Source organism: Bradyrhizobium diversitatis (assembly GCF_016031635.1).
Lineage (GTDB): Bacteria > Pseudomonadota > Alphaproteobacteria > Rhizobiales > Xanthobacteraceae > Bradyrhizobium > Bradyrhizobium diversitatis.
The window spans coordinates 1-115,343 of the sequence record NZ_JACEGD010000002.1 but is presented as its reverse complement, the minus strand read 5'-3'; the positions used below and the strand labels follow the sequence as shown (position 1 = coordinate 115,343).

Below are 115,343 nucleotides of genomic sequence, written 5' to 3'. Positions count from 1 at the left end.
ACTGCCCAGGCGAATAGGAATGCTTGACGCGTTCGTCATCGTGCCGCGCGGGATCTTTCTCCATCAGGGCATATTGCTCCGCAGACCTCATGCGCAGGCGCCCGAAATCCATAAGACCCTGTAGCCATTTCCGCTCACCGTAGCGAAACAAGACATCCCCGGCGTTTGGGCTCCGTGGCCGGGCCGGCGCCGCGGTCAAGTCGCGCTTCGCGATCAGGGGGAGCGGCCGGTGGAGCTGCAGCTTGCGAAGCGCAAACTCATACCGTGTTTGATGTTCTTTACGGTACCAGTACCACGAACTCAAAAAGCTATGGATTGGAATGACGTTCCTGTCCTCGCTGATGATCGCATGCATGTTGCGGACGATATTGTCGTATCGCGCGCGAAGGGCCTCATCATCGACCCGCCCCAGGTAGCGATGAATTTCGTACTGGAATTCCCAGCAGTCGGATTCATAGTCAGTCGCCGTTTGCTTCCATGATCTGATCGCGTCAGGATGGGGTAGGATGGATGGAAGCGGCAACGTCGGAATATCGGGCATGTGCTGCACAACCGGTCGATGAGGTGGTCCCCTGCCACCGAGACGATATCATGAGTCGGTGCTATTCTTGGCGAGCATCTCCAATATTTGCTTTCGGCGTCTCCGGCAGAGAATCGTCGCGATCGTCTGCAAGCTCGTCCGAGTAGGAGAGTTTGGACAACTTGTATTCCGTTTGAATGAAGTGTCGGGCGAGGGCGAAGGTTACCTCGGCGGCCGAATAGAGACGCCGCAGTTCGGGCGACGCGTCGGCATCGGACGGAAAGGACTCCGAGGCGTGTGCCGCCGCCACCCGGCAATTGTCGAAGACATATTTCTCAACGTCCTTACCATTGCGGTCGGCATCAAAGCGCGAAAGTATCTCCGGCCGGAGTGACGCAGAAACCTCCGCGAAGACGTTCTTGATCCAGAGCTTGGTCGCATTCTGCTCTCCTGGCTTTGTCCTTGATCGTCTTTCGAAAACCTTGAAGAAGCTCAACACCTCGAAGGTGACCAAGCCCGCCTGACGGGCATTTAGTCCCTCTCTGTAGTACGCCAGCCGCTGAAGCAATTCCGGATCGTCGGGGATGGATCGGGAGAACACCCAATGTGGCGTGGTGGAGAACGCACCGTGAGATCGCTGCACGGGAACCGGTATCGGATTGCCGGACCAGCCGTCGTCCAGCACCGCGTAGCTATCGTCGCACCAACTTAGCAAGCTCAGGAAACGATTGAGAAGTGTTCGGGCGTCCTCGGCGGAAATACGCTCGTTGACTAGGTCGATGCTGATCGAATGCGAAAACTCCTTCGTTTTCGGGAAAAGTACGAAATGACGGCCGGCAAATTTCACACGGGTCGGCTCCTTCGGCCAAACCGCCTGCGTATCGACACCCAGATTCAGAAAACGCGAATTTCGGCGTGCGCCGAGGCTCCTGTGGAAGGCGTCTCGCTCCTCTTCCGTCTGATATTCTCGCCAGTCCGCTTTTAGCGGCAGATCGAGTTGCCGCGAAAGTGAGACGGCCCGGCGAAGTTGGGTGAAGAAGTCGCGCCCCAGAACGAGTTGCCGAGCGGACGGAGCATCCATCCGATCGTGATCATAGATGGCTTCCGCGCCTTTGCTGAGCAGAGAGGTCGCCATCTTGGAGACGTATGAGACCGTCCTTCGCTGCTCACCCTTTTGGAAGAGCGCTCTCGCATGATAGTCATCATCGTTCCGGGTCCGAGCAATCGAGAACGAAAAGCTGAGGATCGACCTGCACGCCTCATCTTCTGCGATCACGGACGCTATGGAGTCCAACAAGGTCGCGGTGCCTCTGAACGAGGCGGCCGGTCCGCCGACCGCGCACAGGCTTCCAAGGACAAGCGATACGTGCCCAGCCCATCCGGGCAATATTGGTACGAAGCCCAGCACCGCGCTGGCGATCTGTTCGTCCGAAAGGCGAACACCTGCAGATTCTCGTCCGCGTGGCAGCAGACCATAGCCCCGCAATGACTCGAACCGCTTGAGGGTGTCGTCGAATACTCCCGGCTCCGTCAGCGCGCGGTGCAAAATCTCGGACAGAGGACGCGCATACATCGGGGGTCAGCCTTGCGTGTTCAACGGCTCGGGATCTTCAAATTCCACGAGTCCCTCCGCAATCATGAGCTTCACAGCATGATTGAGGACCGCCCGCTCGCTGTCGGTGAAGGCATGTTCGGGGTGCCGCTCGTCGAGATCGAGGCTCAATTCCTCGATCAAGCGGATGGTCATGTAGATATGGAGCGCAAAGGATCGGCAGTACGTAATCGCGAAATCGTTCCAGCAGATCATATCGAGCGTTGTTGTCGCTGCATTCTGGGAGTGCCTTGAGAGCGCCGCGATCAAGTAGTTCCTTGCCGTTCCGAAGGAGGTCGTAATCGTCGAGAACCATTTGGAATTCGTAACCAGCCGGCAACAAGTGAGTCTTCATTATCTTTTGAAGCCGTTGATCGATGGCGCCAAAGAGCTTCGCGCCGAACCCTGCTAGAGCAGGCTTCTTGTAAATGATGTCGTGCGCCATTTCAGACCAGGCGTGATTCAGGGTTGTTTGCACCTGAACCTCGCACCAGAGCCCCTCAAAACGCGCATACTCCGGCAGAGCTGCGCGAACAGCCTTAAGCTTTAGGACGTAGTTGTTCGAAACGAACAGATTGTCGCGTTCGGTTTGTCCCGGAACCGGATGATGAATCTTCGTTCGATCCCAGTCGACGTCGAAATTGTCCTGAATGATGCTGCTCTGCTGGAAGCGCGATACATCGGAGTTCGTGTAGAAGATGAGGCGGCAGCCAGCCAAGTCCTTAATGTCGGTTTCGAGACTCGTGGTGGTGAGGAGGCCTCGGTCTTCCAGTTTCCGCTTGAGCGAAGCCGGATCTTTCGACCGATGCTGGACTTGCTGGAATCGAAGCGATGTGGGGTAGGCTGAAATCGCTGCTCTTAGAATGACCGAGACGATCTCCGCGAGGGCCGCGTAGTCGGTGAACTTCGATCGTGAGTAGGTCTCAAGGTCCATATTGCGATGCCCATGTGCAAACCCCGTCTATGCGCCGGTTCGCGCCTTACGATCGTCTTACTCTTGCGCGCCGGTCGGCAAGAGCAGCAAAAGCTCACACCGTTTCCGAATCGTCCTGCAGAGGCTCCGTCAGGCTAAAACGGACTTCAGGCAATGCATCGCTCTTCGCCTCATCTACCCACGCCTGGAGCGAGCCATCGTCCGCGGTATGCCCTTTTAGCGCGACGGCTAGCTTGACACACTCTGCGCGCACGAGTGATCCGGAGACAGCTTCCATAGTATTTGGTTTGATATCCTCGTAGCGCACTCCGCGAATCTCGGAGACAACCACTGCCAGGCGCTTGATCTCCTCTTCTCCAAAGAAATCGAGCTGCAACAGCTTCACTGCAGCCTCAATCATACTTGCAAGGCCCATCGTATGACGTATTTCGATTGTGGTTATGAGACGCTCGATGAGAGCATGCGGTAGCTCCGAGAGCGTTCCACTACGAACCAGTCGAGCCCAGCCGACGATGGCATGTGCGGCACTACCAACCTGGTGGAAATCGGAACCCAGCAATCCCGCGCGGACGATCGAAATGATATCTGCTGTCACTTCTGGCGCGGACGCAAGAAAGCTCGGCAAAGCTTGCATGCTACTCCAAGAGCGCGCACGCGTAATGAACGCAATAAGGGCTCGTGCCCGTTCGACCGTGCGTTGGTCGGTGTGCATGGCAGGTACGACAGCGACCGCCAGCACATAGCCAGCAGCGAGTCGAATAGAATCGTTGAAGCCCTTGGTGAATGAGAGGGAGAAAGGGTCCTGGCGGTCCTTTCTCTCTTGGAGCTCCCAAGCGGTGATCTCGTCAAACATCTCCGCCGCTCGGTCGGCTGGCACGATCAGTCCGAACCGCGCCGCGCTAGTAATTGAGACCAGATGGTTGTTTTTCTGGCTTATTTCTATCGAGCCTGTTGGCGTCGATAACCCCATAACCTCGCGCAAATCTGCGCCCAGCAGCCGCGCTGACAGCCTCGCCTGCTTATCAATGCCCTCCATCGCTGGTAGTCGCATAAGAACGCCAGCGTTGAGGCCCGTATTTGTCGGAAGCCCGCCGTCTTCTGCATCAAGGTCCGACCAGAGTACCTTTCCGAGCGCTTCTGTCTCATTAGGCTTGAGTGCGCCATTGATAGCGAGATAGGCGAGTTGCGGTATAGCAAGCTGCCTATCAGGGCTGCCCTTTTGCGCAGCAGCCATCAATTGGCTCACGCGATGGTCCCAGCCGGTGTCGGTGGAGTTGCGTGTTGGCGACACATTCCAAATCTCGAAGACAATCTGCGGCCAACGAGGGTGGGGGCCGCTCACTCCTTTCTCCGAAGGCAGCGGAAATTCAAGGACCGTCAGTCCGAGCGAGCCCCGCTGCGCGATCGGGACGGCTTTTACCGCATATTTTGCCAGTTCCCCGATCGCCTCAATCAACCAATGGTGTTTGATAAGGGGATCTTTCCCGAGCTCGATTGTTTTGCTCAATGTTTGAGCCGCCCGCTCGGGGCTCATTCGGACCGTCAAACGCGATAGGGCCATCAGCGTCAAACGCAAGGCATCGTGAGCACAGCTCCAATCACTCCGTAGTTCGGGGCCACGCGCGTCGGTAAATCGCTGAGTCCAGAAGGTGATGGCAGCTTCGACTGTCGCGATAAGCGCTAAGGCGGTGGTGGCAGGTATTTGTGCTATGGCAACTCGACCGAAGCGCCGCTCAAACTGTTTGTCGGAGTGAGAATGTAAAGCTCGGAGGAGCCAAACGTACCACTCCACGGTCGGCTGATAGGCTACCTCGGCGGCGGCGACTGAGGCATCCGCGCAAACGTTGACATGATTGATACGGATAGGAATGCCGACAGTTTCGATGAGCTGATCAAACTCGTAAGCCAAGATAAGACCGGGGTCACCAGAGCCAAGGTGAGTTATGCTGTTGCCCTCCCGATAATGCCCCTCGTCGAACGAGGGGCGGACGGCTACCGCTTCCTCGTTGCGTTCCTTTTCGATCCTGCTGCCACTGTTTTCGATATATTCGATCTCTCCTGGAGGGTCGATATCGAATGCTTTGAAGTCACGGGCAGGTGGCGGGGCGGCCCGACCTATGGAGTTTCCTATGTCGCACGCCCGGCTGATCCAGCTAGCCCAAGCCAATTGCGATTTGACTGATAACGAATTGCGATCGAGACGATGGCGCTGTTCGAGGTCGGCAGCAGCCTCTTTGATCAAGCGCGTCGCTTTCGTATATTCTCCGATCTCGCTATGCAAAGCGGCGCGGCGCAATTTCCATATTGCTTCTTCCGAGTTGATCTTAGCCAACTCCGCCTCAACCGACACCAGATCCATCTTGTCCCGGGCGTGAAGGCAGCGCTGGTAATCAGCTGCAAGACGAATGGCGGAGTCCGGCGCAGCTCCAGTTTCGATGACGGCTGCCCATCGCGTCACGCCATCATCGTCATGCGAAACACGCGCATCCCGCATAAGCGCCAATGCAAATTCCAAGCGCAGATCGGGGTCAATCTCGGCTGGGGCGCTGTCGACAAGTTCGGTCAGTGCATCAGCGAGCTTCATATCCAAGGGAACAAACGCAACGGTCCGTCGCCATAGAATCTCGAATAAGGCCTCGGCGCGAAACTTAGGTTCCAACAGATCGAGTACGGACTTTCGCACCAACCAGTGTGCATCACCGGTGTAAGCTATCGATTGCCGAATGCGGGCGGGGCAGACCAGCCATCCCGGATAATTTTCGCGATCCGCCTTAAAGAGCGGGATCGTTTTCTTCAACAGGTCTGCCGCAAACCCGCTATCTTTGTGAACCCGTTGGTGCGCGTCGATGCCTGCTTTAGGCAGAGGAAACTGATCGTAGGAGGTTAGCTTCCATTCATGCCGCGAGGACGGTTTCGCCTTGCGAAGTTCATCGATGAAAATCCGGGTTGCTGCGGCATGTTTAAGGCTCGGCGTTAAATTCTCAACGAGCGGGGCAAAATCAATCGGCGCAATGTTATGAGCTTCCAAATACGTCCTCGTCGCTCGTTCCAAGCGCAGATTGCCGACGAGATAAATTCGACGCGCACTGCCGCCGAGATGATCGCGAACCCACCCGGCCCATTGGAGGAAGTTAGGATCGTCGCCGGAGAAGCCGACCATGCATAGTTCGTTCTCGATAAAGACCTGACGAGCGAGATTAACAAAGGCCGCATGCTTCACAGGATACATCCGATAATCCTCTTGCGCGAAGATTAGCGGACCGGGATCACCGATCGTTCCATGCAATTTCACGATGCGCGGCGATCGGGCATGCGTCAGATCGGCTTCCGTTCGTACGACTTCGTACGAATGATCGCCCGTGTTTTCGGTGCGTTCGAGCAGCGTATCCCAATTGGTCGTAAGTACGTCGCTCCAGGGCAATCCCAATAGAGCTGAGTGCAACGGCCCGGGAGACCAGGACTTGTCCGGAAAGCGCGTGCGCAGAAAGTCGTCGAGACCGGCCTGACCAAAATAAGTTCTAAATTCTTGGGCAATGCGTAGAGGGTCTTTTGGTGCCCTCTGCTTGTCGTGCGGATAGAGCCGTTCGACCATCTCCTCCATCAACTCCCACCAGAGGGGAGGTTCTAACGTATCGTTTCCGGGTCGCTCAGCGTTCTTGCTGAGCCCCGCGCCGATTAGAATCGACGCGCCCCGAACCGAGCCGTTACGCCATAGCGCGCGTCCCAATTGCTGCAATGCGGGATAATCAGGAAGCTCGATAATGTTATAATTCAACTCAACCATGACGACCGAAAATGTAAATATGAACGCTTAGCTTTCATCCTCCGCTCACAGGGTGTTTGCAAGCATTTCTCCCGTGCGAAATGGTCAGCCTGATCGGGTCCTAGAGTGCCTTCGCACGTTCGTAGCTCGCCGAATTTTCGGGAGGGTATTCTCGTTGTCTGGTATGCCGCGCGATTTCGGCGGACATTGTGGCGCTTGCCCTCCCACATGCATGAGTCGCTATTCCACCCAGGACCTGAAGACGCGGCTATGGATGGATTGCGGAAAGCTTAATTGAATCAAGGCTGTGGTCAATATAGTGCATACGTTAAAATTCGCAGTTTTAGAGAATTGCAGCATATGACATGTTGAATTGCGGCCTCTGAGAGTATAGTATACGTGCTGTAATTCGCGTTTTCAGTGAAAATAGACGTATGAAAAGATCTTCCCTCCCTCCAGGTCGCGCGCAGCTCCAGCGTGTGCTCGCGGCTTCAGGCGACGTTATCCAAGTCTCCGATGTGGCAGACGTACTTGGCGCCTCGCGAGTAGAAGCAGCCAAGCGACTTGCGCGCTGGCGGGAGCAAGGTTGGCTGAGCCGGGTCGGGAGGGGCGCTTATGTACCTGCTTCGCTCGTTACGCTCGGCGCGGAACGTGTACTCGATGATGCGTGGGTCCTTGTGCCGGCGCTGTTCTCGCCTGCCTATATCGGCGGCCGCACGGCCGCCGAGCATTGGGATCTCACGGAACAGATTTTCAAGGATATTGTCGTGATCACCGGCCAGGCCATCCGCGTCAGACAGCAACAGCGGCACGGCTTTGATTTTACGCTCAAGCACCTGAAATCCGAGAAAATCTTCGGTACCAAGCCAGTCTGGCGCCATCAGAGCAAAGTGCTGGTCTCCGATGTCCACCGGACCATTATCGACATGCTCGATGACCCAGCCATTGGCGGCGGCATCCAACAGGTTGCGGATTGCTTGAATGCCTATTTCCGGCGGCCCGATCGCGGCGATGCAAAGCTGATCGAGTACGCCGATCGGCTTGGAAATGGTGCTGTCTTCAAGCGCCTCGGCTTTCTGGCCGAACGGCAGGATGGGGGGGCGGCGCTCGTCGAGCAATGCCATGCAAGGCTCACGGCCGGCAATGCCAAGCTTGATCCCGCTTTGGAATGTACGCGACTCATCTCAAGATGGCGGCTGCTTGTTCCCTCGTCCTGGATCACCGGAGGCCTAAACGTTGATCGACAAGCGCGAACTCCTTGATCTCGCCGCACAGGCGTCGCTCACACCGCACGTCATCGAAAAGGACTACGTCCTGGGCTGGATGCTGGCCGGCATCTACGCGCACGAGGAGCTTGCCGAGAAATGGATATTCAAGGGCGGCACCTGCCTCAAGAAATGTTTTTTCGAGACCTATCGCTTCTCCGAAGACCTTGATTTCACGCTTCGCGACGAAGCCCATCTTGACGAAGCGTTTCTCAAGCGCGTTTTCGCCGAGGTCGCAACCTGGGTCTATGAAGAGACCGGCATAGAAATTCCGGCCAATCAGATCGAGTTTGATATCTACCGCAATCCGCGCGGAAATCTCTCCTGCCAGGGCAAGATCAGCTACAAGGGGCCGGTTTCGCCAACTCGGCCCTTGCCGCGCATCAAGCTCGATCTGACCGCAGACGAGCAGGTCGTCCTGCCCCCCGAGACCGTCGAGATATTTCACCCGTATTCCGATGCACCTGACGAGGGCATCGAGGTACTTGCCTACGACTACGTGGAAGCCTTCGCCGAAAAATTCAGGGCTCTGGCCGAACGAACCCGGCCGCGCGATCTCTATGACGTGGTCAATCTTTATCGCAATGCCGACGCGAGGCCCGAGCGCGTGCAGTTCGTCGAGGTGCTGCGCCAGAAATGCACGTTCAAGGGCATCCAACTGCCGCAGCTTGCCGACATCGAGGGGCACCGGCAAGATGTTGAAGCTGGCTGGATAGGCATGCTGAACCATCAGCTTCCGGCGCTGCTTCCCATCACGTCATTCTGGGATGCCTTGCCCGAAATATTTCAGTGGCTGCATGACCAGGTCGCGGTTCCGGTTCTTCCGGCGATGGCCATGGCCGCCAACGCACCACTTATCCAGGAACGCATTATCAGCTTCCCGGCCGGCTCCCACGCCCAGTCCTTTATCGAGACCATTCGTTTCGCGGGTGCAAATCGGTTGGTGGTCGAGATCGACTACCGTGATCAAAAAGGCAACCGGTCGACACGTCCGATCGAGGCTTATTCCCTGCGCCGTTCTAAGGCTGGCGACGTCCTTCTCATGGCCGTTCGTGCCGATGACGGTCAACCGCGCAGCTATCTGATGGACAGCATTCTCGGCGTAACGCCGACGCAACGAACGTTTGCGCCGCGCTATCCGATTGAGCTGACGCCGACCGGATTTCAATCCATTCCACAGACATCTCGATCGACGGGGATACAGACCACCCGGACTTCGCGGCGTCGCCGCACCTCAAGCTCAGGGCCGACTTATGTCTTCCGTTGCACGGTGTGTGGTAAGCTGTTCGAACGCAAGACTCATGACAGTACGCTACGACCGCATAAGAACCGGGCGGGCTACCAATGCTATGGCACTTACGGAACGTATGTCCGCACTAAGTACTGATTTGAGCTACCTAGTTTTGGGCTCGCCTTCGCCCGATTCGTCAAGCAAAGTAGCATCATATTGGATGCATCCAACTTGTTCGAAATGCAATGTTGTTGGCAGTGAGCAAGCCTTACAAGTAACATCGATACCTTCTTTCGCCCGGCTCTGGACGATGTCCTGAAATGCCCCGCAGCGCGGACAATCCCAAGAGAAGCTTCGGGGAATGAAACGAATTTGGCCGCTTTCTTCGCTCTCAACATCATAGGTTTGTCCGCAGTTGCCACACTCCACGGTCCCGCCGGATAGAATGAACTCTCGACGTCGAGCAACGGGGGTTTCACACTCGCAGCAATTGAAATGATAGAAATTTCCAAGATTTCCAATGATCCGGCCGGGAGCCAATATCGCTGAAATTCGATTGTGAATTTCGAGAGCTCTTGCGCGCGCAGGCGCGAAATCAGCTGAGCGAGTGGACTGACGAATTGTAGGAACATGCAGGAAGCTGCCCAGAGCATGGTAGCTGTTGCGCAAGTAGCCGATCGGCAACCTTCGGTCCTCTCCGAGCACCTTCCAGGCGCCCTCCTCCTCAGTTTCGGTGGCGTTCCGTTTCACGCGAAGCTTGTAGCTCGCTTCAGAATTGGGATCGATTGCAAGCAATTCCTTCAGCACCTTGTCGGGTTGCCAGGTCTCTACCGCTCGCAGCGGTACTTCGCTAAGATATTTCTGAAGTAAGCTGTAAGCGTATGCCTCGAGCGATTTGCGCAGTTCCAGGCAAGCATAGACGAGATCATCGTCGTCGCCAGATGCCAAAAGAGCGGCCGATTTTTCGAGATGTTTACGGGTCAGATGCCAGTAGTCGGACATGTGCCAAAACCTGAAGGTGCGCAGCCGATCGAGCGATTCGGTATCCAGCAGTATATCAGCCGTTGTGGAACCGCCGCGCAAAGCCGGCTAGTAGTGATCAACTGTTCAAACTCGTAGGCCACTAGCCGAGCGAATATCCGCTGCAGCATGCCGCGCGCAGAAAGGAAATTGCGGAAGAGTTGGCGTCCAAGGCATTGGAGGTGAGCGGTCGGCAAAGATGCATGATGATCTGTCGTAGCACCGCACGATGGGATGAGCCCTATACATCGATCGTGATTGTGCACGCAGCCGCGGAAAAAGCCGACTAAGCGTTTGGTAGTTCTCGATAAGTCGAAGCTGCTATCTCTGCTAAGGGTTGGCGCTGAAACGCGACTAATTTTGAAGCTCGCCGATGAGTCTAAGCATCTTCAACAAAGTCTTTTTGGAATCCTCAAGCTTCTTCGCAACGATCAAATCGCTGCGTCCCGACATTCGCAAGACGGCCTCAAGAACCTCATCCGATGTTCGAACGAGATCTACGAGATGACGGCCCGTTGGGCCATTCTTGGCTGAAAACCAATTCTTGACGGCGCGCTCATTGGCTTTCGTGAGTGCCACGACAGTCTTAACGGCGGCGTGCGTGCCGCCAAATTCCTTATGAAGAGCCTCTGCGATCGTCTGCGCAAATGCGGCGCTTCCAATGTCGTTCACTTGAATTGGATAAGAGTTTACGGGAATTGCCTGAATCTTTCGGTCCTTTTTTGGAGGCGACATTCCTGCTCTCCCTTGGGTACGCTTGACTATCCCCGAGGCTCAACCCGAATTTAGGTTGATCAATGACCGAGTAGTTCTTCCGTGCGACGTGCGAGACAAGCAAACGCCGAAGAGCCAACCAAAGGCCCGGCACGGGCCGCGCAATACGTGCGCATGTCCACGGACCATCAGAAATATTCGACCGAGAACCAGAAGGACGCAATCGCGGCCTATGCGGCGCGCCACAATCTCACGATTGTTCGAACCTACGAGGACGCGGGACGCAGCGGGTTGCGTATCGAAGGGCGCGATGCCCTTAAGCAACTCCTTGAAGATGTTCGGAATCGTCACGCGGACTACACCGTTATCCTGGTCTACGATGTGAGCCGCTGGGGACGATTTCCGGACGCCGACGAAAGCGCATACTACGAATATTCCTGCAAGGAGGCAGGCATCCAGGTTCGATATTGCGTTGAGCAGTTTGAAAATGACGGGAGCCTGTCGTCCACCATCATCAAGAGCATGAAGCGGGCGATGGCAGGGGAGTATAGCCGGGAGCTCTCGGCCAAGGTTTTCGCCGGCCAGTGCCGCCTCATTGGGCTCGGCTTCAGGCAAGGTGGTTCCCCGGGGTACGGGTTGCGCCGCCAACTGATCGACGAACACCGCGTTCCCAAGGCCGATCTTTCGCGCGGCGAATACAAGAGCTTGCAGACTGACCGGGTCATCCTGAAGCCCGGGCCGCTGCACGAAGTTGGTGTCGTGCAACGAATCTATCGGTGCTTCGTTCTGCAGCTCAAAACAGAAGTCGAGATTGCCGCGATGCTCAATGTGGAGGGCATCCCAAATGAGTTTGGTCGCCCCTGGACTCGAGGGACGATCCACCAGATCCTCACGAACGAGAAGTACGTCGGGAACAACATCTACAATCGGGTCTCGTTCAAGCTGAAGCAGAAGCGGGTCATAAACCCGCCGGAGATGTGGGTTCGGGCGGATCACGTGTTCGATGCGGTGATCGACAGCGACTTCTTTCTGGCCGCCAAACGGATCATCGACGAGCGAAGCAAGCGGCTGACCGATGAAGAAATGCTGGAGCGGTTGACGAGCCTTTTGAAGCAGAAAGGACATCTCTCGGGCCTTGTGATCGACGAAGGCGATGAGATGCCATCGAGTTCCGTCTATCGAACGCGGTTTGGAAGTCTGGTTCGGGCCTATCAACTTGTTGGCTACGATCCCGGGCGCGATTACCAGTATATCGAGACGAACCGGGCGCTTCGCACCATGTTTCCTGAAGTGCTCGAGAAGACACTGGCTGGGATACGGGAAGGCGGCGGTACAGTCGAATTCGACGAGTTGACGGACATCCTGAGGATCAACGGCGAGTTCACGGCTTCGATTGTCATCGCGCGCTGCCTGCACACGCAGGCCGGGTTTCTGCGTTGGAAGCTGAGGCTCGACACGAGTCTGCGACCCGATATTACGATCGCCATACGCATGGATGGAGAGAACAAGGATATTCTCGATTATTACCTTCTACCCAGCATTGACATGTCAACGGATCGGCTGAGGCTCGCTGAAGAAAACGGCATCTATCTGGATGCGTATCGTTTCGACGATCTCGATACGTTCTTCGGCCTCAGCGCACGTAACGAGCTAGGGGTTGCCGCATGACTGAAAATATCGCGCCCAAAATCGTCAAGGTTCCTGTTGCCGACATCAAGGTCATCAATCCTCGGTCGCGCAACAAGCGAATATTTGGTGAGCTTGTGACGAGCATTGCGCATCTTGGTCTCAAGAAGCCTATCACCGTCAGTCGCCGCAATGGCCACGGATTTGATCTCGTCTGCGGTCAGGGCCGCCTGGAGGCCTTTATCGCACTTGGACAGAAAGACATTCCGGCAATTGTTATCGAGGCCTCCGAAGAGGACTGCTTTGTCATGAGTCTGGTCGAGAACCTCGCGCGACGGCACCATTCGCCGATGGAGCTGGTCTCCGAGATCGGGAGTCTCAAGAAGCGAGGCTATTCAACGACGCAAATCGCGGCCAAGATCGATTTCTCCCCGGAGTACGTCTACGCGATTTGTACTCTGTTGGACAATGGGGAGCAGCGGCTGCTGGCCGCAGTGGACAAGGGAATCATCCCGCATACTATTGCTATGGAGATTGCGAAAGCAAAAGAGGGCGACGTTCAGAAGGCTCTTGCTGAGGCTTACGAAGCCAATGCCATCCCCGGCAATCAGGTATTGACGATTCGCAAGATTATCGAACAGCGCAATTTGCTCGGAAAAAGCAATGCTCCGAAAGGGCCGCGGCATCAGGCCAAGCGCGTAACGTCGGGGGCACTTGTGCGGGCTTACCGCAAAGAGGCAGATCGGCAAAAGCTGCTTGTCAAGAAGGCCGGCCTCGCTCAGGGACGCCTGTTGTTTGTTGTCAATGCACTGCGAATGCTGATGGGCGAGGCGATGTTTGTGAGACTGTTGCGGACGGAAGAATTGCATACGCTGCCGCGACCTATTGCGGAGCGTCTTCATGGCGCCGGAGGCTAGCGATGGACAATGTCGAGGTGAAGATTGCCTTTGAGGAGGGCATTGTCGTTGTTCCGTTTGAGGCGATTCTGCCACTCAAGCAGGTCTCTGAAGAGACAAAGAAGCTCGTCCGATACAAGCGGGTTGCCCAGTCGATTGCTGAAGTCGGTCTGATCGAGCCCCTGGTTGTCTCAAGGCAACCCGACGAGAACGGAAAGCATCTGCTGCTGGACGGCCATTGGCGCCGAGCGGCGCTACTGGATCGTGGCGAGACGAGCGCTCGCTGCATTTTGGCGCATGATGACGAAACCTTCACCTATAACAAGCGCATCAATCACCTCGCGACGATTCAGGAATATTTCATGATCGTACGTGCGCTTGCGCGCGGTGTGTCGGAAGAGAAGTTGGCCAAAGCGCTCGATGTCAACATTGGTCACATCAAGCGGCGGCGGGCGATGCTGGATGGGATCAGCCCGGAAGTAATCGAGATGCTGAAGGACAAGATGGTCAGCACTGTGACGTTTGACGCCCTCCGTCGGATGGGCTCCATGCGCCAAGTCGAGGTCGCCGAATTGATGCTGTCAGCTTCAAACTTTACGATTGGGTATGCTCGGGCTCTGCTGGCGGCAACCAAGCAGGCCGACTTAGCCAAGCCTGAACGGGTGAAAAGGATTGACGGGATGACGCCCGAGCAGATCGCGCGCATGGAGCGCGAGATGAGCGTGCTTCAGCAAGACTTCAAAGCTGTGGAAACCTCATACGGTGAGGATGTTCTGCATCTCGTGATTGCTTGCGGTTACGTCTCCAAGCTGATCGGCAACAAGAAGGTGGAGCGCTATCTCGACCAGAACCACCCGGAGATCCTTGAGGAGTTCAAGTCGATCGTGTCTGTGACTTCGCTGGACAACCCGGTGCCGGAGGCTGTGGCGCATTGAAGCGGCGACGAAACCAGCGAGCCGCTGCGCCCTTCTTCTATTCACGCCGCCGGGTTCGGTCCTGTCGTCCCATCGCGACGCTGTTATCCAGTCCAACCGTAGTCGTAATAGATATAGTCGCAACCGCGGCCATTCTGATGCATACCTCCGATGCCGAGAAAAAGATCGACGGCCCAATTGGAACATGCGCTCAACGGCATGCCAATTGTCTAGCGCGTGATCAGGAATTCCATCGAGAAAGTGACCAGACCGCGTATCGGTCATGTAGACGCTGATCATCATCTGCATGTGTCGATGATGCGTTGGGCACAACCAGACGAATTCGTGGATCGGCTTCTCGATCCCCAGTTCGAACTGGACGTTGAGAGGTATGGAATGGTGTGCGTGCACGAACTCGGCGTGCTGGTGACAAACCGCACAAGGTTGAGCTCGCAGTGGCGCAACCGATCGGAATTCGTTACGTGCAGCGCGCAGCCACTCCGACCGCTGTCTCTTGAACGCGGCGACCCAGTCTTCATCATAGGTGCGCTGGAGAATTGCCAAAGCTGCCGTCCGCTCCGGCGAGCGCGGCTCGCCATAACGGTCGTGCCGCAATAGAAGATAGGGGATCGGCTCGTCCTTCGGCTTCAGAAACCGAAACTTTGGCTGCAGGCCCAATTCGCCGCGTGCTCGAAGGCGGGCGCGGCCATCCCCACACGGCTCCTTCATATAGGGCGATCGGGCGCTGCTGACCGCTCGCGGCTATGTCCTCCTTGAGCCGATCGTAGACAGGTGTACCCATCTCCGGGAACGCCGCAGTAAGCGCGTGAATGCGATACATGGAGTAACCCTGGTTGGCTGATGGTTCGTATCTTGGGGCGATCGACGCACCTGAGTCGTGAGGTCAGATTACCATCATCTGACGATCGCTGCCCCAGCTGACTGACAGACATTTCCAACGATTCCGCCTCGATTCCCAATCCTTCCTGTGCAGCGGATCGATCGCTTTCGGTACACCTGAATCTCCTCAACTTGAACCAAGGACATACCCATGACAGTCATCACCATATCTGACTACGCGCCCAGCAAGTCATAAGGGTCTTTTCGAGGCGGGGACGTCGGTGGTTCGCGTCACTCAATATCGCCAGTCCCCTTGCTTAGTTTCCTCTCGATCGCGAGACTTAGTCGTCCCTCGCCGAATATCGTAGAAAATCGCAAAATATCGTAGCTTTGGTGCCCAGGGAGGGAATCATACGCAACCACCGACACGACGAGCCGCTGTTGGCCTCCCTTTGCTGCGGTGGCCTTTGTAGCCGCCGCTTCGACCGTTTTGCCACGCTCGCACTTTCGTCGCCGTTGGCAGACCTAGGTCCCCTCCACCGCCGGCAGCCAAGCCACGGCTTCGGCCTCGAACAGGAATTCAGGTCGGAATAGCGCGGAGACCTCGACGGTCGTGCTGGCGGGAACGCCAGGTCCGGGCGCGATGAAGCCGTCGCGGACTTCGCGGAGCACGGGCAAGTTCTTCATGTCGGTAAGAAACATGGACAACTTGATGATGCTGCCGACGGTGCCTCCGCGTGACTCGATAGCAGCAATAAGGTTGCGGAATGCTTGCTCCGTTTGCTGCCTGAAATCGCCGTTGCCCACCAGTTCGCCACTGACGTTCAGGCCAACCTGACCGGCGACGAAGATCAGCCGGCCGGGGCCGACCTCGACCAGTTGGCTGTAGCCCGGCGGAGTCAGGAGCGTCTTCGGATTGTCGTGAATCGGACTCTGTAAGCTCATAGTACTCTCCATGATCATGCAGGTGTTTAGGCAAGTCCGGCGTCGCGGCGCACAGCAAGCGCAACGCTGGTCCAGTCGATGTCCGCGCCTTCCTGAGCGATCGCCGAGCGGAGATGGTCGCGCACGACACCGAGCAGCGGCATCGGGACATTATTGGCGGCCGCAGCGCTGTCGAGAAGGTTCATGTCCTCCTTAAGGCCAAGCGGCGCGGTGAAGCCAGCGGGCTTAAAGCGATCTTCGACGAGGATTTCACCGTAGGTGTGATAGACGGACGCGTCGAACAGCGTTCCGGTCAGCACGTCGAGCAGTGCTTTTCGCTCCACGCCGCCCTTCTCGGCGACGGTCATGGCTTCGGCCATCGCTTCGATTGCGGACATGATCATGAAGTTGCCGCTGAGCTTCACCAGATTGGCCGCCGACGGCCTATCTCCCACGCGGAAGACGCGCTGTCCGATCGCTTGGAGGAGCGGTTCGCAGCGATCGAGTTCGTTGGAGCCACCCGCTACGACAACGAACAGCTTTGCTGCCGCTGCTGCCGCCGGGCGGCCGAACACGCATGCCGAGACATAGCCGCCCCTAGAGCCTTGATCTCGGGCGAGGCGGTCGGCGAGGTCGATGCTAATCGTACTCAGGGAGACGTGGAGTGCGGGAGCATCGAGAATGCCCTCCTCGCCATAGACAATCGCCTCGACAGCGTGATCGTCCGAGACCGATGACATGATGACTTCGCCACCGGCGGCCTCCGCGGGCGTTGCGGCGACGCGGGCGCCGGCCTGGACGAGAGACGCCGCCGGCGGGGACGATTGGTCCAGCGAGCGGCTCCAGATGGTAACGTCGTGGCCAGCCTTCACCAGATTGGCCGCCATCGCGCTGCCCATGCGACCGAGACCGACGAACCCAATTTTCAAGGCAACCTCCTTCGATTCGGCTGAACGCACGGAGAGTTTATCTATCGAAACGATTCCATAGACGACCGTTCCTTACGGACACGACATGGTGAGATGGTGAGGCGATTGCCAAATGGGATGGTGGAAGAAAGCCGCGTCCGCCAAGGCTGCCGCGTGACCTCCTTGGCGGGTACGTTGGTTTACCGATTCACCGGTCTCAAGCGATTTCGCTGACCTTGATCAGCTTGTGGTTCAGGAATTCGCCAATGCCCAATTCCGAGAGCTCGCGGCCGAAACCGGAATTCTTGACACCGCCGAAGGGCGTTTCCGGCGCATCCATGAAGCAAGTATTGATGTACACCATGCCGGTGTCGATCTGCGCCGCGACCTCTTGAGCGTGCTTGATGTCGGCATCGAAGACATAGCTGCCAAGCCCGAACTTCGTGGCATTGGCCAGCTTAATCGCTTCTTCCTCGCTGTTGACGATGTAAAAGGAGAGCACCGGTCCGAACGCCTCCTGATTGAACAAAGGATTGTCGGGTGTGATGTTGGTGAGAATCGTCGGCTCAAGGAAGAAGCCGGGCCGATCGACACGCTTACCGCCGAAGACGACCTGCGCGCCAGCCGCCGTCGCGGCATCGATCTGCTTCACCAGCGTCTCCAGCGCGCGTTCACTCACGACCGGACCGATGTTGGTCGCTTCGTCGGTCGGATCGCCGACCTTGATCGCTGCGAACCGCTCCTTAAGGTTGACCAGCATCTGCTCGCCGCGGTCCTTACCGACCACGATCACGCGCTTGATGTTGACGCAGCCCTGGCCGGAATTGAATGTCCTGCCCATTACCACCTGCTCGGCCGCATAGTCGAGCGGGGCGCCTGGTAGAATGAGCGCGGGATCGCTGCTGCCCAGTTCGAGGATGACCTTTTTGAGATTGCGGCCGGCTCGCTCGCCGACCGAAATACCGGCGCGGTCACTGCCGGTCAGCGCTACGCCACGAACGCGGAAGTCATCGATCAAGCCACCGACTTGCTCCACGCTGCAGAAGAGATTGGTGTAGGCTCCTGCGGGAACGCCGGCCTCCTCGAACAGCCGTGCGAAAGCGAGTGCGCACTGTGGAACGTTCGGCGCATGCTTCATCAGCACAACATTGCCGGCAACAAGCTGGGGGCCGGCCACACGAGCGAGTTGATAATACGGGAAATTCCAGGGCTCAATCGCGAGTATGACGCCGGTCGGCTCGGCGAAGACAGTGGCGCCGGAGCATCGGGCAGCCTCTTAGGTGCCAGGAAGTGCTCCGCGTTCTTGGCGTAATAGGCGAGAATGTCGGCCGCGAGATCGACTTCCATATAGCCGAACCGAGTCACTTTGCCCATTTCGAGGGTGAGATACCCCTGATATTCGTCTCGCTTCTCGCGCAGGATTTCGGCCGCGCGACCGACGATCCGGGCACGCGCGGCAACCGACCGCTTGCGCCAGTCGTCATGGAAGCAGCGATCTGCGGTCTCAAGCGCGGCGAAAACTTCGCTGTCCGTGAGGAATGGAAATTCCGGTCCCGCTTCGCCGGTCGCTGGATTGATCGTCTGGAATGTCATGGTTTGCTCCTTAGGATGGCTAGGCGTTTGGTGGGGTTCGTGTGAAGCGCGGCGCCCGTTCAACAGGCGTGAACCAGCCAACCGCGTGATCCGTGTAGATCTCGACCTGTGGATGGACCGCTTCCATGCTGTCGAGCGATCCGGCCTTCACGATCGCCACCGAGGGCATGTTTTCGCTTCTGGTCAGGATCGGGGAGCCGCATCTCGGGCAGAAATGCCGATAGGAGGGCAAGCCGCTATCGCCATGGTCGACGAAGAAGGCGGTCTCGCCGCGCAGTTCGACATCGTTTTCCTGCATGAGCAGGTTGACCGAAAACGCACTGCCGCTCTGCTTCTGGCAATGCGTACAATGGCAAATCACGATGCCCCGCGGCTCGCCCTTGAGGACGTAGCGCACGGCCCCGCACAAACATCCGCCTTCCTGATCTCGCACGGTCTTTATCCCTCACTTTTCCGGGTTATCGAAAACGTTTTCGTACGTGAGGTTCAATAGATGCTATGTCAAGAGGAAGGAACCTTGTTTAGGCCCGGCCGGATCCGCTTCCAAAGGCGCCATGGGAAGGGCGCGGGATCACCTCAGGCGGGCACACCTCCTGCAGTCCTTCGGGCAAGCGGCCGTCCAAGGCGACGAGCAATTCGATCATCCTGCACAGCTACTTCGAATGTGGCGTGGAAAAGGTGGTCAGCGGCGGATTGAGAGTCCGATGTTGTCACAGCCGATGATCGCACGTCCCCCAGCGGACGCGTGCGTTTCGACCGCTGCCCACTGCTTCATCCGCTTCCCGTTACGGGGCCGCCATCGTCATACAACTATTATCGCTATTTCGAAATCGTTTTCGATCTTTGCTCCGGTCATTGAGTTCGATTGTAGCCGCTCGGGAGACAGAGTGTCGCTTTTACGGCCGTTTATGAAGGTCAGCGCGAAGACCATATGCGCGGAATCGGAAAAGTGAGGTGGAATATGGGCTGGGCTGGGCGCGAACTACGGTCAACCATCGGCAGGAGCGGCAAGCTGGTCCTCTCGATCCAGAACATCGAGCGAGACGATCCGGGGGATGACGAGATCATCGTCCGCGTCGAAGCGACTCCGATCAATCCGAGCGACATCGGTCTTCTGCTCGGCCCTGCGGATGTCTCCGACATCGCCGTGTCTGGAAGCGCCGCCGAGCCGGAGCTGACGTTCAAGGTGCCCGAAGCGCGCCTAGCCGGCGTCAAGGTGCGATTGGGCCAATCGCTGGCCGTTGGCAACGAAGGCGCGGGCACGGTCGTAGCGGCTGGTCGGAACGCGACCGCGCTCATCGGTAAGCGTGTCGGCATGTTCGGTGGCGCCATGTACGCCGACTATCGCCGCATCCGCGCCGAAGACGTCATCCCCCTTCCTGAGGGAGCCAGTGCCGCGGACGGCGCGTCGATGTTCATCAATCCCCTCACAGCGCTCGGCTTTGTCGAGACCGCCCGCAGCGAAGGCCACAAGGCGATCGTTCACACGCCGGCCGCATCCAACCTCGGCCAGATCCTGCAGCGCATCTGCGTCGTCGACGGCATACCCCTCGTCAACATCGTGCGCTCCGAACAGCAGGCAGCCTTGCTGCACGGGATCGGCGCGACATACGTCCTGAACAGCAAGGATGACGATTTTAACAATCGCCTGACCGACGCGATCGCCGAGACCGACGCGACCATCGCGTTCGACGCGATCGGCGGCGGCTCGCTCGGCAGCGACATCCTGCAGGCGATGGAGCGTGCGGCGGTCCAGAAAATGCCCGCTTTCGATCGCTACGGCTCGACAGTCTTCAAGCAGCTCTATGTCTACGGCGGTCTCGATAACGCGCCGACCATGCTGAACCGCGCCACCTTCGGCTATGCCTGGAGCGTGTCGGCGTGGTTGGTCTTCCACTACCTGCGCAAAATCGATGCGGCCACGCTGGCACGTCTCCGCCAGCGCGTGCTGGATGAACTCACGACGACTTTCGCCAGCCATTACACGCGCACCATCGGCCTTGCAGAAGTTCTGCAGCCTGAAATGGTGCGCGCTTTCGAACGTAAGGCGACGGGCGAGAAGTTCCTGATCGACCCGAGCCGAGGCTGACGGGCCCCAAGCCATTCATCACGCGAGCAAGGCCCCGTCTTCCGGCATGGAGAATGAGAATGTCTGAACTGGTGAAAATCGTGCGCTTCCATGAAACGGGCAGCGCGGACGTGTTGCGGATCGACAAGGTTCCGCTGCCGGAGCCCGGTCCCGGCGAGGTGCGCCTTCGCGTCAAGGCAATCGGCCTGAACCGTGCCGAGATGATGTTCCGCGAGGGCCAGTATTTCCTGCAACCGAACTTCCCGTCGAAGCTCGGCTACGAGGCGTCGGGCATCGTCGAGGCGGTCGGCCAGGGCGTCGATGCGAACCTCGTCGGAAAGGTGCGCTCGACGGTGCCGGCCTTCCCGCTCAATCAGTACGGCGTCTATGGCGAAGTGGCGATCGTGCCGGCCGGCGCGCTCGCGGCTTACCCGGAGCATCTGTCCTTCGAGCAAGGCACCAGCATCTGGATGCAGTACATTACCACCTATGGCGCGATCGTGCATAATGGGCACGTCGCCAAGGGCGACTATGTCGTCTTGACCGCGGCGACCAGTTCGATCGGCATCGCCGCGACCCAGATCGTTAAGGCCGAGGGTGGCATCGTGATCGCGACCACGCGTGGCGCTGATAAGCGAGACGAACTCCTTGCCGGCGGCGCCGACCATGTGATCGTGACCGACGAAGAAAAGGATATCGCCGTGCGCATTCTGGAAATCACGAAGGGCGTCGGTGCGAAGATCGTGTTCGACGCCGTCGCTGGTTCGGGCATCCTCGAACTCGCCAAGGCTACAGCGCGCGACGGGCTCATCATGATCTACGGCAACTTGGCCCCCGAGCCGACGCCGTTTCCGATCTACGAAGCGTGGGGCCAGGGCGCGCAAGGCAAGCCCTTCAAAATGATGGGCTACACGATGTTCTCGATCACTGGTGATCCCAAAGCGCTCAAGAGCGCCGAGCGCTACGTCTATGAGAAGCTCGACAGCGGCCAGTTGAAGCCGCGCATCGACCGCACGTTCCCGTTCGCCGAGATTGCGGATGCGCATCGCTACATGGAAAAGGGCCAACAGGTCGGAAAGATCGTGATCACGCTCTGAGCCCATCGGGGCATCAGGAATCCGCCCGCAGTACCGCGCTCAGATGTTCGAGCACGACGCGCGTTTTGAGCGGCATGCGGCGACCGACCGGGATGAGAGCGTGGACCGGCAGGCCAGGCGCCTTGAGCGATGGCAGCACCGGAACCAAGTCACCAGCAGCAACGAACGGAGCTGCAACCCGGTCGAAGAGCTGGCCAATCCCGAGGCCTGCGCGGATCGCTTCGATCATTGTTCGGCCGTCGTGAGCCGCCACCGTCGTTCGAGGCAGGAACTCGACGATCTGGTCGCGGCTCTCGACCGACCACTGTCGTAGTTGGCCTGCATCAGTGCGATAGAGGACGCCGTCCTGCTCGTGCAGGTCGGCGACCGAGCGGATCGGCGGCCGCTCCTTGAGATAATGGGGCGAAGAAAAGAGCCCGTATCTTACATCGCAGAGCTTTCGAACGACCATGTCCCCCATCGCGGGCAGAACTCCGATGCGCACGACGATATCCCATCCGTCGCTTACCGGATCGCTCTGACGGTCAGTTAACGATAGTTCGAGTGTGACCTTGGGATGTCGCGCGCGTAGTTCTGACAAACTCGGCATGATCGCCATGCCCAGGCTGGCGGCGATATCAAGTCGAACGCGACCGACCGGTTCGTCCCGACGAGTCGCCAGCACGGTCTCAGCTTCCGCGAGGCCGGCGATTGCGGCGCGCGCGGCCTGGAAGTAGATCTGGCCGTCCTCGGTGAGGCGCACGGCGCGGGTCGTGCGTTGGAAGAGCTTCGCGCCCAACCGCGCTTCCAGTCGCTGGACGGCTTTCCCAACGTTTGATTTGCTGGTCGCCAGCTGCGAGGCGGCGCGCGTGAAGCTGCCGTTCTGCGCGACAGCCACGAATATCGCGATGTCCTGCATCGAAGGAAAACTCCTTGATCATTGTCTCCCATTTAGATGCAAACCCGTAAAAGGTCGCCTTATTTTCTCGCATTGGGCTCCAATTGTCCGCTGCTCGGACTTCTCATGCGCTGCCTGCAGTGTCTCGGCGACCCCGACATTGGTCAGGCCAATCTCGCTTGGTGGAATGGGCGCAAACACCATTAGGCTTTGGCGTTCGGGTGCGTTTATGAAATCATCGATAAAGAGCCCGTGCGTCTGAGGTCTTGTCGGGCACGCGCGACGCCGTTGATCACCGTGTTCGGGTGGGCTGTATACAGGCCGCACCGTTTCGCCCCGCGATGTCCGTAGACCACTCGTCAATGACAAGGTTGGCCGCACGGCTTTTGAATTAGATCATCGCTCCGCTGACTCGGGCTAAGTGCGCAATAATGAGGTCGGAGAAGAAGCGCTACGCTATATTTTGAGCAGCCAAAGGACGGCTACGCGTGATATTCGCCTGCGCCGGTGGCAAGTCCTACCGGCACTAGCACGAGAAACCTCAATCACTTCCGCCCGCACGACAAATCGTTCGGATTGTTTGAGCAGCCAGCCGATGCTATTGCCATGGTGCGCAAATAGGCTACCAGCGCATCGAGGTCAACGTCCGAGAGCTGGTCTTTGCTGAAGCCGACCATCTGTTGAGCTGGCCATGCGCGAACCGCTCGCGGATTTCGGATGATCGCGCGCAGCCCGGCCTCGGTAAGATATTGCGTTGGATTCATCGGCCGTTCAAGATCCGGTCCGGTATCGCTCGCACCGCCGCCATTTAACCGATGGCAAGGCAAGCACTGCGTGATAAATACTTCTTGTCCATGCCGTGCTGGTGCGTCGACCGCAGTATCGGCAGGAACAGCGAGTTGAGCCCAGCGGTGAACTGGGCTTTCAGCAAAGCTCAAGCGCGTCAACTGATAGGGCCATTGCTCGCCTCCAATGGCTGATTTCTCCGGGTTCTGCCAGACCAGGTAAAACGGACCGGCAGTTTGCGTCTTCTGCGGTAATGGTGGCCATGGATGGGCGATATCTTCGACCGCAATATAGGCGACCGACCCACCACTAGCGCCTTGACGAATTAATGCAAACGGAATCTCGCTGACGAAGCCGTCCCGTGCCTCCGCCTCGACGGTGTCGAAGTTTGGAGCAACGCTATTGCCTAAGAGCGCCAAGAGTGGCACGGCCCGATAGGCGACAGCATGGTGATAGACGTCGCCGGTCACACTCAACACGACGGCGTCGGGCCTGCTCAACAGTTGGTTGGCGGTAAAGCGGTCTTCGGTGGCTCCTCTTCCGATGGCAAGCACGGGTTCTGCCGGTTGCCCCCGCTCTGCGCGTGTCTGGGTCGATGCGACAGGCACCAGAAGCAAAACCATGGACACCAGAAAGACAAGCCAGCTGCGAAGGATGCGTCCATTTCCTACCGCCGAACAAGCGAAGTCTAACATCCAGGATTTCCGATGAGGCGAGCTGATGAGTGAGCCGGCAGGAGCTAGATCCGAGACTAGGCCGCGATCGTTAGCAGTCAATCGGAACTTGATTACAGCCGTATTGAGCGGGCGGTACGCCTAATCTGCTTTCCCGATTTTCAGGGAGAGTGAGCTCACATTAGCGGGAGTGTTGCGGCCACCAGCAATAACTTACGCAATCGCACTATGCGGCACGGGTGGTACAAAATCGATGTGGGGAGCTGAAGACAGAACCACTTGGGTTGCATCAGAAGCTAAGCTCATGACGAGCAGAATCACGCCTCATATCTAGTCTGCAACTCACCTCCGCCAACGAGGGCAAATCCGTGTTCGAGTTCAGTTGCGACATGCGCGCGGGTTGCGAGGTCTCGGGTCATGAAGGAGACAGCGCTGAAGCAGTCGCCACATAAATAGACCGCCCGATCTTTTCCGACATCATCACGAACTCAGCAAGAACGATGCATAGTGCCGCAGTTGATCGAAAAGCGGCAGCGAAGCGAACTCGGCGATTTCGAATGCAAAACTTCATCAACGACGAGTTCAACCCGGATCCACGCCGATGAGGAAGATAACCTTCACAGCCCCTTCTTGTCGGGATGCCTAAGCGCAAGGGCGAAGCGCGCATTCTTCTGAGCAGACCGAATGAAACATCGAAAACGATTTTAGTTTTGCGCAACAGTAGGACGTCGGGAGCTTTCACATCAGGAGTCTTCTCATTGGCAGCGATAATTGCGTATCCTCCATTGGCATCGCGGCTATTTGATAATCATCGAAAACGATTTCGCTTGCGATGAAGAATCACCCATGCATCTGTATTAGCTCCGCTCGTTTTCAACACCGTGGGAAACGACGATCTCGACAAGTCCGGCTGGTGCTTGACCGCACTTGCCATCACAGACTTTTGACCGGAGACAATCGTGATCAACGCAAGTATCAAGGCAGCAAACGTTCATACGCCACGCAAACCTTTCGACGAGGCCCGCGAACAAGAGCCTCTCGCAAGCGAGGTGATGCGGCTGCATGCCGCCCTTCGCGATCTGGTGCCGGAGCTTGTCTCTCGCGCCGAAGAGATCGAGAAGGGGCGCCGCGTCCCCGCCGATATCACCGACCGGCTGCAGCGCCTCGGCTTATTCCGGACCCTGTTGCCGCGAAGTCATGGCGGGCTGGAATTGAGCGTCCCCGAGGTGTTGCAGTTGATCGAGACATTGGCGGCTGCCGATAGCTCGGTCGGGTGGGTGTCCATGATCGGAATCGGGGCGCAATTATTCACCACAAGACTGCCGCGGGTGACTTTTGACCGGATCCATGCAGATGGCAGAGCCAACCAGTTGGCCGCCTCCGGCATGCCGGTCGGGCGAGCCGAGGTGGTCGATGGTGGCTACCAGGTGTCTGGGCGCTGGCCGTTCGCCAGCGGCTGCCAAAATGCGCAATGGATTGTCGGTCATTGCATTGTGCACAAAGACGGCGAACCCGTCATGTCAGAGCGCGGCCCCGTCACCCGATGGGTCACTTTGCCCGCGGAGCGCTGGCGTATAGAGGAGACTTGGCAGGCCTCCGGGCTAACCGGCAGCGGTAGCCATCATGTGATTTTGAAAGATGTCAAAGTTCCGGAGGCGAATATGTTCGACATGTTTAACGGAAGCTCCTTGATACCTGGACCGCTCGAGAGCCCTCTCATGCCCTTCCTCGCCTCGCTTCATGGCGCTGTGGCCAATGGAATCGCTGCAGGCGCCATGGCCGATCTTGCAGGCATGGCCGGCAGCGGCCGCCGCCAGGCTTTTGCAACGACCGATCTCAGGGATTCGCAGGTCTTCCAGCAAGAGTTCGGTCGTCTCGGTGCAGAGTTGCGCGCAACACGTGCGCTGTTGCAGGTTCAGGCCGATAACCATTGGCGCCGCGCTCTTGCAGGCACGCTAAATGGCGAGGCCGACTTTGCCGAAGGCTTGCAAGCTAGCGCTTGGATCCATGCGGCTTGCACAAATATCGTCAGCGACTGCTATACGCTCGGCGGTACCAACGCGATCATGAACGCATCAGCCCTGCAGCGGCGCCTGCGCGATATTCATGCGGCGAGACAACACGCCTTCGCGCAAGAGCGGTTCTACATCAGCGCAGGCAAGAACGCGCTCGGCTTTCCACCGGTCGATCCGATGTTCGGGCAATAGCATTCCTACCTCAACTCTCGATCCGGCGCCGCTCGCATGTTTCCTCCATGCGAGCGGATTTTCTCTTGTCGTCATTCCGCTTCAATTATTAGCTCCGCCTGGCGCGGTCATATGTTCGTAGCCGAAATCGCTTGGTGTTCGGAATTGCTCCGGTGCTAGCGTTGGTCCAAAAAGTGATCACACATGGTAGCCTCACATGAGAGCTAAAATTCCAGTTTCGATTCTCGAATACTGCCCGGTGTTAGCGGATGAAACGCCGCGCGAAGCCTTGCAACAGGCAACCGTTCTCGCGGCTCATGTCGAGAAGCTTGGCTACAAAGGTTTCTGGGTGGCGGAGCATCATAGCGTATCGATGTTCGCTAGTTCTGCAACCCCCGTCGTCATTTCGTATATTGCGAACAATACTAAGACGATACGGGTCGGCGCGGGGGGAGTCATACCGCCGAACCACCCACCGCTGGTCGTGGCCGAACAGTTTGGCACGTTGGCGTCACTTCATCCTGATCGCATCGACCTGGGGCTTGGCCGCGCTGGCCGGGCCAATTCGGGAAAATCAGCTGCGATGGCGGTTGGCACCCAACGCTCGCGAACGCTATCCCTCCGACATACGCGATTTACAATCCTACTTTCGGAAGCTGGAGGCAGGACAGCTCGTGTGCGCAGTGCCCGGGAACGGCCTGAAAGTGCTGCTCTGGTTGCTTGGATCCTCCACTTTCGCGGCGATCGAGGCGGGACAGCTCGGTTTGCCGTTTGCGTTCGCCACCCAATTTGCTCCCCGCTCGGTGGGGTCTGCGCTCGAAAGCTATCGATTGCATTTCCGGCCATCCGACGCGCTGGATCATCCATACACAATGGTCTCCGTCTTTGTCATCGCCGCAGATACCGAGGATATGGCCCACTATGTCTTCAGCTCGGTACAATTCACGCTGATCGACTGCGTTCGTGGCAACTCTTTGCCCCTGCAGCGTCCGATACGGAATCTCGAAGCCGTTTCGACCGAGAAAGAGAGGCTATCACTGGAGCGTTTCCTACCCCTCCCAATCGTTGGTTCGAGAGAGACCGTCTTTCACGGGCTCGATAGGGTGCTCGCAGAGACTGCGGCGGACGAATTGATGGTGCTGACACCTGTCTATGACCAGACCGCGCGATATCGCAGTTTTGAGATTTTGTCGGAGCACAGCGCTTTTGCGCTCGGCTGAGCTATATCAACCGGAGGTAGTTCATCGCGACTGCGCCATTAGCGCGGCTAGCGCTTTTGCTTCTGTTGCCTAAGATAGTTGGCTCGCCATTCTAGGAACGCGGGTAGAGCACTGAATCGTCCTCTTCACGGCTATCGCGCTGCAAATGCCGGTCAACAAGCCTACTCGATCGTCTTTCCGACCACGGGATAGGTCAACAATACCGGCCGTCGTCTGCCATGGGGCAATCGGCATCAGCCGCCAGCAGCGTGCAGCATCGGATGACTCGGTCTTTGCATCCGCTCAGCGCGACGGCTCATGACCTTGATGGCATCGCCATCAACAAGAGCATAGCGCTTATGACCCTGCGCATTGACGTCGTAGCAGGCACCAGCGTCGCGGGCTTACGCGTTCCGCGTTCCTATACCCTGCGCCCCACCACGATGTCCGGATCCCGCTTCGATTTGGTAGCGGGGCGAACATTAACTGGACTGCCGCGCGAAACGTTCGGAAATTGCGGAAGCCCTCAGTTAGCCGATCATCGGAGGTTTCGCTTGCAACGGCTCCGGGAATGACTCAGTACCAACTTGAAAGAAAATTCCCTGGACCGAGTGTTTGTCACGAGCGCTCCGGCGTCTTCTTGCCGCCGACCACGGCAGCGATCGGGAATAGCCGCTGGGAGCCGGTCCGTACGACCTTATAATCATCCTGAAACTGGAACGCTCCCTCTCGCAGATCCAGCACGGTGACGTCGGCCGGCGCACCTACGTTGAGGGTACCGCGGTCGCTGAACGCAGCGAAGGCACGCGCGGAGTTGACCGTGACGCGGGCAATCACGTCGCGGAGCGACAGACCAAGCATCAGGAATTTCGACATGACGTTGGGCAAGTCGACAACGTTAGTGGTGCGTGTCTTAGGTCCGTCCCAGTCGGTCGAGATTGTGTCCGGGATGAAACCCTGCTTGACGCCCCGCTCGAACATCTCCCAGTTGAAGTGGTCGAGGGTGCCATTGCCGAAGTCGAACTGGATACCGCGACGACGCGCGGCGAGCACTTGAGGAAGAACGCGCCCGCTGTCGTCGAAAATGCCATTTGGGTCGGGCGCATAGACATGCGTGATCACGTCACCGCGCTTGAGCAACGACAGGATCGCGGGCAGTGGCGAGTAGGATTGGCCGATGTGGACCATGACCGGCAGCCCAAACGGGCGAGCTGCTTCCTGCGCTCGCCGCAGCGCCTCAAGATCATTGGCGCCGGTGAATCTGTTCGAAAGCCGCGCCTTGATGCCGATGACGACATCGCGGTTGCGAGCAATGGCGGCGCGCGCCAGGTCAACGTCCACCAGGTTCAGATCGTGCAGTTCGCCCTTCTGGTTGTCGACCCCGATACGCGAGATATTGATAAGCAGGCGGCCAAAGTTCGGCCCGGCCTTCACGCGGGCCGCAGCTTGATCAATGCCGTCTGCACCGTAGGTGCCAGCGTCAAGGTAGCTGGTGACGCCGTCCAGAAGCACGAGCTGCGGCGCGTCGTTGCTCTGGGCGGCATGGCAATGGACGTCAATAAGTCCCGGCACGACCAGCCTGCCGCGCGCATCGAGGATCTCCGCGGCATCGGCCTTGACGTTCTCCTCGACAGCCGCGATCCGTCCGCCGACGACGACCACGTCGCGGACCCCGTCGATGCCAAGCGACGGGTCGACGACCCGTCCGCCCCTGATGATCAGGTCGTAGCCCGCCGCTCGCAGGTTCGACGTCCGAGAGAGCATAGCCGCACCTGTGGCAGCAGCGTAGAGAAAGCGGCGACGGTTCATCATCATCGTGTATTCCTTCATGAGCTCGTGCGTGCTCGCAGTCATGGTGGTGATGCCGCACCTACTGTGCGCATGCTTACTCTTTGTGATTTTCGACTGACCTTCTAATGTCGAAAACGATTTCGAAGGACTCAAATTTGATCGCGCAAATTCACGAAGTTGTTCGCTCGCTAATGCAGCGGCGATATTGCTGCTGCAATCACCAGCGGCGGCCTATGTCGCGCTGAGCTTTGCGCCCCGGCGAAGCCTGTCAGTTCGACTGAAGCCACGAGGTAGTCCTTTGAGTGGGACCACAGTGATCGTGAAGGTCGCGCCCACGTCCGGCTCTGCCACCGCGGTATGCTGTTTGTAAGGGCCGATCCGCGCGAGACGCGGGAGATGGTGTTCCCGCGACCGTGCGTTCGCCCTGTTCAGGGGCACGTGTAGTCGCGACGTCCACGACAACATGAAGACCGCGGTGGAGACGATCTTTGTTGGCGAAGTCCGAGCAGCTCTTAGCGCGACGGTACAAACGCTACGACCTCGATCTCCACTCGCGTCCCCGAGCCAAGGAGGGACCCGGCTCCGACGGCGGTGCTGGCCGGCGGCTCCTTGCAGTCCAAGAACGTTTCGACACGGACTCGGTTGAAGCCGTCGTAATCGGCTAGATTCACCAGATATGATGTGGTCTTCACGATATCCGAAAGGGAGGCGCCATGCTTGGCCAGCACGCGAGAGATGCGCTCAAAAATACGACGAGTCTGCAATTCGATATTGTCACGCGCATCCTCGTCGGCGCAGAGGATTCCCGACAGGTACAAAAGCTCTCCGCTTGTCCCAAGCGGGACACGTCGGGCCGGTGAATATCGCGGTCTGTTAGGATTTTCTGTCGGCATGAATCTGTACCTTCCAGGCTCTTTGATCGAATGACGCCGTCCTCAAGGACGGAATCAGGCTTTCAAGGTCTTGGCCAAGGCCGGGGCGGGACCGGTCGCATAAGTCGGACGCCGCCGTTCGGCGAAGGCACGAAGCCCTTCTTCCGCATCGTCGGATTGCAGCAGCTCCTTTTGCAGCGCTCCTTCGAGCGCTAGTCCCTTCTCCAGCGAGTGGTCCAATCCATGCTGGACGGCTCGCTTCGCGGCCTTCACGGCAAGCGGCCCGTTCGCCGCGATGCGTTCCGCGATCGCGAAGGCGGTATCGAGCAACGCATCTACGGCGACGATGCGGTTCACCAGTCCAATCCGTTCCGCGCGCTGGGCATCGATCGCTTCTCCTGTCAAGATCATCTCCAGAGCGCACCCCACCGGAACGAGCCTCGGAAGCCGCTGCGTGCCGCCGCCGCCCGGCAGCACGCCCCATCGCACCTCCGCCAGTCCGAACCGCGAGTCCGGCGTACAGACGCGCAGGTCGCACGCCATCGCCAGTTCCAGCCCGCCGGCGAGGCAATGGCCCTGGATCGCGGCAATGACCGGCTTGGTGATCTCATCGGCGAGCGTCATGCCGCCGAAGCTGATCGTGCTGTCCGTCCCATGCAAGGCAACATCGCGACGCCACGGCATGTAAGTCTTCAGATCGCCGCCGGAACAGAACGCGCGCCCGCCCGCACCCGTCAGAACAGCGACCAGCAACGTCGCGTCCGCCTCGAACTCTTTCCAGACCTCGGCAAGCGCGCGATCGTGCTCGACGTCGAGGGCGTTCATGGCGTCAGGCCGGTTGATCGTCACCAGGGCAACGGCACCCTTCCGTTCGAAATCGATGGACATGATCGGATCCCTTCAGGTCCGGCCCTGAGGCATCAAGGCCCAGGATTCAAAAGCGGCAAGCGCCGCGTTGAGGATGAAGCCGAATGACCCGACGACGGTCAGCAGGCCGAACACCTCGGCCGCGTTAAAATTGCGTTGGGCCATGAGCAGCAATGCGCCCAGCCCCGGCATCAGTGTCAGCATTTCGGCCAGTAGCGACACGATGATCGCCAGGGGAGCGGCGACGCGCACGCCTGTCAGAATCGACGGCAGCAGCGCTGGCAGGAAGATCTTGGTCATCCGGGCGACGACACCGAGCTGCAAGGACCGCGCGGCCTCTAGCAGCGTCGGATGGAGCGATCGCACGCCTAAGGTGGTGTTGAGCAGAACCGGCCAGAGCGCCGCGAAAACTATCACGAACAGCTTCATCGTCTCGTTGACACCGATGATCAAGGCTGCCACCGGCACGATGGTGGGCGGCGGCAACGTGCGCAGAAATTCCAACGTCGGCCCGAGACAACGAGCCAGAGCGGGCGAGGCGCCGATCAGCCCGCCGATGCCGACGCCCAATGACGTGGCAAGGATGAGAGCGGCGGCAACCGACTGAAGCGTCACCAGCACGGCGGGAATGAGATCGCCCGAGTTCGTCCGGTCGATGAGAGCAGCCGCCCACGTGGACGGAGGTGGAAAGTATGGCGAGCGCGAATCGCCGAGCATCTGCCAGAGCAAGAGCAGGGCGATCAGCGGCAGCAACCCTTGCAGCGCCGACCAAACGTTATCCGCTGCATGGAATATCCAAGGGCGTTCCTTGCCACCAGCCACGGCCGGCGCGGGCGCGTTCACCGCGGTCATCATTGCTGGATCTCCCGAATTCCGGGAAACAGCCGCGCGAAGGTCAATCGAAGGCACGCATTGAGGAGAACGCCGAGCGCACCCGTGGCGACGAGATAGCCAAACATGAGACCCGGCTGAAGCGCTTCCTGCGCCGCCACCAATCCCCAGCCAAGCCCAGCCGGATTGCCGACCATTTCCGCGATAACAGCGACGACGAGCGCGAGACCGAGCGAGACACGGGCCCCGACGATGGTGGACGGCAGAACCGCGGGAAGGACGAGCCTGCCGAGCCGCTGCGTTCGCGACAAATGCAGCGTCGCGGCCGTATCGAGCAGCCGCGGATGGATGGCCCTCGCCCCGGCGACGGTGTTGACGATGACCGGCCACACGCTCGCAAAGACGATCACGGTGATTTCGGTGTAGACGGTGAAGCCGAAGAGCAGGACCGCCACCGGAACGAACGCCACGGCCGGCAAAGGCCGGAGCAGTTCGAGGGACGTGTTGAAGAAGCGATGGACGGTCGGCGAAAACGCGAGCGCGAAACCGATCGCCGCGCCAAGCATGCTCGCAATGGCCCATCCGGCCAAGGCGCAGGCCACTGTGTGCACGGCATCGCCGATGATCTGGCCAGATCGGATCGCGCCGTAGAGGGTCTGGCCGATCTCCGTCGGCGCCGGCAGGAACTCGAACCGGGTCGCGGCGGCCCTGACCCCGACTTCCCATGCGACGAGAAGGACCAGCGCGGTCGCGAGCGCGGATAGGTTGAGCGCGCCCCCTGCGCGCCTAAGCATGGATCTCATGGCGAAACGCCTCAAAGAGCTGATGACGCAGCCGCAGATATTCGGGAAGCTCCTTGGTCACGATCTGGTCCCGCGGCCGCGGCAGGTCGACGGTGATGCGCCGCGCGATGTGGGCCGGGCTGCCTTTCAGCAGGATGATCGTATTGCTGAGGTAGATCGCCTCCTCGATATCGTGAGTCACGAACAACACGGTCGCGCCGGTTTCGGCCTGCACGGCCAGAAGCTGGTCCTGCAGCGATGCCTTGGTCATGGCGTCGAGCGCTCCGAACGGCTCGTCCATCAACAGAGCGCTCGGCTCCATGGCGAGCGCCCGGGCGATCTGAACCCGCTGCTGCATCCCGCCCGATAGCCGCCACGGGTATTCATCCCTGAATCGCTCAAGCCCGACCATGCGGATGGCGTTCTGAACCTTCTGATCGAGCTCACCGTTGCGGAGGCGCCCCTCCACGCCCAGCGCAACGTTTCGCCGCACCGTTCGCCACATCAAGAGGGCGTGCGCGTAGTCCTGGAACACCATGGCCATGCCGGGGACCGGGGAGCGGACCTCGCGTCCCTCGTAGACTGCACGCCCAGAGCTGTGGGACGTCAGCCCCGCTAGCGCGCGCAGCAAAGTCGTCTTTCCGGTGCCGGAGCCGCCAAGGATCGAGACGAACTGGCCTCTTCCGACTTCGAGATCGAGATCCTCGATGATGCGACGAACGCCCGGCGCACCGGGCAGATCGATGCAGAGGCGCTCGCACTGAAAAGCGGGCTGGATCGTCATGATCAGCGCCGATCCCACGTCACTTCAGCACCAGATTGGATGCATTGAGCTGAGCGGTAAGCTGTCCGGTCTCCCGCGTCGCCTCGATCCACGCTGAGATGTGTTTTGCAGTCAAAGATGTGCTGTACGTCGGCAGCACGATGCTTTCGATTACGTCATTCGGCAGACGTGTCCACTTGGCGAGAATCTCGCGCGCTTCGACCTCATAGCCCGCGATATAGGCTCTCGCCTCCTCCAGCGCGGCGACCCAGCGCGCGATCGCGTCGGCATTGGCGCGCGCCCAGGTGCCATTCGCCATCCAGCACGTCAACGTAATGGGATCGCCGACCTGCAGCATCGGATCGCCAAGGTCGACGTGGCCCGACTTATTGAGCGCGGCGACGAAGGGCTCGACTGCCTCGACCGCGTCAACGCGCTGGGCCTGGAGCTGGTCCGCCATGTTGGGGAACATCATCTCGATGAAGCGCACGCTCTTCGGATCCACCCCGCCGCGCTTAAGCGCAAGCAGGGTCGCGATGTGGATGACCCCGTTGATCGATGGCGTGCCGATCGTCTTGCCATTCAGCTGGCCGATCGAACTGATCCCGGACTGATTGCCGGCGATGAGGCGCATCTGCCGATTGGCTGCGGTCTCGATCGTGTTGCCGCACACGCCTACGACGTCGAGACCGCCCGCCGCCGCCTTCACGATATCGATTGCGGTCGCGCCCGAAATGTCCAACTGACGTCCGAGCGCGCCGATCGTGGTGGAGAGGTTCTGGACCGTCATGATATCGACGTCGAGACCTTTCTCCAGAAAAATGCCCTTGTCCTTTGCCACCCAGAGCGGGAGCCAGGCCGACGAGATCACCGAGGCGACGCGGATCTTGATGGGTGCCGCGCCGCTCTGCGCAAAGGCGCGGGATACCGGGTGCGCGGCGGCCATGCCAAGCAGGCCGAGAATGGTGGAGCGCCTCGTGGGCATCACGCTTCCTCCGTGTTGGGCTGCGTTCCTGTTGAGCTCATCTGTTCGTTGCTTTATGAGTTGGGCCGAGAAGTATCACATGAAGATACTTTATATCAAGATACTTTATAAGAAGGAATTCCGGACGTGAAACGGGATGCAATCGACAAATTTGCGGGCGAATGGGCGAAGGAGTGGCCGGAGCTCGACGTTTCGCACCTGCAGACCGTCGGCCGGATCTGGCGTATCAGCGAGCATCTGCGCCGCCGGTTCGAGGTGTGGCTTCAGCCTCTCGGATTGAATTGGGAGACTTTCGATGTGATCGTTTCCCTGCGCCGATCCGGTGCGCCGTATCGAATGCGGCCGACTGAACTCAGCGAGGCCTGCCTTTTGACGTCCGGCGCCATGACCAACAGGCTCGATCGCGTCGAGCGGGCCGGCCTGATCGTCCGGCGCCCCGCCCCGGATGACCGCCGATCCGTTCAGGTTGAACTCACGTCGAATGGGATCACCCTGGCAGATCAGGTGATTCAACCGCACTTCGCTGCCGCACGGCAGCTTCTTGAATGCCTTGACGGCAAACAGCAGCAGACGCTCGCCCATCTCCTGCGCGACGTCCTGACTACGCTCGAGCCGGCCGACGGTGAAGCAGCCGGCAGCGATCGCATGGCGAAGGTATCGACCAGCGTGCCTGCGAAATCGGGTAAGGGCCAGGCGGCCTCGAAACGCACCACAGCGGGAAAGCGCGCGCGCCGCCCCACGTGACTCGCGCACAGCGCTGCAAGAGATATTCAGCGCTGGTCGCTCTCTTGTCATGTGGACTCGATCGGCAAACGTCTGATGCGGCGCCGCGCGGCCGCGAAGATCGCGTTCGTCACCGCCGGCGCCACGATAGCGGTCGCCGCCTCACCGAGGCCGCCAGGTTCGGCCGCGCTTGGCACAATGTAAGTCTCGATGCGTGGGGTTTCCTCGATGCGCATCGGCAAATAGGTATCGAAGTTGGATTGCTCGACGCGCCCGTCCTTGAACGTGATCGCCCCGCGCAGCGCCGCAGTCAGGCCGAATATCGTTCCGCTCTGCACCTGCGCGTCAATCATGAGCGGATTGACCGGCAAGCCGCAGTCCACCGCGCAGACGACGCGCTCCACCTTCACGGTGCTCTTCTCGTCGAGGGCGACTTCGGCCACGAGCGACAGGTAGCTTCCGAACGCGAACTGGACAGCCACCCCGCGGCCCTTTCCCGCGGGCATCGGCTTGCCCCAACCGGCCTTCTCTGCCGCGAGATTCAGAACGGCGAGTGCGCGCGGATTGTGCCCAAGAAGATTCCTGCGATATTCGACGGGATCCTTGCCCGCCGCAGCCGCGAGTTCATCGATGAAGCTCTCGACGACGAAGACATTATGCGCCGGCCCCACGCCGCGCCAGAACCCAGTCGTGACGCCGGGCGGTTCGGCGCGAACATAGTCGACTAGAATGTTGGACAAGGCATAGGGCGGCTCGGCAGCGCCCTCGACCGCATCGAAATCGAGGCCGTTCTTGAAAAGTGCGGGCACGGCGCGCGCGATGATCGAGGAGCCACACACCCGATGGTCCCAGGCAACCGGCTGTCCTGCGGCATCGAGGCCGGCCGATATCCGATCGTAGTAGTAGGGACGATAAATGTCGTGCTGGATATCCTCCTCGCGACTCCAGATCACTTTCACAGGACCGTCAACCTGCTTGCCGATCTGTACGGCGAGCAGCGTTCCATCCGGCTCGAGCCGGCGACCAAAGCCGCCGCCGATATACTGGTTGTGAATGACCACGGCGTCTTGAGGAATGCCGAGCAGGGCCGCGACCGCCGCTTGCGTGACAGTCGGGATTTGGGTTCCGACCCAGATCTCGCAGGAATTTTTCCGGACATGCACGGTGCAGTTCATGGGCTCCATTGCAGCGTGTGCCAGGAACGGCAGCTCGTAGGTCGCCTCGATGCGCCGCGTGGCGCCGGAAAATGCCTCTTCGAAGTGTCCTTCGTTTCGCGCCACGACGCCGGGACCTTCGGAGGCACGTTTGAGCTGCTCGACAAGCATTTTGCTGTCGACGGACGCATTGGGACCGTCGTCCCATGCGATGGTGGCAGCCGTCAGGCCTTTCTTCGCAGCGCCCATGTGATCGGCAACGACGGCCACCGCCTGGTCAATCGTGACGACCTGGCGTACGCCCTTCGTCGCGAGCGCCGCGGCCTTGTTCACGTCCTTGGGCCGTCCCCCCATGACGGGCGAAATCGCGAGCGCGGCAACCTTCATGCCGGGGAGGATGACGTCGATCCCGAATTGAGTTCGACCAGAGACCTTATCGGCGGCCTCGATCCTCTTGGGCGATTTACCGATCAGCTTGAACTGTTCCGGCGGCTTGAGCTTGATCTGGTCAGGCGCGGGCGCCTTCTGGGACGCTGCAGACCGCAGCAGATCCCGGTAGGCCAGCGACTTCGTTCCCGAAGGATCCAAGACGACCCCGCTCCTCACGCTGCAAGCCGACGCGGCCACGTTCCACTGTTTCGCCGCCGCCGCGACCAGCATCAGGCGTGCCGCAGCACCCGCCAATCGCAGCGGCCGCCAAAAGCCTCGAATCGACGCCGATGCACCCGTCGTCTGCTGGCGCAGGATCGGAATCGGATTGGCGTAAAGGGCATCGTTCGGTGGCGCGTGTTCGACCGTGACGGCGTCGAGATCGACCTCGAGCTCCTCGGCCAGAAGCATCGACATGGCGGTATAAATCCCCTGCCCCATCTCGATGCTCGGTATCGTCAGGTGCACACGGCCATTCGGCTCGATGCGGACGAACGCGTTGAGAGCGGGATCATTCTCCTTAACCGCGGCGTTCGACCAGGACGGCAGCGCAACCGCCAGGGCAAGACCACCGGCCGCGGTCGCTCCGACCTTGAGCAAGCTCCGGCGTGAGAGCTTTTTCGAGTAGCAGCTCGCTACCGGCCGCGGCAGTCGCTCGGCATCCAATTCTATCATGGCTGCTTCCCTTCCGCCGCCCGCTTGATGGCATCGCGAATGCGATTGTAGGTGCCGCATCGGCAGACATTCCCGGACATTGCGTCATTGATCTCTGCGTCGGTCGGATGGGGCGTGCTCGCCAGCAGTGCCGCGGCAGACATGATCTGCCCCGATTGGCAATAGCCGCACTGGACCACATCGAGGTCGAGCCATGCCTCCTGGACCCTGCGGCCAAGATCGGTGCGGCCTACGGCTTCGATGGTTGTCACGGAGGAGTCGCCGACGCTATCGACGGTGGTGATGCAGGATCGGGTCGCGACACCATCGATGTGAACCGTGCACGCGCCGCACAGCGCTACCCCGCACCCGAACTTCGTGCCGGTCATCTTGAGGACGTCGCGAAGCACCCACAGCAAGGGCGTATCGCCGTCTACATCCACGGTCTGCCGTGTGCCATTGATCTTGAGAGCGTATGTCATTCTTTCGCCGGTCAAACGTCGTTCAGAAGGTTTGCGATCAGGCGGCGGCAAGCGCGACGGCTTCGATTTCCAGCAGCAATCCGAAATGAAGGGATGCCACTCCGGCGACCACCCGCGCCGGCCGGACCTCACCGATCCAATCGGCATAGATCTGGTTGAACGCCGGCCAAAAGTTCATATCGGTCACGTAGACGCGCACCTGGAGGAGCCGGCTTCGATCGGTTCCCGCAGCTTCGAGGCACGCGTTGACGTTGGCGAGCACCTGTTCAGCTTGCCGCTCGAACGGCTGGTCGCTCATGGGCTTGCCGTTCACATCGACCGGAAGCTGTCCGGACACGAACACGAGGCCCGCGGCGGTGCAGGTGTGCGAATAATGGCCGGCAGGCGGACGCAGTCGGTCACTGTTTGCGAATACGATACTTTGCTGCATGGTGCTGCCTTCCTTGTCTGGCCGTCAGTTCAGTAGAACTGCATGAGGACTTTGTTGTCCGCCAATTCGTCGGGAGAGGTTTCGTGGATGATCGCGCCGGATCGCATCACCAGAACGCGATCCGATACCTTGAACGCTTCCTTCACGTTCTGCTCTACCAGCAGGATTGACAGTGCGAGTTGCTGCTGAAGCTGGCGGATCGGCTGCAGCAGATCCTGGAACAGCTTCGGTGCCAATCCGATCGACGGCTCGTCCATCAGGAGACAGCGGGGACGGCTCAGCAAAGCGCGCGCGATGCTGACCATCTGTTGCTGCCCCCCCGAAAGGGTGCCCGCGCGGCGGTCATAGAACGTCTTGATGCGGGGCAGGATCGACATCACCCACTCGATCCGCTCAGACTGCTCTCGCTGCGGCACGTCGGTCGCCCACATCGCAAGCCGGAAGATCTCGTCGACCGTAAGGCCCGGAAAGATGCCGCGGTCTTCGGGCACAAGGCCGATCCCCAGGGCAGCCATCTTCTTCGGTTCCGGATGGTTCAGGCGCTGGCCGTCGATCGATATCTCGCCGCCCTGGCGTGAGACCAACCCGAACAGCGAGTTCAACAGGGTCGACTTGCCGGCACCGTTGTGACCGACGAGGCAGAGCACCTCGTTCCTGCGGATGTCCAGGCTGACATTGTCGAGAACGACGCGGCCGCCATAGCCAACCCGAAGATTGTCAACGCTGATGAGAGCATTGGTCATGAGCGTTCGCCGAAATAGATGGATGACAACTCTGGATTCCCGAGGATCTCCTCGGGCTCGCCGTCGGCCAGGAGACGGCCCTGATCGAGGAAGCTGATCCTGTCGGAGATGCTGACGACGATCTCGAGGTTGTGCTCGATGATGCAGATCGTGATGCCGCGACGAACTTCACTGCGCAATAGCGCCACGAAGCGGTCGTAAGACCTCGGATCGAGCCCCGACGCCGGCTCGTCGAGAAGCCACATCTTCGCGTTAGTGGCCATGATGCGAGCCATGCTCAAAAACTTGCGCTCTGCGTAGGCCAGATCGTTCGCGCGCACATCGGCCTTGTGCAGCAGCCTGGTGGCATCGAGTATCTCGTGCACGCGCCGGTGTCGCTCCGAGACGCTTCCCGCCTCGGACTGCCAAAACCAAGCGCTCTTCTCCATAACCGTAAGGACGTTCTCGAAGACCGTCATGTGGGAGAAGAGACGCAGATCCTGGAAGGTCCGGGCAACGCCGAGACGTGCTATCTTCCACGGAGAGGTGCCGACGATCGATTGTCCCTGCCAGCGGATGTCGCCCCCGGTTGGCCGGAGATGGCCCGTGATAAGATTGAAAAGTGTTGTCTTCCCCGCTCCGTTCGGACCAACCAGTGTGGTGATAATCCCCTCGCGCAGGTGGAGCGACACGTCCTCCACGGCCTTCACGCCGCCAAAGCTCTTCGTAAGATTGGCGATCTCCAGGAGAGTCATTGGCTCGGTCATGGGCTGGACCGGCAGTTTCAAAGCTTGCAGCACGTCACGCCTCCCCTCGCTTAATTCCCATCAGGCCGTCCGGCTTGAAGATCATCAACAGGACCATCGCGAGCCCGTAGATCATCTGCTGCACGGATCCGATTTCGGTGCGCGGAAGGAATGGCAGATAGGTCAAGGCGGCCGGCAATAACGTTAGAAGAACCGCCCCTACAACCGGCCCCCATACCGTTCCGATGCCGCCAACGATGACCATGGCCATGAAAAGCGTCGAGGCATCGATCGTGAAGCTCTCCACGTTTATGAAGCTGAGGTAGTCAGCATAGAGGACGCCGGCGACGGCACAAATCGCGGTCGAGTAGAACACTGAGAGCGTCTTGATCAGCGCGACATTTTTCCCGAATGCCAGAGCGGCCGACTCGCTGTCTCTGATGGCTTTCAGGCTACGACCAAAACTGGAGCGAACGATTGTCGCGGTGAGAACGACCACTAGGACCAGCGTTACGCCGGCCAAGGCGAGGAATTCGACGGGATCGGTGAACGCGTGTCCGCCTATGCTTGCCGGCGGGATACCGACAAGCCCGCCTATGCCGCCCGTGACCGATTTCCACTCCGAAAACACCGTTGCGGCCAGGACCTGAAAACCGAGCGAGGCCGCCACGAAGTAATCGCCTCGCACTCTCAAGGCAGGCAAGGCCAGAGCCACCGAAATCAATCCGGCTACGAGCATCGCGGCCGGCAACTGAAGCAGCAGCGAATCCGTCCACTGCAGGGCAATGAATGCCGCGACATATGCGCCGACGCCGAAGAACACGGCATGGGCGAGCGAGAAAATTCCTGCATATCCCATGATGAAGTTCAAGGTTACCGCCAGAATGGCGTTGATGCAGACCAGCGTGGCGAGGTTTACGAGATAGGCGATCACGATACCGATTCCTCAGCTAGTGGCGACGCGGCCGAAAAAGCCTGATGGCCGCAGCACAATGAACGCGAACAGGATGAGAAACATAACCGCCTCGCTCCATTGCGGATCGAACCTCCACAACGCCAGATTCTCTGCAATGCCCAGCAACAGTCCCGCGCAGGCAGCACCGCGCAGACTACCGACGCCGCCGACAATGGTGGCAGCGACACTGATAAGCATGACGCGGCCGCCGATCGCCGCGTTCAGCCCCGAGGTCATGCTGGTGAGCACCGCGGCGGGAACGACGAGCAAGGAGCCGAGCGCAAATGCACATGTGGATATGGCCTTCGGATTCAACCCAAAGGTCCTCACGAGTGCGGAACTCTCGGAGAGAGCGCGAAGTGCGATCCCGATGTTCGTCCTGCCGAGAAATAGCTGGAGCCCGACAAAACACGCCACCGCCGTGACAACGGCAATCCCCGCCGCAGGAGCCACGTAGAGTCCGGGCGCAAGCTCGACGCTCTTGCTCAGTGCCGAGGGCACCGAAATGAAGCCGCGCCCGAAGACGGTCCCAATCAGGTTCTGAACGACCACGGCGACGCCGAAAGAGCCGACGAAGATCGTAAAGAACGATCCGTCGGTACTCTGAATCGGTCCATACACGTAGCGGTCCAGCGCGACGCCAAACGCTACGACCACGAAGCACGAGGCAAGGATCGAGATCGGCCACCAGACGAGAAGAACCGCATATAGATAATAGAATATGTACGCGCTGATCGCGAAGCTCGCGCCGTGAGCGAAGTGAAATATCTTCGTGGCCCCGAAGATGAGCGAGAAGCCGACTGCAGTCAGGCCGTAGAGCGCGCCGACCTGGATTCCGTTGATGATAAGCTGGAGAAGCAGCATTGGTCCTCGCGCGTCAGAAGCTAGGGGGTCGCAACGATCTCAACGACAGCCGGTTCGCCGTCCACTTCGTTGATCTGCATCGCGGATCGGATCGTGCCGTCCTTCTCGAAGGTCACGCGCCCGCCGACCAGATCAAATGTTCCGATCTCCCGACGTTTCGCCAGCAGGTTCTCACCCGTGACCGGTAGGCCGGCCTTCTGCAGGGCTGACGCCAAGGCCCCGAACAGGAGCACGGCATTGTAGTAGTTTGCGGCGTAGGCGGTTGGCGCCCTGTTAGTCCTGGTCTGGTATTCCCGCGTGAACCGCTTGGTCACCGGATCACCAGAATTCCAGTCGATCCTCTGCGTCGTGAAGAGCGCCCCCTTCGCCTCGGGAAGGCTGGCGATGGCGGGAATCGCGAAGCCCGAGTAGCTGGCGAGTTGCTGCGTAACTCCATTGTCACGCAACTGCTTGACGATCTGCGATTGCTGCGCGCCGAAAGACGCGATGTAGACGACATCCGGTTTCGCGTCGCGCACCCGCGCCGCGATGCCGCTGAACTGCTGAGCATTCGACGGCACGGACAGCGCCTCGGCGAGCGCTCCACCGAGTGGAGCCAACGAAGATTCAAGCTCACGCTTGATCGATTGACCGAGCGGATCATCCACATAAACGAGGACAAACCGCTTCAAGCCCCGCTTCTGAACGAGATAGGGAGCCATCGCTCGCACCTCGAAATTGGCGAGCGGGATCACGTTCCAGAAATACTCGCCGAGTTCGGCAAGATCGGGACCGACCCCGCCGCCATTGACGGCAACCGTATGGCTTCGCGCCGCCGTCGTCGAGATTGCCTTGGACACCCCGGTGAATGCCGAAAGGACATAAGCGACCTTCTCAACGTTCACCAATTTGTTCATCGCGATCACCCCCTGCTGGGGGAGCGCCTGACTGTCCTCATAGGCGATCGACAGCTTGCCGCCGAGGACCTTCGCGTCGTTGAGGTGGGAAACCGCAAGCTCGGTCGCCCCCATATAGAGATCGCCGTAATCGGCGTTGGCGCCGCTCAGGGGAAAGATCGCTCCAATACGCAAATCCTGGGCGGACGCCTGCCCTGCAAAAGCCACGAGCAACGAAAATGCAAGAACTGCGACCTTCCGAAGGCGTCCCATCGCATACTCCCGGTTTACGAAAACGATTTCGAAACCTAGGGCGCGCCGCCCCGGCTTGTCAAGCGCGAGATTTCCCCTTTCAGACTTCGTTGGCTGCGACCAATTGGCCGCCGTGGGACGAGCGGAGGATCAGTTCGGGCGACCAGATCTCCTGCAGCTCCTTGGGCGAACGGCCGTCCATGAGGGCAAGAAGCAGTTCGACCATCCGGCGTCCCGCCTCAAACGTCGGCGCAGAAAACGTGGTCAGAGGCGGATTCAGATACGGCCCAAGCGGATGGTTGTCGCATCCGATGACCGGAATGTCGGCGCCAGGACGTCTGCCCGTTTCGGCGATCGCCTGCATGGCGCCCGTCGCAATCAGGTCGTGACCGCACATAATCGCCGTCGGAGGATTGCTCATTGCTAGGAGCTGCCGGGCACCATTCAGCCCACCCTCCTCATCATTGCTAGTTTCAACGACAAGATCAGCATCGAACGGCAGCTTTGCCGCCTTCAGGGCTGCGCGATAGCCCTCCTGCAAAAGGTGGCTGATCATGAGATATCCCGGCGTACTCAACAGACCAATCCGGCGATGCCCGAACCCTACAAAACGTGCCGTGCCGTTGCGTCCGGCGACCGTTCGATCGATATCCACGAAGGGAAAAGGCTTGCCGGTCTCGCTTCTGCCCAGCGCCACAAACGGCACGTTGCGTTCCTGGAGATAGCGGACCCGGGGATCGTCGCGACGCGTGCGACCGAACATCACGGCGTCGACCCGCTGCCGCTCGACCAGCCGGCGGAAGCTCTCGAGCTCCGTCTCCAGCGTTCTTCCGGCAACGATAATGAGCTGAAACGGGGTCTGACTCAGGCCCTGGTCAATCCCCATGAGCAGGTCGAGGAAGAAGGGATGAGCGAAATGGGTTTGTGGAGGCGACAGGACGAACCCGATGGTCTCGGACGTTTGCGTGCGTAGCCGCCTTCCCGCCGGATCCGGCGAAAAGCCAAACTTTTCCGCCGCTTCCAGCACACGCCGTTTCGTCGCGTCGCTCACATCGCCACGGTCATTGATTGCCTTCGAGACTGTTGACACGGCCAGTCCCAAACGCCGGGCGAGCTCTGCGATGTTGATCCGCTGTTTCATTCAAGCCTCTTGCCGCCAACACTTGACACAGGAGTTCGTCGGCGTCTAGGTTATTTTCGAAATCGTTTTCGGAGATTTCCATGATTGACCTCGCTTCGCATGAGATGACGATGCTGCGCCAGACTGTGCGGGGATTCGTCCGCAACCGCCTGGAGCCTCTCGAGCAGCAGATCGAGATCGACGATGACGTGTCTCCGGACCTCTTGGCCAAGTTGCGCAGCGAGGCCTCGGACCTCGGGATCTACGGGTTCAATCTTCCGCCCGAGCTCGGCGGTTACGGCCTTCCGGTCTCGGCACAGGTCGGAATTCTGGAAGAGGTCACCCACACGTCCGTTCCGCTGTCCGAGGTCGTCGGTTTCCTTCCGCTCTCACTAATCCATCTGAACGAGGAGCAGCGCGGCCGCATTCTGCCCGATCTCGTTTCCGGCCGCGTGACGATGACATACGCTCTCACCGAACCGGATGCCGGCTCAGATTTGAGCGCTATCCGGACCAAGGCGGTAAAGGTCGACGGCGGCTGGCGTCTCGAAGGGGCGAAGCAGTTCATCTCAAACGTCGAGACCTGCGACTACGTGATCGTGCTGGCCGTCACCGATGCTTCCGCTTCCCTCAAAGGGCGCCTGACCACGTTCATCGTCAAGCGCAGCAATCCGGGCCTCGTGGGCATGACGCGCTACAAGAAGATGGGCTGGCACGGCTATCATTTGAATGGCTTCTCGCTCGAAGACTGCTTCGTTCCGGATGAAGACGTTCTCGGCCGGCCCGGCGACGGCTTCCTCGTCATGATGGCCTCAATCAACCACGACAGAATCTTCTCTGCCTGCCGGTCATTGGGACTGGCGCAGCGCGCGCATGACATGTCGGTCAATTACGCGAAGGAACGTCGCGCCTTCGGCTCGCAGCTTGCTGGCCATCAGGCCATTCAGTTCATGATCGCGGACAACGATGTCGAGATCGAAGCGACACGAGCGCTGATCTATCGTGCCGCCGCACTGTGCGACCAGAACGATCCGGCCTCACGGATCGCGGTGTCGAGAGCCAAGCTGTACGCGAGCGAGATGGGATGCCGCGTCGTGGACCGCTGCCTCCAGATCTTCGGCGGGATGGGCTACATGTGCGAGCTCCCCATTGAGCGCTTCTATCGGGATGCCCGCGCTTTCCGACTGGGCGAAGGCACGTCCGAGATGCAGCGGATTCAAATCGCTCGCCAGGCTCTTTCTAACTGACGCAGGGGATCACAATGAGTGGAGCGTCAAGCCCCTTCTTCGGGCTGCTCAATAACTACGCCGAAGCACCGGCGATCTATCTGGGCGATTATGTCGCTACGCGCAGGGATCTGGCCCAGGCGTCGAACCGTGCCGCAGCCTTTCTGAGCAGCCTTGGGTTGACGCGCGGCGACGTGATCGCGCTCTGGCTCCCGGACGGCCCGACCTGGCTGCAATTCCTGTTTGGCGCCGCGCATCAGGGCATTCTCGTCGTTCCGATCAGCACGAGATACCGGCGCGCCGAAGCGCTGCATGTCATCGCGTTGTCCCGCGCGAAAGCCGTCGTTGCAGCGACCAACTTCCTGGATGTGGCCTTCGCGCAGATCGTGCGCGACATCCAGGGCGAGGTCCCCACGCTCGCACACGTCATCGAGGTCACCGACCCGGCTCGTTTCCATGCGGGTGCCGATGGTCTTGTTGAAGCTGTTGGCCGACCGCAGGATCTGCTGTGCACGTTCAGTACGTCCGGAACGACCGGCGCGCCGAAGCTCGCCGTTCATGACCAGCAGAGCTGCCGCACCCACGCCCACATTGTCGCTTCTGCGTTCGACATCCATCCCGGCGACAAGACGCTCTGTGCATTACCTCTCTATGGCGTCCTGGGATTTGTCCAGGCTATCGCGACGCTGGCGGGCGGCGGGGCTTGCGTTCTCCTTCCTGTCTTCAAGGCCGCCGAAGCCGCATCGGCGATCGAGCGGCACGAGGCGACCCATGTGTTCGGCTCCGACGGGCTCCTCGATGCCGTCTTCAACGTACCTGCGGCGAAACTGTCGACGCTGCGCGCCGGCGGTTTTGCCGATTTTGCGGGCCTGACCGACCGCGTGATGAGGACCGCAGAAGATAGATGGGGCCTGCGCCTGGTGAGCGTGTATGGTTCATCCGAAGGCTTTGCTCTAATGGCCGCGCGCTCGCCCTCCGAGCCAATCGAGGCTAGGTCATTGCCTGGCGGTCGCTTGCTGTCCGGCGAGATGGCATTTCGGATCGTCGAGCTGGAGAGCGGAACGCCGGTACAGCCCGGCGCGACCGGCGAGTTGCAGATCCGCGGATACAATGTGATGCCCGGCTATCTGAACAACGAGGCTGCAACCGCGCGGTCGTTCACCTCCGACGGCTGGTACCGAACCGGCGATTTCGCGTATGCGGAGGAGGATACTTTCGTCTTCCTGTCGCGCATCGGCGATGGCCTGCGCCTGCGTGGCTATCTGGTCGATCCCAGCGAGATCGAGACGTTTCTCTGCCGGCATCCAAACGTCTCGGCTGCTCAGGTCGTGGGCGTTCGCCTTGAGGGCGAAGGCGACGTTGCGGTGGCCTTTGTTCGCGCCGACCGCCAGCTCGGCGAGACTGAGCTGCTCGCTTACTGCCGCGAAGGCATCGCCAACTACAAGGTGCCGCGTCGCATCGTTCAGATCGATGCGTTCCCGGTCATCGACGGCCCGAACGGCACCAAGATCCGCAAGGCAGCCCTGAGAGAGCACGCTTCCCAACTCCTCAGTCCCGCTCCTATCACCTGACGAGGTTGACATGAAACGGCACGAGATCAAATCCGACATCGCCTGGGCGACCCCGACGCAAATCAAGGTCCACGGGCTCGACCTCTGCACCGAGATCGTCGGTGTCGTCGATTTCGGACAGATGGCGTTCCTCGAGATCTTCGCGCGTCTTCCAAACGCGAACGAAGCGCGCATGTTCAACGCCATGATGGTGATCCTGGTGGAGCATGGCATTACGCCCTCGTCGCTCGCCACGCGCATGACCTACTGCGGCGCGCCGGAAGCCGTGCAGGCTTCGGTCGCCGCGGGACTGCTGGGGCTCGGCTCTGTCTTCGTCGGCTCGCTGGATAACGCGGCGAAGATGCTCCAGGAGGCCTTGCCCGATCCGCAGGCGTCCGTTGATCTGAAGCAGCTGGCGGTCGACATTGTCAGCGCCCACAGGGGCCGGCGAGAGATCATTCCGGGCGTCGGCCATCCCTTCCACAAGCCGATCGATCCGCGCACGCCGGCACTGTTCAAGGTCGCGCGCGAAACCGGCTTTGCCGGCCGACACGTCGAGCTGATGGAGAACATAGGCGCGGAGGCAAGCGAGCAATATGGCCGGCCGCTCCCCCTGAACGTTACGGGCGCGATGGCAGCGATTGCCTCGGAATTTAGGCTGCCTTGGAAGATGTGCCGCGGGCTGGCTGTGGCGGCCCGCGCGGTCGGGCTTGTCGGGCACATCATCGAGGAAATGCGTCAGCCGATGGCGGAGGAGATCTATTACCGGATCGAGCATGAGGCCACTGAACATTCCCGCCCACGCGAGTGAGGGAGCGTCGGATGAATAAGGATCCGGCCCCGTTCGCCCCTTCAACGCCACGGCCGACGCCGGAGCGCTTCCGGTTCTGGAGCCGGGAGAAGCTGCGGAACGCAGATACGGATCAATTCCGACACGTCAACAATGCTGCGATCGCCAGCTTCCTGGAAGGCGGCCGCATGGATCTGTTTGCGGACCCCGCAATAGGTCGCCTGATGAATGGGGTGAACGTCGTGGTCGGACGCCTGAACATCGAATTCCATGCCGAGATATTCTATCCTGGGGAGCTGACTGTCGGCTCGGCGGTCACCCGCGTCGGTCGCGCTTCATTCGAGGTCCTGCAAGGCGTGTTCCGCGACGGCACATGCGTGGCCTCCGCTGTTGCTTCTTGCGTGCTGCTCCAGGCGGGAAAGCCATACGCTGTTCCGAACGAAATCCGGCGGCACTTGCTCGGCGATTGCTCTAATTCGACGGGGGCCTGACCATGCCGGTGCTTTACAGCCGCCACGGCGACATCGCCATTCTTACCTTGAACGACGCGCAGCGACGCAATGCCCTCTCGAGGGCGTCTGTCGCGCAGCTGCTCGATCTAATCGCGCGGTCTCGTGCCGAGAAGGCGCGAGCCATCGTGATCGCCGCGAATGGTCCGGTCTTCTGCGCAGGTGCCAACATCGACGATCTGAAGGCCGGGTGGATGAGCGGTGTTGCCGATCCGACCGATCCTGCCCTGCTGTTTCGCGCCTTGGCTGAGGAGAAGCGGCCCACCATAGCGGCGGTCCAAGGCGGCGCCCTGGGCGGCGGATTTGAGCTGACACTCTCCTGCGATCTCGTCGTGATGGGAGCGGAGAGCTATTTCGCTCTCCCGGAATTGGGACACGGCGTCATCCCCAACACCGCGCTAGCGCGCCTCCACCGGGTCGTAGGCACGAGGCGTGCGGCCGAGCTGATATTGACCCGCCGGCGGTTGAGCGCAGCTCAGGCTGTCGAATGGGGACTAGCAAATCGCATAGTCCTGACGGCTGACGTCCTTTCAAGTGCCATCGACCTCGCACTGAGCATCGTGCAGTCGGCGCCCCCGGGCGCGATCGCAGCCGCAAAACATAACCTTGCCCATCACGGCGAGACGGATTGGGCGCGCGTGCTGTCTTCGCCTGAGGACGTTCCGCCCACCGAATGGCGTGAAGGATTGCGAGCCTTCGACGAGCGACGCGAGCCTAGCTACGATCAATTTTGGCAGGACAGGTAGACGATGGATCAAAAGGCATCACGTGCAGTAGAAAGGGACTACCACTCTTATGAGCCCACCAAAGGGCATGGGCTCAAGCATGATCCGTTCAACGCGATCGTTGCACCGCGGCCGATTGGCTGGATCTCTTCGCGTGATTCCAAGGGAAATATCAACCTCGCGCCCTACAGCTTCTTCAACGCTTTCAGCTACAAGCCGCTGATCGTTGGTTTCTCCTCCACAAACTGGAAGGATAGCGTCGCGAATGTTCAGGAGACAAAGGAGTTCTGCTGGAATCTCGTCACCATGGATCTCGCGAGGCAGATGAACGCGACCGCGGCCCATGTTGCGCGCGAGGTCGACGAATTCGCGATCGCCGGCGTTGCAGCGGTACCCAGCAAGCTTATCGATGCTCCACGCGTGGCAAAAAGCCCCGCCTCATTCGAATGCAAGTTGACCGAGATCATCCATCTCAAGAACGCCAATCAGCAAAGAGCAGATGCCTGGTTGACGCTGGGCGAGGTGGTGGCCGTCCATATCGACAAGGCCTTCATCAGGGACGGTGTCTATGAGACCGCTCTCGCACGCCCGATCGCACGTGCCGGGCGCCGCGGCGATTATTTCGAGATGACACCAGAAACAATGTTTGAAATGGTCCGGCCGGACTGATGGCACAGCAGAGTGCACCTTGCGCTTTAAGCCTCTCCAAGCACGAAACTTGAAGCGCGTTGGAATGAGGCGACGGTATCTCCGACGGTATGATTGACCACCCCAAACTTGCATAGATGAGAGTACCGATTACCGAGGGATTCGCGCTACCACGAAGCTATGTGATAGAAGCTGCTATCGTAGCCGCTGACCGCGAACGCGCAGGCGACGGACGCCTCTGAAGGGGAGATCATCCCTATCATCGCAACTCGCCGTAGGGCTTCGAACGTGCCTGTGGAAATTCGAGATCTGCGCTGGGCTATCACCGCGTCCCAGCACCGAAGCCTTCGCCAAGCGGCGGAGACACTTAGGGTCAAGCAGTCAACACTTAGTCGTTGTCTGCGAAGCCTCGAATACGAATTGGGCAGTACGCTCTTCGAGCGCACGAACGGCGGCACGCGACCGACGATCGAAGGTCAAGAGTTCCTCGATGCCGCTCGGCGTATTGTCGGTGATACCGAAGCCATGGCGGCTCGCCTCAAGACCCATTCGCGCGGCGAGAGTGGTCGATTGACCATCGGCGTACACGCCTCGCTCTCAGCCGGCAATTTCCGGGCCACCCTCCTCGACCACCGACAACGCTATCCCGATGTCGATACGCATCTGGTCGATGGATCGAGTGACCATCTGATCTCCGACTTGGTCAATTCCGCCGTTGACGTCGCCTTCGTGGCCGAGCCCAATCCAAGGTGGAGCAATAGATCATTGTTGGTCTGGAGCGAACGTGTCGTCGTCGCTCTTCCTGAGAACCATCCGCTGACAGCACGCAATGCGGTTCATTGGGGCGAACTGAGGCACGAAACGCTTTTGCTGCCTCAGCACGGCCCCGGACCGGAATTCCACAAACTGCTAATCAGCAAAATGGGATGTTCTGATCATTGCCAACTGCTTCGCCATGATGTGGCGCTTGATCGGCTTCTCACCTTGGTCGGCGCGGGCTGGGGTGTTCTGCTGGCATTGGAAGGTGCGACCGGCGTGGCCTATCCAGGTGTCGTCTTCCGCGAGGTGCATGATGCCGAGGGGCCGACGCGTCTGAGCTTCCGCGCTTATTGGCGACAGGCCAACAACAATCCATCCCTGCGCCCGTTTCTCGACCTGCTTCGTGAACGCTATCCGGATCTTTCCGCTGCCCCAGGTGCGAACTGAGCAGCATTTCGCCGTGCTTTTGCAAAGGCCCGATCGGTCGCCATAAAACGCTCGATCATCGGCGCAATCAATTTGGCAGGCTCGGTCGGGGTCGTCGCGCCCCCGCTACGCGTCAGAATCGCGGCGTAGCTTTTGAGATCCCTGAAGACCGCCGCAGGCAGTTCGATCGTGAGCTTTACCGGCTTGTCGTCTTCAAGCGGCCCAAGCTTGAGCTTCGTCATGGTGTTCCTCCCCTCCAGTAGGGCGCCAGCACCAAATCCCGCGTAACGATGACCCGCACCGGGAAACCCGGCCGGATGGTCAGCGTCGGCTGGATGTTGAGCTGGCGCTGCACGATCTGCTGACCGGTCTGGCTGATGCTGTTGGAGGCGCCGCTACGGATCGCTTGAAGAAGGTTGTTCTCGTCCTGGCTGGTGCCCGCCTCAGCTCCGACGCTGAGCATTGTTGAGAGGACGGCAGCCTTGAACAACATGCCCCAATGATTGTCGACCTCGTCCTCGAGGCCGGCATAACCGCCGGTGTCTGCGCCGGGCTGGCGCTCCAGCACGATCGAGTTGCCGTCTGGCATGATAATGCGAGTCCAGACCAGGAGGATGCGGCTCTGGCCGAACGCGACGGAACTATCGTACTGACCTATCAGCTTTGCACCCTGCGGGATCAGAAGATATTTGCCGGACGGGCTGTCCCAGACCGCCTCCGTGATCTGAGCAGTGACTTGGCCGGGCAGATCGGAGCGAATGCCCGTGATGAGCGCGGCCGGGATCACGGTGCCGGCCTGGACGACATAAGGAGAGACTTTCGCTTCGAGCCGGTCCGAACTGACCGTGCGCTTATCCGTTGAAGCATTGAGGAAGGCCGTCTTGCGGTCCTGCATGTTCTGTGCGGACCCGGCATCGACGGGCGGTGTCGCGGCCGGGGTCGTCGTGGTGCCAGCGGAGGCATTAGGGATGACTTGGCCGACCCCCTGCGGCTGCTCAGCAGTTTGGGCAAACAGGCGGCTAACCCGCGCCGCCTCGATTTCCTGTGATCTCTGCTGCGTCTCCGGATCTGACGTCGCTGCCATGGTATTCGGCGCAGCTCTGGCGTTGAGGACCGGCTTGCCGAGATCGCCGGGCAGCGGTGGCCCGAGCGGCGGCGCCTGGCGCGGCAGACCGGTATAATCTTTTGGCAACCTGGCGAGGCCATCGGCCGAAGGCCTGTTCTGGATGCTGAGCAGCTCCTGGCCGGCCTGTTGCTTGTTGCCAGTCTGTAGCGCGTAGCCGAGCGCGCCCGCGACTGCGAGGGCAGACACCGCACCGAGGCCGATCAGGACCTTACGCGAGAGCCGTGTGACACGGGGCCGCTCGCCTCGGAGCCGAAGGTCCGGCGGCGCAGCGGGCGGGACATCGCTTTGGCGGTCGTCTTCGCTCCCTATCGCCATGCGCGCGGCCTTCCATCGGTGCGGACAATGCGCACGCGCCGCTCGCTGTCCTTGTCGCCAAGACGCAATTCGGCGGCAGCGAACAGACGGTCGACGATATAGTAATTGCGGTTGACGCGATAGTTCACGAGTTCAGAACCGCCGGCCGGGCCGATGACGAACAGCGGCGGCATTTCGCCCTGGACGATGCCGCTGGGAAACTCGATGTAGACCTTGTTCCCGTCGTCAAAGGCGCGCAGCGGGCGCCAGGCCGGATCATCGCCCTCGATCGCGTAGCGGAAGTTGATCGAGGCAAGATCGACGCCGGCCGCAATGGGGGCAGCGGTTTCAGCGGCCGCGTTCTGCCGCCGAAGTGCAATGAGTTGGTCCTCGGGATACTGCCAGGAGACCGAGGCCATGTAGGTCTTCTCGGTCGAGCGCAGCTCGAGGAGATAGGTCCGCCGGTCGGTGTTGATCACGAGATTGGTGACCAGTTCCGGCCGCGTCGGCTTGACGAGGATATGGATCTTCCTAGTCGCGCCCGCGCCGCTCTCGGTATCGCCGATGATCCAGCGCACGGTGTCGCCGGCGGCGACCGGACCAGAGCCGACGAGTTGCTCGCCTTCCTGCAGGGCGACATCGGTGATCTGGCCGGGAGCCGTATAGACCTGGTACAGGGCTCCGCCCGTAAATGGATAAACCTGTACCGCATTGATGAAGCCGTTGCGGACCGGTTGCACCCGCGCCGCGGCGTTAGCCTGCTTGACGCGGACCTTCGGATCGGCGGCTTCCGCGACGCGTTTGCCCGAGGCGAGCGATTTCAATTGTCCGGGCAACGGCAAGGGCTTCGGCAATTCAACGATCTTGATGGGAGGCGGCGGATCGACGGTGAGCGTCGCCGGCTCTGCGGTATCGTAGTTGATGTCGGGCGGGATGAAATTGTGTGCGCAGCCGCCAAGCACCGAGGTGACCATCAGCAAAGCTGCAAAAGCGGGTTTACGGAGGGACGTATCGCCGACTTTCCGGTTTTGGCGATCGATGAGGAAACGCGAAGCCGGACCGCCGGCTTTTGAGAAAATCGGCGAGGTCATTGTCCCAGTTCCTTCGACCAGTTGATAGCGTTGACGTAGATGCCGAGTGGATTCCTGCGCAGCCGATCGGCGTCGGTGGGCGGCTGAATCGCGATGGTGAGGATCGCGGTCCAACGTGTGGTGCCGGCGAGCGCCCCGTCTTGATAGCGGTGCTCGACCCAGGCGATGCGGAAGCTGTCGGGCGAGGCGCGGATGACGCTGGAGACGTCGATGGCGACCTGCTGCTTGCCGAGATTGGCGAAGGGGTCATTGGCGCGGGCGTAGTCGTTCAGCGCCGCGGCGCCCGCCGTGGTCGTGAAATCATAAGCCTGCAGCCAGTTGTGCCGCACGATGATCGGATCGGCCGGAAGCGAGCGAACGATCTGGATGAAGTGGGCGAGATACCAGGCAATCTGCGGGTCGTTTGGTCTAAAGTCGGCGGTGGCGGGCGCCACGGCTTGCGCCTCGCCGAGCTTGTCGACCTGCACCACCCAGGGAACGACGGCGCCGTGGGTGGATTGCCAGACGAGCCCGCCGGCGAGGCCACAGCTGAGGATCAGCGAACCGAAGGCCATCAACCGCCAGTTCTTGGCCTGCACGCGGGCGGAGCCGATGCGTTCGTCCCACACTTGCGCTGCGCGCTGGTAGGGGGTTTCGGGTTCGGGTGTGCGGCCGTAGCGGACTGACGATCGGCGGAAGATCGACATTGTTATTCTCCTCCCGAGAGATCGACGGAGTGACCGCCGCCATGGCTGTCGCCGGATTTTAGGGCTTGCGCGGCTGTCTGAGCGCCGTGAATGACCGTCTGATTGCGCTTGACGCGCTTGGCCCAGGCGGGCGGACCGCCCTCGCCCGCCGCTTGAGATGCGGCTCCATCGTTTGTGGCCTGACCGCCCTGAATGGTCCCCATCGTCGAGGAGCCGCCCGTGTTGGCGACTCCGGCCCGGGCGCCAGAGATGAAGCTCTCCCTCATTGCCCCTGCCGCTTGCGCAGCGGCGCGTCTAGCGGGAGCGGCGACGGCGCCGGCCGCCGCGCGGCCCGCGCCGCCGAGACCGGACGCAACGCCGCCAGCACTGGACCGCCCGGCTGAGGCGAGGCTGTAAGCGGAAGACATGCCGCCCGCCATCGCCGCACCACCACGTGCGGCGGCCGCAGCACCAGAGGTCGCCGCCATCGCTCCCCTTCCGGCGAGCCCAAGCGCAGCGCCGCCCGCCATCGCCGCGCCGGCGACGGCGAGGCCGGTGCCGACGGCAGCGCCCGCGCCAAGCTGCGGCGCCCCCGACACAAGCCCGGTCGCGATGCCGGGACCGAAGATGCCGAGGCCGAGCATGGCGAGCGCTGCCAGCACAACAGAGAGCGCTTGCTCGATGGTCGGCTGGCCGCCGGCATCGGTGGTGGTGAACTGGGAGAAGAGCCCGGTGCCGATGCCGACGATAACGGCGAGCACCATGACCTTGACGCCGGAGGCAACGACGTTGCCCAGCACCTTCTCAGCGAGGAAAGCGGTTTTGTTGAAGAGAGCGAACGGGATGAGGATGAAACCGGCGAGCGTCGTCAACTTGAACTCGAGCAGGGTGACGAACAGCTGCACCGCCAGAATGAAGAAGGCGATCAGCACCAACAGCCAGGACACCATCAGCACGGCAATCTGGACGAAGTTCGCAAAGAAGCTGGTGAAGCCCATCATCTGGCTCGCTGCATCGAGCAGCGGCTGCCCGGCATCGAGACCGACCTGCGCCAGCTTGCCGGGTCGCAAAAAGTCCGCCTGCGAGATCGATGAGCCGCCGGCCTTCAGGCCGAGGCCGGCAAAGCTATTGAAAATGATCCCTGACAGCTTGTTGAAGTTGGTGATGATGAAGGCAAAGAAACCGATATAGAGCGTCTTCTTCACCAGCCGCTGGAGGATGTCTTCGTCTGCGCCCCAGGCCCAGAACAGGCCGGCCAAGGTGATGTCGATGACGATCAACGTCGACGAAAGGTACGTGACCTCGCCTTTGACCAGGCCGAAACCTGAATCGATGTACGTCGTGAAAGTATTGAGGAAGGTGTCGATAACGCCGACATTATTCATGGCTTCCCTCCCTGCGGAGCGCTCGTCGTCGGCGGTGTGGCCGGCGCGGCCTGCAGCAGAAGTGGCCGCGCCGGCCTGCCGAAGAAGCGCGCGCGGTTCTCCTTCCAAACCGCCTGGCAGTGCGGATCTTCGGCATCCTGGGGTCCAAGCTCAGCGCAGCGCAGCAGCTCGGCCGAGAGGTCATCGGGAGTGGAGGCAGAGGGGGCGTCGGATGCTGGCCGCTCAGCCGGACGCTGATGGATGACGTGCAGCGCGGCGAGGAAAATCACAAACACGACGATCATCGCGCCTGCGCGAAGGATATCCGAGCGCTCCATGACCCAAGCCTCAGTTGCCGCTGAACATGGTGACGTTGCCGGGCTGATAGCCGCTGCGTGTCGAGAAGATCTTGTATTGCTGCTGGCCCTGCGACTCGGCCGCCGTCACGCGCGCCTGCTCGAGCGCGTCCGCCCTCCCCTTCGCGGCGAGAACTGCGACAAGATCGGATAGCTGCTGGGAGTGGAGGGCCAGGAGCTGGTTGCCGGCTTGCGCGGCCTGCAGAGCGCCGCTTGCCGACTGGCTAGCGGTGACCAGCGAGCTCATTGCACTGGAGTTGGTCGAGATATTGCCGACGACGCCGGCCTGCACCTTCAGCGAGTCCTCGAAGGCGCCGACCGAGTTCTGCCAACGACTTTGAGCCGCGGCAAACATCGTCGCATTGGAGCCCGTGGCCGCCGCCGTGCCGTAGACGCTAGAGTACGCCGTCTGGATGCGTTCGACGTTGAAGGCGATGTTCTGGGCCTGGCTCAGCAGCGACTGGGTCCGAGCGACCTGTGCCTGGAGCTGGGTCAGCGTCGACATCGGCAGGTTGGCGAGGTTCTTGCCCTGGTTCACCAGGCTCTGGGCCTGATTGGTCAGCATCTGGATCTGATTGTTGATCTGCTGCAGCTCGCGCGCCGCCGTCAGCACGTTCTGGCTGAAGTTGGTGGGGTCGTAGACAATCCACTGCGCGCAAGCCGGCGTAATCAAAGGCGGCGAGATCGACAATGCGAGCGAGAGAGCGGTCGCGGCAATCAAGCCTGCGCGCCGCATCTTAAGTCCAGTCATGATGGCACCTCCAGGTTTGTCAGGTCGGGGATGAGATCGGCGGCCCAGAGGAGCTCGTGATCCGCGAGCCAGGCGGCCGTGAAGTCGTGGCGGCCGTGCTCGGCGAGCAGCCGTTCGATTGCGGCATGGTCGGCCTTGGAGGACGCGGCGCAGAAAGCGAGCGCGATCGGCCCGAGGCCGAGCTCAAAGAGCCGGTTGCCGCGCCGGGACTGGCAGTAATAGTCCCGCTTCGGCGTCGCTCGCGCGATGATCTCGATTTGGCGATCGTTTAAGCCGAACCGCTGGTAGATGGCGGTGATCTGCGGTTCGATCGCGCGTTCGTTCGGCAGGAAAATGCGCGTCGGGCAGCTCTCGACGATCGCAGGCGCGACGTTGCTGCCGTCGATGTCGGAGAGCGATTGGGTTGCGAAAACGACCGACGCGTTCTTCTTTCGTAGCGTCTTCAACCACTCCCTGAGCTGTTGCGCGAACGCTGGATCGTCGAGGACGAGCCACCCCTCGTCGATGATGAGAAGGGCTGGCCGACCGTCGAGCCGGCCTTCGATGCGATGGAAGAGGTAGGTGAGGACGGCGGGCGCAGCACCAGAGCCAATCAGTCCTTCAGTCTCGAATGCCTGCACCGAGGCAAAGCCGAGTTGCTCGGCCTCCGCATCGAGCAGACGGCCGGAGGCGCCGCCGACACAATAAGGTTGCAGCGCCTGCTTGAGCGCGGTCGATTGCAACAGAACCGTGAGGCCGGTGATCGTGCGTTCCTGCACCGGCGAGGACGCCAGCGAGGTCAACGCCGACCAGACATGCTCCTTTGCGGTCGGATCGATGGTGACGCCTTCCTTGGCAAGGATCGCGGTCACCCATTCAGCCGCCCAAGCGCGCTCCGCCGCATCGCCGATGCGTGCAAGCGGTTGAAGCGAGACGGAGTCCTCTGCATTGTTTGACAGACTTCCGCCGAGGTCGTGCCAGTCGCCGCCCACGGCAAGCGCAGCTGTGCGGATCGAACTGCCGAAATCGAAGGCAAAGATCTGGCTCTTCCGGTAGCGCCGGAACTGAATTGCCATCAGCGCCAGCAGCACTGACTTGCCGGCGCCGGTCGGACCGACGATCAAGGTGTGGCCGACGTCGCCGACATGCAGCGAGAAGCGGAACGGCGTCGAGCCCTCGGTCTTGCCAAAAAAGAGCGGGGCGCTGCGAAAATGCTCGTCGCGGTCCGGCCCGGCCCAGACCGCCGACAGCGGAATCATGTGGGCCAAGTTCAATGTCGAGAGCGGCGGCTGGCGGACGTTGGCATAGGCGTGCCCCGGCAGAGAGCCAAGCCAGGCTTCGAGCGCGTTCACCCCTTCCGGCATGCAGTTGAAGTCGCGCCCCTGGATCACCTTCTCGATGAGGCGAAGCTTCTCAGCGGCGATACCTGCGTCCTCGTCCCAGACGGTGACGGTCGCGGTGATATAGGCCTGGCCGACGTCGTCGGTGCCCAGTTCCTGTAAGGCAAGATCGGCGTCAGTGGCCTTGTTGGCCGCATCGCTATCGACCAGTGTCGAGGCCTCGTTGGTCATGACCTCCTTGACAATGGCGGCGATCGACTTTCGCTTGGCGAACCACTGTCGGCGGATCTTGGTCAGCAGCTTCACCGCCTCGGTCTTGTCGAGGAGGATCGCGCGCGTCGACCAGCGGTAAGGAAAGGCGAGCCGGTTCAGCTCGTCGAGGATTCCGGGATGGGTCGCGGTCGGAAAGCCGATCACGGTGAGCGTGCGAAGGTGATGGCGGCCGAGCCGCGGCTCGAGGCCGCCGGCGAGCGGCTCGTCCGCGAGCAGCGCGTCGAGATGCATCGGCGTCTCGGGAACGCGTACGCGCTGTTGCCGGGTCGAGATGGTCGAATGCAGGTAGGTCAGCGTCTCGCCATCGTCGAGCCATGCCACCTCCGGCATGAATCCTTCGACCAGCTGCAGGACACGGCTGGTCCGATCGACGAAGCCACGCAGCAGTTCGTGTGGATCGACGCCGCTCTGCGCGCGGCCCTCATAGAGCCAGCTCTCGATGCGCGAGGCGTCCTCCGCCGGCGGGAGCCAGACGAAGGTCAGGAAATAGCGGCTCTCGAAATGCGCACCTGCCTCCTCGAAAGCGTCCCGTCTCTCCAGATCGACCAGTGCTGATGCGGCATCAGGAAAGGTATCGTGCGGATAGGTCTGGGCCGCGATGCGCTGGGCTTCGACGAAGATCGCCCAGCCTGAACCGAGACGGCGGAGCGCGTTGTTGAGGCGGGCCGTCACGCCGACGAGCTCGGCAGGCGTTGCGCTGTCGAGATCTGGGCCGCGGAAGCGCGCCGTGCGCTGGAACGCGCCGTCCTTGTTGAGGACGACGCCCTTCTCGGCCAACGCGGCCCAAGGCAGGAAGTCGGCGAGGCTGTGGGGCCGGTTGCGGTATTCGGCGAGGTTCAGCATGGAAATCACTCGCCGAGATAGGATGGATAGCGGAGGTGACGCCGCACGACGTCCACGAACTGCGGGTCGCGCTTGGCCGCCCAGACTGCCGCAGCGTGGCCCACAGCCCAAATCAGAGCTCCAGGAATCCAGAGGTGGAGACCGAGCGCGATAGCGGCCGCCAGCGTGCCATTGGCGATGGCGACCGTGCGGGGCGCACCGCCCATCAGGATCGGATCGGTGAGCGCGCGGTGGACCGACGCGAAGAAGCCCGGGACTTCTGTATCGACGATTCCGGCCATCAGACCAAGGCTCCGCCGGAGAAGCTGAAGAAGGTCAGGAAAAAGCTCGAGGCGGCAAAGGCGATCGACAGGCCGAAGACGATCTGGATCAGCCGGCGGAAGCCGCCCGAGGTATCGCCGAACGCGAGCGTCAGGCCGGTCACGGTGATGATGATGACTGACATGATCTTCGCGACCGGACCTTGCACCGACTCCAGGATCTGATTGAGCGGAGTCTCCCACGGCATCGAGGAGCCGGAAGCGTAGGCTGCGGGCGCGAGAGCGATGGAGATAAAGGCAATCGCCGCGAAGTCGGTGAAGCGGCGGCGAACGTGACGGATCGCGAGAGGGAACTGGATCATGATGGGTCCTTGGCAAACGAGGATTGGCCGCCCGCCTCGGCGGACTGGACGCGGTAATCGCCGGTGGCGGGATCGAGGCCGGCGACGAGAGCAAGTTCAGAGAGGCGGCGTTCGCTGCCGCGGCCGCGCAGTACCGCGACGAGATCGATGGTCTCGGCGATCAGCGCCTTGGGAACGGTGAGAACGGCTTCCTGGATGAGCTGCTCGAGGCGGCGAAGTGCGCCCAGCGCGGTACCGGCGTGAATCGTTCCAATCCCACCGGGATGACCCGTGCCCCAGGCTTTGAGGAGTTCCAAGGCTTCGCTGCCCCGGACCTCGCCGACCGGAATCCGGTCGGGGCGCAGGCGCAGGGAGGAGCGAACCAGATCGGATAGCGACGCCACGCCGTCCTTGGTACGCAGCGCGACCAGATTCGGGGCGCGGCATTGCAGCTCACGGGTATCCTCGATCAGGACCACGCGATCGGTGGTGCCAGCGATCTCGGCCAGCAGTGCGTTGGTCAGCGTGGTCTTGCCCGTTGAGGTGCCGCCGGCGACCAGGATGTTCTTGCGGGCGGCGACAGCTTCGCGAAGCACGCCCGCCTGGCCCGCCGTCATGATGCCGGCAGCCGCATAGTCGTCCAACGTGAAGACAGCGACGGCGGGCTTGCGGATCGCAAAGGCCGGCGCCACAACGACGGGCGGCAGAAGCCCCTCGAACCTCTCCCCCGTCTCTGGAAGCTCCGCCGAGACGCGCGGCCTCTCGGCATGCACCTCCGCGCCGACATGGTGTGCGACGAGGCGCACGATCCGCTCGCCGTCGGCGGCCGACATCGTCCGGCCGCTATCCTCCAGCCCGCCGGACAGCCGGTCGATCCAGAGCCGTCCGTCGGGGTTGAGCATCACCTCGACGATCGCTGGGTCTTCGAGGAAGGTCGCGATCGCGGGGCCGAGCGCGGTGCGCAGCATGCGCGCGCCACGCGAGAACGCTTCCGAATGGAGTAGAGTGCCCGCCACGATCGTCCCCCGAAAGCCAACCGCGGCAAGCGATCAGCAACGGGGATGGATAGAAAAAGCAGGAAACGGCTTAGTTCAACAAGTATTCGACCGTGGTAGGGAGACGGCGTAGAGCAGCGAAAAAATACTTGCTGTAGAGAAGATCTACCGATCGAACTCTGGCACCCGATTTTTAAGTACCGGTGTCGGCCAGGGGCGATTTCAACGGCCCACGCATGCAGTCGATTCTCTCCCTGAATTGCTGGAGGACGGTGGTGCCGACAGACTGCTCCCGATAGAGATTTGGGTCGGCCAGACTCAGGAGTATAAGTTTAAGTCATGAATCTCGAACCTCGTAAGTGACATGAGCGATAACCATTCAGACCCCAATCCGCTTCGCGGTTGGCATCCTGGCTTGCTCCGCAAGGTCGTGCTCGCGACAGCTCGCCAATGGTCGGAGCATGGAATTCCGATCCCGCCGCTTGACTTCTATGCGGTCGCGGATCGGGGCGAAGAGATCGTTTATCGAGGCGGTTGCGGAGGCAATTGCCGCGGGCCACGACGATACAGACACTGTCATTGCGAATATTCGGGTCGCGCGCCGGTTTCTTGAGCGATTCGGTGACGACCTCTTCCTCGCAACCGAGCAGGCAGATGATCCTCTCCTTGCAAGGCTTGCTGCATATCTCGCATTGGAAGGATCCGATGGGTACAACGAAATCGGCTATCAATGTGCTTGGGGAGCACAAGGTAGCCCGGATTGGGGCACGTTGTGGGGCGTAAAACAGAAGGTCCGGGATTTCACACCGGCCTTCGTGCTGAAGATTTGCATGAAGGGTGACTTTCGTTGGCTGGCGGTTGAGTGCCATGCTCCGAACCGCACGCTACCTGACGACCTTCACACCCGAGTTCGAGCCCGAACAATGGTCGCCTCCGGCGTTCCTGTCCTTGCCTTCTCGCCGACCGATGTTGAGACAGAGGCATCCGCGTGTGTTGAGGAGATCAGTTATGCAGCGTCGGTTCTCGCACAGGAACTGCTCGCGATGCACAGCATTGAACCCCCACCGCGGTGGGACTTTCGTCCACGCGGCTAGCGATCATCGGCACATTAAGCGGCTATCCTCACGTCGGCTCGCGCTCCTGAATATCGTCCGGGATCTCCTGCCGCAATTTCGGCCCCTGATTGAGTCGACGGCCCAGTGCAGCGACAAAGCTATCATAGCGCGCTCTGGCCTGTGCCCGCGCGGCCTTGGCGGCCGGTTCGGGGAGTGGCGGTGTCGTCGTGAGCCAGAAGCGGATGAAGAGTGCAATGGTCTCGACCGAAATCCCGACATCCCGCTCAAGGCGCGCGACCCGGCGATCGATTTGGTCGAGGCGCTTGGTAATTGCGGCCTCCCGCCGCTCGTCACCATCCGGCGACAGAAAGCACGCAATCGCGGCTTCGGCGATGAGCGACAGCGATTGCTCGCGCCGGGCGGCATAGGCCGACAGCGCCTTCATGACGTCTGGATCGAGATAGACCGACATCTGGGCCTTTTTCTTCGGCGCGGTCATGCCTGCCTCACAATCCGAGATCGTCGCCGGGATCGAGCGAGGCCTGGCGCGCGACGCCCTGCATCATGTCGTTCATGCGCCTTATCCGCGGGGCATCTTCATCGAACTCGTCGGCGAGGTCGGCCGCGAACTCGTTGTCGAGCGGTTCCTTCTTTTCCGTGGTATCGCGATCCAATTCCGGATGCCGCCGCCGGTCCGTGGTCTTGGGGTCTTCGTCATCCGTCGGGTCGTCGGTCGGCGCCCGCAACGCCGTTGGGCGCGGTGGCAGAGGCCGTGAAGTCCGGACGAGCGGTCTCCGACCGTGACACCATGAGGTGGCCGAGCCAAGGTGCCAACCGGCTGCCGGCATAGTTCTTCATCGCCTTCATCTCGGTCGCCATACCAAGTGCGTCACTGACCCGCTTCGCGGTTCGCTCATCGTTGGTCGCGAAACTGACCCGGATGTGACAATTGTCGAGGATCGAGTTGTTTGGCCCGTAGGCCTTCTCGATCTGGTTCAGCGACTGAGCGATCAGGAAGCTCTTGATACCGTAACCCGCCATAAAGGCCAACGCTGACTCGAAGAAGTCGAGCCGGCCGAGCGCCGGGAATTCGTCAAGCATCAGGAGAAGGCGGCGCCGGCCGGCCTTCGCCTGCAGATCCTCGGTCAAGCGGCGGCCGATCTGATTAAGGATCAGACGGATCAGCGGCTTGGTGCGGTTGATGTCCGATGGAGGCACCACGAGGTAGAGCGTGGTCGGGCGGTCTTCGCCAACGATGTCGGTGATCCGCCAGTCGCAGCGCCGTGTCACCTCCGCCACGACGGGGTCTCGGTAGAGGCCCAGGAACGACATGGCAGTGCTCAAGACGCCGGAGCGTTCGTTGCCGGATTTGTTCAGCAGTTCGCGCGCCGCGGACGCGACAACGGGATGGATACCGGCCTCGCCGAGATGCGCGGTCCGCATCATCGCGGCAAGCGTCGACTCGATCGGCCGCTTGGGATCGGACAGGAAGGCTGCGACGCCGGCGAGCGTCTTGTCTTTCTCCGCGTAGAGGACGTGGAGCATGGCGCCGACCAGGAGCGCGTGACTGGTCTTCTCCCAGTGGTTCCGCTTCTCGAGGCTACCCTCCGGGTCGACCAGGATGTCGGCGATGTTCTGGACGTCGCGTACCTCCCACTCGCCGCGGCGGACCTCGAGCAATGGGTTATAGGCCGACGACTTTGCATTGGTCGGATCGAACAGAAGGACGCGACCGTGCTGGCTGCGGAAGCCAGCGGTTAGCTGCCAGTTCTCGCCCTTGATGTCGTGAACGATCGCCGAGCCCGGCCAGGTCAGGAGCGAAGGGATGACCAGCCCGACGCCCTTGCCGGATCTCGTGGGAGCGAAACACAGGACATGTTCCGGCCCATCATGGCGAAGGTAAGCGCGCTCGAACCGGCCGAGCACCACCCCGTCCGGCCCGAGCAGGCCTGCCTGCTTGATCTCCTTTGCCTCCGCCCATCGCGCGGAGCCATAGGTCTCGGCATTTTCTGCCTCGCGGGCGCGCCAGACCGACATGCCGATCGCAACGGCTGCCGCGACGATGCCGCCGGATGCCGCGATGTAGGCGCCCTCGGCGAAGACTGAGGGCGCATAGGCATCGTAAGCGTACCACCACCAGAAGAAGTCCGGTGGGAGATAGAAGGGAAAATGGAGCAGCTCGAACCAGGGCTGCCCGAGTTGCGGCTGAAAACCCAGCCGCCAGGCTGTCCACTCCGTCGCGGCCCAGATCGTCAACACGACGATCGCCAAGACCGTGACTACCTGCCCCCATAAAATCTTGGTCGCGGACATGGCGGCCGCCCTCTCCTGACGTCGGTGATTGGGATCCCTCATAGCCCGAGCCCCCGGTTGCGCCCAAAATTCCAATCGATGCCGCCATCCGCACGGGCGACGCCGGAGACATGCCGGCCGAGCTGTTTTTCCAGCGAGGGCGTCCAGGGCACGAGCTGGAAGCCGAGACCATCGTCGATCATGGCGAAGCGGCCGGAAGCGACCGCGAAGCGCTGGCGATAGGTGCCGGCGATATATTCGCCGCCAAGCGACGGGTTGAACGGCTGACCGGTCTCGGCCGCGAGCTGCTTGCCGAGATCCTCCAGCTCCCGGCGGCGCAGCGTGCCGATCAGGTTGTGAGAAAAAACAAGGCCGCGCGCCTGACGTTCGGCGAGGCCCTGCTCGATGAGCTGTTCGGCTCGCCTCTGCATGGCGTCGCGAACCTCGGCGCCGAAGCCGGCCTGGCCAAGCGCCACCGGATCGCGTGCGACCGCCTGCCGGTCGAGCCATGTCGCGCCACTCGCCGTCACCTGGGCCTCGATCGTGAGATCGGAGCGGACAGCGAGCGCTACCCGGCGCAGCCCTCTCGCGTCATCGTATTTGCGCAGCTCGACGATCGAGCCTGGCGCGCTGTCGCCGGCGGCGTTGAGATCAGGGAGCCTGATGTGGTGGGTGCGACCGTCGACGCCGTCGACTACCGCATAGGCGGTCCCCTTAAGTTCGTCGTCGAGACCGCGATCGACGAGGCGTCCGATGACGGGGACATCGAGGCTTTCGCCCGCCAGCACGTAGCTCGCCGTTCCGCGCTCGATGCCGCGTTCGCTCAAGCTGCGGTGGATGCGCTTGATGATGTCGCCGCGTTCGCTGAGCTCGCGCAACGTCGTCTCGGCACTCTCGTCCATCACCCATTGACCCGGCCCAAGTTGGTGAGAGAGGCCGAGGCTTTCCAAGCGCCGCAGCCGCCCGACCTTCAACGCATGGAACTGATCGGGCGGCTCGGCCGGATGGGGTGCGAGGTCGACGACACCATGCCGGTCTGCATCCCGAACAAGCTGGCGGTCGAGCTGTGTCCAGCGTTCGGCTTCGACCTGGCGCTCGAGCGAGCGGCGGATATCAAAATCGGAGCGCAGCCCGAGCTCCTGGGTGACGAGGTCCTGGGCGCGGGCGCGCATCCCCTCCTTGATGTAGTCGCGCGAGATGACGAGGTCCGGGCCGTCCTCGGCAACGCCGCGCACGATAATATGGACGTGCGGGTGCTGGGTGTTCCAGTGATCGACGGCGACCCAATCGAGTCTGGTGCCGAGGTCCACCTCCATCTGGCCGACCAGCTCGCGGGCGAAGCCCTTGAGGTCAACCATCTCCGAAGCGTCTTCGGGCGAGACGATGAAGCGGAAATGATGCCTGTCATCCTGACAGCGCTCGGCGAAGGCCTTGGGATGGGCATCCTCGGTGTCCGGGCCGAACAGCCGGGCCTTCTCCCCGTCCCGCGTGACGCCCTCGCGCCGGAGATAGCTTAGATGCGCAGCCAGTGGCGCAGATCTCGCATTATGCCGGACAACACGTGTCTTGATCGTCACCAGCCGCGAGCGGCCGGTGAGCAGACGGTTTGCCCGCACGCTGGCGACCCGGCCGCGGCCGAAGCGCGAATGACGATGGCTGGCGAGATGGCCCGCTCGCGAAATGCCGCCGCCGGCGCGCTGAGCAGCCGCAAGCGCCTGGGCGATGAAGGGCTTTGCCCGCTGGGCACGCGAGGAGCGGATGCGGCCAGGCCGAGGCTGAAAGTCGCTGTCTTCAGCCATGGCCAGCCCCGGCAGTGTGCGAAATGCGGAATCCGCGCAATGAGTTGATAGTGGCGCGCACATTGCGCGCCGAAGCCACACATTGCCGGATCAGCAAAAAAACAAAGCAACAACAACCGCCCGACCGAGCCGCACATTGCGGCCTTTTATCTCGCCCTCGTTCGGTCGTTACCTGCTCGTCTCCCTCGCCTGCTCTCTCGCCTTCGCCGGAATGCGCGAACACACGCGTGAGCACGAATTTGCAGTCGATGGCGGTGGGAAGCCGCCATCGCGCGATGGATCTCCATATTTCCGCGACATGAGTGCCTGCAGATGTGTGTCGATCTGGGCGTTGATGCCGTGCAGTCATTGCGATCGTCCCGTGGTCGAGAGCGCGACGAAGAGGCCTTCCGACTGCGGCGCAATCGCAGAAAGATCGTGCACGGGAACGGCTGCCGACCTGTCGGGCGCCGGTCGATCGACTGTCACTCGCGCGGTAGACGACGGCTCGTCAACGCGGCCGAAAAAGAGCGGCGCCCGCGTCCAGGATGAGCGAGAAGAGACCGCGAGGAGAAGAGATCCTGGTGCCCTCTCCGCATCGACAAAAGGGACGATAGCCCTGACATAGGCGACGGTCTCTGCGGGTAGTGGACGATGTCTATCGCGAAAATCTTCGTAGCGACCGGGACCTGCATTGTAGGCCGCGAGAAAGCCCGGCGAGCCGTAGCGATCGTGCAGTTCGCGAAGGAAGGCGGCACCCGCGAGGATGTTGTCACGGGGACCGAAGGGATCGCGTCCGAGACCGTAGCGCGCACGCATGTCCGCCCAGGTCTTGGGCATGAGCTGCATCAGGCCGAGCGCACCTTTGGGTGAGACGGCACGCCGATAGCCGTTGCTCTCGATCCGCATGACGGCGCGAATCCATGCTGCCGGAATGCCAAAGCGCTGCGCGGCCTCAGCCACAGGGGTGGCATAGCGATCGTTCGCCGGTTGACTTCGCGTCGTCGCGTTCTCTGCTGACACGGCTGGCATTGGCCCTTCAATCACCAGCAGGCCGGTAAGGAGGAGAACGGCAACGCCCGCCGTGGCTCTGCCATCACGCCGAGGCGTCGTGCCGCTTACCAACGGTGCGCGCGGACTGCTGGCCTGGCTACCACTGTGCGCGGCGGCCGGCCGACAATTGCGCGGAACGGAGGGATGAAACGGCTTTGCCGCGACCAAAGGGATGGAGTTTTGATGCGCCTTGTCGGCGGCACGCGTGTCGGGACCCTGCATGCAATCAATCCCGCTCGGCGCGCTGCGGGAGACGATTCCAGTTCAGCGTCCAGGCCGATTTGTCGTCGCCTGACTGGAAGAGATTGGCGCGGATCGGCCGCGGCAGCGCCGGGTCGTCGATGATGAGCGAAACGTACTCGCCGGCCTTCTCGCCCATCCGCTTCCAACCAGCGCCGATCTCTGGACCGTCGGCACCGCCGAGGCGGATGCGATAGTCCGGCGCGTTCTCGGCATCCGAGGATTCGGCCGGGACGATGGTGAGAATCCGTTCGAAGAAAAGCGTCTCTAAGCGCCCGGTGAAGCCGGACTTATCGCAGGTGAACTGGCCGATTTGCGCCATGGGTAATCTCCTGGTTGGCGGGTTGAGAAGCGGGCTAATGGGTTGCGGCGCGCCAGACGAAGCGACCGTCGGCGGCCTCGTCGGTCCAAAGCGGGACCGCACGCCCTACGATGGAGGTGACGGGCAGTAAGCCGAAGTAGCGGCCATCCAGGCTATCCGGGACGGTCGGGTTCATGAGGAAGATCTCGCCCGGCTGGAGCGTGGAGCAACCGCTCCAACGTGGCAGCGGACGACCGAGATGGTCGCGATCGCGGGCGACGCCGGCATCGACGGTATCGACGGTGACGGTGTTGCCGGACCGGCACACGGTCTGCCCGGGCAACGCCATCACATGCTTCAGCAACGGCACGCCCTTGGGAAGAAAGCCTCCATCGGCGAGGACGTTCGCGACGGGCTCTGGCAGCTGCACCAGGACCAGTTCGAGGGCATGCAGCCGTCCTGCCGGATGCAGCGCGTAGAGCCCTGTCGGCGTGCTCGCGGTGGCGTTCCAGATCAGCCGCGGCGTGGGATGAACGAACGCCAAGCCGCCGGCGACAAGCACCGCAACGTAGGTCAACATGATGTAGCCAAATCGGGTCATGGCGTGACGCTCCGGCGCTTGAGCCAGGCGACGTGCTGCTCGCGTGTGTAGGCGCGCGGCACATGGTCGGCGGCGAGCCGGTTGTGGAGATGCCGCCAGTATTCGGGCGCAGCATCGGCCGGATCGATGGCGAGCGCCTCGATGGCGTCGATCGCCTGCAACACGCGCTCGACCTTTGGCCAGCTATCGACCCGCAGCAGGATCTCACCGCCCGGTCGGACGAATGGCAGCGTCTGGTAGCGCTGGCCCGCCTCGACGGCGCGCACGATGTCCATGCGCGAGACCACGGTGCCGTAGTCGTTCGAGGCCCAGCGGACAAAGCCGAAGATGCTGCCGGGAGCAAAATTTGAAACGCTGCGGCGGCGGTCGAGGATCTTTTCTTCCGAACGGCGGCCGAAGCGCAGCCAGTGCTCGATCCGCTTCTCGATCCAGGTCAATTCGACATGAGTGAGCGCAACGCTCCGCCGATGCGAGGGCGGCACGGCACGCGACGGCACGGCCTCATTGTCGTTCATGACGGCTCTCCGGTGTGTCAGTGGGGAACTCTCGCGCCAGCAATTCACGCAGCATGTCGGCCACGGTCACGCCGCGATGGAACGCAGCGACCTTGATGCGGCCGCGCAGCGCCGGCGTGATGTCGATGGTCAGACGCGCGGGGAATGCGGCTGTGTCATCCATGTGGCGCGGCTGTGCGTCGCTGGCCTTGATCCAGCTCTCGGCATCGCCGGGACGCGAGGCGAAGCCGCGCTTGGTGGGGCGCTCGCTCATGGCGCGAACCTCGCAACTTCAGCGGCCAGCGCGGCGATCTCGCGGGCGGCGGCGTTCTGCTCGGCGAACTCGAAGACGAGCCGACCCGACTGCGCAGCGTCAGCGAAGACGACGCGTTGGCCGATGGTGCTGGCGAGCACCGGCGGGTCGTGGTCGGCGAGCGTTTCCGCGGTCTCGCGCGCGATGATCGTGCGCGCACCGCAACGGTTGAGCACGAAGCGAGCGGCGAGCTGCGGACGGTAGATGCGGGCCTCGCGCAGCAGATCGAGCATCTCGGCCGACGCCCAGCCGTCGAACGGCGACGGCTGCACGGGGATCAGCACCAAGTCGGCCGCCAGCAGCGCCGAACGCATCAATCCAGCGACGCGCGGCGGCCCGTCAATGACGACATGATCGGCGGCGCGTGCGATCTCCGGCGCTTCGCGGTGGAGCGTGTCGCGCGCAAGGCCAACGACGCCGAATAGCCGCGCAACGTTCTCCCGCGCCCGCTGCTGCGACCAATCCAATGCAGAGCCTTGGGGGTCTGCGTCAATCAGGGTTACGCGCTTTCCGCGTAACGCCCATTCACCGGCGAGGTGCAGGGCAAGCGTCGTCTTGCCGACACCGCCCTTCTGGTTGAGCACCGCGACAATCATTGCTTGCCTCCCGGCTTGCGGTCGAGAAGCGGCAAGGATCGTCTTCTTGGATGCTTTTTTGGCGGCTCGACGCTCGCGCCCGCGTTATCCGCTGTCGGTGCGCGAGGTTTCGTGAATCGGTGGGCGAACGGACATGAGTCCGAACAAGGACTTGGTGCATAGAGTTGGTTCCATGTTTGTGAACTGATCCCAAAATGTGCGAGGATTGCGTACTGAGTCGTTTTCCAAATGGAGGGCGATTTGCGGCGCATTCCACTGAGCCGTCGGTCGCATGTGACCGGATTCCAGTCGCTCGCGACCGGGATCGCGGAGCATGAGAGTGCGCTTGAGCGGGACTTTGTGACGCTCACAAGCTTCACGGACGCAGCTGCCGTTGTGACGGCGCAGCCGGTGACGATCCGCTTCAACGATGAAGGTCGGCAGCGCCGATACACGCCAGACTTCCGCGTCGACTGGAGCGACGGCCGTACCGATATTGTCGAGATCAAATATCGCACTGACCTGCGGGCTGGCTGGAGCCGCTTTCGACCAGCCTTTGCGGCCGCGCGGAATTGGGCGAGCAACAACGGTGCACGGTTCAGGATCGCTACCGAGCGCGGCATCCGAGGTCCGCGGCTCGAAGCTGCAAAGCGGCTGCTGCCGCTGAGAAGCGTGCCAGTTGACGTGGTGCTTGCCGAAGAAGCAGTTGCATACGCCTGCGCCCACACGACCAGTTTCGGCCAGTTGGTTGATGTGCTGCCGGCCTCGCGTGAGATGGGTCTTGCCGTTGTCTGGCGGTTGATTGCGCGCGGCGGGCTTGTCGTTGATCTTACAATGCCGATTACAACCGATACGCGGGTGACCGCGCCATGAGCACACTTGAGATATCGATCGTCGATGGAGCCGCGTGGGACGAGGCTCGCCGCTACTTGCCCGTCATCCGCCAGCTGGCGGAGAATTCGGCGCGCAAACGCACCGACGTGATGGCGGCCGCGGCCGAGCTCGGCTGTGGACCAACTCATGTCTATGCGCTGCTGCGGCGTTACCTCGCCGATGCGCGGCTCACCAGCCTGCTGCCGCGTCGCCGCGGCCCGGCGCGAGGCATATCCATGCTTGATCAGGAGGTGGACACACTGATCAACGAAGTAATCGACAACGTCTACCTGACGCGTCAGCAGCCGCGGATCGCCCACCTTGTCGATGAGGTTCGGCGCCGCTGCAGGGCGGCCGGTTTGGTCGCACCGAGCCGCAAAACAATTACAGCACGGCTGCAAACGCGTCCCGCGCGCGAAGTCGTCGCAAAGCGGCAGGGCCGCAAGGCGGCTCGCGATCGCTACCTCCCCGTAGTGGGGTCGCTTGAGGCACACTGGCCGCTGTCGCTGATCCAGATCGATCATACGCCGGTTGATGTGATCGTGGTCGACAGCGTGACCCGGAGACCGATTCAGCGCCCGTGGCTGACGCTGGCGATTGATGTCTGCACGCGCTGTGTCGCCGGCTTCCATCTGTCGTTGGAGCCGCCGTCTGCGACGTCGGTCGCGCTCTGCCTCAGCCACGCGGCTCTCGCCAAGGAGAGCTGGTTGGCCGAACGCGGCATCGATGCAGTCTGGCCGGTGCGCGGCATTCCCGAACGGCTGCATTTGGACAACGCCAAGGAGTTCCGATCCGAGGCGCTCAAGCGCGGCTGCGATCAATACGGGATCGCCATTGACTACCGGCCGGTGCGAACGCCGCACTATGGGGGGCATATCGAGCGGCTGATCGGCACCATGATGGGGAAGGTGCATCTGCTGCCGGGAACCACCTTCTCCAACGTCCAGGCCAAGGGTGATCAGAATCCCGACAAGACGGCTGCAATGACGCTCGACGAAGTTGAGCGCTGGCTCGGCCATGCGATTGCGGGCGTCTATCACTGCGAGCTGCACCGCGGCATCGGCACGACGCCACTGGGCGCCTGGAAGCGCGGCACTTCCGGCGACGGTGCAACGCTTGGCCGTGGCGAGCCGACGGCGGTAGCCGATCCCCGCCGCTTCCTGATCGACTTCCTGCCGATTGCGCGCCGCATGGTTCGGCGCGACGGCGTGGCGCTGCATTCGATCGCTTATTGGGCAGATGTACTGAGCACTTGGATCGGGGATCCCGAGCAGATGATCATCCGTTATGATCCGCGCGACCTCAGCCGCATCTATCTGCTCGGCCCGGACGGTTCCTATTATGACTTGAGCTACCGCGATCTGCGGCGCCCGCCGATCAGCCTGTGGGAGCATCGCCTGGCAACCAGGCGGCTGCGCGAGGATGGCCGGTCGCTGGTCGACGAGACCGCGATCTTCCGCACCATCGAAACGATGCGAGTGATTGCCGACGACGCCGTTCTCGCCAGCAAGACGGCACGCCGGCAGCGTGAACGGCGCAGACGCATCGAGCCCGCCGAGGAGCGTTCTGATCTGTTGCCGGTCGAACCCGACGATTCCGATACCTTCCGGCAGGCCAGTCAAGAGCTGCAGCCGCACGAGCGGATGTTTCCGGTTGAGGAATGGGAATGAGCGACGAGCATCTGCATCTGCACCCGTCGACGCGGCGGTTCGCCGACGAAGATGCACAGTCGCGAATACGGCGCATCCGCACAGATCGGTGGATCGGCTACGCACGGGCGGAAGCCGTCCTGGCGGCGCTGGAGGACCTGCTGAGCTTTCCCAGGCGGACGCGGATGCCGAACCTGTTGCTGGTCGGTCCGACGAACAACGGCAAAACCATGATCGTCGAGATGTTCCGGCGCGCGCATCCGGGCACGGCCGCCGAGGGGAATGATGATGGTATGGCGCTCCTTCCGGTCGTGAAGGTGCAGATGCCGTCCGGGCCGGACGAAGGCCGGTTCTTCGGGGCGATCCTCGACGCGCTCGGGATGCCGTTCAGCCCGCGCGACCGGATCGCTGCGAAACAGGACACGGCGGTCCGTGTCATGCGCGCGGCGGGAACGCGGATGCTGGTGATCGACGAACTGCACAACGTGTTGTCGGGCTCGGCCATGCAACAACGCCGGCTGCTCAATCTGCTGCGCTGGCTCGGTAACGAGTTGCAGATTCCGCTGGTTGGCGTCGGCACGGCCGAGGCGCTGCGTGCGATCCGGAGCGATGACCAGCTCGTCAACCGCTTCCAGCCGTACCCGCTGCCGCTATGGAGCGATGACGAGGAGTACCGCCGTCTGCTGAGCACGCTGGAAGCCGTGCTGCCCTTGCGCAAGCCGTCGCATCTTGCCGATACCGCACTTGCCGCGCGCATCCTCTCCGCATCCGAAGGCGTGCTGGGCGAGATGATCGCGATCATCATCCGGGCCGCCGTTCGAGCGGTGGATACAGGCGCGGAGGCGATCTCCGCGCGCGTGATAGAGGATACTGGCTTCATCCGTCCCTCCGAGCGTCGTCGTGTTGCGGTCTGATCTGTTCGAGGTGTCGCCGGCGCCGGCCCCGTCGGGCGGCCGCATTGGCTTGCCGGGGCATGTCGTTCCGGTCGAGGGCGAGGCGCTGGTCTCCTGGGCGGAAGGGCTTTCGACAGTGCTCAGCATGACGCCGCGCGTGCTCTGCCGCGATGCGTTCGGCATCGACATCGGGCAGGACCCTGAGTGGTGGCGTCGCCCCGCCCCCCTCGTGTTGAAGCGGATCGAAAGCCGGACCGGCCTCGATCGGGGGCGTCTCGTCGAGATGACGCTGGGCGATTGGGCCCTCACGTCCGACGACGAGGAAGCAGATCGGTTCGCGGCGAGGCGCTGGACTGTCTGCAAGGTTGGCAAGACCCTGCCCGGTCGCATTGACGTCTGCGCGCTCTGTCTCGCCCAAGCGCCGCGTCCGTATATCCCGTTGATCTGGACGCTTGGCTGGACGGCCGCGTGCCCCCGTCACGGAGTAGCGCTCAGCGGAAGGTGCCAGTCCTGTGGGAAGGCGCTGCGGTTGCGCGGCTTGAACGGTTCGGAGCCGATTGATCTGCACTGCGGACGCTGCGCGGCCCCGCTCACGAATGTAGAGAGCCTCCCGGCGCATTCCGCCGTCCTCGATCTGCAAGCGACGCTCGTCGCCGGCAAGCGAAACGGAACGACGATCCTCCCCGGCATCGGTGCGCTGAACTGGCCCACGACGGTGGCGCTCGCCGACGTGCTCCTCGCAATGGTCTGGATGAGGCGCACGAAGAAACAGCGCGACTACCTTGTACCGAGACGGCGCGATCGCCTGTTCGCGAGCATCGGGCGGGACTTTGGAATGACACGGCGCGAGTGGGAAGGCGTGTCGTGGACGACGAATTACGGCGGATTGCTGCTCCTTGCCTGGCTGCTGAGCGATCTTGAGGTGCGCCTGCCGAGAGCCATTGCGACGCTTTGCGCGCCACGCCTCGAAGGTTTGCTCACTCCCTTCACAGGCTTCGATGACGCGATGAAGGATCACCTGCGGAGCATCCTCGCAATGGTCGGCGCCAAGTCGCCGGAAGGCCGGCGCGCATGGAAGCCCTGGCTCGACAGTCTGATCGCCGCTGATCTGCGCGAACAATCCATGCGGGAGCGCTACAAGCATCGGCGCCAGCGGCTCAGAGCGCTGGCTGAGCTCAAGGATGGTGCTTCGGTTGAAATCGTGGCGACACTCGTCGGCGTCGATACGAAGAGTGTGTACCGCTGGCTTCATCGCGGTGCGGCCGGCGGCCTTGAGGCGGCGCTCGACCGCCCGACCCGCAAGCCGGCGCTGACCAGTGCTCAGGCTGAAGCCATGGGTCAGTGGATCGCTGGCGATCGTCTTCGCCAGAACCGGCAGGCGGTTGCCGAGAGGGCCAATGTAGCGTTCGGCATCCAGCTCAATCTCGACGTTGCCTCGAAGCTGCTGTCTAAGCATGGCCGCGCCAAGCGTGGGCGCCGCCGTCGATTGTGGGGACCGATGCACGGCCCGCGCCAGAGAGCGGGATCTACTCATGATCCGGCTCCTGGTTCGTGAATCCAGTTCGCGAATCCTGGAGCCGTTTCGCGAAACCTTGCACCAGTTCGCGAAACCTCGCGCACCGACATCCGCAGGACGCACAGCCCCACTACAGAAGTTAGATTCTAAGTTAGACTCAAAGTTAGGGCGAGAGATCGTTGTTTCCGGCCAAAGCGTTAGCTGTGGTTTGCACTCCCGAAATCCCGATACGGGCACGCCCGAAGTCCCGATAGTGCGAACACCCGAAGTCCCGAGATGATTCACAGCGCCATCCACAGATGCTGTGAATGACTTGCCGGGTAGGATTCGCAGGAGTTCGCGGCGTTCCCTGCGTTCGATACTCAGGCGGTAACCTGGCAGCGGTTGACGGGCCGCAATACGGCGGAGGTCAAAGGCGAAGTCAGCGGGCTTGGCGAGGCTGCCGGATTTCTCGTGGAGATGTGCGATCTCAAACAGCCACCCTCTCGGCTGGCGGCCCGCATGCTTGCGCGCGACGCGGTAGAGCCAACGCTCGATACCGCCAGTCAGGCTGAAGTAGGCCGGGTCAATCGTGAGAACGAGCGAGCGATCGATAACGCCGCGATAGAACCAGTCGGGAAGGACAAATTCCATGCCCTCCACGCGGCCATCGCACCGCGCGCACTCCTCCCATTCGTTGATCCAGGAGAATTGGTGGCGCCGCCAATGCTCGCCCTGCCGGATGCTGGTTCGGATGACGGTTGCCTGCAGACGGCCCAGCGCGCCCTTCAACAGCTTGTAGTCCCGCGCGCCGGTCTGCCGGCCGATCGCGATCAGGAGCTGATACGGTGTGAAGCGCAGGAAGCGTGAGGTCTTCAGACCAAGATTCTCAGCCTCGACGATCTGGCTGGCCGCCCAAATCAGCACGTCCGCATCCCAAATGGTCGCCATGCCGTGCTCTGGGACTGCATAGACTTCGACAGACACGTCGCCGGCCCGGTAAAGGATCGGCCGCGTGCGTTTGGCCTTGGCGAGCGAGAAGAATGGCCGCTCCATGAGGTCGCGCTGATCGCGCGGGCTGGCATCGCCAGTGGCGATGACGAACGGATCGAGCTTGCTTCGCTCGCTCGGCGTGATGAGGCGGCGCGACGACATGGGCGAGCGTTGCCTTTAGCGATGCGCGTTGCCGGCGGCGCGGGCCTCGACGTAGCGCGGGTCCGACGTCGAGCTGCAGGCAGCCTGATCAGCCCAGGCTTCGAGATCACCGATCGCGTAGACAACCCGGCCACCGAGCTTGCGAAAGGTCGGACCGTTGCCATGGCAGCGATACTTCTCAAGCGTACGCGGCGAGAGGCCAAGGAGGCGCGCGGCCTCAGGGGTGCGCACGTAGCGCGTGGTGAGCTGCGAGGTCCGGTCGAGCATGGGAGATCTCCGTCTTGCCTTGAAGCGCCGCAGCCAAGTCGCGGCTTGTCAGGGCCAGAGTGGCGGAGAGTTTTGGCGTTGGGGGTGGACGAAAATTCGCGTTAGATTGTGTCCCCCCACGGTCGCAACCAAGCGAAGCCAAGCGTTGGGAGCAAGGCGCGGGTTAACTCATCAGGACTTGATGGATTGGAGAGATCGAAGTGCCGGTCAGAGGCCGCGCAGGAGTTTTAGATAGCCGCGCTCGACCAGGGCGACCGAATCATGAATGAGCCGGTTCGCCTTACGACGGGCGTGCGAGTCCTTCCACTCGACCGAGCGGCGCTGAGCGTGGTCGGAGGCGAGCACCTTCGCGGCCACGTCCCGCGGTCCACCGCCCAGGTCGTGGACGTCGAAGGCGTGAAGGAGCTGAATCAATCGCCGTTTCTGAAACGACGTTAGCCGCAGAGCCGCCGGCAGAAGACCGGTGCGCTGGCCTGCAAGGCGACGCGCCAAAAGTAGCGCTACGTCCGCCCGCAGCGCGCCCATGCTGTCGAGCGGCACAAGCACGGCAGGGCGCCGCGCGGCCTGCTCGTCGCGCAAACGGATATACAGCTCACCCGAGCCGTCCGCGATCACCAACTCGCGACCGTCAGCATCCGCCCGTTCGATGAGTGGCTGTCCGAAAGCAATGCGATCGATCGAATGAACGATCTTGAAGTCCGGCGGCGCGGGCTCCAGGATCAATGTTCCCGGCGATGCCTCGGGCAGCCAAATGGCTGGTTCCGGTCCAACCGGAGAGGCGGGGTCATGGGCGAAACCGCAACCTCCATCGACGTGCGAAACTACTTCGGATGGTTTCGGAATCAGCGCCGTCGCGCGCAATCTCGCGCTCCGTGCGAGCGAAATCGCGGCGGTAGTCGGCATTGCGGCGGAGGAATTCGAGGGCAAAACCCGGGCGCTCAAGGCGATTCAGGCGTTCGATGGTCTCCGGCGAGCGCCAGTACTGGGTCGGCATGGTCTGTTTCTCGTCTTTTTGTTCTGGGCCCCACACCACGATCCCTAAAGACGCTACAAGAGACTAGACCCGGAGGTTGCATCACGCGCGATCGCAATTTGCGTGATTGGGGCGCAACTCACTGCATCCGCGGTTGCAGTAACTGCTGATATCCGGCTTCCACCATCCATCGCGCGCGGGCGAGATGGCTGTCATGAACGGTTTTGGCACGATCCGGCTCTTGCGCAGGGTCGAGACCGAAGATCACGTGAACCACCTCGCGCCAGTCGGCCCCCTCTTCTTCGGCCATTAACAACCGGACATAGACTGCAAGATGCTTCTCGTCGTAGGCGTTCACACGATCCGTTACTGGCGGTCGGTCCTGGAATGGCGCTTCGTTCATTGCAATCGCCCCTCAGCATCATGTAGAGATTAGAATTCTTCTAATCCCTAAACTTTGCAAGCTGCGAAATCGTCACGCTCGATTTGTGTCGTGATGCGCAGACCGCATCACGGTGCTCCCCGACAGCGGCAAACCGGGCCCATACCAGAACTTTGAATAGCACACCGCCGTACGAATCGGAACGATCGTTCCTGGAACGATCGTTCCGATCTGAGTTCCCCTGTCGCCATGGATCTCAAGGAGGTCATGGCGATCAATTTGCGTCGACTGCGCCATGTGAAAAAGATGACGCAGGAGGAGTTGGCCGATGGCGCCGGGCTGAGTGTCCGTTACGTCGGCGCCATCGAACGCGCTGATGTGTCGGCAAGCGTAACCGTGCTCGGCCGAATCGCGGAGGCGCTAGGCGTCGAAGCAACTGATCTCATCAAACGAACGGCGGTTCATCCTCATCGTGTTCGCTGATGCGACGCGTTTGTCCTCCATCGCAGCACTGGTACATTGCGAATCAACTCCGAATTGCCTCGCGCATAAGTCGGTAGGCGGCTTTACGTAAATCTGATCTGTCTGCAGGGACGCATGCCTTAGAACGGCATGCTGGACGGGATGGAGTAGGCTTTATGTCCCTGTACGAGCACTTGCCAGCCGACATCCGCGAAACGGTGGACGATCTGGTCGTGGAACTCAGGTCTCAACCTTGGCGAACCCGGTTCTTCGCACTGATTGGTCTTCTCGGAGAGAAGTTGGAGGCTCGAAGCGACCCGGAGCCATGGCATCTGATTCAGCAATGGACCGGCATAGTGACGGCAACGTTGGAGCACTTGCGACCCGACAGTTCGGAGATCGAATGCCTGGGGTTGATGAGCATAAGCTTCAACGACCAGTGGCGTGCACAGGCGCTCGGCCAGATCGAACGTGATCCCACGGTGCTCGATCGTCTCGTCGCAATCTGTCCCGACTGGGATGACATTGTCGAGAGTGTCTTGGAAGCCAATCAACGGTACCCAATCAAACCGGCGCGTGGTCGCTAATCGGTTTCTGTTGCGCCCTTCTGCGCCGTCACGGCAAACGAGGTGCCTTCACGCTTCCTCTGCGTGGCGATGCCCCGCCCGGACCAGCCGGGCGAGGCATCGTGCGTCAGGTCAGTCGCCATTGCGGCGGCTGGGGCGGGACCAGATCAAGCTGAAGCCCTCACCGTCCTCGTCGTCGAAGAGGTTGGCGAAGATCGGAGCGGTGAAGCTCGGATCGTCGAGCTTGAGGCTCAGATAGTCGCGGCCCTCGTTGGAGCGCTTGGACCAGCCGGCCCCGATCTCGACGCGACCGACATAGACCCGGTGGCTGGGCGCGTTCTCGCCTGAGCGGCTGGTCTCTGGAACGATGCGGACGTTCTTGGCCTGGAGCGAGAGGGTGACGATTGCGCCGGTGAACTCGTTCGAGCCGGTCTTCTTGAAGGTGCCGATGGTCGCCATGGTAGTTCTCCTTGATCGCTGTCTTCCGAGCCCGCACCTTGCGGCCTCGATGGTGATCGACAGGCCGGAGGCGATCGACGGCGCACCCCGAAGGGGCCGAAGCGCCAGCGGAGGACGGTAGCCAGGCGACTTTCTTGTTTCGCGAGGAATGACGGCGCAGCCGGCAGGGGAAGAAAGTCGATCGGCGCCGTTGCGCCATAGGCGATCGAGGCGTTAGCCGTCCTTCGGCCAGATCCATCCATCGGAGAGGCCGTTCGGTGCGCTCGATCTAAACAGAACTAGCATCAAGGAGAACTTGGCGCCGGTCGCGATGCCTTCAGCTAGCGGCGAGAGATTCTGCAGCGGCTGAAACTCTCTGCGAGTTAAAGACGAGAGTTCGCTGCCACGATAACTGATCGCCAGGACGCGCCGCTCATCCCGGTCTTGTCGGCCGCGTTGTATCGAGCTTCGCCGTGAGCAATTCAACGCTCCGACAGCGCATCGAGATGGGCCGCTGAGCGCGATCAGGCTTCATCGCCTATCGGTCCGCAGCCAGATGACGAGAGACGCGTGTTGCGAAAGCCTGATCGGGTCAGACCACGGCTGCTCTGGGGTCGTCAGCCAGACGCCATGCCGTGCCCGGTCGAGCCAGGCGTTGTCATCATGCGTAGCGCGCAAACGATGCGATGCTGACGGCAACGGCGCCGAGGACCGAGATGATCAGCTGCCAAGTCGCAGATGGAATTGCTATTTGCGCGATCCCATGCGTGGCGCTGTATCCAGCGACCGCGGCCGGCGCGACGAAGAGGATGATGATAAGCACGCGAAGCCATGTCCACGGTGCGGAGGCCAGGGCAATCCGGCCGCCACAGAAGGTCGCGCCGCCAGCGGCCAAGCCAACGAGAAGGCCGCCGAGCGCGCCGGTGCCCGCGTGGAAGGCCCACATGGCTACGGTGAGGCCGACAAAGAATGGCAGCGCGAAGACGGCAAGCGTGAACAGCAACCAGCAGAAGAAGCCGATGCCGCCGATAACGAGCAGTGGTCCGAGGACGATCATGGTGGCGGTCTCCCTAAGATAAACAAAGGTCTAGCGGTCGCGCCTTCCACCACCACCACGGCGCAGCCAAAAGCATAGCCGCAAACGGGCGCAACTGGGAGCGGAAATCCGACAGGACTTCCGCTCGCGGGCCAACGATCTGTAGCGCGCCTTCGTCATTGGAAGGGATCGAATTCGTGAATCACCGCGGACGGATCGCCGTCGTATTCGGCCGCTGGCATGACGCCGTATCCGCCCATGCCGGTACGGAAGATGACGACGCAGACCATAAGGGTAGTGGCAAGGTTCCAGGCGTTGGCGAAGGCAAGGGCTTGAGACATCGGTCCGGCTCCTGTTCTGAGGCGGGGACCATCCCCGCGTGACAGGCGCCCGATGTGTCCGGGCGTGGGCCGCAATCACCGCGCAGGCGAAGACGAAGCGGCGGCACGCTTCAGCGTAAGCCGACCCCTTGTGGGTTGATGGCGTCAGGCTGCGTTCGGATCAAGGATCAGCGCCAAGGCAGCGGGGCGGTGTCCGCCAAACAGATGGCTGGTTGTCGAGACTGCGTGGCTCTCGGCTGGAACATCGTTGCCGTCACGGTGCGGCGGCTGATCGGCTATTAGGCAAGCTCGCGGCCTACCGCCCACGGCCATGATCGGCGCAGTCGGTCTACCCGTGCCGCCTTTGGCGTTCGCCGTGGCGGTCGCAGTCGAACTTGGCGGTGCCTTCTGCTGATCGCAGGCTATCGGGTTAGGCCGGTCGCGAGCGCCCTAGCGCTGTTCACGTTGGAGACGGCGGTGTCATTTCACAGCAATTTCGCAGACCAGAACCAGATGATTCATTTTCTCAAGAACATCATGCTGGCGGGAGGCCTGCTTCAGATCGTGGCCTTCGGCGCGGGCGCTCTCAGTCTTGACAATCGAGTCTCCGCAGATCGTAGACGGACTAGACATCCAACTACTTTTGATAAACAATGCAAACCATTGCGCGGGGGCGTTGTTTTTGGATGTCTAATTTCTTGCGAGGCCTGGGGCTCGCATCGCTTGTGTGCGTCGCCAGTTGCACGAACATACCCCAGTTGCGGGAGGATGGCGTCGCCATCTCGGATATCGTCGAGCGGATCAAGTGCGAGATGGCGTTCGCGCTTCCTCCGATCGGGGGAGCGTATCCCACGGGCGATTTCCAGTGGCTGCGATACTGGACGGCCAAGGTGGACCTCACGCTCGTAACCAACGAGCAGTCGTCTCTCAATCCGTCGATCCTTGTGACCGAACCGACGTACAGCGTCGCAGCGGGAGGAGGGGTGAGCGGTACGGCCATCAGAAACGAGGTTTTGAGCTTCACGCTGTCGGTCGACGAGTTGATGCGGGCCCAGACCCTCGACTGCGCCGGACCGCTGCAAGAGGGGCTTCTGGGACATTTGGGCTTGGAAGAGTGGATCCAATCGGCGCTCGCGCCGGCGGGAAACGGCCAGCTTACGATCGGATATCACGCTCCTCCGACCGGCAAGCCGGCTCCATTGCCGGGTCCGACCGGACAGCAGCCCGCTGAAGCCGGCGTGAAGGAAATCGAACTGGCGAACAGAGCGCTCTTGAACTCGGAAGAACTCGCGCAGAAAGCGCGGATATATGCGGCTCGGGCGAAGGCGCTTGCGCTGCAAAAGAACATCCAAGGTACCTATGATGCGGCCTCCAAGGCGAACGGCGCCGCGGTGACCGCGCTGGAACAGGCGGATAAAGGCCAAGCCTGGGTTTGGCGGGCCAACATCGCTATCCGCGGCGGGCAGACGCCTCTTCCCGAACAAGACACGCTTTTTAAGAAGATACCCGACGCCCTCAAAGCCGCCACCGAAGAGGCGAACGGCGCCGTGAAGGCGGCGAAGGCTGCATGGGAACTTCTTCCGCGTGATCCGCCGATCGATTCGATCTCCCATCAGGCTCAGTTCATCGTGGCGGTCAACGGGAACGTGACGCCCAGTTGGTCTCTCGTCCGCTTCAAGGGACCAGGCACCAACGGTACGTTCTTATCGGGATCCCGTACGACGACGAACACGCTGAACATCGTGCTCGGTCAGCCGAGCGACGATGGACCGAAATCCATGTCGGACGAACAGAAGCGGCAACTTTTCTACCAGAGACTCGAACAACTACGGCTCGTCGTCGTGCCGACTACGCCGCCTTGAGGGCTGTAGAGATGTCCGATCGGCATTCGCCTGCAGGCCGGCATTGGGGCCCGGTGGTATCGAAGATCTGGGCAGTTCTGGGTCTTCTGGCGTCCCTTGGCCTTTGCCAGGGTGAGGCGGGCGCGGCGAACAAGTCCGGGAAGCGGCGAACGATTGTCATGACACCTCCTGTTCCGCTTGGAGCAGGCTCTGTTCAAATCGACGGTGGGTCGAAGCAAGACCCTTTCAATTGGCGCGCGACTCTCAAGTTTCTCTATGCAAAAACCTTGGCGTGTACCAGCACGATCGTCGGCGAGCATGCGTTGATCACTGCCGCGCATTGCATCAGCGATGGCGCTTCCTATTCGGTCGATCTCGGCGCGATGGGAACCTTCGAAATCTCGTGCGAGAGGAATCCGAAATTCGTGCGGCGGTCCCTCGCTGGAGACGTCGCCATGTGTTTCAGCGCGGGATCGTTGCCGAACGCGGGAGGCTTCGAAAATCTCGATATGAGTTCTCCGGTCGCGAGCGGCACCAAGCTTTTTCTTCTTGGGTACGGTTGTCGCAGCGTGGTGACGCTGGACCGGGCTGGACAACTGTACGGCGGAACGTCGAAAGTCCTGAAGCTGCCGACCGACAAGGACGATCACCTCATGACGAAAGGAGGTGTGGTCATCTGCCCGGGGGACAGCGGCGGAGCCGCCTATCTGCTCGCGGTAGAGGACCACCCCGTGAACCCGCGCTCCGTCGTCGGAATAAATTCGTCCTATGATGTGTCAGCAAGATCTTCCGGCATCACGCCCTTCTCGGGGGCGACCCGCGACTTCATACTTGATTGGAAAAAGGCCAAAGGAACGACGATATGTGGTCTCGATCCGAACGCGGCCGGTTGCCACGACCGCTTCACGCCATGAGCTTCCGAAGCGCGCTGTTGGCGGCCATTTGGCTGTCGTCCGTCGCCGATCCGAGCGGAGCGGCCGAAGATAAGCTCATCGTTCAGACGACGGATCTCACGCCGACCCTTGCCGTGACCATCGCGAAACTAGGGCGGGAGAAGACGGTCTCGTTGTCCAAGGGAAGCGACATCCTCAAGGCGATCGCCGATAACTGCGGAACCGCGAACGCGCGGCGCTACTATCTGCCGATCTTCATTCAGGCGAATAGCCAGAATGCCGACGTGAAGGAAGGCAGGACCGTTCTCTCGTCGGATGCGAACCTCGTATTCCCCGCCTGCCTCTTCGCGCAGGAGAAGCTCGCGACCGTGGAGGCAAAGGACAACAGTATCGACTGGAGCAAGGCGACGCCGACGACACCGGGCGCGCTCGCCGAAGCGATCAGGAAGTCCACGGGTGTCGATTCGGACATCCAAACGGCGCAGTTCACGACCAAATGGCCTTCCACGATCGTGGCCTCTACCTACCTCGATAAGACCGATGCTCCGTTGGGACCGAGTCAGTCCATCGGCTTCGAAAAGCTTCAGCAAGGCTGGTCGAATTTCTCCGAAGCTCTCGGAAAGCAAGGGCCGTCGCTCATCGGCCGGATGTCCAGCGAACGGCTGTCCGATGCCGCTGCGAACGACAGCTACAATTCGGTGCTGAAGGCCGCGCTTTCCACGACGTCCGGCAAGGTTGATCCGAACTTGAACAGGAAGGTGCAGGGATTTGAGAGGATACTGAGAGCGCAAGACGTTCTTGCCTCCAACGAGCCTGTCGACTTCAATAATCTTCCCAATAGGACCAACCTGGTCGTTTCGACGCTCTCGCCGACCGCTTACGCCGTAGAGTTGAAGGACGGCGTCGACGCCAAAGCGGCGGCCAAACAGATATTCGCGGCTTTGCCGCCTTCGAACAGCTCGGGCGTGGGTTCGTTCGGTACGTTCACGCCTTATTTCGATGAGCCCGCGGCGGGCGATGGGCAAAGCTGTCCGGAAGGCGAAAGCGGCCGATGGCCCGTCAATATGTCGGAGCTGAAAAAGGTCCTCGAGCTCAGAAAGCTTGCCGGACGCAAGCCTAGCGGTGGCAGGTTGTTGATCTTCGATACCGGTTTTCCGAGCGGCAAAGTCGGTATGTCTCCCTTCGACCGCAGTTATTTCATCCCGAATTCCGATGCGGACGGTCCGAACACCGATCCCTATCTGTGGTCCTCTTCGCGTCCGCCGGTGTATTTCGTCTCGGGAGCCAAGAATGCGGAGCACGGTATCGGCGTATTGGCGTTGGCTCTCGGCGGCATCGGCGTACTTTCCGAAGATCACCTGATCGGGTCCAACGCATCGGCGGACGGTGGGATGATCGTCGATCTCATGGGATACAGAAGACTGGCGGACGGGACGCTGGATGTCGACACATCGGCGGTCTTGAGGACGCTCTCCGGCGATAATTGGGGGCAAGCCGATGTGGCATCCGTCAATCTCAGCCTCAAATTCAATGTCAATCAGTACGAACGCCCGCTCAACTTCAGCGGCTTCTTCAGCGATCTGCCTCAAGTGCTTTTCGTGGTCGCTGCGGGGAACGACGGCGGTAGCGCCGACGATTACATGCCCGCACGTTGGGGAGGAACGTCGAAGAGGAATGTGATAACTGTCGGCGCGGTATCCTCGACCGATCAATGGTGGAGCAAGTCGAACAAGAGCGCCGAACACGTCGACTTGGCGGCCCCCGGATGTGGCGTTCCGACGTTCACCTACGACGGGTCGAAGTTCACGAAGGTCGTCGTCAACGGAACCTCATTTTCGGCTCCGCTGGTCTCGTTTGCCGCGAACCTGCTTCAGGAGTACGCGTCCGCCGCGCGAAGGAAAAATCGGATTCTGTCAACGGGACGGTATTCCGAGGATCTTCTGGGCAAGACGCGTTCGGCCAGAATTCTCGACATACCGACGGCGTTGGCGACACCGTTCGACGTGGTCCGCGCCGATGATGGGAAGTTTCGGCTCGGCCGTATAACCCTTTCGCCGGGGGCGACGCTATGCGGCAGTCCACTAACCAGAACGGCGTTCGCGCAGATCCATCGGACTCCCGATGGCAAGCTCAGCGTCGTACGGCGCGACGGCCCTCCCGTATCGGGGGATGTCAGCTTCGTCCCATGCGACTTGCAGAACGGCCAACTGACCGACGTTCCCTTTCGGGAGGCGGCGTCTGATCAGAACGGCGTGCTTGTCCTGAAGGCGCCCGAACCGCTCAATATGAGGACGCTGCAAAGCATAACGTTCTGCGATAGTTGCTATTGGAATTGAAGCCACCCGGAAGCGGCGCACTGACGGGCGGCGGTCTGCGTCGACATGATCGATTGCCGGAGCGCGGTTCGTCAATGGGCGCCGCGGAAGGCGTTTCAAGTCGCAGAGAGCATTTCTGTTCCAGGAACGATATTCCCATACAAGATAGTCCCGTTCGTCCGCGTCATAAACGCGCTCGAATGCGGATGTCCAATCTCAAGCGATCTAACGGTTCCGCGACCCTCGATTCGTCCGGCGTCGGCTTCCGATCAAAGCGACATGAAGACATGCTCGACGATATGATCGAGGACGACACCGAATTGGCCCTTTATGCGCGCTTGGCAAGGATCGCCGTGACCGGCGAACCCGACTGAATGGCGCCGATCACCAATACGGGGCAGTCCGTCGCCTGCCTGACCGCCTTAGCATTTGAAGCCGTATAGCGGAGGCACGGCGGCCTCGTGGGTCCAGCGCAGCAGAATGCGCGGCCAGCGATGCGACGCACAGATACTGGTTTTCGATCGAAGGCAAGCATACCCGCGCGCTGAACAATCACAGCACTCGGCGCCAGCAATCTTGAACTGTTTCGTGTATTCCGCGGAGCAAGAGGGGATAGCGGCGCTCACGCGCCGCCCGTTCCAAACCTCCAGACCGGGATGCCGAGCTTTTTGGCCTTGTCGGCGAGATTGTCCTGGATGCCGGTCCCGGGAAAGTGCAGCAACCCGATGGGAAGTGTCTGCAGCATCGCATCGTTCCGCTTGAACGGTGCAGCTTTGGCGTGTTTCGTCCAGTCGGGCCTGAAGGCGATCTGCGGGACCTTGCGGTTGTCAGCCCATTTGGCGGCGATCAGCTCGGCGCCCTTGGGCGATCCGCCGTGCAGCAGCACCATGTCCGAGTGCTTGGCGTGGACCTGATCAAGCTTGGCCCAGATCAGCCGGTGGTCGTTGAAGTCGAGCCCGCCGGTCAGCGCCACCTTCGGCCCCGCCGGCAGGAGCACCTGGTTGTCGGCGTGCCTCTTCGCGGCGAGGAAATCGCGGCTGTCGATCATCGCGGAGGTCAAATTGCGGTGGTTGACCTTGGACCCGTTGCGCGGCCGCCAGGCGGAATGGGTGTGGCGTTCGAACTCGTCGGCGGCCTGGTCGCGCATCAGTTCGAAGGCGTTGCGCCGCTCGATCAGCGTCTGCCCTTCTGCCGTCAGCCGCTCCAGCTCGACGGACTTGATCTCGCTGCCGTCCTGCTCCCGCTGCAATCGCTGCTGCGCCAGCTCGTTGCCGTCGAGCTCGCGCTCGATCCTGTCGATGGCGCGGTGGAAGACGTTCACTGTCGACCAGAGCAGGTCTTCGAGATCGGGTTCGAGGCGTGTTTCGGCCAGCGCCACCACGAGGGCGTCGAAGATGTCGGAGATGCTGCCAGAAAGGATATGTGCTTCGGGAAGCGGCCGCGGATCGGGCTCATCGTGGAAGGGACGGTGGCCATAGAGCTGGAGTTCCTGGAGGATCTGATCGGTCGGGGATGAGTTGTGCGGCGGCTCGAAACCGTCGTCGTGGTCGGTGGTCATTGCGGCTTCCCTCGTCGGTGCGACCGCGCCCATCGCGGCCTTCATGGCGACGAAAGCGGCAGGCGGTACGAACCTGCACCCGCAGCGTGAGCCGTGGGCCGGAGCCCTGGCGGAGGACCGAAGGGGGCCGACTATTTTGCCTCGCGATGTAAAGGCGGCTCTGCCGCCGACGGAAAATAGTCGGCCCGCGAGGTTGCCGGTCCGGGCCGCTTGCCGCCCGATCGCCCTCTTAAGAAGGCCGTGGGAGCGGTCCTCTCCGTCGCCGAGGGAAGCATGACCACCAGCCTCGCGGTAACGAAGGGGCTGCATCACCCCTCCCCGTTCCGGCTATGCCGCCAGCTCCATAAAGCGCGCGACGTCCTGCGCCGCGATCTGCACGCGGCTCGCGGCCCGAAGGGCGTCAAGTCCGAGCAGGCGAAGGTCCTCATTGAAGTCGCCAAGCCGTGGCGATATCACGATTGCCTCGATCCCGGCGTCCTGCGCCCGATCGATCAAAGTGGCCATGGCGCCGTCACCAGCAGGATCGTCGTCGCGGGCGATATAGAGCCGGCGGAGCGTGCCCGGGAAGAGGATGGCGGAGAGATGCGCCGCCGAGAGGGCGGCGACCATCGGCATGGTAGGCAGGACGCAGCGGAGCGACAGCATCGTCTCGATGCCCTCGCCGGCCGCCATGACTTCGCCGGCTACGCCAAATCGAACGGCGTGACCAAGCAGGTCGCCCATCGCCCGTTTCGGCGTGTCGATCCGCGCCTTGCCGAGCGTCGTCTCGCTGAAGCCATCAGGATCAAGCCATGTGCGATGCGCTCCGGTCAGGTGGCCGGAGAGATCGGTGACAGCGGCGATCATCGCCGGCCAGGTCTCGGTGGCGCTGTGGTCGTCGGGCCGGTAATAGCAACGCGGGTGAAACCGCAGACTTCCGGTTTCGTGCAAAGCCGTAATGCCGCGATTGCGGAGATACGCTTCTACGAGTGTGCCCTCGATCAACTGCGACATTCCGAAGAGTCGCCGCGCCGCCTCTGGCGATCCGACCGGCGCGAGCGGTTTTCTCGACCGGCGCTTCGGCTCAGGCTCCAGTTCTGGACGCGGCAGACTCAGAAACCGTCGTGCTTCAGTGACGACATCGCGGAAGTCCACGAGACCGCAGCTCTCGCGGATCACGTCGAGGAGATCACCATGTTCGGCCGAGGCGGCATCGGTCCACTTGCCCGCGGGTCCCTTCACCGATTCTCTGAGTCGCACGAACATTGAGCGACCAGGCGTATTACGGACGTCGCCCACCATCCAGTAGCGGCCCTGCCGCCGCCCGTTGGACAGATAATGGCGGCACACCGCCTCGGCGTCACGCGCGAGACGGCGGGCCAGTTCGGAGGCATTGTCGCGGGCCATCAGGCGGCCTCCCGCTCGCCGATGCGCACGACCGGATAGTGGTCGAGCACCTTTGCTAACACCCCGGCTCCGGTCGCGTCTGTCGGCACGAACATGCGCAGCTTCCACGAGATGATCTCGCTGAAGAGGCCGTAGGCGCGCAACCGGTCACGCATCGTATCGGTGAAGCCGGACAGCTCGATGCGATGGACGCTCATCACGCGGACACGATGGAGCTGCAGGTCCTCGGCGAGGTCGAGGACGGTGCGCCCCTCCATCAACGCCGAGAAAGCCTCCTGCGGGCCCAAGCTGCCGGTTTCGGTCGCGCAAGCGTTCGTCGCCCAGGCTGGCGAGACCCTGCGGCCGATGATGCGTTCTCCATCATCGCTCTGAAGCCGATAGACCCGGGTCGATTCGTTCGGAAGCCGCTTCCAAATCGGCAGCAGCAGACCGGCGACGATGTGAAGGCTGCTCTCAGCGAACTCGGGGACCTCGAGGAGTTCGCCGTTCCATGCCACGGCGAATGTCTCGCGATCCGCAGGCTGCCAGTGACTCTCGTCCATCATCTTGATGGAAGCATAATGGTGCTCCATGGGGCGGATCAGCCGCACGCGGCGTTCGATCTCGCCGTCATCGAGCATGAGGCTCGGCGCCGGAATCTGCACCGCGGCGCGCCCTGAGCGCTCGTTGACCAGCAACACCGCCCGAGCATCGGCGAGATAATCGAGCGCTCGATCCGGCGGCATGGGGCGATTGCGCCGGCGCTCGGTGATGGTGAGCAGCCGGGTTTCCGCGCCGGTGGCCGGATGGGTGTAGATCGTGCGTCGATCGGTGACGACGAAGCTCTCAGCCTGCAGCGTCTCCAGGCCGATGTCGTAGACGCCGCTGGCGATGGCGCCCTCGACCTTGGCGTTCAGCAACTGCTCGAAAGCGGTGAACAACAAGCCCTGCAGGTCGATGGTGAGCGCGAGCAGGCGGTTCAGGAACGTTGTGATCGGCGGCAGATCGTCCTTGATGCCGTTCGCGTCCACGAGCTTCAGACCCGTGGCGTCTTCGAAGATCTCGAGCGAGCAACCTTCGACCTTGCCGCGCACAAGCAGCAGATAGAGCTGGCGCAACGCGTCGCGGGCGTAATGGCTCTCAAGATTGTCCTCGGGCCGGAATAGGCCCTGCCCGCCGGTCTGGCGCTGTCCGCGCGTGATGGCTCCCAACGTGTCGAGCCGGCGCGCAATGGTCGAGAGGAAGCGCTTCTCGGCCTTGACGTCGGTCGCGATGGGTCGGAACAGCGGTGGCTGCGCCTGGTTGGTGCGGTTCGTTCGACCGAGCCCCTGGATCGCGGCATCCGCCTTCCAGCCTGGCTCGAGCAAATAATGGACACGAAGCCGGCGATTCCGAGCCGAGAGCTCCGCGTGGTAGCTGCGACCGGTGCCACCTGCTTCCGAGAAGACAAGCACGCGCTTCAGGTCGTCCATGAAGGCAGCGGTCTCGGCGAGATTGGCGGAAGCGGCGCGGCTCTCGACCGCAAGGCGGTCACCCCTGCGCACCACGCGCCGCGAACGACCAGTCACTTCCGCCACGAGATCCGTTCCGAAACGCTGCACGATCTGGTCGAGCGCGCCGGGAACGGGCGGAAGCGACGCGAGGCGCTCGATCAGATCATTGCGGCGGGCGACGGCCTCCCGACTCTCAACCGGCTGGCCGTCGCGGAAGACGGGCCGCGACGAGAGATTGCCCTCGGCGTCGGTGACGGGCTCATAGAGCTGCACCGGGAAGGAATGGGCGAGGTAATCCAGCACGTACTCGCGCGGCGTGATGTCCACGCGCACGTCGTTCCATTCCTCAGGCGGAATCTCGGCGAGCCGCCGCTCCATCAGCGCCTCGCCGGTCGAGACGATCTGGATGACGGCGGCATGGCCCTCGGCCAGGTCCCGTTCAATGGAGCGGACCAGGGTCGGCGTCTTCATGCTGGTGAGCAGATGACCGAAGAAGCGCTGCTTGGCGGACTCGAACGCCGAGCGCGCGGCCGACTTGGCCTGACGATTGAGCGTGCCGGTCTCTCCGGTGATGTTGGCAGCCTGCATCGCCGCATCGAGGTGGTTGTGGATGATGCTGAAGGCACCGGCGTAGGCGTCGTAGATCCGCCGTTGCTCATCGGTGAGTTGATGCTCGACGAGCTCGTATTCGACGCCGTCGTAGGAAAGTGAGCGTGCGGTATAGAGGCCGAGCGAGCGAAGATCGCGGGAGAGCACCTCCATCGCCGCAACGCCACCCTCCTCGATAGCCTCGACGAACTCGGCACGGGTGGCGAACGGAAAATCCTCGCCGCCCCAGAGCCCGAGGCGCTGAGCGTAGGCGAGGTTGTGGACCGTGGTGGCGCCGGTCGCCGAAACATAGACGATGCGGGCATTGGGGAGCGCGTGCTGCAGGCGCAAGCCCGCACGCCCCTGCTGCGAGGGCGCGACATCGCCCCGCTCGCCCTTGCCGCCTCCGGCATTTTGCATGGCATGGCTCTCGTCGAAAATGATGACGCCGTCGAAGTCGGAGCCCAACCATTGAACAATCTGCCGGACGCGCGAAAGCTTCTCGCCACGGTCGTCGGACCGCAGCGTAGCGTAGGTTAAAAATAGGACGCCTTCGGCCAACCGGATCTCGCGCCCTTGAGGGAAGCGCGAGAGCGGCGTGACCAAGAGACGCTCCATGCCGAGCGCCGACCAGTCACGCTGGGCGTCCTCGAGCAGCTTGTCGGACTTCGAGATCCAGACCGCCTTGCGCCGGCCCTGCAGCCAGTTGTCGAGAATGATGCCGGCGGACTGGCGACCCTTGCCGGCGCCGGTCCCGTCACCGAGCATGAAGCCGCGACGGAAGCGGACGGCGTTCGGTGCGTCGTCGCGGGCGGCCGTGACGAGATCGAAGGTCTCGTCAACGGTCCAGGCGCCGGCGAGATAGTTGGCATGGGCCTCCCCGGCATAAATCACCGTCTCGAGCTGGGCGTCGGACAGGATGCCGTAGCTGACGAGGTTCGCCGGCAGGCGCGGCCGGTAGTTCGGCTTCGGCGGGGCGACCGAGGCCATCGCGGCCGACTGCACCAACTTGGTCGGGTGCGCCTGCGCGCCGGGGATCCGGATCGATTGCAGCCTGTACTCCTCGTAGATGGCGTCGCTGAGGCGCGCGCTCTCGGGCGGGGTCCAATCGATCGTCTCATAGGCAAGGTCGACGGCTTCGGGATCGGCGACCGAGGCCCTGGCCGACTGCGCGGTTGCCCGTGCGAGATAGCCGCGCACGGTGCGAGGCGCTGACGAGTCTGACACGGGAAGCGCGCCGGTCGAGGCGACTGGCAAGCGAGCCGGAACGTGCTCGCCGATCCAGCGGAGCAGCGTCGCGACGTCGGACGCCATTCCCGGCGACTCCGGGAACGCACGCGGGTCGTCGGCCGGCACCCTGTCGATGACGGTGAGGCGCGTCTCGATCGTGGTGCCGTTCTTGGCATAGACCGCGCCGGCGATCGCGGCGGTAAACACGACGCGGCCGCGTTCCTGCAACCGCGCGAAAGCATCACGCCAAGCTGAGGCTTCGGGCGAGAAGCTTGCTCCGGTGATCGTGACCAGCCGACCGCCATCGGCGAGACGCGCCAGGGCCGAGGCGATGTGACGGTACGCTGTGTCGGCCATTCGGCCGGAGACGTTCGCCGTCGCGGAGAACGGCGGGTTCATCAGCACGACGCTCGGGACGATAGCGGGATCGAGGTGATCGTCGATCTGGGCCGCGTCGAAGTGTGTGACCGAAATGGCCGGAAAGAGGGAAGAGAGCAACACGGCCCGAGTCTCGGCCAGTTCGTTCAGCATGAGGGCGCTGCCGGCGATCTCGGCGAGGATAGCGAGTAGCCCGGTGCCTGCGGACGGCTCCAGCACGCCATCCGCCGCCGTAATGGCGGCTGCGGTCAGCGCAGCCAGGCCGAGCGGGATTGGCGTCGAGAATTGCTGGAAAGTCTCGCTCTCTGCAGACCGGCGCGTGTGGGTCGGCAGAAGCTGCGCGATCTTGTCCAAAGCGGAAAGTCGTGAAGCCGGAGAAGCGGCTTTGCGGAAAAGCGCCTTTCCGTATTTGCGCAGGAACAGGATGGTCGCGACCTCGCAAGCGTCATAGGCCTCCTTCCAATCCCAGGCGCCCGTCGCATCGGACGCGCCGAAGGCCTCTTGCATAGCGGCGCGCAAGATTGCGCTGTCGATGCGTCGGCCATGTTCGACATGCGGGAGAAGCTGCTCAGCCGCAGCGATGATGGCGCGGGCACCCTCGGGAGCGCGCGCAGGCGAGATCGTGGCGGCCTCGTCGGCCGCAGTCGAGAAAAGGTGTTTCATTAAGGGGAGCCTCAAGGAGAGCGAAACGGGCGAGCCGGCCGGCGCTCTCTCTCGGACCGCACCGACTCAAACCCTCCCGGCCCGCCTCTCACTCTCTGCCCGATGCCCTTTGAAATGTTGCGGCCAGGAGATTACTTGACCTGTGTCAGGGTCGCTGCGCGCTCGCGCAGCAAGAACCGCTTGTGGCGCGAGCCTCAAGAGCTGAACGGCCTGATCAACAGGCTGCCGCTGACCTGCCCCCGCGCTTTCGCGTGGGGCGCGGGTCTCGGCATGCGGTTCACGAGCCCCGACAAGACCATCGAACCGCTTCTCACAATGAAGGAGGATTTGATGGCTCAAATCTTGAGGTTTCCCACCAAGAAGATCGAACCAGTCACCGTTCGCAGCGGGAGCAAGCACGGTGTCAGCGTCGAAGTGCTCGATGATGTTCGGCCGCGACGCACGCGGTGGAAGGTTCAGTTCGAGATCCAGGAAGCAGCAGGGTTCGCTGCCTTGAAAGGCTTTACCGATCGCGCCGTGGCCAATGGCTATCGACATCGCTTCGAAGTCAGCAGCACGCGGGCAGTACGGCGATTCGTAGCGGAAACCTCCGGTCTCGTCGCCGCCGGCAGGATCGCGATCTGGATCGACAGCCTGAAGGTGCAGCCCCTGGTGGCTCGCAGCGCATGAAAATAGGCTGGGGCGATGATCATCGCCCCAGCCAGTATTTCTACTCGGCAGCGATCATATGCGGTTCGTCCGCTTGATCGGCCGGAGTTTCCTCGTGGTCGCTGGCGAGGAATTCCGGCAGCGCCTCGCCACCGCTCTCGGGCTCCGCGGCGTCGGCGGTCGCAACCTGGTCGACGTCGGCCATCCGCAGGGGCTCGGGGAGCCAGCCGGTCTTGGCCAGGAGACGTTCGGCCTCCTTGGCCATGTCGCCCTTCTTCAGATGGTCGATGAGCTGGGTGGCCCGCTCGCCGGCGCCTTCCCGCACTGCCTCCAGGATTCGGCGCTTCGGCACGCGGCCAAGATAGTTCTCGACCGTCGGGCGCCAACCGGATTCCACCATGTCGAGGTCGACGGTCCGGGCGATGCGATCGGCCTCAGTGATCCGCTGCTCGATCACGTGCGGCGTGACGCCGCCGCCGTAGCGGTCGCCCTTCTCGTAGAGCGCGTTGACGCCGAACGAGGCACAGTGCGCAAAGAGCGCCGCCTGCTCGTCGCCAGTGAGAGCCGAGAGCCAATCCCAGAGATCGGCCTTGTCCTTCGGCAGGCGCTCCTCCCAGGTCTTGTGGCGCGCATCGATCGCCTTGGCTGCCGGCGTATCCTTCAGCCCTTGCGCCTGCACCGGGAAGCTGGGGCTGCGCAAGGAGATTTCCATCGCCGTTCCATAGGAGGAATAGCGGGAGAAGACGTCGAGGCAGAACTTGTGCAGCACCGCCTGGAAGGCGACCGAAGGCGTGGTCGCCAGCTTCTCGCGCAAAGCCAAAGTCCGCTCCGCCGTTAGCTCGGTCAGCAGGCGGTCCGGCAGCGGCTTCACCGCATCATCATCCTCGTCCTCGGGCTCAGCAACCTGCCCGCCGATGGTGATGACGGCGCGCTGGATAACCGGCACTGATGGTTCGGCGCCGTCCAGAGCCCCGGCAACCGGGGCGCCATCGCTGTCCTTCTCTGGCTCGGCCACGGGCACTTCGTCCTCGGGCCGGACGTAACCACGATCGACCGAGAGCGTGCCTTCGGCGTCGATGCTGACGAACACACCCGCACGGGCGATGTCGGCCCGCTGATAGATGATGGGTCGATCGTCGAAGGCGGCGAGAGCTGTCTCGATCTCGCCTAGTCGCTGGTCAACCTCGTCGGGCAGTTCATCCAAGCTGTCATGCTCGGCTTCTAACCTGGCATATTCGGCCTTGAGGGCGTCGATGGTCGCCTGCTCTTCGGCGGTGAGATCGGCGGGTACGCCATCCAGCTCGCGCAAGCCACGACTGTGGCCGTAGGGAAAATCGACAGCAACCTCGATCCACTTCCAACCCTCGGCGGCGATTGTCTCGGCCTCCGTCTTCAGCTTCTCAGCGACAAGACGATCGAGGAGAGCAACGTCCTCAAGCCAGCCGCCGTCGTCGGACTGAAACAGGTCGCGCAACACCGCGCCGCCGGCCGCCTCGTAGGCGTCGAGACCGACAAACGCGGCGCGCCGGTCGGAGGCGCGCACCGTCTTCTCCGTCAGCATGCGGCGGATCTGATAGGGCTCCTTCTGCCAAGAGCCGGAGATGGCCTGCCACACCTGCTCCTGGCGGCTGTGATCCGCGGTGACGGTGAAGGCCATCAACTGCTCGAGCGAGATGCCGTCGTCGGCATAGACGTCGAGCAGCGTGGGGGAGACCGAGGCGAGCCGCAGGCGCTGCTTCACGACGTTGACCGAGGTGAAGAAGGCAGCCGCGATGTCCTCCTCGGTCTTACCCTTCTCGCGCAGAGCCTGGAAGGCGCGGAACTGGTCGAGCGGATGCAGCGGCGCGCGCTGGATATTCTCGGCGAGCGAGTCGTCCTCGGCGAGAATGGTGGTCGCGGGATCACGCACGACGCAAGGCACCGGCGCGGTCTTGGCCAGGCGCTTCTGCTTTACCAGCAACTCCAGCGCACGGTAGCGGCGTCCGCCCGCCGGGATCTCGAACATGCCGGTCTCGGCGCCTTCGGCGTCGAGAACCGGCCGGACGTTGAGGCCTTGGAGCAAGGTACGCCGGGCGATGTCCTCGGCCAGCTCCTCGATCGAAATGCCGGCCTTCACACGCCGGACGTTCGACTGGCTGAGCACCAGTTTGTTGAAGGGAATGTCGCGCGAGGACGACAGGGTGATCTTCTGAACGGCAGGTGCCATGTGTGATACTCCGCGACGGGCGGCCCAAAGACTCTCTCTGGGACCTCCAACCCGTCACGAAGCGCAGCGCCGCCCTCTTCCTCTCAAGGGCAGCGCCGCAAACCGACGATCAGGAAAGACGGAAAGGCACGAAGCCGGAGATACGCCGTTCCGCATCATTCGGCTTTCCAGGCATCAGACCACCCTGTCGAGCAGCCTCTTCGCGCGCCCCTCCAGATCGAGTCGCGCGTCCTGGTGAGTCTTGCCCCGCGCAACCGCCGTAATGCCTTGCACGAAGTCGAACACGCTCTCGGGCTTGCGCCCTTCCTCGGATAGCACCCTTTCGATGATCTTCGCCGTCTCGGTCTTCGAGAAGCCGCGCTTGCGCAGGAACTCGCTGCGGTCGTCGTCGGTGCGGGCGACGATCGTTTCTCGCGCGGCCCTGATGCCATTGACGAAGGGCATTGGTGATGAATTGGCAAAGCTGGCCAGCGCGGGCGCCGCCTCGTGAGCAAAGCGTGAAGCGGCGTATTTAGAGTGGCGAATGGTGATCTCCTCGAAATCCTCGACACCCCAGAGATTGCGGTTCTGGCAGACGGCGCGAAGATAGAAGCTCGCCATCCCGAGTGTCTTCGCTCCCACCTCGGAATTCCAGCAGTAAAAACCGCGGAAGTAGAGGTCCGGCGAGCCGTCACGTAGCCGGCCGGCCTCGATCGGGTTGAGGTCGTCGACCAGGACAGGAAGACGTCGCGGTCGGAGGCGTAGAGCGTCGTCGTGTCCTGGGTGACGTCGACATGCGGGTTATAGACACCGGTCGACCAGTCGAGCACGCCCGGCACCTTCCAGCGCGTGTCGCCTGTGCCGTTGCCCGCGATGCGCTGAACGGCCGCCACGAGTTCGTCGTCAAAGATGCGCCCGTATTCGGGGCCCGTAACCGCGCGAAGCTCGACGCGACGGTCTTCGATCTCGAGCGTCTTCACCTGCTCGGCGGAATGGGAGGTCAAGCCGTACTGCAGATTGATGCCGGCCAGCGGCGCTGGAAGCTGACGGAGGTAGGCCGCTGGCGCTCCGACCAGGCCGGCGAGTTGACCGAAACTCCAGTGAGTCGGTGCAATCGGCGTGTCAGAGCCGGGCAGCACCAGAGCCAGGCGCTCGGCATCGTCGCGGCTGGCCTCAACCCGGATTGCAGCGCTCTCGACGGTTCGGGTCCGACTTCGCTCGGTCCGTCCACGCACCGCGGCATAGAGGTCCGACAGCGACAGATAGCGCTCGTCCGCTGGCCGCGAGAACCATTCCGACGATACTCGGCCGACGCGCGTCCCGCGGGTCGCATCCACTTTGTAGCCGTCGGCATGGTCGCGGCCGGCGCTCAAAACTTCGACTTGGGTCATGGGTCATCTCCACGACAGGCGCTGGAGGCCTCTCCTCCGTTCTTCAACCCGTCACGGCGAAGCCCGTCCACCCTCTCACTCTGATGGGGGCGTTGCGGGGTTCTCCCCGCAGAAGGGGTCGGCCGAGACCACAGGCTCGGGCGCAGGGGAAGGCTTTCCCCTCAAGAACCATCCCCTGGCAATCAGGATGTCATCGGAGCAATAGGTCGCGTAACCCGATGGATCTGCTCGGAAAGTTTAGTGCACCGCAAACGAGGCGGACGGAAAATTGGGTCTTAGTTTGCGGGTAACTTCCACCATTTCCATACGGCAGCTTGACTTGATGTCCCGCACACCGTCAGAACGATCCTTCAGAAATCACCACGTCAGCGATTGAAACGAAAATGACGCTCGATATCAGGGGCAGCATCAAGAATACGAAGATCAGCTCGAACCCGTATGTTGTTTTCGAGGAACTGATCTCAAATGCAATCGACTCGTTCCTGATCCGAAAGCACCAGGACGCCTCTGCAACCGACATGCTGGTTGACATCGACGTCGAAATTATTCGAGCTGACATGCTTGATGATCGCGAGTCCATGATCGTCTCCTGCAAAGACAACGGATGCGGGTTGGGAGACGATCAGCTCAAAGCATTTCTGACCAAGGACACCTCCTACAAGGACGACCTTCCGATCTTCGGGATTGGTCAGTGCAAGGGCGCGGGACGAATCCAGTTTTTTCACCATTTCTCGGCTCTCGCGATCGACAGTACCTATCGCAGCGGACACGATATCCTGAGGCGTCAATTGCACTATTCAGAGCCAAAGAAGCAGATTGACCCTGACGATTTCGCAACCAGCACAGGAAGTGAAGCCGCGATCGGGACCATAGTACGGCTGGAGCAATTCAAGGATACTGCTCTCGCGCGGATTCAGCACTCGGAGCCGCCTAGCGTCCTGTTTTCCGCGCCTGCTCTGAAGAAGCAAATGCTGGTTGCCTTCCTTCAGAGGTTGGTGGGCCTCGCGAGTCGGCTCGGGAGCTTCGAGATCAGGTTCACCACTCGCCATTGGAAAAGGGGCGACGAGATCGAGGTATTGAGACATTCCGACTTGCCAGAAGTCACGGCTGAGCGGGAGGTGGACGTTGAGGAACGAGATCCGAGGACCGGCGACGGTCTAGCAACGCATCAACGGTTTAAGCTCTCTCACTACCAGCTCGATGCGAACCTCTTCGATCTACCTCGAAATGCCATCGCATTTTGTGCGAAATCCTCCCCTGTGAAGGATATCACGCCTTATTACCTGCGCACCCGAACGGAGCAGAACAATCCAGTTGGCGGATTTCACCACATCGTGCTGATCGAAAGCGACTATCTGGATCAGCGCGTGAACGAGCAGCGCGACGACTTCGACAACATCCCTGACGAGATCCCTAGTGGAGACATGTTTTCAGCCGAAAAGCTGTCTTACGCAGCAATCCACGAGGCGATTGATCCGATCATCGAGGAGATGGTCGTCCCTGCGGATTGGGACAAGGACGACGTTTTGAAGCAAGTCACTGACCAGTTTGGTGTCAGCGAGGCGATGCTCCAAGATACCTCAACGCGCATCGTTTATGGCGAAGCGGCCCAGTCGGTCGCTGAGCGCGTTCTAAAAAAGTATCAGGAAAGAATCATTGATGAGACCGCGGAGATCTTCAAACTCAAAGAGGAAATTATAAAAGCCGAGCCGGATTCGGAGCAGTTTCGCACTAAGATCAACGAGCTTTCATGGAAATATACGTCGTCCCTCAAAGCATTTGACATGGCGAACCTGTCGCAATTGATAGTCCGCCGCGCTGCGATCGTACAGATTCTCGATCTTGCGTGCCGTAAGCAGCTCGCGGGACAGGCTGTCGCGGAGGGCGGCCGCCGAAAAGACGAGAAGATCATCCACAGCATCTTTTTCCCGATGCGGAAGGACAGCACTGAGGTCGCTGACCACGACATTTGGCTTCTGAGTGAAGAATACCATTACTACGACTACATCGCCTCAGACGTGCCGCTATCAAGCATCCGGTGGAACGACAGCGAGAGTGTTTTCGAAAGTGACATCGACCATGAGTTTCAAAAGCTGCTTGCCAAGCGAGCAGATGACAATGGCGGTAAGCGGCCAGACATTGCTCTGTTCAGCAAAGAAGGCTCAGCCATAATCGTCGAATTCAAGGCCCCGGGAGTATCGATGGACGAGCATGTCGGCGACCTTTCAGAGTACGCTCATTTGCTCGCGGCCAAATCAGGAGGCCGGCTAAACAAATTTTATGGATATCTTATCGGTGACACTGTCAATCCACTGCGTCTGAGCGGAACTTGGACACCGTTTTCAGTCGGTCAGGGATGGTTTCAATCGAGCGCCCTCTTGGACCCTCGCACTCGGCAGCCATTGGGTGAGACCTATTTTGAATTGCTCCACTTCGGTGACGTGATTGAGCGAGCAAAGAAGCGGATCGGCGTATACCAGGACAAGCTCAAGCTGAATCTACATCAGGACAATCATTGAAGCCGCGTTGAGCGTGGGCAACGAGCTGGGCGAGCGCGCACTGTGGTCTTCCGAAGCAAAGTGCGTGGCTAGTATCGCCACCATCGCTCGAATCCGCTTGCAGCCTCACGACAGCCCTGATGTAAGGCAGATGGTACTGGAGTTCATCGATACGTTCACGGTCGTCGTGGGATTTCCGCGCCCTTGCTTCTGGCGGCGAAAGGCCCCGTGCGTGAGCGCCTTTAGTCGTCGCCGCCACACACCTTCTCATGACCTGGTGTAAATTTAGAATGGCGATCGATCGTCCTTCTCCCAGCGGGAACGACGCACCTGATACTCGTCTGTCTTGAAGACGACGCCCTCCACATGGTGTACGCTGACGCTGTCCGGCATGACGCGAAGGCTTGGCTCCCGCGGATCGGAATCGACCCGTTCTCCCGCCAACGCCGGCATGGCATCGAAGTCGGGCCATCCTGGCGATTTTTCCTTTTCTTCATCAACCTTTGGCGGCGGCGGCGGCACCTCCTCGAATACCGAGTAATCGACTTCCCACCCCTCCGCGGTACTTTGCCCCGTCCTGGCTCTGATCTCGGTCCCGCTCGGAATTTCCATCGCCTCGACGCGCGCAGCCTTGTGGAATAGGACGACGTTGAGCACGTCTCCGGCGACCTGAACCGACGGGAAGATAATGCCATCGATGGGCACCGAGGATTCCGTTGCGAGAAAATCGGCGATAGCTTGCGTTGCCAGATACTCGAAAGGCTCATCGTCGGGCATGACTGGTTGGGTGATACGGTTGCTCAGAGATTTCAGAAATTGCGCTCGTTCCAGCCGGCGCGCAAAATCGACGTCAAAGATGCTTCCGCGCATCTGGACATTCTTGAGCGCTGTCAGATCGAGCAGCCGGAGTTTTCGGATGATCTCGAATTGCGCCACGGCAACCTTGCTTCCAACCGGAGGCCGCACCTCGGCGATGGCGGCCTTGGGATCGTTGGCGCCGTAGAACACAGAAATGCCCCGCGCATTCATGCGACCTGCCGCAGCCACCAGCGCCGGCGGCGACCCGAGCTGGAGGTCGGGCCGACACATCGCCGCCTCGAGTTTGTCCTCGGACTGGAAGACCCGGGCACGAGAGAGTGTATGGAAAGGCGTTCCGGGTCCCGCATCTACGACCAGAGGCTGCCCCTGCCGCGTCCGCAAAGCATCCACCCCGTCGAAGATGGCCGCCAGATGCGTAGCTGCGGTGCGGCTGAAGAAACGCGCCTCGGTCTTGAGAGAATTCTCGAACCGATACCATTCCTCGCGCCAAGCATCATCGCTGACCTTTTTCTCTTTATAGTAACTGTCGCTCGCGAACTCCGTCTCTTCACCCATGGCCGCGCTGTCGAAATCGCTATGTTCCTCCTCCAGGATTGACTGGACGTCCTGGGCTGCGTCTTCAGGGATTTCGGCGGCGTTTTGAATGGCGTACACGACATCATCGCCATGTCGATTCCATTCGTAGCTCAGCTCCTTGTCGCGCTGGAGCATATATTCGTAGTCGTTTGGTTGATCTGACGTTCGATAGTAGTGCTGCTCGAACGCGGTCGCCACACGCTCAGCCATCTTGTCAAGGCTGAAGGTACGACGCGTCTTGTCGCAATAGCTGCACTTAGCGCGTTTGCCCTTTGCGCGAACTTCATCGCTTAGATACTGCTCGCCAATGCAGGCGTAGCATATGCGCTTCGCTTCGAGGTCGTCACTATCTACGGAATGCACGATATTTTCCACCTTGTTGCGCCATCGTCTCCTACCAAGCCGCTGCCCCCACAGGCAATCTGGCCCCGTCCGCAATCCTCGCTCGCTTGATTGCGCTACAGAATACGTCAAGCGCTGAGATACGCTGCTGGCATTGCGTCAAGCTGAAGAGAATATCTCCGGGAACAAGGCCAGCGCGATCTTTCCCGACACGCTTTGGCGATCGTCTTGCGCCACTGTGCGAGCTTTGACGATCTTGTTGCGAACACTCTCGATTTCAAAGAGAGCGTCCCTGTTGGTCAGTCGGGCGAAGGTCCGAATGAGGCGCACATAGCGCTGTCGTCGCTCGACATTGAGGAAGGAGTTCAGCACCTCGACAAGATTCTGCTGCCGCGATCCGACCGGCCGACCGTCGACCAGGGAAAGTAAGCAGTTGATCAATGCATCCACATCGAGCGCGTGCAGCTCGTTGACGTCACTCCTCGGAATCGCCACTTTGGCGACGAGTTCGCCAAACAGGATCTCACGCTCTTTCCATTTCGTACCTCTTTCTCCGAGCGCGCCGCGCCAGCGCGACAGAAAGTCATGATGCCAAGGCGGCCTCGACGGGACCGCGTTTGCGCGCCCTCCCTCGATCCAATTGAGGTCGGAAATCGCGACCAATTTCGAGCGCCATGCGTCTTCATCCAGCCAGAACGCGCGCAAGATTACTTCTCGCCGCTGTCTGGAGAGGGCTATCGTTTCATCGTCAATTGAGAACAGGTTCTTGTCGTGGGAGTAGAAAATGTCCTCAAACGAACTGAGTAAGCGGCCGCTCGTGGGTGGCTCAAAATTCCAGGTGAGCCAAATCAGGCGAATGGACGCGTTCTCATAGAAATCTTCGCGTTGCACGATGATGGGGATTTGCGTGGTTGCAAGTTGAACCTCCACGACGAGTGGCATGCCATCATAGATCGCGCGTACGTCCGGCCGCCGCCGTCCATTCTCTAGGATGAGATACTCATCGACAACGACGCTTCCTGTGGTCGTGCGCGGATCGTTGGTCAATAACTCACCGACGATATGTTTGATTTTGGCATGCAGCGGGCTTTCCTGCGCTCCGTCAAATTGTTGCGCGCTAACGATATCGACGCTGGCCGGCGTCCCCGTCCACCAGGGACAAAGCTGTGGGGCACCCGGGTGGTGTTTCCAGTAGGGCTGGCCGGTCCGGCCTTCGCGCGGAGCATAGACGGCATGTCCGCATTTCGCGCAGACGAAACGCGCTTTCCTGTCGAGCCGCGCGCGCGTCGCCGCGCGACGGAGAACCTGATAATCGTCCTTGCTCATCGCTATGAGCGCATCACTCGTGATGCTGTGCATTGATGCAAGGTCAACCACTCTCTTGAGTGTCCTTCGGAGAATCGCCTCGGCCATCTACTGAATCTCCCTTCGTCCGGCGTGATCATTGAGCATTTGCGGGATCGCGTGCTATGGAGAATCGCCTGAGTCTCAAGGAAGTCCCGCCGACGGCATGACCGGCGGCGGGGCGAAGACGCAACTCGCGGCTTCACCGATTGTCAGCCCGGCATGCCGGCCGTCAGGTGTCCGCACCGGGAAGAATGGGTTCTTCGCCGAAGGGGCGGTTAATGATCGACAGCGCGTCGGGCGCGGCGAAGACGCGGTTGCGCGCATAGCCGGTACGCTCGTTCAAGATTTTATTCTCGACCAGTTGCTCTACCGCTTGCGAGGCTGCAGGCACCGTAATGCTGAGAAGCGAGGCCAGACGCTTGACGGTCAGCACCGGATAGTGCGGCAGAACATCGAGTGCTCGCAGGCTCGCTGAGCCCTGGCGAAATTTGCGCCGCTTCCGCCATAGATCGCCAAGTGCAGACAAAGCGTCGCGGGTCTTCAGCAGCTCATCCGTGGTGCCGACAATTGCGTCCGCCATGAACCCGACCGCTTCATGCCATTCGAGGCGCTGCTGAGCCGCTTTGAGCGATTCATAATAAGCTGTCTTGTGGGCTTCAATGTACGGTGACAGGTAAATCGGCATCATGCCTTCCGCCGCCATCATCAACGGCAGGAGGAGACGGCCGACGCGGCCATTGCCATCACGAAACGGGTGGACTGCCTCGAAATGTGCATGCGCAACCGCCATTCGCACAATGAAGCTCTGGTACATCGCCTGCATGCCCTCGCAGCGCATGTACTTCATCGTGTCCTCAAGACACGCGGCAATGTCCGACGGCGGCGTCGGATTGTAGGTCGAGTAAGCAATATCGCCCCTGCCGCCGATCCAGACCACAACCTGGCGAAGATCGCCGGGCTTGTCCTTGTATTCTGCGTCGCCGCGCATGACGGCGCGATGCAGATCCTGCACCAAACCGCTTGTGAAGATTTCCAGTTTCTCTTGTCTGGCCTGCGGCAGGAAGTCATCGAGCGCGAGCGCGTAGTCACGCACCTGAACTACCGCCTCGCCCTGCTGGGAATCTTCGCTTTCTTCACCGGACAGCAATTCGTCAAGCGTGCTGTTGGTGCCTTCGATCGCCGAGCTGCTGACAGCTTCCCGCCGTGGCAAGATGCGGCTGATCAGATACGGGTCCTTTAGTTCGGCCGCGAGCGTCTCGATGCGCACCAAGGCTGCATCCGCCGACATTTCTCGTGGCCGATCCTACGGTAGTCAGGCGAGTAAGACGCCAGCGCGCCGTTCGCCTGGCTGAAGGCTGGCAGGAAGTCCGTGTGTGGGTGCCCACCGAACAAGACGCAAACGACATCAGAAACCTCGCCGCCGATCGCAGGGCAAAAGCCAAAGCGCTCGCCGGCCTTGACGAAGGAATTAAGAGCATGCCCCCAGAAACACTGCACCGCATTGCCGAGGCGATCGCATCCCAGGGCTCGGCAGCCTACACAACCCCTTCCGGTCCTGTACTGGACCTCCTCACCAAACTCGCGGAAGAGGACGATCTCGCGAGCTTCTCGCGGGCTTTCATTCTTCTGGCGCGCGCCGCACCGGCTAACGCCGCGTTTGTCGCGGGCGCGGTGCCGGCAAAGATCTCCAACTTCCTGATCAAGCACCGCAACGTCAAGGCGACCGCGCTGATCAAGTGGACCGAGTCGAATCCGGATTGGACTGAGGAGCTCAAGAACGCACTGCGTGATCCCGATCTATTTGTTCGTGTCGTCGAAGACTTCGCCTCTGCAATCAAGCAAGGTGCCGCCGCTCACTAGACCTTTGACAAAGAAACCTGCGCCGTTTCAAAAAAGCGGCGCCGGTTTCCTTGTGACTCGGATGAGCCTTTACATTGAATGCGCCTTAGGGCGATTAGCCTTGCCGTGTTAGACTGGGCGATGCCCTTTCCAGTCACCCCCGCAGCCGGAGACGATCCCCGCCAGTTTCTGATTCAAGACCCGACGGGGGTTCGCCATCCGATTATCTCCTTACTGGCAATCGACAGCCACACAGACCGCGTCTCTGGTCTCGGCACGGCGTTCCGGATCGACTCCTTCGGAGGATATCTGACCGCGCAGCACGTGCTTGAAGCATGGCTCGGGCCTTCGCGCCCGCGGTCGACGGTTGTAGGTCTGCTCAACCCGGGGCTTGTTTATGGGCGCGCCCCGATTGGGGTCGACGGGATGGTCGTGATTGCGTCAGCGACCGCCTTTCGCACCCCGCCAGAAGATATTGCCCTTGATCGGCTGCTCAACCGTGACTCGAGCCGCATGTCACTCGACTGCATGACGCTGTCGTTCAAAGCGGACAACACGCGCCTGCACGAAGTACGCGATTTTCTGCCCCTGCGGCTGACCGGAAAATGGCCCGAGATCGGCGATGAAGTCATGGCGGTGGGATTTCCCGAACTGCGTTCGATACAGGACCGCGAGATCGACACGGATGTTCTGACCGAGCGCATGTATGGGTCTATTGGCCGCGTAACGGCAGTGCTGCCGAGTGGCCGCGAACATCGGCCTTGGCCAACATTTGCGGTCGACAGCCATTGGCCAGGCGGTATGAGCGGCGGACCCGTGTTCAACCAGGACGGAGAGGTGATCGGCCTCGTCAGCTCAAGCGACGAGCCGGGAAGCGACGGTGCGCAATCCTACGCCTTCTGGTTTGCGCCGATCCCGGGTCTTCAACGCAACCTCCCTCACGTCGACCCATCGAACCCGGGATGGGTGCGCGGTTGGGCGGTGGTGCGCAACGCTCCTTGGCATGTTGCGGCAATGACCAACGACCACGCACGGGCAGAGGAAATCTGCGCGACGCTGGCGTCGGACTATTCGGTTCGCTTTGGCTCCCTGCGGGCTGGCTCAGATGATTTTATGGGTTCGGCCGATTAGGCGGGTCAGCTAACTTGAAAGCCGACCAGGTTGCCGATTTCACCAAGTCGTAGGCCCGACCTTTTCCACGCGTAAATTCAAGGCAGCGACGCCAAAATGAGCAAACCATTTGATCTTCTCAATCTCTATGCCCGCTTCAGCCGCGAGCAAAAGATTTCCGTCACGGCGCCCCAGACAGCCCAGGAATTTCTGGCGGCGATCGGCGCGCAGCTCGACAAGGCATTGACCGATGACATTCTGATCGCGGGCCAACGAACCGCGGCAATGTTCGAAGCCATGGTGGTGGCGCTTGGTCATTACAAGCTGATGAAGGTCGAAGATACCGGGCGCGTCTATCCTGTCGGCAGATATCGGGCGCCCGATTTCAGAATCGTACTGGAAGACGACGAGCAATGGCTGGTCGAAGTCAAGAACGTCTACGAGGCAGATCCGGTCCGGCAAGAACGTCAGATCATGACACCGTCTTATCTGTCCTCGCTCGACAGCTACGCGCGGGCAACACGGGCCGCGCTCAAGGTGGCCGTCTATTGGGCCAGATGGGGCATCTGGACGCTCGTATCCCCGCACGATCTGCTGGATGAAAATGGCTACCTCAAGCTCGACATGAAACATGCCGTCCGCTTCAATGAGCTGGGCAAGCTCGGCGATATGACAATCGGCACAACGCCGCCGCTCACACTTCGGCTAACCGCCGACACGCCCAACGCCATCGGCCCCGACGGAATGGCGGCTTTTACGGTTGGAGAGGTCACGATGCTCAGTGAGGATCGTGTCCTCACGCGTACGGACGAGCAGGAGATCGCGTGGAAATTCATGAATCTCGGGGAATGGGCCAAGCAGAAGACCAAGGCCATTGTGACTGACGGAAGATTGTCGGCGATCGAGTTTTCTTGGCTGCCCGAGGAACGGCTCAACGAGGACACTGAGAGATTTGAAATAATCGGCACGCTGAGCCGGATGTTTTCCCGCCACTATTCGCAACAGGCCAATGGAGAACCGGATTCAGTGCAAATTGAACTTGAACATCGGCCCAACTGGTTCGCGCCACTGGTATCATCCGACTACAAAAGTGATGCGTTGCCGCTATGGCGCTTCATCCAGCAGCCGCTCGCGGTGAAGACCGCGAACAAGAGTGGAGGTATAGAAACGCCGCGCGGAGTTTGACGGCTCGGTTTGCTGTCCTCCTGCCGATGAATCTCGGTTTCGTCGGATCACGCAGCGACTCTGCCTCGTGAGCCGGCAACAGCGCCGAGAACCAAGAATGCAGCATAAGACAAGCACCAGCCGATGATCGCAAATACAATGCCCGTGAGGGTCGTCGGAAGCGCGGGTGCATAGGCGCTCCAGGCTTGCGCCATGATCGGCTTGTCGTAGTCAACCGCTACCGCCAGGATGGCCGCAGGCGTGACGCCATTCGCCAAAGCCGATTGCTGCTCGTTCAGCCGGTCCAGCCTTCGAACATATTCCGTCATTCGCTGCGCCTGGTCGCGCACCAGTTGTTCTGGGTTCTTCGCCATCACACCGAGTGCGCCCGATCGGTCATAACCCGAGCGGCGAGAGTCCTCGTCGAAGTTGCGCACAATGACTGTCAGCTCGTCGGCTGCCCCACCGAGCCGCTGCCTATACTGTTGCAGGAGCTCAGGAATCTGCGCAAACAGCAAAGCACCCAGAAGCGACAAGACCGCAAAGAGCCGTTGCATTGCACCACTCCTTTTCAAGTCGAGACCATCGCTTTGAAGTTTTCAATAGCCTCGATTCGGTCATTCGGGTCCAATCACAAGAAGTGGTTGTCAGCCCGCGTCCCCGCCCCGGTCGGCCGAGGGCGTTCAGCCCGTTTGGGAAAACCTGTAGCGGGCTCTATGCACCGATCAGCTGTCGCTCGGGAGCAATCGAAATGTTGGACGATATGCTACGATATGCGACGGGAATGCCCTCACGTGCCCGCCTCTGAAACGCTAAACACAGAAGCTATGCCACCAGTCGAGAATTCACGATGAATCCAAAGCGCAAGGTCGCGCAAATTGACCGTCTGGCTGGTGCAATTGGCTACATCGCCACCGATTTCGAGAGGTTCGCCGGACTATTTCTGGACGCCCTGCTCGAGGTGCCTCTGAACCATCAAGGGACCAATCTGGTCGGCTATGCCGTTGGCGGCGTGGTCGATACAGTCAGCGACGACGGCCGGATAGTCGCCGAGTACTCTGATGCGGGCGGTTATTTTGAGCGCCCGATGGCCAAGGCGGACGGCGATCTGAGAAAGGCGCTCAATCGCAAACCGTCCGCACGGGACATCTTCCTGCTGTCGGGCCAGCGAAAGCGGCCCCAAGTCGCCCAGGAGTTCGAAAGCGCCGTCAGAACCTGGCCGGAAATGGAGGGCAAGACTCTGCACCTGTGGGGCGCGGAAGAGATCGCGACCCAGCTGATCGAAAAGTTGATCTTCAGCGACACCGTTGTTCGAAGGCTCGCTCCATACCTGCCTGAGCTACAGAGGATTCGGGATGAAGAGGCGGTGAGCCGCTTGGTCCCCGCCCCGGATCGAAGCCGCATTATTCGCGTCGACGTCGACGCCGACATCTCGCGGCGCCTCTCGGAAAGTCCAGTGGTGACCATCAGCGGTATCGCCGGGCTCGGCAAGTCAGCGGCAGCTGCCGCTTACGCCACGGACCACGAAGACCAGTACGACCTCGCGATCTGGCTAGACGCGGGGGAAGTCCGTCGGCCAGAGGAACTCCAGGCGCTCCCTTTGGTGCGAGGCGGCGAAACCCGGAACGTCACGGCGCTGCTGCGCACCGGGGCCTGTCTGTTAGTAATCGATGACGCCGAACCCGGTCTTTCGACAGCGCGCCTTGGTGAACTTTGCGGGCCCCGCTCACGGATCATCCTCACGCAGCGGTCGGCACAACCAGGCTCATACGAACTGCCAATGTTCGTTCGTGGAGAGGCACAGAGCCTGCTCGACCAGGATGGCGCGATGTGCCCAGCTGATGTGTTTGACATCATCTGGTCCACGGTGGGCGGCCATCCGCTGACCCTGGGTCTGATCAGCGCTGCCGTGCGGCAGGGCGCCACGTGGGACGAGATCGTTCGTGACTGTCGGGCTGTCGGCGAACTGGAACATCATGGCCAGCGCCTCGCCGACCGGCTCCTGGGGCGCCTGCGACCTGCCCTCGAGCGCGAGCTGTCTGTCTTCGCCTGGGCCGAGCAAGCAACTTGCGGGCAGGACTTTCTCGAGCATGTCGTCCAGCCGCTCGGCATCCGCAAGCTCCGCAGCCACGGGCTTACAGCTGCTGACCGAAGCGGGATTATTCGGCTCCACGATGTCGTGTACGCGGCGCTGAGCGGCGGCGGCGGCTGGTGTCCCCCGGGGCGGCGCGTCGAGCTGGATGCCGCGCTGGAGGACTATCTGCGCGCCGCGGCAAGTGAGCCTGGTCTGCGTCTTTGGACGATCGGGCGCGTCCTCCTCCCTAAGCTCAAGAAGCTGATTGCTGCAGGAGCTCGCTCTGCCGCGTTCCGTTACGCGCTGCTCACGGTATCGGATCATACCGAACTGCCTCCCGAACTCGTGGGTGACCCATTGCCCGACGCCAATGCGCTGGCAGGACGCCCGCCGGCGCCTTTGGCGTTGATGGCAATTATCGAAGCGATCGAGCAGCTGTTCCTCTACGACAAGCTGGAAAGCGATGAGATCGCCAAGGCCCGGCTGCGGGAACGCCTGTCAGCCTTCGACACACTTACTGGACTTCCCGGGCTCACCGACAGGCAGACTGCCGAAGTGCAGCATCATAAGGGTAAGGCGCTCAAGAGACTTGGTGACTCGGCCGCCGCGGCCGAACTCTTTGAGCAGGTGCTGAGCGGACCCTCGCCCATGCACGAAACCCGCCTGCAGTTGATCGATATCTACCGGGTCAATCCCGCCAAAGTGGCTCGGGCGATCGAGCTGGTGGATGAAATCCTCGCTCGCGCTCCCGGCGAAGATAACGTGACTTACTCGGTTCTCCTGGGTGTGATCGAGCGCTTGCCATGGGGCTCAGGCAACTGGCGAGCAGGGCTCATCCGACGCCATGCCGACGCAATCGAGCGAACGATCGTCGAGGCAGCGAATGTCGGCGTGCTGCAGGCGATTCGTGCGTTCGCTGCGCTCGGGCGCTACCTTTCGACCGAAGAGCCGGTCATGTTTGGGCGCATCTTCGAGCAGCTCTCCGAGCCCGCGCTAGAAGGCTTGCAGACCGACAGCGATCGTTTTGCGTGGGCTGAGGTCTATTTCGAGGCAGCCCGCCTGCCGGGTGCCGACGCTTCCGGCTTCCATGCCAAGGCCCTCGCCCTCCATGAGTCGCTGGTCCGACCACAGCTTTTCCACCTCCAGCGGCGCGCCGAACTCCTAATCGAAATGGGTCGACCGGCCGAAGGCGAGTCGCTCCTACAAGAGCGGAACGATCTTGAGACCAGCGAGTGGCTCCAGCGGCTCATGGCCCGCGCCCGGCGCGCGCAGGGCGACGCGGCCGGAGCGTTGGTCTGGATCAACAGGGCGCTGGACCGCCTCCGGGCGGACCATTTTCGCAGCGAATTCTTGGAACTGCGTTATGACATCCGGACCGATCTTGGCGACGCTCGCGCCACCGAGGATCTCGTCGAGGCTCGTGTAGCGAGTCAAAAGGACGTCGAAGCGGCCCGTCTAGATATGCGGCTCAACGACCTGGGACTTGGACGACAAGTGGGATCACGGCGATCTCCTTGACCGACGCATCTCAATCCATGTCGCCCGCTTCTCAAGTGGAAAGTACTCGATACTCCAACGGGAAGCGCCTCGAACAAGTTACTTCAACTACTTTCGCCGAGGAGACCGGTTCTGCATAATCGATCCGCGACAAGTTCCGGCAAAGGCATCGAGAAACTTTGAGCTAGGCCCCCCAAGCATCGATAATTTGTGCGAGCGGAAATGGGGCTTTTTCTTTCGACCACTCATGGAAAGGGGCCGCCGTCTGGCTATAGGGGCTGGGATCGGGCCTATCGAATTGCACTCGTGTCGGGATGTGGAACGCGCTGCCGAAGACAATCGCTTCACCTGACGACAATATCGTTACCTGATCGAGCAAGCGCCGGGCTTGCATCGGGATGATGCGACGGAAATGGTCGATGTCGTCCGGATTCTGAAGACGATGGCTGATGAAGTTAGCGCACTGACTGATGATAGTCTGGCTAATCTCGCTCGGACGTTGGCTGGCGATGATGAGCGACAGGCCGAACTTGCGCCCTTCCTTTGCGATACGCTCAAAGGTCAGTCGCGCCAGTCGATGACCTCGATCCTCGTCCGCGCGAGCTGGTCGGGCATAGTTATGCGCTTCTTCGAGGACGAGAACCCACGGATGTTTGTAGCGCGACGCAGCGGGCAAGCGTTCCCGCGCCTCCAGCAACACGCGCCCGATGACCGCACATGCATAGGGCAGCACTTCGTTGCTCAGCATCGAAAGATCGAGCACCGACACCTTTGGACCTGTCGTAGCCCCCAATCCGAAACGAGCGAACCAGGCCGACAAACTAGCAATAGCAGTGTCAGCGTCTTCATAGTTGAGGAATGCACGCCATCTTTTGTCATCAAGGCGGGTCTTCAAACGCAGCTTCAGCGTGGTGAGATGGGCGTCCACCCGGAAGGTGTCCTCCTTTGATACAGCGCGATTGATCAGTGATGGATCTGTCAATGTTGATCGCGCGATCGGAAGTGGAGAGTCCGCAGTGCGCGCGCCAGCCTCCGCTGTATCACGCCCGCCGACAATCTTGGATCGGATGGCGTCCTTGAGCTTCTCTGCTTCGGCCGCGATCACAGCCTGATTGTTCATGACCTCGGTGTTGTAGTCGTTGGCGGAGCGATGTGAGGTGAACAGTTTATCGAACGCCGTGGTGTCGATATCGGTGTTCGCGAGATGGCCGGTAACGGCGTCACAATAGGAACCCGCAGCCTTTTTCTTGATCTTTGTAAGTTCACTGAGAAGTTGATCGAGCGCGCTCATTGCATTCTGCAGCGAACCGAGACTAGCCGCAGCTGTGGCATTGCCGCCCTTGGCGATCGCCCACCAGTCCTTCAACACGGGTTCCTGTGTCTGTTCCGCCGCGCTCAGCCATGCACAGATCTCCTCCGCATTCAGGAACCAGAGCGGGAGGCCGAATTCTTTGCCATTGAGATAGATGCGATCCGGCAAGCGTACCGCTGCTTTTGCGGCAGGAAAGGCTTTGGCGTATTCGCCATTAATGTCAAGAATGAAGACATGCGGCTCCTCTGCTGCGCCGTCGAGCGCCTTCATGGCCTTCTGAATGAGGCTCGACACCGAGAATGACTTACCCGATCCGGTGTTGCCGACGATGGCCAAGGGCCTCGAGAACAAGTCATTGTAGGATGCCCGGACAACGTTACGCGCCTGGCCCGTCGGAAATCCGATCTTCAAGTCGCAGTCAAAATCCCTCGCATCATAACCCTCCGGCCTGTTGCGACGGGGCGGGATTTCAAACACGGCGCGCAAGATGTCAGGTGATCCGATTTCTGCCGGTGTATCGAGTGTTGGCAGGATGGATATACCCGGACTGAAAGACGGGTCATCGTCGGTATGCTCGATGGTACCCAGCAACTGCACGCTAGCGGTCCGGCGCGGCTTCATGAGTTCTAGGTTGAGTTCATCGCCGCTGGTGGGATCGAAGCTCTCACGTGCCTCAAGATCGGTAATGATACCAATGACGGTTTCGCCCGCTCCCAATGAAAAAGTCAGATACGCGTTGATCGCGATCGCAGCCTGAACCCCATCAAGGGTCGCGCGCAGGGCCGATCTGGTTTCGGGCAGCAATTCCACCTTCACCCGGAAGCCTTGAACCGAGACAATATGGCCGACGAGACGTGGATTATCCATCTTACGCCCCCGAAGCGGGTTCAACGGGCGTCGCTGACGAAGCTATTTGCTTCTCGAATCGTCGCAGGCGCAGGAAGTCGTCCAGCCATTGCACGTCGGGCATCACCGAGCGGGCGAAATCATCAAACGTCGCGTGTTTGAACTTGCTAGCAGCAAAGGCGGCATCCGTCGGGCACAAGACGAAGGCGCGCTTGCCGAGGTCCTTATAGCGGCGTACCCGCTCGATGACCGGGCTGGCTGGATTCGGTTCGACCACGAGCATCACTAACGACGGATTCATGAGCGCATTCTCAATGATGCGACTAACGTGATCATCGCCAAAGCCGTAACCGAGAACTAGCAGGAAGGTCTGGGGGACACCGAGGCGTACCTGAAAGGACCGGAAGAGATGCGCATAGGGCATCGTCAGGGTCTGCGCGAACTTGTTGGCAGTCGGCAGGATTCCAATCGATGGCGTTCCGCCGGTCAATTTAACGAGCACGGCTGCCTTCTCATCCGGATTCAAATCTGCATAGCTTCGGAACGGGACGAGGTCGGGATGCCGCGCTCGCATCTCACCGTCCTGCTCAAACCAATGAATGGACCCATGCAGCTTGTAGAAGTGCAGGAACTTGTCGAAGCGCCGCACCCGGCCTTCGGCAACCTCACCCGGATAATAGACATCGAGCCCATAAACCGATGGATCGAAGCGAGCGGCTGCTCGGCCGGTGAAGCCGTCGAAATATTGGATGCCCAGCAACTCCAACGCCTGCTCGAACAGCGTGTCGTAATTCAGCGTGAAGAGATGGGTTCGGCCAAGATTGCTGTCACGCGCGACGAGCTTGGACAAAAATGCAAGCTGCGGCGCGATCTCGCTTGCCGACTTCGCTTTGGCGGTGTCAGGCAAAGACAGGGCGCATTCCGAGAAGATCGACATGCGCAGGCGATTAACAAACCATTGGAGGTCATCAAGGCTTGGAGCTGGCGTGCCCGGCCAGGTGAGGCCAGAAAATGGTGCGTCCTTTGAGTTAGCAACGACAAGGGAATTGGCAACGAATGATAGCCACTGCTCGAACCCCATGATGGGCTCATCGAGTAAGTCGGCCAATGAGACGGCATCCCGACGCGCTTTGATGATAGGCCCGACGGAGGCGGGCGCGTCGGAGAGAGCCTCGATCGTCTCGAAGACGGCGGTTTCAAGATTCACCATGGTCTTCCCGCCAGCCGAAACCGACGTGCCAGATCCCGTCAGAACGACGAGGTTCTCCATACGCAGCCATTCGGAGATCAGCGCCTGGAGGCGAATGCGCCCCTGCTTCTGATCAAGCCCAAGCAGCAGGTCGCCTGCGTTGCCGTCCTCAGTCAGACCGATGAGCTGATACTCTATAGGTTCAGGCGCCCCTCCTGTCATGCATTTCCCCCTACAAGTCGCCGCGCAATGGATTGATGATCTGAAGCCCAGCAAAGTCTTTTTCGTTGTCCGTCACCACCACGCAGTCATTGGCACCCGCGACGGCAGCGATGATCATATCGAGTCCGCTACGAGGGCGTCCGACAGCCTTCCCTTCCGCCATCAGCCGCGCCCAGACCAGGCCTGCTTTGTCGTCGAACGACAAAATGCGGCCCGCAAACAGCGCTTGCGGTCCCTCTTGACCAACGAACCATGCGTCGAGCGCATCGCGCTTCTTGCCGCGCGGCTTTTCCAGAATGCCGCGCCGGATTTCGGCGACTGTCAGCGAGGCAATGAACAAATCCTCATCGCGCTGTTGGCCTATCCAGGCCAACAGTGACTCTGACGGTTTCGGCTTGACGATGTTGCTGATGATGTTGGTGTCGAGAAGATAGCGCGTCACAGATCGGCCTTACGCCCTTCTTCACGGGGGCGCGTCAGGTCGAGATCGGCACCAACTAGCGGCGAGCGGCGCAACGCACTCAAGATGCCACCGGGCTTCGGTGGCTCGCCAGAAACGGCCTGTTGCACCGCGCGTCGGAGATACCCGGCTTCCGGCCCTTCCTCGGTCAACTTCCGGGCAAGCGTTCTGATGAGATCGCGATCGGTCTCGAGGGCTTGGAGCTCAAACCGCACGATGCCGCGGTTGGTCAGCCGGGATCGGTAACTTTCGATCGCCCTTTTCTGCGCACTATTGCTCACTGATCGCCTCCATGGTATATCTGGATATATAGCCGAATCTTCGGCTTGCCGCAAGACTGCGACGGTCTCATTTGACGTCAGCAGCAGTAGTAAGAGGTCGGTATGTTGTCCGACGTCGCGATCAAACAGATCGCATCTAGCAGAGGTGATCACGAGAATATTTTTCGTGCGCTCGACTTTGCGATTTCCCTATCCGCTACGCTTCGTATCTCGGATCAACGCACGACCACGACACAAGACACTGATATCGCTAGATATTTTCTCTTGCGTTGCGGCCGCAACTCGCCATCTTTGCCACGATGCGGAGCGATCCGCGCAACGACAAGGACGCCGTGGTGGCGCGACCGAGAGGAACAACAGCCGAAAAGCTTCGCGTGGTCGCCGATACGGCGCCCGGAGCCTCGGCTGCGACCGTCGCCGCATCGAAATCCGATCCGCGCCTGGTCAATTTGGTGCGCCTGCTGGCCCGGCAGGCCGCGCGGGACTTCGTCCAAGCTGAAACAGACAGACGGAAGCGTGACCGTCTCCCGGAATAAGGAGGCGTCATGAAGGTCGCGCTCTACGCCCGTTACTCATCAGACAACCAGCGCGACGCTTCGATCGAGGATCAATTGCGCCTGTGCCGCCTCCACGCCGAGAAGCAAGGTTGGACTGTCGTCGACAGCTATACAGACCGGGCCATCTCTGGTGCATCGCTGCTTCGCCCCGGCATCCAGGAACTGATCGGCGATGCGACCCGGGGGAAGTTCGCCATTGTGCTTGCAGAGGCGATGGACCGCCTCAGCCGCGATCAAGAGGACATTGCAGGGCTCTTCAAGCGCATGGCCTTCGCCGGCGTGCGGATCGTCACGCTTTCGGAGGGCGACGTCACACATCTCCACGTCGGGCTGAAGGGCACGATGAATGCCCTGTTCCTGAAAGACCTAGCGGACAAGACGCGTCGGGGCTTGCGGGGTCGCGTCGCGCACGGCAAGTCCGGCGGGGGGCTGTGCTTCGGATATGACGTCGTCAAGCAGTTCGCCGCCGATGGCGAGCCAATCCGCGGCGATCGCACGATTAACGAAGCCGAAGCAGCTGTCGTCCGGCGCATCTTCACAGATTACCTCTGCGGCAAATCCTCGCGCACGATCGCCTTCGAACTGAACCGCGAGGGTGTGCCTGGACCTCAAGGCGCCGAATGGGGACCATCGACCATTCACGGCAATCCAAAGCGCGGCGTTGGCATTCTCAACAATGAACTCTATGTCGGCCGCCTTGTGTGGAATCGGCTTCGCTATCTGAAGGACCCAGATACGGGCAAACGGGTTTCTCGGCTAAACCCCGAATCCGAGTGGGTGATTCTGGACGTTCCCGAATTGCGCATCGTCGATCAGGATACATGGGACGCTGTGAAGGCGCGTCAGCAGACGCTTGCCTACGAGCCCTCTGCCCCCGGCGAGAACAAGCTCAATGACCGTCGGCGGCCCAGGCACCTCTTCGCCGGCCTAGGTTCTGTACTCAAACCCCTTGCGAGTGACGAGGCGGAGTGATTCAAGGCTTCCCAAAAGGGAGGTCCTGATGGCCCGCTTTGATCTTTCAGACGCCGAGTGGACAATCATCTCTCCGCTGTTACCTGGGGCGGAAGGCAAGAAGAATGGCCGGCCGCGGCCGGATGATCGCAAGGTGCTCAACGGCATCTTCTTCGTCCTGCGTACGGGGACACCCTGGCGCGATCTGCCGGAGCGCTATGGCCCTTACACAACAGCCTACAACCGCTTCAATCGATGGGCCAAGA

At 61.2% G+C, this 115,343-nt stretch carries 101 protein-coding genes and 7 pseudogenes (1 of these 108 running past the window's edge); 38 read left to right on the top strand and 70 right to left on the bottom strand.

Features of this window, described 5'->3' with window-relative positions; translation table 11 throughout:
• From H1B27_RS02015 to H1B27_RS02000, 4 genes are all read right to left on the bottom strand, one after another.
• Positions 1-541, bottom strand: the 5' portion of a protein-coding gene (locus tag H1B27_RS02015; RefSeq protein ID WP_197964815.1) for a hypothetical protein. The gene continues 437 nt to the left of window position 1, outside the view; only the first 541 of its 978 coding nucleotides appear in the window; its start codon is at positions 539-541; the stop codon falls past the left edge of the window.
• 61 nt (positions 542-602) lie between these two features.
• On the bottom strand, positions 603-2,093 hold the full coding sequence (gene mauJ, locus H1B27_RS02010; protein ID WP_197964814.1) for a methylamine utilization protein MauJ: 1,491 nt from the start codon (positions 2,091-2,093) through the stop codon (positions 603-605).
• 37 nt (positions 2,094-2,130) lie between these two features.
• A complete protein-coding gene (locus H1B27_RS02005; protein ID WP_197964813.1) occupies positions 2,131-3,045 on the bottom strand; it encodes a RelA/SpoT domain-containing protein in 915 nt (304 codons plus the stop codon).
• Between the two features lie 94 nt (positions 3,046-3,139).
• Positions 3,140-6,829, bottom strand: a complete 3,690-nt coding sequence (locus H1B27_RS02000) for an SIR2 family NAD-dependent protein deacylase (RefSeq protein ID WP_197964812.1) — start codon at positions 6,827-6,829, stop codon at positions 3,140-3,142.
• A 413-nt stretch (positions 6,830-7,242) separates the two neighbouring features.
• On the opposite strand from H1B27_RS02000, the gene H1B27_RS01995 reads away from it, so the two are divergent.
• Together H1B27_RS01995 and H1B27_RS01990 are read left to right on the top strand one after the other, a co-directional pair.
• Entirely contained in the window at positions 7,243-8,070 is an 828-nt protein-coding gene (locus tag H1B27_RS01995; RefSeq protein WP_197964811.1) for a type IV toxin-antitoxin system AbiEi family antitoxin domain-containing protein, read from the top strand.
• Positions 8,045-9,460 carry a nucleotidyl transferase AbiEii/AbiGii toxin family protein gene (locus H1B27_RS01990; protein WP_197964810.1) on the top strand — a complete coding sequence of 472 codons (1,416 nt, stop codon included), beginning with the start codon at positions 8,045-8,047 and terminating at the stop codon, positions 9,458-9,460. Before H1B27_RS01995 ends, H1B27_RS01990 begins: the two co-directional genes overlap by 26 nt.
• Before the next feature lie 6 nt (positions 9,461-9,466).
• On the opposite strand, the gene H1B27_RS01985 is transcribed toward H1B27_RS01990, so the two are convergent.
• Both H1B27_RS01985 and H1B27_RS01980 read right to left on the bottom strand, forming a co-directional pair.
• Complete coding sequence (locus H1B27_RS01985) at positions 9,467-10,306, bottom strand: hypothetical protein (RefSeq protein WP_197964809.1); 840 nt, start codon at positions 10,304-10,306, stop codon at positions 9,467-9,469.
• Between the two features lie 372 nt (positions 10,307-10,678).
• Complete coding sequence (locus H1B27_RS01980; RefSeq protein ID WP_197964808.1) at positions 10,679-11,059, bottom strand: hypothetical protein; 381 nt, start codon at positions 11,057-11,059, stop codon at positions 10,679-10,681.
• Between the two features lie 81 nt (positions 11,060-11,140).
• Between H1B27_RS01980 and H1B27_RS01975 the strand changes: the two genes are divergently transcribed.
• The 3 genes from H1B27_RS01975 to H1B27_RS01965 are packed head-to-tail and all read left to right on the top strand — an operon-like array spanning position 11,141 to position 14,495.
• Positions 11,141-12,706 (top strand): recombinase family protein, encoded by a 1,566-nt coding sequence (locus tag H1B27_RS01975; protein ID WP_311976922.1) that lies wholly within the window; start codon positions 11,141-11,143, stop codon positions 12,704-12,706.
• Entirely contained in the window at positions 12,703-13,581 is an 879-nt protein-coding gene (locus H1B27_RS01970; RefSeq protein WP_197964806.1) for a plasmid partitioning protein RepB C-terminal domain-containing protein, read from the top strand. The genes H1B27_RS01975 and H1B27_RS01970 overlap by 4 nt, the downstream gene beginning before the upstream one ends.
• 2 nt (positions 13,582-13,583) lie before the next feature.
• Positions 13,584-14,495: a plasmid partitioning protein RepB C-terminal domain-containing protein gene (locus tag H1B27_RS01965; RefSeq protein WP_197964805.1), complete on the top strand. Its 912-nt coding sequence runs from the start codon at positions 13,584-13,586 to the stop codon at positions 14,493-14,495.
• 1,344 nt (positions 14,496-15,839) lie between these two features.
• On the opposite strand, the gene H1B27_RS01960 is transcribed toward H1B27_RS01965, so the two are convergent.
• From H1B27_RS01960 to H1B27_RS01945, 5 genes are all read right to left on the bottom strand, one after another.
• Positions 15,840-16,277, bottom strand: a complete 438-nt coding sequence (locus tag H1B27_RS01960) for a RidA family protein (RefSeq protein ID WP_197964804.1) — start codon at positions 16,275-16,277, stop codon at positions 15,840-15,842.
• Between the two features lie 8 nt (positions 16,278-16,285).
• A complete protein-coding gene (locus tag H1B27_RS01955; RefSeq protein ID WP_197964803.1) occupies positions 16,286-17,167 on the bottom strand; it encodes an NAD(P)-dependent oxidoreductase in 882 nt (293 codons plus the stop codon).
• A 196-nt stretch (positions 17,168-17,363) separates the two neighbouring features.
• Entirely contained in the window at positions 17,364-18,362 is a 999-nt protein-coding gene (locus H1B27_RS01950; RefSeq protein ID WP_311976923.1) for an aldehyde dehydrogenase family protein, read from the bottom strand.
• The gene (locus H1B27_RS40760) at positions 18,284-18,739 is read right to left on the bottom strand and encodes an aldehyde dehydrogenase family protein (RefSeq protein WP_283816920.1); all 456 of its coding nucleotides are present in this window, start codon (positions 18,737-18,739) and stop codon (positions 18,284-18,286) included. Before H1B27_RS40760 ends, H1B27_RS01950 begins: the two co-directional genes overlap by 79 nt.
• 19 nt (positions 18,740-18,758) lie before the next feature.
• Positions 18,759-19,172 carry a GFA family protein gene (locus H1B27_RS01945; protein WP_197964802.1) on the bottom strand — a complete coding sequence of 138 codons (414 nt, stop codon included), beginning with the start codon at positions 19,170-19,172 and terminating at the stop codon, positions 18,759-18,761.
• A 528-nt stretch (positions 19,173-19,700) separates the two neighbouring features.
• Here H1B27_RS01945 and H1B27_RS01940 point away from each other — a divergent pair.
• Positions 19,701-20,828: a zinc-binding dehydrogenase gene (locus H1B27_RS01940; RefSeq protein ID WP_197964801.1), complete on the top strand. Its 1,128-nt coding sequence runs from the start codon at positions 19,701-19,703 to the stop codon at positions 20,826-20,828.
• A gap of 59 nt (positions 20,829-20,887) precedes the next feature.
• Complete coding sequence (locus tag H1B27_RS01935) at positions 20,888-21,904, top strand: zinc-dependent alcohol dehydrogenase family protein (protein WP_246515115.1); 1,017 nt, start codon at positions 20,888-20,890, stop codon at positions 21,902-21,904.
• Positions 21,905-21,917: 13 nt separating this feature from the next.
• Here the strand turns inward: H1B27_RS01935 and H1B27_RS01930 are convergent, their stop codons facing one another.
• Positions 21,918-22,802: a LysR family transcriptional regulator gene (locus H1B27_RS01930; protein ID WP_197964800.1), complete on the bottom strand. Its 885-nt coding sequence runs from the start codon at positions 22,800-22,802 to the stop codon at positions 21,918-21,920.
• Positions 22,803-23,326: 524 nt separating this feature from the next.
• Positions 23,327-24,262 carry a c-type cytochrome gene (locus tag H1B27_RS01925; protein WP_197964799.1) on the bottom strand — a complete coding sequence of 312 codons (936 nt, stop codon included), beginning with the start codon at positions 24,260-24,262 and terminating at the stop codon, positions 23,327-23,329.
• A gap of 938 nt (positions 24,263-25,200) precedes the next feature.
• Here H1B27_RS01925 and H1B27_RS01920 point away from each other — a divergent pair.
• Together H1B27_RS01920 and H1B27_RS39940 are read left to right on the top strand one after the other, a co-directional pair.
• Positions 25,201-26,448 carry an acyl-CoA dehydrogenase family protein gene (locus H1B27_RS01920; protein ID WP_197964798.1) on the top strand — a complete coding sequence of 416 codons (1,248 nt, stop codon included), beginning with the start codon at positions 25,201-25,203 and terminating at the stop codon, positions 26,446-26,448.
• A 196-nt stretch (positions 26,449-26,644) separates the two neighbouring features.
• Positions 26,645-27,647: pseudogene (locus H1B27_RS39940) on the top strand (LLM class flavin-dependent oxidoreductase).
• A 597-nt stretch (positions 27,648-28,244) separates the two neighbouring features.
• On the opposite strand, the gene H1B27_RS01910 reads toward H1B27_RS39940, so the two are convergent.
• Positions 28,245-29,456: an amidohydrolase family protein gene (locus H1B27_RS01910; RefSeq protein WP_197964796.1), complete on the bottom strand. Its 1,212-nt coding sequence runs from the start codon at positions 29,454-29,456 to the stop codon at positions 28,245-28,247.
• A 184-nt stretch (positions 29,457-29,640) separates the two neighbouring features.
• Here H1B27_RS01910 and H1B27_RS01905 point away from each other — a divergent pair.
• Positions 29,641-29,925 (top strand): annotated as a pseudogene (locus H1B27_RS01905) (IS21 family transposase); the annotation flags it as partial.
• A 4-nt stretch (positions 29,926-29,929) separates the two neighbouring features.
• Here the strand turns inward: H1B27_RS01905 and H1B27_RS01900 are convergent.
• The 6 genes from H1B27_RS01900 to H1B27_RS01875 are packed head-to-tail and all read right to left on the bottom strand — an operon-like array spanning position 29,930 to position 34,517.
• The gene (locus tag H1B27_RS01900; RefSeq protein WP_197964795.1) at positions 29,930-30,310 is read right to left on the bottom strand and encodes a RidA family protein; all 381 of its coding nucleotides are present in this window, start codon (positions 30,308-30,310) and stop codon (positions 29,930-29,932) included.
• A 54-nt stretch (positions 30,311-30,364) separates the two neighbouring features.
• Complete coding sequence (locus H1B27_RS01895) at positions 30,365-31,177, bottom strand: enoyl-CoA hydratase/isomerase family protein (protein ID WP_197964794.1); 813 nt, start codon at positions 31,175-31,177, stop codon at positions 30,365-30,367.
• A gap of 12 nt (positions 31,178-31,189) precedes the next feature.
• Entirely contained in the window at positions 31,190-32,011 is an 822-nt protein-coding gene (locus H1B27_RS01890; protein ID WP_197964793.1) for an ABC transporter permease, read from the bottom strand.
• Entirely contained in the window at positions 32,008-32,790 is a 783-nt protein-coding gene (locus H1B27_RS01885; protein WP_197964792.1) for an ABC transporter permease, read from the bottom strand. The genes H1B27_RS01890 and H1B27_RS01885 overlap by 4 nt, the downstream gene beginning before the upstream one ends.
• Complete coding sequence (locus H1B27_RS01880; RefSeq protein ID WP_197964791.1) at positions 32,774-33,553, bottom strand: ABC transporter ATP-binding protein; 780 nt, start codon at positions 33,551-33,553, stop codon at positions 32,774-32,776. The genes H1B27_RS01885 and H1B27_RS01880 overlap by 17 nt, the downstream gene beginning before the upstream one ends.
• Before the next feature lie 19 nt (positions 33,554-33,572).
• Positions 33,573-34,517, bottom strand: coding sequence for an ABC transporter substrate-binding protein (locus tag H1B27_RS01875; RefSeq protein WP_197964790.1), 945 nt, complete (start codon positions 34,515-34,517; stop codon positions 33,573-33,575).
• Positions 34,518-34,643: 126 nt separating this feature from the next.
• On the opposite strand from H1B27_RS01875, the gene H1B27_RS01870 reads away from it, so the two are divergent.
• The gene (locus tag H1B27_RS01870; RefSeq protein ID WP_197964789.1) at positions 34,644-35,261 is read left to right on the top strand and encodes a MarR family winged helix-turn-helix transcriptional regulator; all 618 of its coding nucleotides are present in this window, start codon (positions 34,644-34,646) and stop codon (positions 35,259-35,261) included.
• 47 nt (positions 35,262-35,308) lie between these two features.
• Here H1B27_RS01870 and H1B27_RS01865 read toward each other — a convergent pair whose 3' ends face one another.
• From H1B27_RS01865 to H1B27_RS01825, 9 genes are all read right to left on the bottom strand, one after another.
• The gene (locus H1B27_RS01865) at positions 35,309-37,498 is read right to left on the bottom strand and encodes a xanthine dehydrogenase family protein molybdopterin-binding subunit (RefSeq protein ID WP_197964788.1); all 2,190 of its coding nucleotides are present in this window, start codon (positions 37,496-37,498) and stop codon (positions 35,309-35,311) included.
• Positions 37,495-37,959: a (2Fe-2S)-binding protein gene (locus H1B27_RS01860; RefSeq protein ID WP_197964787.1), complete on the bottom strand. Its 465-nt coding sequence runs from the start codon at positions 37,957-37,959 to the stop codon at positions 37,495-37,497. Before H1B27_RS01860 ends, H1B27_RS01865 begins: the two co-directional genes overlap by 4 nt.
• A 37-nt stretch (positions 37,960-37,996) precedes the next feature.
• Complete coding sequence (locus H1B27_RS01855) at positions 37,997-38,389, bottom strand: RidA family protein (protein WP_197964786.1); 393 nt, start codon at positions 38,387-38,389, stop codon at positions 37,997-37,999.
• 29 nt (positions 38,390-38,418) lie between these two features.
• Complete coding sequence (locus tag H1B27_RS01850) at positions 38,419-39,132, bottom strand: ABC transporter ATP-binding protein (RefSeq protein WP_197964785.1); 714 nt, start codon at positions 39,130-39,132, stop codon at positions 38,419-38,421.
• Positions 39,129-39,911 carry an ABC transporter ATP-binding protein gene (locus H1B27_RS01845; protein ID WP_311976920.1) on the bottom strand — a complete coding sequence of 261 codons (783 nt, stop codon included), beginning with the start codon at positions 39,909-39,911 and terminating at the stop codon, positions 39,129-39,131. Before H1B27_RS01845 ends, H1B27_RS01850 begins: the two co-directional genes overlap by 4 nt.
• 1 nt (position 39,912) lies before the next feature.
• Positions 39,913-40,791 (bottom strand): branched-chain amino acid ABC transporter permease, encoded by an 879-nt coding sequence (locus H1B27_RS01840; RefSeq protein ID WP_197964784.1) that lies wholly within the window; start codon positions 40,789-40,791, stop codon positions 39,913-39,915.
• Between the two features lie 12 nt (positions 40,792-40,803).
• Entirely contained in the window at positions 40,804-41,676 is an 873-nt protein-coding gene (locus H1B27_RS01835; protein WP_197964783.1) for a branched-chain amino acid ABC transporter permease, read from the bottom strand.
• Between the two features lie 20 nt (positions 41,677-41,696).
• Positions 41,697-42,824 carry an ABC transporter substrate-binding protein gene (locus H1B27_RS01830; protein WP_197964782.1) on the bottom strand — a complete coding sequence of 376 codons (1,128 nt, stop codon included), beginning with the start codon at positions 42,822-42,824 and terminating at the stop codon, positions 41,697-41,699.
• 79 nt (positions 42,825-42,903) lie between these two features.
• The gene (locus H1B27_RS01825; RefSeq protein ID WP_197964781.1) at positions 42,904-43,944 is read right to left on the bottom strand and encodes a substrate-binding domain-containing protein; all 1,041 of its coding nucleotides are present in this window, start codon (positions 43,942-43,944) and stop codon (positions 42,904-42,906) included.
• Positions 43,945-44,024: 80 nt separating this feature from the next.
• Here H1B27_RS01825 and H1B27_RS01820 point away from each other — a divergent pair, with 80 nt between their 5' ends.
• The 7 genes from H1B27_RS01820 to H1B27_RS01790 all read left to right on the top strand — a co-directional run bounded on the left by H1B27_RS01820 (position 44,025) and on the right by H1B27_RS01790 (position 50,577).
• Positions 44,025-45,170 (top strand): acyl-CoA dehydrogenase family protein, encoded by a 1,146-nt coding sequence (locus H1B27_RS01820; protein ID WP_197964780.1) that lies wholly within the window; start codon positions 44,025-44,027, stop codon positions 45,168-45,170.
• A 14-nt stretch (positions 45,171-45,184) separates the two neighbouring features.
• Positions 45,185-46,720, top strand: coding sequence for an AMP-binding protein (locus tag H1B27_RS01815; protein WP_197964779.1), 1,536 nt, complete (start codon positions 45,185-45,187; stop codon positions 46,718-46,720).
• Positions 46,721-46,730: 10 nt separating this feature from the next.
• A complete protein-coding gene (locus H1B27_RS01810) occupies positions 46,731-47,510 on the top strand; it encodes a citryl-CoA lyase (RefSeq protein WP_197964778.1) in 780 nt (259 codons plus the stop codon).
• An 11-nt stretch (positions 47,511-47,521) separates the two neighbouring features.
• Complete coding sequence (locus H1B27_RS01805; RefSeq protein WP_197964777.1) at positions 47,522-47,980, top strand: acyl-CoA thioesterase; 459 nt, start codon at positions 47,522-47,524, stop codon at positions 47,978-47,980.
• 2 nt (positions 47,981-47,982) lie between these two features.
• Positions 47,983-48,744 carry an enoyl-CoA hydratase/isomerase family protein gene (locus H1B27_RS01800; protein WP_197964776.1) on the top strand — a complete coding sequence of 254 codons (762 nt, stop codon included), beginning with the start codon at positions 47,983-47,985 and terminating at the stop codon, positions 48,742-48,744.
• A gap of 3 nt (positions 48,745-48,747) precedes the next feature.
• Positions 48,748-49,392, top strand: a complete 645-nt coding sequence (locus H1B27_RS01795) for a flavin reductase family protein (RefSeq protein ID WP_197964775.1) — start codon at positions 48,748-48,750, stop codon at positions 49,390-49,392.
• 267 nt (positions 49,393-49,659) lie between these two features.
• Entirely contained in the window at positions 49,660-50,577 is a 918-nt protein-coding gene (locus H1B27_RS01790; protein WP_197964774.1) for a LysR family transcriptional regulator, read from the top strand.
• Here the strand turns inward: H1B27_RS01790 and H1B27_RS01785 are convergent.
• The 11 genes from H1B27_RS01785 to trbB are packed head-to-tail and all read right to left on the bottom strand — an operon-like array spanning position 50,541 to position 60,255.
• Complete coding sequence (locus H1B27_RS01785) at positions 50,541-50,798, bottom strand: DUF2274 domain-containing protein (protein ID WP_197964773.1); 258 nt, start codon at positions 50,796-50,798, stop codon at positions 50,541-50,543. The genes H1B27_RS01790 and H1B27_RS01785 overlap by 37 nt on opposite strands.
• Positions 50,795-51,997, bottom strand: a complete 1,203-nt coding sequence (locus tag H1B27_RS01780) for a TraB/TrbI/VirB10 family type IV secretion system protein (protein WP_197964772.1) — start codon at positions 51,995-51,997, stop codon at positions 50,795-50,797. Before H1B27_RS01780 ends, H1B27_RS01785 begins: the two co-directional genes overlap by 4 nt.
• Positions 51,988-53,067 (bottom strand): P-type conjugative transfer protein TrbG, encoded by a 1,080-nt coding sequence (gene trbG, locus H1B27_RS01775; RefSeq protein WP_197964771.1) that lies wholly within the window; start codon positions 53,065-53,067, stop codon positions 51,988-51,990. The genes H1B27_RS01780 and trbG overlap by 10 nt, the downstream gene beginning before the upstream one ends.
• Complete coding sequence (gene trbF / locus H1B27_RS01770) at positions 53,064-53,753, bottom strand: conjugal transfer protein TrbF (protein WP_210343183.1); 690 nt, start codon at positions 53,751-53,753, stop codon at positions 53,064-53,066. Before trbF ends, trbG begins: the two co-directional genes overlap by 4 nt.
• Before the next feature lie 2 nt (positions 53,754-53,755).
• Complete coding sequence (gene trbL / locus H1B27_RS01765) at positions 53,756-55,117, bottom strand: P-type conjugative transfer protein TrbL (protein ID WP_197964770.1); 1,362 nt, start codon at positions 55,115-55,117, stop codon at positions 53,756-53,758.
• On the bottom strand, positions 55,114-55,434 hold the full coding sequence (gene trbK-alt, locus H1B27_RS01760; protein ID WP_197964769.1) for a putative entry exclusion protein TrbK-alt: 321 nt from the start codon (positions 55,432-55,434) through the stop codon (positions 55,114-55,116). Before trbK-alt ends, trbL begins: the two co-directional genes overlap by 4 nt.
• Positions 55,435-55,444: 10 nt before the next feature.
• Positions 55,445-56,203, bottom strand: coding sequence for a P-type conjugative transfer protein TrbJ (gene trbJ / locus H1B27_RS01755; RefSeq protein WP_197964768.1), 759 nt, complete (start codon positions 56,201-56,203; stop codon positions 55,445-55,447).
• The gene (gene trbE / locus H1B27_RS01750; RefSeq protein ID WP_197964767.1) at positions 56,200-58,638 is read right to left on the bottom strand and encodes a conjugal transfer protein TrbE; all 2,439 of its coding nucleotides are present in this window, start codon (positions 58,636-58,638) and stop codon (positions 56,200-56,202) included. The genes trbJ and trbE overlap by 4 nt, the downstream gene beginning before the upstream one ends.
• A 5-nt stretch (positions 58,639-58,643) precedes the next feature.
• Positions 58,644-58,919 (bottom strand): VirB3 family type IV secretion system protein, encoded by a 276-nt coding sequence (locus tag H1B27_RS01745; RefSeq protein WP_197964766.1) that lies wholly within the window; start codon positions 58,917-58,919, stop codon positions 58,644-58,646.
• Positions 58,919-59,260, bottom strand: a complete 342-nt coding sequence (locus H1B27_RS01740; RefSeq protein ID WP_197964765.1) for a TrbC/VirB2 family type IV secretion system protein — start codon at positions 59,258-59,260, stop codon at positions 58,919-58,921. Before H1B27_RS01740 ends, H1B27_RS01745 begins: the two co-directional genes overlap by 1 nt.
• Positions 59,257-60,255 carry a P-type conjugative transfer ATPase TrbB gene (trbB, locus tag H1B27_RS01735; protein ID WP_197964764.1) on the bottom strand — a complete coding sequence of 333 codons (999 nt, stop codon included), beginning with the start codon at positions 60,253-60,255 and terminating at the stop codon, positions 59,257-59,259. Before trbB ends, H1B27_RS01740 begins: the two co-directional genes overlap by 4 nt.
• A gap of 440 nt (positions 60,256-60,695) precedes the next feature.
• Between trbB and H1B27_RS01730 the strand changes: the two genes are divergently transcribed.
• Positions 60,696-61,328, top strand: a complete 633-nt coding sequence (locus tag H1B27_RS01730; RefSeq protein WP_197964763.1) for a hypothetical protein — start codon at positions 60,696-60,698, stop codon at positions 61,326-61,328.
• Positions 61,329-61,356: 28 nt separating this feature from the next.
• Here the strand turns inward: H1B27_RS01730 and H1B27_RS01725 are convergent, their stop codons facing one another.
• From H1B27_RS01725 to parA, 9 genes and pseudogenes are all read right to left on the bottom strand, one after another.
• A complete protein-coding gene (locus H1B27_RS01725; protein ID WP_197964762.1) occupies positions 61,357-61,788 on the bottom strand; it encodes a CopG family transcriptional regulator in 432 nt (143 codons plus the stop codon).
• Between the two features lie 7 nt (positions 61,789-61,795).
• Positions 61,796-63,602, bottom strand: a pseudogene (locus H1B27_RS01720) (conjugal transfer protein TraG).
• Between the two features lie 38 nt (positions 63,603-63,640).
• Positions 63,641-65,380, bottom strand: coding sequence for a relaxase/mobilization nuclease domain-containing protein (locus tag H1B27_RS01715; protein WP_197964761.1), 1,740 nt, complete (start codon positions 65,378-65,380; stop codon positions 63,641-63,643).
• Between the two features lie 345 nt (positions 65,381-65,725).
• Positions 65,726-66,634: a lytic transglycosylase domain-containing protein gene (locus tag H1B27_RS01710; protein WP_246515109.1), complete on the bottom strand. Its 909-nt coding sequence runs from the start codon at positions 66,632-66,634 to the stop codon at positions 65,726-65,728.
• Between the two features lie 4 nt (positions 66,635-66,638).
• Positions 66,639-66,974, bottom strand: coding sequence for a DUF736 domain-containing protein (locus H1B27_RS01705; protein ID WP_197964760.1), 336 nt, complete (start codon positions 66,972-66,974; stop codon positions 66,639-66,641).
• Positions 66,975-67,008: 34 nt separating this feature from the next.
• On the bottom strand, positions 67,009-67,554 hold the full coding sequence (locus tag H1B27_RS01700) for a S26 family signal peptidase (protein WP_197964759.1): 546 nt from the start codon (positions 67,552-67,554) through the stop codon (positions 67,009-67,011).
• Positions 67,551-68,069: a DUF2840 domain-containing protein gene (locus H1B27_RS01695; RefSeq protein ID WP_197964758.1), complete on the bottom strand. Its 519-nt coding sequence runs from the start codon at positions 68,067-68,069 to the stop codon at positions 67,551-67,553. The genes H1B27_RS01700 and H1B27_RS01695 overlap by 4 nt, the downstream gene beginning before the upstream one ends.
• On the bottom strand, positions 68,056-68,322 hold the full coding sequence (locus tag H1B27_RS01690) for a ribbon-helix-helix protein (protein WP_197964757.1): 267 nt from the start codon (positions 68,320-68,322) through the stop codon (positions 68,056-68,058). Before H1B27_RS01690 ends, H1B27_RS01695 begins: the two co-directional genes overlap by 14 nt.
• The gene (parA, locus tag H1B27_RS01685; protein ID WP_197964756.1) at positions 68,319-68,957 is read right to left on the bottom strand and encodes a ParA family partition ATPase; all 639 of its coding nucleotides are present in this window, start codon (positions 68,955-68,957) and stop codon (positions 68,319-68,321) included. Before parA ends, H1B27_RS01690 begins: the two co-directional genes overlap by 4 nt.
• A gap of 228 nt (positions 68,958-69,185) precedes the next feature.
• Between parA and H1B27_RS01680 the strand changes: the two genes are divergently transcribed.
• Genes H1B27_RS01680 through H1B27_RS01665 form a run of 4 tightly spaced genes read left to right on the top strand, consistent with a single transcriptional unit; the run spans position 69,186 to position 73,906 of the window.
• Positions 69,186-69,809 (top strand): TnsA endonuclease N-terminal domain-containing protein, encoded by a 624-nt coding sequence (locus H1B27_RS01680; RefSeq protein WP_197964755.1) that lies wholly within the window; start codon positions 69,186-69,188, stop codon positions 69,807-69,809.
• Positions 69,806-71,479, top strand: a complete 1,674-nt coding sequence (locus tag H1B27_RS01675; protein WP_197964754.1) for a TnsB C-terminal domain-containing protein — start codon at positions 69,806-69,808, stop codon at positions 71,477-71,479. The genes H1B27_RS01680 and H1B27_RS01675 overlap by 4 nt, the downstream gene beginning before the upstream one ends.
• Positions 71,476-72,372 (top strand): TniB family NTP-binding protein, encoded by an 897-nt coding sequence (locus H1B27_RS01670; protein WP_246515107.1) that lies wholly within the window; start codon positions 71,476-71,478, stop codon positions 72,370-72,372. The genes H1B27_RS01675 and H1B27_RS01670 overlap by 4 nt, the downstream gene beginning before the upstream one ends.
• Positions 72,359-73,906 (top strand): TniQ family protein, encoded by a 1,548-nt coding sequence (locus tag H1B27_RS01665; protein WP_197964752.1) that lies wholly within the window; start codon positions 72,359-72,361, stop codon positions 73,904-73,906. The genes H1B27_RS01670 and H1B27_RS01665 overlap by 14 nt, the downstream gene beginning before the upstream one ends.
• Before the next feature lie 69 nt (positions 73,907-73,975).
• On the opposite strand, the pseudogene H1B27_RS01660 reads toward H1B27_RS01665, so the two are convergent.
• The 5 genes and pseudogenes from H1B27_RS01660 to H1B27_RS01645 form a co-directional block, all read right to left on the bottom strand.
• Positions 73,976-75,001: pseudogene (locus H1B27_RS01660) on the bottom strand (replication initiator protein A); the annotation flags it as partial.
• A gap of 15 nt (positions 75,002-75,016) precedes the next feature.
• Positions 75,017-75,268, bottom strand: a complete 252-nt coding sequence (locus H1B27_RS01655) for a helix-turn-helix transcriptional regulator (RefSeq protein WP_197964751.1) — start codon at positions 75,266-75,268, stop codon at positions 75,017-75,019.
• Positions 75,269-75,475: 207 nt separating this feature from the next.
• A complete protein-coding gene (locus H1B27_RS01650; protein WP_246515105.1) occupies positions 75,476-76,129 on the bottom strand; it encodes a DUF2285 domain-containing protein in 654 nt (217 codons plus the stop codon).
• Positions 76,053-76,262 (bottom strand): transcriptional regulator domain-containing protein, encoded by a 210-nt coding sequence (locus tag H1B27_RS39935; protein WP_246515103.1) that lies wholly within the window; start codon positions 76,260-76,262, stop codon positions 76,053-76,055. Before H1B27_RS39935 ends, H1B27_RS01650 begins: the two co-directional genes overlap by 77 nt.
• A gap of 118 nt (positions 76,263-76,380) precedes the next feature.
• Complete coding sequence (locus H1B27_RS01645; RefSeq protein WP_197964749.1) at positions 76,381-76,644, bottom strand: DNA -binding domain-containing protein; 264 nt, start codon at positions 76,642-76,644, stop codon at positions 76,381-76,383.
• Positions 76,645-76,872: 228 nt separating this feature from the next.
• On the opposite strand from H1B27_RS01645, the gene H1B27_RS01640 reads away from it, so the two are divergent.
• Both H1B27_RS01640 and H1B27_RS01635 read left to right on the top strand, forming a co-directional pair.
• Positions 76,873-77,106 carry a helix-turn-helix domain-containing protein gene (locus H1B27_RS01640; protein ID WP_197964748.1) on the top strand — a complete coding sequence of 78 codons (234 nt, stop codon included), beginning with the start codon at positions 76,873-76,875 and terminating at the stop codon, positions 77,104-77,106.
• Positions 77,107-77,261: 155 nt separating this feature from the next.
• Positions 77,262-77,672, top strand: a complete 411-nt coding sequence (locus H1B27_RS01635; RefSeq protein WP_197964747.1) for a hypothetical protein — start codon at positions 77,262-77,264, stop codon at positions 77,670-77,672.
• A 111-nt stretch (positions 77,673-77,783) separates the two neighbouring features.
• On the opposite strand, the gene H1B27_RS01630 is transcribed toward H1B27_RS01635, so the two are convergent.
• The 3 genes from H1B27_RS01630 to H1B27_RS01620 form a co-directional block, all read right to left on the bottom strand.
• Entirely contained in the window at positions 77,784-78,110 is a 327-nt protein-coding gene (locus tag H1B27_RS01630) for a DUF736 domain-containing protein (protein ID WP_197964746.1), read from the bottom strand.
• Between the two features lie 640 nt (positions 78,111-78,750).
• Positions 78,751-79,146: a hypothetical protein gene (locus H1B27_RS01625; protein WP_197964745.1), complete on the bottom strand. Its 396-nt coding sequence runs from the start codon at positions 79,144-79,146 to the stop codon at positions 78,751-78,753.
• A gap of 155 nt (positions 79,147-79,301) precedes the next feature.
• Positions 79,302-79,466 (bottom strand): hypothetical protein, encoded by a 165-nt coding sequence (locus tag H1B27_RS01620; protein ID WP_197964744.1) that lies wholly within the window; start codon positions 79,464-79,466, stop codon positions 79,302-79,304.
• A gap of 307 nt (positions 79,467-79,773) precedes the next feature.
• On the opposite strand from H1B27_RS01620, the pseudogene H1B27_RS39930 reads away from it, so the two are divergent.
• From H1B27_RS39930 to H1B27_RS01600, 5 genes and pseudogenes are all read left to right on the top strand, one after another.
• A pseudogene (locus H1B27_RS39930) lies at positions 79,774-80,048 on the top strand (DoxX family protein); the annotation flags it as partial.
• Between the two features lie 83 nt (positions 80,049-80,131).
• The gene (locus H1B27_RS01615; protein ID WP_210343182.1) at positions 80,132-81,307 is read left to right on the top strand and encodes a hypothetical protein; all 1,176 of its coding nucleotides are present in this window, start codon (positions 80,132-80,134) and stop codon (positions 81,305-81,307) included.
• Between the two features lie 11 nt (positions 81,308-81,318).
• Positions 81,319-82,200: a trypsin-like serine protease gene (locus H1B27_RS01610; protein WP_197964742.1), complete on the top strand. Its 882-nt coding sequence runs from the start codon at positions 81,319-81,321 to the stop codon at positions 82,198-82,200.
• On the top strand, positions 82,197-84,515 hold the full coding sequence (locus H1B27_RS01605; RefSeq protein ID WP_197964741.1) for a S8 family serine peptidase: 2,319 nt from the start codon (positions 82,197-82,199) through the stop codon (positions 84,513-84,515). Before H1B27_RS01610 ends, H1B27_RS01605 begins: the two co-directional genes overlap by 4 nt.
• Positions 84,516-84,700: 185 nt before the next feature.
• Positions 84,701-84,868: a hypothetical protein gene (locus H1B27_RS01600; RefSeq protein WP_197964952.1), complete on the top strand. Its 168-nt coding sequence runs from the start codon at positions 84,701-84,703 to the stop codon at positions 84,866-84,868.
• A gap of 248 nt (positions 84,869-85,116) precedes the next feature.
• Here the strand turns inward: H1B27_RS01600 and H1B27_RS01595 are convergent, their stop codons facing one another.
• The 3 genes from H1B27_RS01595 to H1B27_RS01585 form a co-directional block, all read right to left on the bottom strand.
• On the bottom strand, positions 85,117-86,052 hold the full coding sequence (locus H1B27_RS01595) for a DUF2493 domain-containing protein (RefSeq protein ID WP_197964740.1): 936 nt from the start codon (positions 86,050-86,052) through the stop codon (positions 85,117-85,119).
• A gap of 327 nt (positions 86,053-86,379) precedes the next feature.
• Complete coding sequence (locus H1B27_RS01590) at positions 86,380-87,438, bottom strand: DUF7146 domain-containing protein (RefSeq protein WP_197964739.1); 1,059 nt, start codon at positions 87,436-87,438, stop codon at positions 86,380-86,382.
• Complete coding sequence (locus H1B27_RS01585; RefSeq protein WP_197964738.1) at positions 87,438-91,769, bottom strand: strawberry notch family protein; 4,332 nt, start codon at positions 91,767-91,769, stop codon at positions 87,438-87,440. Before H1B27_RS01585 ends, H1B27_RS01590 begins: the two co-directional genes overlap by 1 nt.
• A gap of 180 nt (positions 91,770-91,949) precedes the next feature.
• On the opposite strand from H1B27_RS01585, the gene H1B27_RS01580 reads away from it, so the two are divergent.
• The gene (locus H1B27_RS01580; protein WP_197964737.1) at positions 91,950-92,438 is read left to right on the top strand and encodes a hypothetical protein; all 489 of its coding nucleotides are present in this window, start codon (positions 91,950-91,952) and stop codon (positions 92,436-92,438) included.
• Between the two features lie 40 nt (positions 92,439-92,478).
• On the opposite strand, the gene H1B27_RS01575 is transcribed toward H1B27_RS01580, so the two are convergent.
• Together H1B27_RS01575 and H1B27_RS01570 are read right to left on the bottom strand one after the other, a co-directional pair.
• Complete coding sequence (locus H1B27_RS01575) at positions 92,479-94,623, bottom strand: ParB/RepB/Spo0J family partition protein (protein ID WP_197964736.1); 2,145 nt, start codon at positions 94,621-94,623, stop codon at positions 92,479-92,481.
• Between the two features lie 174 nt (positions 94,624-94,797).
• Positions 94,798-95,993: pseudogene (locus H1B27_RS01570) on the bottom strand (DUF932 domain-containing protein).
• 383 nt (positions 95,994-96,376) lie between these two features.
• Between H1B27_RS01570 and H1B27_RS01565 the strand changes: the two are divergent.
• Positions 96,377-98,512: a hypothetical protein gene (locus H1B27_RS01565; RefSeq protein ID WP_197964951.1), complete on the top strand. Its 2,136-nt coding sequence runs from the start codon at positions 96,377-96,379 to the stop codon at positions 98,510-98,512.
• A 264-nt stretch (positions 98,513-98,776) separates the two neighbouring features.
• Here the strand turns inward: H1B27_RS01565 and H1B27_RS40945 are convergent, their stop codons facing one another.
• The 3 genes from H1B27_RS40945 to H1B27_RS01550 form a co-directional block, all read right to left on the bottom strand.
• Positions 98,777-100,261, bottom strand: coding sequence for an RES family NAD+ phosphorylase (locus tag H1B27_RS40945; protein ID WP_311976919.1), 1,485 nt, complete (start codon positions 100,259-100,261; stop codon positions 98,777-98,779).
• A 126-nt stretch (positions 100,262-100,387) separates the two neighbouring features.
• Positions 100,388-101,641 (bottom strand): DUF6035 family protein, encoded by a 1,254-nt coding sequence (locus H1B27_RS01555; protein WP_197964735.1) that lies wholly within the window; start codon positions 101,639-101,641, stop codon positions 100,388-100,390.
• A gap of 163 nt (positions 101,642-101,804) precedes the next feature.
• Entirely contained in the window at positions 101,805-102,863 is a 1,059-nt protein-coding gene (locus H1B27_RS01550; protein ID WP_283816918.1) for a Fic family protein, read from the bottom strand.
• 83 nt (positions 102,864-102,946) lie between these two features.
• On the opposite strand from H1B27_RS01550, the gene H1B27_RS01545 reads away from it, so the two are divergent.
• The 3 genes from H1B27_RS01545 (at position 102,947) to H1B27_RS01535 (ending at position 105,709) form a co-directional block, all read left to right on the top strand.
• Entirely contained in the window at positions 102,947-103,435 is a 489-nt protein-coding gene (locus tag H1B27_RS01545; RefSeq protein ID WP_197964734.1) for a hypothetical protein, read from the top strand.
• A gap of 120 nt (positions 103,436-103,555) precedes the next feature.
• Positions 103,556-104,545: a S1 family peptidase gene (locus H1B27_RS01540; protein WP_197964733.1), complete on the top strand. Its 990-nt coding sequence runs from the start codon at positions 103,556-103,558 to the stop codon at positions 104,543-104,545.
• A 96-nt stretch (positions 104,546-104,641) separates the two neighbouring features.
• Positions 104,642-105,709 carry a hypothetical protein gene (locus H1B27_RS01535; RefSeq protein WP_197964732.1) on the top strand — a complete coding sequence of 356 codons (1,068 nt, stop codon included), beginning with the start codon at positions 104,642-104,644 and terminating at the stop codon, positions 105,707-105,709.
• A gap of 47 nt (positions 105,710-105,756) precedes the next feature.
• Here H1B27_RS01535 and H1B27_RS01530 read toward each other — a convergent pair whose 3' ends face one another.
• Positions 105,757-106,245 (bottom strand): DUF2937 family protein, encoded by a 489-nt coding sequence (locus tag H1B27_RS01530; protein ID WP_197964731.1) that lies wholly within the window; start codon positions 106,243-106,245, stop codon positions 105,757-105,759.
• A gap of 293 nt (positions 106,246-106,538) precedes the next feature.
• Here H1B27_RS01530 and H1B27_RS01525 point away from each other — a divergent pair, with 293 nt between their 5' ends.
• Positions 106,539-109,280 (top strand): tetratricopeptide repeat protein, encoded by a 2,742-nt coding sequence (locus tag H1B27_RS01525; protein WP_197964730.1) that lies wholly within the window; start codon positions 106,539-106,541, stop codon positions 109,278-109,280.
• A gap of 163 nt (positions 109,281-109,443) precedes the next feature.
• On the opposite strand, the gene H1B27_RS01520 is transcribed toward H1B27_RS01525, so the two are convergent.
• The 4 genes from H1B27_RS01520 to H1B27_RS01505 are packed head-to-tail and all read right to left on the bottom strand — an operon-like array spanning position 109,444 to position 113,569.
• Positions 109,444-111,438, bottom strand: a complete 1,995-nt coding sequence (locus tag H1B27_RS01520) for an ATP-binding protein (RefSeq protein ID WP_197964729.1) — start codon at positions 111,436-111,438, stop codon at positions 109,444-109,446.
• A 1-nt stretch (position 111,439) separates the two neighbouring features.
• On the bottom strand, positions 111,440-112,828 hold the full coding sequence (locus H1B27_RS01515; RefSeq protein WP_197964728.1) for an SIR2 family protein: 1,389 nt from the start codon (positions 112,826-112,828) through the stop codon (positions 111,440-111,442).
• Positions 112,829-112,838: 10 nt separating this feature from the next.
• Positions 112,839-113,270, bottom strand: coding sequence for a PIN domain-containing protein (locus H1B27_RS01510; protein WP_197964727.1), 432 nt, complete (start codon positions 113,268-113,270; stop codon positions 112,839-112,841).
• A complete protein-coding gene (locus H1B27_RS01505; RefSeq protein WP_197964726.1) occupies positions 113,267-113,569 on the bottom strand; it encodes a hypothetical protein in 303 nt (100 codons plus the stop codon). Before H1B27_RS01505 ends, H1B27_RS01510 begins: the two co-directional genes overlap by 4 nt.
• Positions 113,570-114,114: 545 nt before the next feature.
• On the opposite strand from H1B27_RS01505, the pseudogene H1B27_RS01495 reads away from it, so the two are divergent.
• A pseudogene (locus H1B27_RS01495) lies at positions 114,115-115,056 on the top strand (recombinase family protein); the annotation flags it as partial.
• 70 nt (positions 115,057-115,126) lie between these two features.
• Positions 115,127-115,343: transposase (locus H1B27_RS01490; RefSeq protein ID WP_197964725.1), on the top strand; the 217-nt coding region annotated here is incomplete at its 3' end.

Excerpts from the sequence above, each read along its gene's own strand:
- mauJ (WP_197964814.1), bottom strand. The coding sequence starts at position 2,093 with ATGTATGCGCGTCCTCTGTCCGAGATTTTGCACCGCGCGCTGACGGAG.
- H1B27_RS02005 (WP_197964813.1), bottom strand. The coding sequence starts at position 3,045 with ATGGACCTTGAGACCTACTCACGATCGAAGTTCACCGACTACGCGGCC.
- H1B27_RS02000 (WP_197964812.1), bottom strand. The coding sequence starts at position 6,829 with ATGGTTGAGTTGAATTATAACATTATCGAGCTTCCTGATTATCCCGCA.
- H1B27_RS01995 (WP_197964811.1), top strand. The coding sequence starts at position 7,243 with ATGAAAAGATCTTCCCTCCCTCCAGGTCGCGCGCAGCTCCAGCGTGTG.
- H1B27_RS01985 (WP_197964809.1), bottom strand. The coding sequence starts at position 10,306 with ATGTCCGACTACTGGCATCTGACCCGTAAACATCTCGAAAAATCGGCC.
- H1B27_RS01980 (WP_197964808.1), bottom strand. The coding sequence starts at position 11,059 with ATGTCGCCTCCAAAAAAGGACCGAAAGATTCAGGCAATTCCCGTAAAC.
- H1B27_RS01970 (WP_197964806.1), top strand. The coding sequence starts at position 12,703 with ATGACTGAAAATATCGCGCCCAAAATCGTCAAGGTTCCTGTTGCCGAC.
- H1B27_RS01965 (WP_197964805.1), top strand. The coding sequence starts at position 13,584 with ATGGACAATGTCGAGGTGAAGATTGCCTTTGAGGAGGGCATTGTCGTT.
- H1B27_RS01960 (WP_197964804.1), bottom strand. The coding sequence starts at position 16,277 with ATGATCATGGAGAGTACTATGAGCTTACAGAGTCCGATTCACGACAAT.
- H1B27_RS40760 (WP_283816920.1), bottom strand. The coding sequence starts at position 18,739 with ATGACATTCCAGACGATCAATCCAGCGACCGGCGAAGCGGGACCGGAA.
- H1B27_RS01940 (WP_197964801.1), top strand. The coding sequence starts at position 19,701 with ATGGGCTGGGCTGGGCGCGAACTACGGTCAACCATCGGCAGGAGCGGC.
- H1B27_RS01935 (WP_246515115.1), top strand. The coding sequence starts at position 20,888 with ATGTCTGAACTGGTGAAAATCGTGCGCTTCCATGAAACGGGCAGCGCG.
- H1B27_RS01930 (WP_197964800.1), bottom strand. The coding sequence starts at position 22,802 with ATGCAGGACATCGCGATATTCGTGGCTGTCGCGCAGAACGGCAGCTTC.
- H1B27_RS01925 (WP_197964799.1), bottom strand. The coding sequence starts at position 24,262 with ATGTTAGACTTCGCTTGTTCGGCGGTAGGAAATGGACGCATCCTTCGC.
- H1B27_RS01910 (WP_197964796.1), bottom strand. The coding sequence starts at position 29,456 with ATGAAGGAATACACGATGATGATGAACCGTCGCCGCTTTCTCTACGCT.
- H1B27_RS01900 (WP_197964795.1), bottom strand. The coding sequence starts at position 30,310 with ATGCCGACAGAAAATCCTAACAGACCGCGATATTCACCGGCCCGACGT.
- H1B27_RS01895 (WP_197964794.1), bottom strand. The coding sequence starts at position 31,177 with ATGTCCATCGATTTCGAACGGAAGGGTGCCGTTGCCCTGGTGACGATC.
- H1B27_RS01890 (WP_197964793.1), bottom strand. The coding sequence starts at position 32,011 with ATGATGACCGCGGTGAACGCGCCCGCGCCGGCCGTGGCTGGTGGCAAG.
- H1B27_RS01885 (WP_197964792.1), bottom strand. The coding sequence starts at position 32,790 with ATGAGATCCATGCTTAGGCGCGCAGGGGGCGCGCTCAACCTATCCGCG.
- H1B27_RS01880 (WP_197964791.1), bottom strand. The coding sequence starts at position 33,553 with ATGACGATCCAGCCCGCTTTTCAGTGCGAGCGCCTCTGCATCGATCTG.
- H1B27_RS01875 (WP_197964790.1), bottom strand. The coding sequence starts at position 34,517 with ATGCCCACGAGGCGCTCCACCATTCTCGGCCTGCTTGGCATGGCCGCC.
- H1B27_RS01865 (WP_197964788.1), bottom strand. The coding sequence starts at position 37,498 with ATGATAGAATTGGATGCCGAGCGACTGCCGCGGCCGGTAGCGAGCTGC.
- H1B27_RS01860 (WP_197964787.1), bottom strand. The coding sequence starts at position 37,959 with ATGACATACGCTCTCAAGATCAATGGCACACGGCAGACCGTGGATGTA.
- H1B27_RS01855 (WP_197964786.1), bottom strand. The coding sequence starts at position 38,389 with ATGCAGCAAAGTATCGTATTCGCAAACAGTGACCGACTGCGTCCGCCT.
- H1B27_RS01850 (WP_197964785.1), bottom strand. The coding sequence starts at position 39,132 with ATGACCAATGCTCTCATCAGCGTTGACAATCTTCGGGTTGGCTATGGC.
- H1B27_RS01835 (WP_197964783.1), bottom strand. The coding sequence starts at position 41,676 with ATGCTGCTTCTCCAGCTTATCATCAACGGAATCCAGGTCGGCGCGCTC.
- H1B27_RS01830 (WP_197964782.1), bottom strand. The coding sequence starts at position 42,824 with ATGGGACGCCTTCGGAAGGTCGCAGTTCTTGCATTTTCGTTGCTCGTG.
- H1B27_RS01825 (WP_197964781.1), bottom strand. The coding sequence starts at position 43,944 with ATGAAACAGCGGATCAACATCGCAGAGCTCGCCCGGCGTTTGGGACTG.
- H1B27_RS01820 (WP_197964780.1), top strand. The coding sequence starts at position 44,025 with ATGATTGACCTCGCTTCGCATGAGATGACGATGCTGCGCCAGACTGTG.
- H1B27_RS01815 (WP_197964779.1), top strand. The coding sequence starts at position 45,185 with ATGAGTGGAGCGTCAAGCCCCTTCTTCGGGCTGCTCAATAACTACGCC.
- H1B27_RS01810 (WP_197964778.1), top strand. The coding sequence starts at position 46,731 with ATGAAACGGCACGAGATCAAATCCGACATCGCCTGGGCGACCCCGACG.
- H1B27_RS01805 (WP_197964777.1), top strand. The coding sequence starts at position 47,522 with ATGAATAAGGATCCGGCCCCGTTCGCCCCTTCAACGCCACGGCCGACG.
- H1B27_RS01800 (WP_197964776.1), top strand. The coding sequence starts at position 47,983 with ATGCCGGTGCTTTACAGCCGCCACGGCGACATCGCCATTCTTACCTTG.
- H1B27_RS01795 (WP_197964775.1), top strand. The coding sequence starts at position 48,748 with ATGGATCAAAAGGCATCACGTGCAGTAGAAAGGGACTACCACTCTTAT.
- H1B27_RS01785 (WP_197964773.1), bottom strand. The coding sequence starts at position 50,798 with ATGACGAAGCTCAAGCTTGGGCCGCTTGAAGACGACAAGCCGGTAAAG.
- H1B27_RS01780 (WP_197964772.1), bottom strand. The coding sequence starts at position 51,997 with ATGGCGATAGGGAGCGAAGACGACCGCCAAAGCGATGTCCCGCCCGCT.
- trbG (WP_197964771.1), bottom strand. The coding sequence starts at position 53,067 with ATGACCTCGCCGATTTTCTCAAAAGCCGGCGGTCCGGCTTCGCGTTTC.
- trbF (WP_210343183.1), bottom strand. The coding sequence starts at position 53,753 with ATGTCGATCTTCCGCCGATCGTCAGTCCGCTACGGCCGCACACCCGAA.
- trbL (WP_197964770.1), bottom strand. The coding sequence starts at position 55,117 with ATGAATAATGTCGGCGTTATCGACACCTTCCTCAATACTTTCACGACG.
- trbK-alt (WP_197964769.1), bottom strand. The coding sequence starts at position 55,434 with ATGGAGCGCTCGGATATCCTTCGCGCAGGCGCGATGATCGTCGTGTTT.
- trbJ (WP_197964768.1), bottom strand. The coding sequence starts at position 56,203 with ATGACTGGACTTAAGATGCGGCGCGCAGGCTTGATTGCCGCGACCGCT.
- trbE (WP_197964767.1), bottom strand. The coding sequence starts at position 58,638 with ATGCTGAACCTCGCCGAATACCGCAACCGGCCCCACAGCCTCGCCGAC.
- H1B27_RS01745 (WP_197964766.1), bottom strand. The coding sequence starts at position 58,919 with ATGGCCGGAATCGTCGATACAGAAGTCCCGGGCTTCTTCGCGTCGGTC.
- H1B27_RS01740 (WP_197964765.1), bottom strand. The coding sequence starts at position 59,260 with ATGATCCAGTTCCCTCTCGCGATCCGTCACGTTCGCCGCCGCTTCACC.
- H1B27_RS01730 (WP_197964763.1), top strand. The coding sequence starts at position 60,696 with ATGGAATTCCGATCCCGCCGCTTGACTTCTATGCGGTCGCGGATCGGG.
- H1B27_RS01725 (WP_197964762.1), bottom strand. The coding sequence starts at position 61,788 with ATGACCGCGCCGAAGAAAAAGGCCCAGATGTCGGTCTATCTCGATCCA.
- H1B27_RS01715 (WP_197964761.1), bottom strand. The coding sequence starts at position 65,380 with ATGGCTGAAGACAGCGACTTTCAGCCTCGGCCTGGCCGCATCCGCTCC.
- H1B27_RS01710 (WP_246515109.1), bottom strand. The coding sequence starts at position 66,634 with ATGCAGGGTCCCGACACGCGTGCCGCCGACAAGGCGCATCAAAACTCC.
- H1B27_RS01705 (WP_197964760.1), bottom strand. The coding sequence starts at position 66,974 with ATGGCGCAAATCGGCCAGTTCACCTGCGATAAGTCCGGCTTCACCGGG.
- H1B27_RS01700 (WP_197964759.1), bottom strand. The coding sequence starts at position 67,554 with ATGACCCGATTTGGCTACATCATGTTGACCTACGTTGCGGTGCTTGTC.
- H1B27_RS01695 (WP_197964758.1), bottom strand. The coding sequence starts at position 68,069 with ATGAACGACAATGAGGCCGTGCCGTCGCGTGCCGTGCCGCCCTCGCAT.
- H1B27_RS01690 (WP_197964757.1), bottom strand. The coding sequence starts at position 68,322 with ATGAGCGAGCGCCCCACCAAGCGCGGCTTCGCCTCGCGTCCCGGCGAT.
- parA (WP_197964756.1), bottom strand. The coding sequence starts at position 68,957 with ATGATTGTCGCGGTGCTCAACCAGAAGGGCGGTGTCGGCAAGACGACG.
- H1B27_RS01680 (WP_197964755.1), top strand. The coding sequence starts at position 69,186 with ATGGAGGGCGATTTGCGGCGCATTCCACTGAGCCGTCGGTCGCATGTG.
- H1B27_RS01675 (WP_197964754.1), top strand. The coding sequence starts at position 69,806 with ATGAGCACACTTGAGATATCGATCGTCGATGGAGCCGCGTGGGACGAG.
- H1B27_RS01670 (WP_246515107.1), top strand. The coding sequence starts at position 71,476 with ATGAGCGACGAGCATCTGCATCTGCACCCGTCGACGCGGCGGTTCGCC.
- H1B27_RS01655 (WP_197964751.1), bottom strand. The coding sequence starts at position 75,268 with ATGCTCGACCGGACCTCGCAGCTCACCACGCGCTACGTGCGCACCCCT.
- H1B27_RS39935 (WP_246515103.1), bottom strand. The coding sequence starts at position 76,262 with ATGCCGACCCAGTACTGGCGCTCGCCGGAGACCATCGAACGCCTGAAT.
- H1B27_RS01645 (WP_197964749.1), bottom strand. The coding sequence starts at position 76,644 with ATGAACGAAGCGCCATTCCAGGACCGACCGCCAGTAACGGATCGTGTG.
- H1B27_RS01640 (WP_197964748.1), top strand. The coding sequence starts at position 76,873 with ATGGATCTCAAGGAGGTCATGGCGATCAATTTGCGTCGACTGCGCCAT.
- H1B27_RS01635 (WP_197964747.1), top strand. The coding sequence starts at position 77,262 with ATGTCCCTGTACGAGCACTTGCCAGCCGACATCCGCGAAACGGTGGAC.
- H1B27_RS01630 (WP_197964746.1), bottom strand. The coding sequence starts at position 78,110 with ATGGCGACCATCGGCACCTTCAAGAAGACCGGCTCGAACGAGTTCACC.
- H1B27_RS01625 (WP_197964745.1), bottom strand. The coding sequence starts at position 79,146 with ATGATCGTCCTCGGACCACTGCTCGTTATCGGCGGCATCGGCTTCTTC.
- H1B27_RS01620 (WP_197964744.1), bottom strand. The coding sequence starts at position 79,466 with ATGTCTCAAGCCCTTGCCTTCGCCAACGCCTGGAACCTTGCCACTACC.
- H1B27_RS01615 (WP_210343182.1), top strand. The coding sequence starts at position 80,132 with ATGTCTAATTTCTTGCGAGGCCTGGGGCTCGCATCGCTTGTGTGCGTC.
- H1B27_RS01610 (WP_197964742.1), top strand. The coding sequence starts at position 81,319 with ATGTCCGATCGGCATTCGCCTGCAGGCCGGCATTGGGGCCCGGTGGTA.
- H1B27_RS01605 (WP_197964741.1), top strand. The coding sequence starts at position 82,197 with ATGAGCTTCCGAAGCGCGCTGTTGGCGGCCATTTGGCTGTCGTCCGTC.
- H1B27_RS01600 (WP_197964952.1), top strand. The coding sequence starts at position 84,701 with ATGTCCAATCTCAAGCGATCTAACGGTTCCGCGACCCTCGATTCGTCC.
- H1B27_RS01595 (WP_197964740.1), bottom strand. The coding sequence starts at position 86,052 with ATGACCACCGACCACGACGACGGTTTCGAGCCGCCGCACAACTCATCC.
- H1B27_RS01590 (WP_197964739.1), bottom strand. The coding sequence starts at position 87,438 with ATGGCCCGCGACAATGCCTCCGAACTGGCCCGCCGTCTCGCGCGTGAC.
- H1B27_RS01585 (WP_197964738.1), bottom strand. The coding sequence starts at position 91,769 with ATGAAACACCTTTTCTCGACTGCGGCCGACGAGGCCGCCACGATCTCG.
- H1B27_RS01575 (WP_197964736.1), bottom strand. The coding sequence starts at position 94,623 with ATGGCACCTGCCGTTCAGAAGATCACCCTGTCGTCCTCGCGCGACATT.
- H1B27_RS01565 (WP_197964951.1), top strand. The coding sequence starts at position 96,377 with ATGACGCTCGATATCAGGGGCAGCATCAAGAATACGAAGATCAGCTCG.
- H1B27_RS01555 (WP_197964735.1), bottom strand. The coding sequence starts at position 101,641 with ATGGCCGAGGCGATTCTCCGAAGGACACTCAAGAGAGTGGTTGACCTT.
- H1B27_RS01550 (WP_283816918.1), bottom strand. The coding sequence starts at position 102,863 with ATGTCGGCGGATGCAGCCTTGGTGCGCATCGAGACGCTCGCGGCCGAA.
- H1B27_RS01540 (WP_197964733.1), top strand. The coding sequence starts at position 103,556 with ATGCCCTTTCCAGTCACCCCCGCAGCCGGAGACGATCCCCGCCAGTTT.
- H1B27_RS01535 (WP_197964732.1), top strand. The coding sequence starts at position 104,642 with ATGAGCAAACCATTTGATCTTCTCAATCTCTATGCCCGCTTCAGCCGC.
- H1B27_RS01530 (WP_197964731.1), bottom strand. The coding sequence starts at position 106,245 with ATGCAACGGCTCTTTGCGGTCTTGTCGCTTCTGGGTGCTTTGCTGTTT.
- H1B27_RS01525 (WP_197964730.1), top strand. The coding sequence starts at position 106,539 with ATGAATCCAAAGCGCAAGGTCGCGCAAATTGACCGTCTGGCTGGTGCA.
- H1B27_RS01520 (WP_197964729.1), bottom strand. The coding sequence starts at position 111,438 with ATGGATAATCCACGTCTCGTCGGCCATATTGTCTCGGTTCAAGGCTTC.
- H1B27_RS01515 (WP_197964728.1), bottom strand. The coding sequence starts at position 112,828 with ATGACAGGAGGGGCGCCTGAACCTATAGAGTATCAGCTCATCGGTCTG.